Below are 114,246 nucleotides of genomic sequence, written 5' to 3'. Positions count from 1 at the left end.
TGTAGCGTGGAGGGGGACGGCATGGAGGAAAAGCCAATCGCGAAGAAGATCGCAAATGATTCTTATTATCCTATGCAGTTGCCATGCTTACCGTTGGCAAACCGGGCGGTGACGCGCCGCCGCAACAGCGGCGGGCGAACGGCTCAGGGCAGCGGCGCGCGCATTCCGGTGAGTCCCGGCATGACCTCCCGCATGGCCGCGATGAAGGCGCGCAGGCGCGCCGGCTGGTGGCGCGCCGGCGGATACACCAGGTGCACGGGCAGCGGCGCGGCCTGCCAGTCCGGGGCCAGGTGCACCAGGCGGCCCGCCTCCAGATCGTCGCGCACGATCCAGGCCGAGGCCAGGGCTGCACCCAGCCCGCCCAGGGCGGCGTTGCGCAGCGCATAAAGGCTGTCGGTGCTGAGCCGGGGCTCGAACTGCAGGCGCCAGGATTTGCACACCCGCTCATCGCCCACGCGGTGCAGTTCCAGCTCGCGCTGGTAGAAAGTGCGCAGCGCAATCCAGGGCAGCCCCTGCAGCTCGCGCGGGTGCTGGGGCACGCTGCCCTGCCCCAGCAAGGCAGGCGCGGCCACGGCAATGCGCGGCACCTCGGCCACGCGCAGCGCGACCACCGATGGATCGACCACGGCGCCCACCTGCACGGCGCAGTCGATGCCCTCGGCAATGAAGTCCGGCTGGCGGTCATGCAGCAGCCACTCGACCTTGACGGCCGGATGGCGGCCCAGGAACTGCAGCAGCGGCGCCATGAGCTGGTCCTGGCCGAAGGCGTGGGGCGCGACCACGCGCAGCAGGCCGCGCGGCGTGTCCTGGGCGCCGCGCAGGTCGGACTCCAGCGCCCGCCATGTATCGAGCAGTTCGCGCGCATGGGCCAGGCAGCGCTCTCCGTCGTCGGTCAGCGCCATGGCGTGGGTGGAGCGCCGCAGCAGGCGCAGGCCCAGCGCGCGCTCCAGCGTCTGCAGGCGCCGGCTGACCGTGGGCTGGGTGGTGGACATCTGCTGCGCGGCGGCCGAGAGGCTGCCGCTTTCGACGATGCGCACAAAGGTCTGCAGCAGTTCGATGCGGTCTGCGCCCGAAGGCAGGGAGAGGTCGGCGATGGTCATACGCCAAGCGTATATCGATTCTGCGGACGCAGCCACTACCGTGGGCTGCTGCATCGCACCACACTACGGCCATCGTTTCTCAAACACGCCGTATCGGCGGATCAACATGTCTTGCATTCAATCTACGCATAACCAGGCGGCCACCAGCGAAAAGGCAGCCGGCGTGCCCCGGTCGCTGGTGCTGCTGATGGCGACCACGGCGGGCGTGGGCGTGGCCTCGCTCTACTACAGCCAGCCCATGCTGGGCGTGCTCGGCCCCGACCTGGGCGCGGGCGAGCGCGCCGTGGGCTTTGTGCCCACGCTGACCCAGCTGGGCTATGCGCTGGGCATTTTGCTGCTGGCCCCGCTGGGCGACCGCATGGACCGCCGGCGCATCATCCTGGCCAAGACCGCCGCGCTGATGCTGGCCCTGCTGGCCAGCGGCCTGGCCCCGGGCCTGGCGCCGCTGCTGGCCGCCAGCCTGGCCGTGGGCCTGGCTGCCACCCTGGCGCAGGATGTGGTGCCGGCCGCCGCCACGCTGGCGCCCGAGCACCAGCGTGGCAAGGTGGTGGGCACGGTGATGACGGGGCTGCTGCTGGGCATTTTGCTGTCGCGCGTGGTCAGCGGGCTGCTGGCCGAGCATGGCGGCTGGCGCAGCGTCTACCTGATGGCCGCCGCTGCCATGGCACTGCTGGGGGTGGCCCTGTGGCGCGGGCTGCCCAGTTTCAGGCCCACCACGCAACTGGGCTATGGCGCGCTGCTGGGCTCCATGGTGCAGCTGTGGCGCGGCCAGCCCGCGCTGCGCCGTGCGGCCCTGGCCCAGGGCCTGCTGTCGGTGGCCTTCAGTGCCTTCTGGTCCACGCTGGCCGTCATGCTGCACCAGCAGTTCCACATGGGCAGCGCCGCAGCCGGCGCCCTGGGCCTGGCGGGCGCCGCCGGTGCGCTGGCCGCGCCGCTGGCAGGCCGGCTGGCCGACCGCAGCGGCCCGCAGCGCGTGACCTGCCTGGGTGCGGGCCTGGCCCTGGCGTCCTTTGCCGTGCTGGCACTGTCGCCCTGGCTGCCGGCCGGCGCACAGCTGCCGCTGCTGGTGGCCAGCGCCATCGGTTTCGACTTCGGCATCCAGGCCACGCTGGTGGCACACCAGACCCTGGTGTATGGCCTGGACCCCGCTGCACGCAGCCGGCTCAATGCGCTGCTGTTCACGGGCGTGTTCATCGGCATGGCCTCGGGCTCGGCACTGGGCGCACTGGCCCTGGCGCAGTGGGGCTGGGGCGGGGTGGCGGCCCTGGCCTGCGCGGCATCGGCGGCGGCATTGGCCGTGCGGCTGGCGGGCCGCAACCGCTGAACTTCCGCGGGCTGCCGGCAGGCTTATGCCCCGCCCTGCAGCCGTGCCGCGCGCTGGGCCAGCCGCTGCTGCTCCGAGGCGCGCAGGGCAGCGATCTGCGCCAGGATCTGCTGCTGCTTTTCCATCAGACGCTGCGTGTGCACGCCATGCGCATCCCCCGCCAGGCCCTGGGCGATGCAGGCCAGCGCGCGCGCCGGGTCGCCGCGCTGTTGCCAGGTGTAGGCCAGGTTGAGCTGGGTGCGCGCATCGCGCGGGTCTATGCCTTCGGCCTGCAGGTAGGCCTCATGCGCGGCCGTGAACTGCTCCTGGCAGAACAGGCAGTCGCCCAGCACATTCCACAGCCAGGTACTGAGCCAGGGATTGAGGTCCAGCGCGCTGCGCGCCAGCTCGATGCCGGCGGCAAAGTCCCGCAGCTGCAGGCCCACGAATTCGGCCACCTCGCCCAGCAGCCGCCAGTCGCGCGGGCTGCGGGTGATGGCCTGGCGATAGCTTTCCAGGGCGGCGTCCTGGCGGCCCGACTCCAGGTGCGTGCGGGCCTCCTGGGCCGGGGCCTCGAAGAACTGCTGCGCGTCGGCGCTGAAGCGGTTGAGAAAGGCTGCCGCCGTGCGCTCGCATCCCTCGCCGATCAGCAGCCGCGCATGGATGGCCCTTTGCGCATCGCCCGAAGGCGCCAGCACCTGCCAGCCTTCGCGCCCGAACAATTGCGCCAGCAGCGGAAAGTTCAGGCCGATGGCGCTGGTGCGGCCAAAGCGCTGGGAGGCGCCCGATTGGGCCGCCGTCTCGGGCGTGCAGGCGCCGTAGTCGTTGATGAGCACCAGCCCCTTGGGCGCCAGCCGCTTGTGCAGCGTCTGCAGCGCGCCAAAGGCGCCGTGGTTGACCAGCAGGCGCGGTGCCGCCTCGCTGACGGACAAGGCGGCATCCACCCAGGGCGACAGCGCTGCCTGGTTGCAATCGAAGAAGCCCACCTCCTGCTCGAACAGGCCCACCAGGGGCAGCAGGCGCGCACGCTGCGCCGCATCCGCATGGTCCACCAGGGCACGGATCTCGCCCGGCGACAGCGCGGTGTACTGGCGCACGAGCTGGGCGTCATCGGTGAGGCGGGTGCGTATACGCAATTCCTGCACCGGCCCGTCGCCCTGCCGCCGCACGACGGTGGCAGGCAGCACGTCCAGCACGTAGTTGCAGAACACGGCGTGCAGCGGCGGCAGGGGCACCGTGCTGCCGTCCGGCAGCTGCACGGCCTCGGGCCGCATGGCGTCGCAGCAGCCGGCCACGACCTGGCCGCCGAACTCGGCAAACAGGGCGCGCTCCTGCCATTGCGCGACCGTGCGGGGAGAGCCGTCGGTGACGTAGTAGACCAGCCGCTGGTCGAAATCACGCCCTTCCTGCTGGCACAGGTGCCTGAAGGCCTGCAGGAACATGCGCGCAAACAGGCCGCAGCCGGCGCCCAATTCCAGCACGGCGATGGCGCCTTGCGGCGCGGTGTCCGCGCAGTGGTGGAACAGCAGGGCCGCCGCATCTTCCGAGAGACGGCCGCTGTTGTTGACCACGTAGGGCACTTCGTTCTCGGCAAAGGTCAGCAGGCCGGCCTGCGCCCAGTGCAGGTGGCCCAGCTCCCACTCGATGCTTTCGGTGATGGGGCGAAAGTCCTGCAGCAGCTGCGAGGCAACGCGCACGCCCGAAAGAACGTCCTGCGGGGCGCGGATGGCAGGCGGCCCGCCCGGCGCTGCGTCAGCGTCCATGGCGGGAAGGGCCGCCGAAAGGGACGCGGACAGGGACACAGGCAGGGGCAGCGAAAGGGACAGTGGCGCGCGCAGGGCGGACTCGCCCGTCGAAGGGTCGATTCTCAAGATGCTCTCTCCGGAAGATGCGATGGGAGTGACGCCTGCCTGCACGGCAGGCGTCCGGCCAGGCTCAGGGCACGGGCGCCCACTTGGACCAGTTCAGGTCGGCCTGCTCGAAATCGGCCTTGAGCATGCGGCGCATGGCGTCCACCTCGTTCTGGGTGATCTGCGCTTCCTTGACCTGCTTGCCGGTGGCCGCCGTGCGGGCCTTGGCAAGATCGGCCTTGGTCACGGAGGCTGCTCCAGCCCAGATGGACTTGGCGGACCCCACGTTCACCCAATGCTTGCCCTGGGACTGCAGGTCGGCCTGGTAGGCGGATTTCCAGCCCATGTTGTTCTGCGACACGGCGTTGAGCAGCTTGGCCAGCGAGCGCTGGTTGCTCACCCCCTGCTGGGCGAATGCCTGCAGGTGAACGCGCTCGAACTTCAGCGGCAGCAGGCCCTGCTTGGCCGCCAGGCTGTCGCGCTCATTCCACCAGCGCGATGCATCGGCGGACTTGACGGCCTCCAGCTGGTTGAGCCAGTCGGCGTCGGTGACGATGCTGCCGTCGCCCTTGACCCACTGGAAGCGCTTGAAGCCGATGTCGGCCGCGCGGCCGAAGTTGTGGTTGCTCTCGCCCGGGCCGGCCTTGGTCTGGGTCTCGGCGGCCTGCTGGGCAAAGGTGCGCCGGCGCCCCGTGGGCGTGATCCACAGCGCGATCTTGTGCGTGTCATACATCTGCTGCACCAGGCTGGCCAGCTTGGCGCGGAAGGTGGGCTCGTACTCCGCATCGTTGGCAATGGCGGCCTTGCTGGTGGCCACGTCCTGGGCCTTGGCCTCCAGGTACACCGTCTTGGAGTTCTGCGCGGCGCGCATGCCCTGGTGCGAGGCCGGCAGCATGCCGCTGAGCTTGGCCACCGTGGCCCCTCCGGCTGCCGCCAGGCCCAGCGCCTCCTTGGCACCCCCGGCCTGCGGCTGGCCCGGCGCGGCCTTGGCGGCGGCCAGCTTGTGGTCGTTCTGGAAACGCTCCAGCGCGGCGCGCGTCTGCGCGCCGTAGCTGCCGTCGTAGTCCACGCCCAGATACGGCGCGTTCTTGGCGTCCTTGACCACGCGCAGCATGGCCTGCAGCAGGGCCACGTCATGCACCTGGTTGCTGCCGCCCTCGCCTACGCTGTCCTTGATGTCAGGCATGTTTCTCCCCTCGTTGTGGTTGTCGATATGGCCCGCAGCAACGGCTCAGCGGGCGGGCTCGGGTTTGGGCTCGGGTTTGCGGTCGGGTTTGTTGCCGGTTTTTTTGCCGGGCTTCAGGCCGGCATCCGGCAGCAGGTGCACCAATGGCACGGTGCGCGGCTGCAGGCTGGCCGAGCAGGCACGCAGCCGCAGAGATTCAGCATGCGCCTGCGCCATGTCCGCCGCCACCTGCACCAGGGCGTGATGGGGCGCGGCGCCTGCGGGGCGTGTGCGCACGACGGAATAGGCGCCCAGGCATTCGGCCTGCTGCGCGCGTGCGGCACGCGCTGCCGCCACGCTGGCATAGCGCGCCGCCACCACGGCCTGCACGGCGGCCGGTGGTGCCGAGGCCTGATCGGCAAACGCCTGCCGGTCCTTATTCCAGCGCAGGCTGCGGGTCTCGATCTGGTCGGGCGCATCGTCCTGCGGTGATGCATAGCGCACCAGCAGCACCGGAATCCGGCCCGTGGGCGCCAGCACCCAGCTTTGGTAGTTGCCCTGGGGCTCGTCGTACTGCCAGGCCAGGTGCGGGCCCTGGGCGGTGGCGACATACAGCGCATGGCGGCGCTTGGGATGCTCAAAGCCCCCCATCTGCGTGACCAGCAGCGCACGCGAGCCGCCCTGCACGCCGGGCAGGCGCAAGCTGCGCACGGCAGCGGTGACGGTGTCTTCTTCCTCTCCAGTCGTCCACACGCGCTCGAGGTGCTGGAGCCCTGCTGCCGCAGACAGCGGATCGCCCACGCCGTACAGCGGATCGGGCTGCGCCAATTGCGCCGGCCCCCTGGACGCCGGCCAGGACAGCGCCGCTGGCTGGCCCTGCTGCACACCGGCACGCACCAGCCTCAACTCAAAGGGACAAGGCGCCGCCGTGCAGGCAGGCAGCGACAACTCATAGGCAGGCGCCCCCTTGGCCGTGCCGGACGGCAGGCTTTCCAGCACCTGCCGCTGCGGCCCGGCAGCGAGCGCCGCCCCGGCACCCAGCACCGCCGCAAGGCTCAAGGCCAGTGCCCGCCATGGCAGCGCCCCGCCACAGTAAAAATCGGAGCGCATTGAATGGTGAGCCATGGTGATAGCGGGTTTCTATGATTGGCCTGGGCTGTCGATACGCCGCAATACAGGAGGAATCTGCCGCAATGGGCTTGAAACAGGCATTTCAAGGCCCGGCGCCGCAGGCATTGTCTACAAGCTGGCATGCGGCGTCTGTTGCAAAATGCATCCGGCGCTTGAGAATTGCATTCAACATTTGCAATTCATCCAGGATGCATTCTGGAACCGTTCAAACCAGATAAATTTCATTTGCACAAAAATCAACAACATCAATGACTTACATGAAATTCACCCCAATTTCACAAAGCAAAGAAAATACCTTCTTGTATACATGACAGCTCCCAACATCTGCCTCCATCGAATGCACGGGCTGAGGAAAACCTGAATCAATGCGGATACGCCATGGTTTGCCAACTGCAAATAGCGCGCACCGAGGATTCCCTTGATGGACCCGCATCAAAAGTCCGCCGGATTTCACGATACTGCAACCATTCACCATCCCAAATGGCTTGCGGCTGGACGACCGGGGCGGCCTCGCCGGTTGTACCTGCAAGGTGCAGCGGGGCACACCCGCATCGCCGCCGGTTCCAGCTTCTTACCGTGACCGCCCGAAATCACTGCTACAATCGCTGGCTTCGGAGAGGTGGATGAGCGGTTTAAGTCGCACGCCTGGAAAGCGTGTGTGGGCTAATCCCCACCGCGGGTTCGAATCCCGCCCTCTCCGCCATACACCCAGCAAAACGGGCCCCTACACGGGGCCCGTTTTCGTTTCCGGGCCGGCTTGTGGCAAGGTTCATGCCCAGGTTTGCGCCCGCCGCGCCCGCCCCTGCCTCGGCCCCGCGCACCGGCCGCACATCAGGGAAAGCGACAGCACGGACACCCCCTCCAAGCCTTGCGCAGACGCGCCCCAGGGCTTGCAATAGGCAGCAGCTGGCAGCAATAGGCAAGCGTCTGACAAGCACATCCTTGTTTCGGTGATGTACTAGCTGCAACAAAGCCCCCAGGCGCGCAGCTTTGTGCAACAGCACCCCTGGCGCGAACGTGCATCCAGCCCCATGGCGCGCATGGCTTGCGGCGCTTGAGATTCGACGGAGGTTCCCCAATGGAAAGCAAGGTCATCAAGCTCCCTCAAGTCCTCTTAACTTCCGTCAATTTCTCTCAATTGACGATAGTTTTCAATCGAACCGGAGCAATCGATCGAAAATTCCAAAAACCCGCCGTATATTCCACACCGCTTTGCAGCCTGCCCGGCCCGTCTTCGGGCTGAGACGGGTCCTGCCCCCTGCCGGGTACAGCGCAGCACAAGAACGCACAAGCGAAGAGCACAGGAAAACGCAAAAGGGGTTGGCATGAAGATTCTTTCGTTTTTCGGGACCCGTCCCGAGGCCATCAAGATGGCGCCACTGGTCACGGCCCTGTCGCAGACGCGGGGCATCGAGAGCGTGGTGTGCGTCACCGGCCAGCACCGGCAGATGCTGGACCAGGTGATGGATCTGTTCGGCCTGCAGGCGCAGCACGATCTCGCCGTCATGCAACCCAACCAGACGCTCAACGGCCTGTTCTCCCGCGTGGTGGCAGGTGCCGATGGCGTGCTGGAGCAGGAAAAGCCCGACTACGTGCTGGTGCACGGCGACACCAGCACGGCCACCGCCTGCGCGCTGGCAGCGTTTCACCGCCGCATTCCGGTGGGCCACGTGGAAGCCGGCCTGCGCACCGGCGATCTGGCCCAGCCCTTTCCCGAAGAGATGAACCGCCGCGTGGTCGATGTGGTCAGCCAGTGGATGTTTGCGCCCACGCCCACGTCGCGCGCCAACCTGCTGGGCGAGAACCTGCAGGGCCGCATCGCCGTGACGGGCAACACCGTCATCGATGCGCTGGCCACGCTGTGCGACCGGCTCGATGCCCGGCCCGAGCTGGCCCGTGCCATTGCCCAGCGCCATCCCTGGGTGGATGCGCAGCGCCCGCTGCTGCTGGTCACGGGACACCGGCGCGAGAATTTCGGCGAAGGCTTCCAGAACATCTGCGCTGCGCTGGCCGAGCTGGCGCAGCGCCATCCGGACCTGCTCATCGTCTACCCCGTGCACTTCAACCCCGCCGTGCGCGAAGTGGTCATGCGCACGCTGGGCGGCATGGACAACATCCGCCTCATCGATCCGCTGGACTATGTGGACTTCGTCTGGTTCATGCAGCGCGCCCACATCATCCTGACCGACTCCGGCGGGGTGCAGGAAGAGGCACCCTACCTGGGCAAGCCCGTGCTGGTGATGCGCGATGTGACCGAGCGGCCCGAGGCCGTATCGGCCGGCACCGTGCTGCTGGTGGGCACGCAGCGCGCGCGCATCGTGGCCGAGGTCAACCGGCTGCTGGCCGACGAGGGGCACCACGCCTCGTTTGCGCGCCGCATCAATCCCTATGGCGATGGCCAGGCCTCGCAGCGCATCGTGCGTGCCCTGCTGGGACAGCCCTTCGACGAGTTTGCCGCCGGACACACGGGCGCCGCGGCCGTCCCGGGCATCGCGGCCGCCGTGACCAAGGGCATGGCGCCGGCCTGAACCACGCACGCACCACCCCCGCATCACGTCCACGAAGCGCATTACGAATCGAGCACCGAAGTGAGAAAAGAGGCCCCCATGCAACCGACCATCCGCCAATCGCTTTCCCGCACCGGGGCCCGCTGGGCGCTGGGTTCGCTGCTGGGCCTGGGCGCCCTGTTCGCGCAGACGGCCTCGGCCTCGGCGCTGGGTGACGCCATACGCCAGCTGGGCGCCAGCGACGGGCTGCAGCGCAGCGTCACGCTCAAGGAGCTGGGCATCGTCGATCCCGTGGTGCTGGCCGGCACGGCCACCCAGGACTTCTACCTGCCCGTGCCGCGCGGCCTGCCGCTGGGCGATGCCAGCATTGCCTTCGACAGCCGCTACCTCAAGGGCGAGCCCGGCGTCTCGACCGTGGTGATCTCGCTCAACGGCACGCCCGCCGTGTCGCAGACCGTGCCCGATGGTGACGGCACGCTGCAGCGCACGCTGCCCGTCGCCCAGCAGGCCCGCGCCAGCGATTTCGTGCGGCTGGGCGTGAACTGGCGCAGCCGCAACGGCCAGGTGCGATGCGATGACAACCATTCCCTGGCCAACTCCCTGACCATCTCGCCGCAGACACGGCTGAGCTACCGCGTGGACCCGCGCGATGTGCGCAGCATCGAAGATGTCTGGAACACCCTGCCCGTGCGCACCACCGTGCTGGTGTCGGGCAGGCAGCTGGAGCAGGCCTCTTTCGACAGTGCCTGGCGCATTGGCGCCAGCCTGCAGCGCAACAACAGGCGCATGACGGTGAACGCATTGCCCGCCGTGGGGGAGACGCTGGACCTGCGCGGCCTGGAGGTTCCCGCCGCCCTGGCCGGCGTGCCCGCCTTTGCCGCACTGCGCGGCGCCGAGCCCCAGCACAAGCTGGCCAGTGACGCCGAACTGGGCGCGCTGCTCATGCTGGGGGCCGCCCAGGTCAGCGGAGACATCGTGGTGGCCGACAAGGCACTGCAGCAGCGCCTGACCGCCGCCTTCGCGGCCCTGCAGGCCCAGCTGGCGGCCGACCCCGATGCGGGCCAGGCCCTGCAGCAATGGCGCGCCCGGCGCGCGCCGCTGGCCAACGAGGCGCTGGCCTCGCAGCAGTTGCGCGCCCTGCCCATGGGCCGCCAGATGGTGCTGGCCGTGGCCGCCGACGCGGGTGCGCGCGTGGCCGGCCTGCAAGAGGCCGCGCTGCAGCGCCTGCTGGTCAGCGACAACGTGACCGTGGCCGCGGCCCAGCCCCCGCAATGGGACGAGGCCAAGGGCATACGCCTGTCCAGCCTGGGCGGCAGTCCCGACAGCTTCGACGTGCTGTCGCGCGGCGACTGGACGATGAACTTCCCGCTGAGCGCCGTGGCCTCGCAGGGCCAGATGCCGGGCGAGATCACGCTGTACGTGGCCGCCGCCCCCGGCGCCTCGGCCACGCGCCCCGTGGCCACGCTGTTCTGGAACGGCATGCTGCTGTCGGCCCGCCAGCTGGAGGCCAACGGCCAGCCCGAACGCCTGCGCGCCCGTGTGCCCGGCTATGCGCTGGGCATCAACAACACCTTGCGGGTGTCCGTGCAGCGCCAGCCCTACTCGGCCGACTGCAACGAGATTCCCCAGCCCTACCCCGCCAGCGTGCTGCCGGCCATCAGCTACGTGACGCCCGGCAAGGCCGAGGCCAACGGCAGCTTCATCGGCCTGCTGCCGCTGCTGGGCGCCAAGTCGCAGTTCCTGGTGCCCGCCAGCTATCTGTCGGCGGCGCCGGCCGCGCTGGAGCGCATGGCCAATCTGGCGGCCGCCAGCGGCCTGTCGGCTTCGCAGGCCGAGCTGGTCGTGGCCCAGGCCGATGCAACGGCCAAGCCCTCCATGCCCTTTGTCGCCATGGAAGTGGCCGTGGACGGCGCCAAGCCCCTGGTGACGGTGACGGACCGGCAGCAGCTGCGCATCCGCGGCAAGTCGGCGGACTGGCTGGACATCAAGGGACTCAAGCAACTGTCCTCGGCCGAAGTGGTTACTGCAGGCGGCCAGCAGGGCGTGCTGTGGCATGCCATCGGCGAGTGGACGGGCGGCCTGGGCGAGCCCTTCCTGCTCAATCGCGGCAACATCGCCGTGATCGGTGGCGACGGCCCGCTGGCCTGGGTGGACAGCAGCAATCCCGAAACCGGCATTCCGTCGGGCCCGCGCGAAAGCGCCTTCCACGAATGGCGCAACTTCCTTTCCTGGAGCGTGCCGGGCATCGCCATCGCGCTGTTCGTGGTGCTGCTGCTGGTGGTGCTGGCCTGGGCGGTGGCGCGCAGCAAGCAGTCCAAGCACTGAGCCCGGCCCGGGCAACGATGACGACGGCATGAGGCGATCGCCATGATCTCTTCCCTCTACTGGCCCTACCTGGTGGCCGACTACTACCACGCGCTGGAGATCGTCAGCGCCGTGGTGGCCGTCGTCATCCTGCTGTCCAGCATCGACGACCTGTTCATCGACGCCTGGTACTGGGTGCGCGAGGCCTGGCGCGCGCTGACCGTCAAGCGCCGCTACCAGCCGCTCAAGGCACAGCAGTTGCAGGAGGTCGAGGAAAAGCCGCTGGCCATCATGGTGCCGGCCTGGCTGGAGTACGACGTGATCGCGCCCATGCTCGAGAGCATGGTGGGCACGCTGGACTACAAGAACTACATGATCTTCGTGGGCACCTACCGCAACGACGAGCGCACCAAGAACGAGGTCGAGCGCATGCGCCGGCGCTACCGCCAGCTGGTCCGCGTGGAGGTGCCCCATGACGGCCCCACCTGCAAGGCCGACTGCCTCAACTGGATCGTGCAGGCCATCTTCCAGCAGAACACGCTGCAGCCCGAGCCCTTTGCCGGCGTGATCCTGCACGACAGCGAGGACGTGCTGCACCCGCTGGAGCTCAAGTACTACAACTACCTGCTGCCGCGCATGGACTTCATCCAGCTGCCCGTGACCTCGCTGGAGCGCGAGTGGTACGAGCTGGTGGCCGGCACCTACATGGACGAATTCGCCGAATGGCACACCAAGGACCTGGTGGTGCGCGAGAGCATGTCGCACATGGTGCCCTCGGCCGGCGTGGGCACCTGCTTTTCGCGCAAGGCGATGGAGGAGCTGGCGGCCGAGACCCACAACCAGCCCTTCAACACCGACACGCTGACCGAGGACTACGACATCGGCGCGCGGCTGGCGCGCCGGGGCATGAAGCAGATCTTCGGCAAGTTCCCCGTGGACTACGTGATACGGCGCAAGCCGCTGTTCGGCCTGGGCAAGGAAAAGGTGTCCACGCTGACCATGCCGCTGGGCATCCGCGAGTTCTTTCCCAACACCTTCAAGACCGCCTACCGGCAAAAGGCGCGCTGGACACTGGGCATCGGCCTGCAGGGCTGGAGCCAGGTCGGCTGGGCCGGGCCGCTGTCCACCAAGTACCTGCTGTTCCGGGACCGCAAGGGGCTGGTGACCTCCTTCGTGGCCATCCTGGCCTATCTGCTGCTGCTGAACTTCCTGCTGTTCCTGCTGGCCGATCACATGGGCTGGTGGACGGTGTACTACCCGTCCCTGTTCGCTCCCAACGGCTGGCTGGTGACGCTGATGAGCGTCAACGTCATCGCCCTGCTGCTGCGCGTGGTGCAGCGCGCCTGGTTCGTCTCGCGCCTGTACGGCTGGGAGCACGCCATGCTGTCCATCCCGCGCATGGTGATCGGCAACTTCATCAATGCCATGGCGGCGGCGCGCGCCTGGAAGCTGTTCATCGTCCACCTGGTCACGGGCAAGCGCCTGGCCTGGGACAAGACCATGCACGACTTCCCGTCCACCGACCAGTTGAGCCACCAGCGCCAGCGCCTGGGCGAGCTGCTGCTGTCATGGCAGGCCATCGACGAAACCCGGCTGGCCACCGCGCTGGAGATACAGCAGCGCGAACGCCGTCCGCTGGGCGCCATCCTCATGGAGCAGGGCTGGCTCGACGAGGCCACGCTGCGCGAGGCCATCAGCTTCCAGCAGGGGGAGCCCACCGACCCCACGGTGCATCCCGACATTCCCGCACAAGGCATTCCAAGCACTCCAAGGGCCGGCATATGAAGCATCTCGCTCCCCTCGTTCGCCCTCTCACGCTGGCCGCGCTGCTGGGCGCCGGCTGGAACACGCCGCCGGCCTGGCCGCAGGCCGTGGCGGCCGTCAAGGCGGAGGCGCCGCTCAGGGGCCGCGCGTGGCAACTGGCCAACCAGGCCTATGCCCACTACCAGGCCGGCCGCTTTGCACGGGCCGCGACCGCCGCCGCATCGGCCGTACAGCTGCGCCCCGACCTGCTGCGCCTGCGCATGCTGCTGATCTACTCGCTGCAAAAGCAGGGCAAGAACGAGGAAGCGCTCAAGGCCATCGCCTCGGCCCGCGCCGCCGGGCTGGACGAGGCCACGCTGCAGCAGGCCGAAACCAATGTGCGGGCCGCAGCGGCAGGTGGGTCAGCGGGCGGGCCTGCAGGGGCCACGGCTTCCGAGGCCTACAACAAGGCCTTTCCCATCGCCACGCAGGCCTACACCGACTACAACGCCAAGAACTACGCGGACAGCGCGCGCAGGGCCGAGCAGGCCTTTCGCCTGGACCCCAGCCAGGGCCAGTGGGCGCTGTTGTGGATAGGCGCGCTGGAGGCGCAGGAGCAACTGGGCGCCGCCATCGAGGCCGCAGATGCCGCCCTGGCCCTGGACCCTCCCAACAAAAGCGACCTGGTGGCCAAGCGCCAGACCCTGCGCCGCAGCCAGGCCGTGCTGCCGGCGCAAAAGGCCTACCAGGCACTGATCGCCAACAACCCGGCGCAGGCTGTGCCCTTTGCGCGCGAAGCAGTGGCGCTGGCGCCGGGAACGGCATCGCACCGCCTGCTGCTGATCACCTCGCTGCTGCTGGCCGAGCAGTTGCCCGATGCGGAAAAAGCCGCAGACGAGGCGCTGGCGCAGGACAACGAAGACACAGCGGCGCTGGGCATGCGCGGCTACATCCGCCAGCGCCAGGGCAAGACCGCACAGGCCAACGAGGACTTCGATGCCGTGCTCAAGCAGGACTGGCTGGACGAAAAGCAGTCCGCCAACCTGCGCCTGATCGCGGCCGACGCGGCCCTGGCCGCTGGCGACGCGGCACGCGCCCGCGCGCTGCTGGCGCCCATGCCGGCACAGGATGAATCCGTGGCCCGCCGCCTCAAGCAAGCCGATGACCTGCGCCCCGGCCGCGACACGCCCATGGTGGCCGATACGCGCGGCGCCTCGCAGACCCTGGCCATGGCCGACTATCCGCCGCCCCTGCAGGACTGCCGCGACACGCCCTATGGCACGGTCTGCGAGCTGCAGCCTTCCGATGCCCAGGGCACGGGCGGCCCCAGCGCCCAGGCCTATGCGGCCTACGCACGCCAGGACTACAAGGCCGCCATCGACCATGCGCGCACGGCCGTGGAGCAGGACCCCGACAACCCGCAACTGCAAAAGCTGCTGACCACCACGCTGGCCGCAGGCGACCGCGACCAGCAGGGCCAGGCCCTGCTGCGGCTGGACAAGTCCCTGTCCCTCACCCCCAACGACGCCCAGCTGCTGATGCAGCGCGGCTACTTGTACTCGCGCCAGGAAGAGCCGGCCAAGGCGCTGCAGGACTTTCGCGCGGCGCGCGCCACGGGCGAGGCGCCAGCGGGCGCCATGCTGGACGAAGGCTATGCGCTGGCCGGCACCGGCGACAACCGGGGCGCCGTGCGCACCTTCAAGGAAGCCATCGACCTGGACGACGCCGGCACCGCCAAGCTCACGCCCGGCCAGCGCGAAAACGCACGCAGCGCCGTCTCCGGCTACGCACGCGAGTGGGGTGCCATCGTCTCCATGGGCTACCGGGGTGCGCGGCCTGCGGGGCGTGCGTTCTCGGACGGCATACTCACCCAAGCCGGCGATGCGGTCTTCGGCACGGCCGAGGCCTACTGGCGCCCGTCCAACTTCCTCAACTCATCGACGCGCATCTTCGATGTCTACGGGCGGCTGGGCAGCACCTTGCATGACGGCGGCGGCACCACGCTGGGCCAAAGCGCCATCGACCCCTGCACGGGCCTGCCCATCAATGTGCAGGCGGGCGACAACCGCGGCATCTCTGGCCTGCCCACCACCACGGGCTCGCTGGGCATGCGCTTCACGCCGTCCACCAAGTACGCGCTGACCTTTGGCATAGAGCGCCAGTTCAACATCGGCTCCGCCACGCGCTCGGGCTTCATCACGCCTGAATCGCCCCAGCTGCGCTGCCTGATGAGCGGGCGCGATCCGCTCAACCCCACAGGCCCGGCGCTGGGCAATCCCATCTCGGCCAAATACAGCGCAGGCGCGGGCCAGGGCGGGTGGCTGGCCTATGTCACCCATGGCTTCTACGAGGGAACGGGCCGGCGCACGGACCGCTCCAGCTGGTTCACCATGGAAGGCTACAGCCAGGCCGGCTATGCCAACCAGAGCATGGCCTCGCGCTTCACGCTGACCGACCAGACCAACGGCGCCCTGGTGGGCGACGGCTCGGGCCGCTACAAGCGCGAACAATGGTTCTTCTCCACCGAGGCCCGCATCGGCCGCAGCTTCCGCGCCGACGGCATCAACCAGGGCCTGGTGATCTTTCCGTTCGGCGTGGTCGCGGCCGATTGGATCAAGCAGAGGAACCGCGTGCAAGTGCGTTCCCTGCAGGCCGCCCCGGGCGCCACGCCCACCGCAGCCCAGTTGGCCGCCCAGCAGGGGCAGACGCTGGCCCTGCAAGGCAATGGCAGCAGCTGGTCCGCCAGCGCCGGCGTGGGCGTCAGCCTGCGCCAATGGTTCCGCGAAAGCCACTACAGCACGGCCCAGTCCTATCTGGACTGGTCCATGCAGTACCGCTTCAACATCGGCGGCGGCCAGGCCGACCGCGCCAAGGGCCTGTTCATGACGCTGACGCTGTCCTATTGAAAGCCCTGCCCCGCCGCCGCCACCACCACACAGACAAGAGAAAAGGAGAAAGCTCCCATGGATTCGACCAAGCAAGCACCCCGCCCCGCCCTGCACGGACTGCGCTCGGGCATGGCACGCGCCGCACGCGGGCTGGCCGGCTGCGCACTGGTGCTGGGCGCGCTGGCAGCGCAGGGTACGGCACAGGCCCAGGCACAGGACAGCTCCTCCATCGTTCTCAGGGGCAAGGACGGCTGGCTGTTTCCGGGCTGGGGCAGCCTGACCCAGGTGGACCGCGCCGGCATCACGGAATCCACCCGGCTGATCACCGAGGCGCGCAACCTGCTGGCCGCGCGCGGCGTGAAGCTGCAGGTGCTGCTGCTGCCCGACAAGGTGCGCTTCTATGCCGACAAGATGCCCGACGGCAAGGCCATGAGCGCCGATGTCCAGGGCCGCTACAAGCAGGTGCTGCAGGCGCTGCAGGCCGCCGGCATTCCCAGCTTTGACGACGAGGCCGTGCTGCGCACCGTGCGCGACAGCGGCAAGGACGTGTTCTACCGCACCGACCAGCACTGGACCCAGGCGGCAGCCGACGCCACGGCCGAGGCCACCGCCCGCATGGTCCAGGGCGAGGTGCCCCAGCTGGCCGGCAGCGCCGGCAGCGGCCTGGCCCTGGGCGACACCGTCACCGAGCGCCGCTATGGCGACCTGGCCGAGCTGTTTCTGACCGCCGACGAGCGCAAGCAGATCGGCCGCGAGGTCTACACCGTGCGCCGCCAGGCTCCGGCCAAGGGCCTGCTCGACGATGAGCCCGCCCCCGTCCATGTGACGGGCCACAGCATGGTCCAGCCCTACTTCGGCTTTCCGCAAAAGCTCTCCAACCTGCTGGACCGTCCGGTCTCGCTGAACTGGAAGCCCGGCAACGTGGGCCAGTGGACCATGCTGCTGGAGTACCTGGAGTCGCCGGCCTTCAAGGCCCACAAGCCCCAGGTGCTGGTGTGGCAGATGTTCGAGCCCACCTACAGCTACGGCCCCAACGCGGCTGGCCAGTGGGACAACGCCTCGCTCATGCCCAACGCCACCTGGCTGGAGCGGCTGCGGGCCGCGCTCAAGGGCTGACACCGTGGACCCCACCGCGCAAGAACTGCAAACCGACAAAGGACACCGGCGCAACGCCTGGATCTGGGGTGCCCTGCTGCTGTCGGGCCTGGCCTGGGGCGGCTGGACGCTGGCCAGCGGGGGACCGAAGGCCGGCGAGCTGCAACTGGCCGCCTGGCTGGATGGCCGCGCGGGCGCGGCGCTGAACAAGGGCCTGCGCCTGCCTGCGCAGTCCTCGCTGGAAACCGGCCAGGCCGCGCTGCGCTACCGCCTGCTGGGCGATACGGGAGCGCAGGTGGCCCTGGGCTGCCCGCAATGGATGTTCTACCGCGACGGCCTGCGGCCCCAGCCCGGCACGGGCGCCGCGCCCTTCGAGGCGCGCCAGCGCCTGCTGCGCCACTGGACGCGGCGGTTGCAGGACAAAGGCATTGCCACCCTGGTGGTGGCCGTGCCCGACAAGTCGCGCATCGAGGCCACCCATCTGTGCGGCCTGCCCGTGGCGCCCGTGATGCTCCAGCGCCTGGACCTGTGGCAGCAGCGCCTGCAGGCCGACGGCATTGCCTTCGCCGATCTGCGCCCCGCCCTGCAGACACAGGAGCAGGCGCAACCCGTTTTCTTTCGCACCGACGTGCACATGAATGCCGAGGGCGCACGCGCCGCCGCCCTGGCCGTGGCCCAGGCCGCGCTGCCGCTGCTGGGCGGGCAGCGCGGAGCCCAGGCCTTCGAGGAATCCGCGCCCGGGCCGCTGCAGCCGCTGCCCGGCGACCTGCTGGCCCTGGCCGGCCTGGCCGATGCCCCGGCCGGCTGGCGCCCACGGCGCGACCAGGTGCGCCCGCAGACCATTGCCCCCGTGCGCGGCGGCGGCCTGCTGGACGAGACGCCTCCCGTGCAGGTGCTGCTAGCCGGCAGCTCCAACGGGCTGCGCAGCAATTTCGCGCCGCAGCTCGGCCGCGCGCTGGGCCAGGAAGTCTGGAACCTCAGCATGGACGGCGGCCAGTTCAGCGGCGCCATGGTGGCCGCGCTCAAGCGCCGCGCCTCCTGGCCGGCCAGCCTGCGGCTGGTGATCTGGGAGTTCTCGGAAAACACCTTGTCCCTGCCCCTGACGGACGATGAAAAAGCGGCGCTCAAGGAGCTGGACGCCGTCTCCCCGCCTGCGTGACCCCGCCCGCTACATGCTGTTCAATTCCTATCTTTTCCTGCTGCTGTTCCTGCCCATCGCGCTGGCGGGCCACTACCTGGCCGGGGCCATCAGCCTGCGGCTGGCCGCGTTCTGGCTGTGCCTGACGTCCTTTGTCTTCTACGGCTGGTGGAACCCGCAGTTCGTCGCCCTGCTGGCGCTGTCCATCGCCTTCAACTACGTGGTGAGCCTGCTGATCCTGCGCTTTGCGGGCCGCGCGCGGCTGCAGGGGCTGGTCACCGCCCTGGGCGTGGGCGCCGACCTGGCGGCGCTGTTCCACTACAAGTACTTCGCCACGCTGTTCAACTTCCTGGGCGAATGGGGGCTGACGCAGGGCGGCATGCACGAGCTGATCCTGCCCCTGGGCATCTCGTTCTTCACCTTCACCCAGATCGGCTACCTGCTGGACTGCCGCTCGGGCATCGTCAAGGAACGCAGCCTGCTCAGCTACGTGCTGTTCGTGACCTTCTTCCCGCACCTGATCGCGGGGCCCATCCTGCATCACAAGGAAATGATGCCGCAGTTCGCGCAGCCGGATAACTACCGGTTCCGCGCGGACAACCTGTCCATCGGCGGCACGCTGTTCGTGATCGGCCTGGCCAAGAAGGTGCTGCTGGCCGACGAGATCGCGCCCTATGCAGACGCGGGATTCGCCGCGCCCGGCGAGCTGCAGTTCTGGGCCGCCTGGGGCGCCAGCCTTAGCTACGCGCTGCAGCTGTACTTCGACTTCTCGGGCTATTCGGACATGGCGCTGGGCCTGGCGCGCATGTTCGGCATCCGTTTCCCGCTGAACTTCAACTCGCCCTACAAGGCCGGCAGCATCATCGACTTCTGGGCGCGCTGGCACATGACGCTGACGCGCTACCTCACGGCCTACCTGTACTACCCCGTGGCCATGGCCATCTCGCGCGCACGCGAAAAGCGCGGCCTGTCCGTGGGATCGAGCGCCGCGCGCACGCCCGGCGGCTTTGCGGCCACCATCGTCGTGCCCACGCTGTTCACCATGGGGCTGGCGGGCATCTGGCACGGAGCGGGCCTGCAGTACGTGATCTTCGGCCTGCTGCATGCCTTCTACCTGTCGGTCAACCACGCCTGGCGCATCTTCGTGGTCAGCCGCAAGCCGGCCGCCGCACGCAAGTCGGGCCGGGGCGTGCAGGCGCTGTGCGTTGTCATCACCTTCATCGCCGTGCTCATCGCCCAGACCTTCTTCCGCGCCCACGGCGTAGGCGACGCCATGCTGCTGCTCAAGGGCATGGCCGGCCTGCGCGGCGTGGAGGCGCTGGAATCGCTGTCGCACCTGCAGGGCCTGGCCGTGGGCGACGCGCTGCGGCTGGCCATAGGCCACCACATGCAGCTGGCCCTGGTCCTGCTGCTGCTGGCCATTGCCTGGTTCACGCCCAATGCCCACCAGATCCTGGGCCGCTTCTCGCCCGCCATGTTCAAGGTGCAGGAAGCGCCCCGCGCCTGGATGCGCTGGCGCCCCAGCGCAGGCTGGACGGCCGTGACCCTGGTCCTGCTCTTCCTGTGCCTGGTCAACCTGCACAAGGAAACCCGCTTCCTGTATTTCCAGTTCTGAAACACCTGTTGGAGAGAAACCATGTCCCTGAATGACATCGAAACCAAGATTGCCCAGATCATCGGCGCCATCATCCTGACCTCGGTCGAGCCCGATACGCTGCTGCTCGAATCGGGCCTGGTGGACTCGCTGTCCGCCGTGGACGTGGCACTGGCCATCGAAAAGGAATTCGGCGTCAAGATACCGCCATCGGAGATCGACCTGCACCTGGAATCCGTGCACACGCTGGCGCAGTACGTGGCCGAGCAGCGCAAGGCCTGATGCAGCGCCTGCACGCCGCCGCCCCGTCCCTTTGTCCCTGCGCAACAAGGAGCCCGCATGCGATTCAGTTTTGACCGCTTCGACTTCACCGAGCCCGGCGCCGACACCGCGCGGCCCGCCGTGATCGATGCCGCCGGCACGCTGGACTGGCAGCAACTGGCCCAGGCCGTGGCGCAATGGGAGCAGCAGGCGCTGGCGCGCGGCGCGCGGCGCGACGAGCCGCTGCTGATCACGGGGCACAAGGAGACCGCGTTCCTCGTGGCCATCCTCGGCTGCCTGCGCCTGGGCGTGCCCTTCGTGCCGGTGGACGTGATCAACCCGCCCGAGCGCATGGCGCGCATCGCCACGCTGGTGCAGGCCGGCCTGCACTACGACGCGCAGGCCCGCAGCTTCCTGGACACCGGCATCGCGGCGCAGCCGCTGCAGGAAAAATCGCTGGCCTACATCATGTTCACCTCGGGCAGCACGGGCGATCCCAAGGGCGTGCAGATCGGGCGCGAGAGCCTGGGCCTGTTCGCCGGCTGGATACGCGACTGCCTGGCCCTGGGCGAGGCGCCGGTCTTCATGGACCAGATGCTGTTCAGCTTCGACTTTTCGCTGTTCAACTGGATGGGCGCCCTGGTCACGGGCGGTGCCTGCGTGCTGTGCGCGCGCGAGACCATTGCCGACCGCCAGGCCTTTGCCGCCTACCTGGCGGGCACCCATGTGAACGTCTGGGCATCCACGCCCTCCTTCGTGCGCCAGCAGCTGCTGGATGCCGACTTCGACCAGCAGCACCTGCCCGACCTGCGCGTCTTCGTCTTCGGCGCCGAATCGCTCACGCCCACCGTGGCCGAGGCGCTGTGGAGCCGCTTTCCCCAGGCGCGCATCATCAACTCCTACGGCCCCACCGAGGCCACCTGCTCCACCACCTGGGTGGAGATCGACCCCGCGCTGCGCCAGCGCGCGCCGCTGCCCTTTCCCATCGGCCGGGCCAAGCCCTATGCCGATGTGTTTCTGGACGAAGGCGAGATCTGCGTGGCCGGCGACCACGTGATGCGCGGCTACCTGAACCGCCCCGACCTGCACGCCACACGCATGTTCATGCGCAACGGCAAGCGCGGCTACCGCACGGGCGACCTGGGCGAGATCGACGGCGAGGGCCTGGTCACCTTCCACGGCCGGCGCGACGACCAGATCAAGATGCACGGCTACCGCATCGAGCTCGCCGAGGTCGATGCCGTGCTGGCCACCCTACCCGGCGTGCGCGCAGGCGCGGCGGTGGCGCTGAAGCGGCCCGATGGCTTCATCGTGCGCATGATCGGCTTCGTGGACCTGGACCGCAGCGGCCCGCCCGGCATGCAGCCCCTGCCCGAAGACCTGGCCGGGTGGCGCGAACTGCTGGCCCAGCGCGTGCCGCCCTACATGATTCCGTCGGAACTGCTGGCCTGCCACGGCTTCCCGCTGACGCAGACTGACAAGGCCGACCGCAAGCAACTGGAGCGCATGTACCTTGATGCACGCATGCGCCCCGCCAAGGAAACCAAGGACCCGCAGGCATGACCTCCGCTTTTTCCCCCGTGATGCGTACCGTCGCGCTCGCCCTGGCCGGCCTGGCCGGGCTCTCCTGCCTGCCCGCCGCGCATGCCGAAGGCACGCTGGCCCAGCTCTATGCGGCGCGCCCGCCCGCAGGCTCGTCCTTCGTGCGCGTGGTCCACCCCGACGCGGGCAGCCTGCGCGTGAAGATAGGCGACGGCCCCGAGCAGACGCTGTCCGGCAGCAAGCCGGCCAGCAGCTACGCCATCGTCAAGGGCGACACGCCCTTTGCCATTCAGCTGGACGGCAAGAGCGCCGGCAGCATGAAGGTGGCGCCGGGCAGCTTCACCACCCTGGTGCCGCAGCGCCAGGGCAAGAACGCGGCCGCGCGCTTCACGTCCATCGACGACTCCGGCGGCAGCCAGGACGCGCTCAAGGCCGAGCTGCGCTTCTACAACCTGATCGACGATTGCACCGAAGGCGGGCTCAAGATCGCCGGCACGGGCACGCCGCTGTTCACGGGCGTGGCGCCCGCCAGGTCGGCCAGCCGCTCCATCAACCCGGTCAGTGCCCAGCTCGCCGCCACCTGCGCCACTGCGGCCAGCGCGCCGCTGGCGCTGCCCCAGCTGCAGCCGGGCGACCACTACAGCCTGTTCATGACAGGTACGGCCGCCGCCCCCGTGCTGCGCGGCCAGGCCAGCGCCACCGACACATATCGTCCCTGACCCCACCCAAGGAGACCGACACAGACATGCGCACCCGCTCCGTATTGCGTGAAGACCACCTGCTGTTCAAGGAACAGGTGGACCGATTCGTGGCCACCGAGATCCTGCCCCACATCAATGACTGGGAGGCCGAGGGCATCACGCCGCGCGCCCTGTGGCGCAAGGCCGGTGACAGCGGCCTGCTGAACTGCGACCTGCCCCCGCCCTACGGCCAGGGCGGCGACTTCGGCCACGCGGCCGTGGTCATCGAGGCGCTGGCGCGCGCCAACTGCCTGGGCATCGGCTTTTCCATCCATTCCGACATGGTGGCGCCCTATCTCTGGAACTTCGGCACGCAGGTGCAGAAGGACCGCTGGCTGCCGCGCATGGCCACGGGCGAGCTGATCGGCGCCATCGCCCTGACCGAGCCCGGCGCGGGCAGCGACCTCAAGGCCGTGCGCACGCGCGCCCGCCGCAAGAGCGAGAGTGAGGGCGGCGGCTACGTGCTCAACGGCCAGAAAACCTTCATCACCAATGGCGTCAACGCCGGCCTGATGGTGGTGCTGGCCAGCACCGAGCCCGACCTGGGCGCGCGCGGCCTGTCGCTGTTCGTGGTGGAAGAAGGCATGAAGGGTTTGGGCAAGGGTCCCGCCCTGCGCAAGATAGGCCAGCACAGCCAGGACACCTGCGAGCTGTTCTTCGACGAGCTACACCTGCCGGCCGACCACCTGCTGGGGCGCGAAAACGCAGCCTTCGAGCATGTGACCCAGGAACTGGCGCAGGAGCGGCTGGCGATCGCGCTGCGCGCGGCAGCCTCCACCGAAGGCATGCTGGACGAGGCGGCCGAGTTCGTGCGCAACCGCAAGGTCTTCGGGCGCCGCGTGCTCGACTACCAGAACACCCGCTTCAAGTTCGCCGACGCCCTGGCCAAGACCACCATGCTGCGCGTCTTCCTGGACGACTGCCTTACCCAGCACATGGAAGGCTCACTGGACTCCGTCACCGCCGCCATGGCCAAGCTCAACGCCACCGAGCTGCAGGGCCAGGTGCTGGACGAGCTGCTGCAACTGCACGGCGGCTACGGCTACATGGCCGAATACGGCATTGGCCGCGCCTGGGCCGATGCACGGGCACTGCGGATCTTCGGGGGCAGCAGCGAAATCCTCAGAGAGATCATCGGCAAGCGCTTCTGACCCGGCAGCCACCGCGCTCAGCGAGCGGCGGCCTTCCACTCGCGCAGCAGTTGCCGGGCCTCCGGCGTGTCGTTCAGCACCCAGGGGTCGATGGCGAAGGCGACGACGCGCTGGGCGCCGTAGTCGCGGGCCACGTCCCACTGGCGGCGCACGCGCTCGAAGCTGGCCGTGCGCGCCTGGAAGTCCGAGCCATCGTGCCGCGTGGGCGGCAGTTGCTCGAACAGTTCCACGATGAGGTCGAACGGCGCCCTGCGCTCCAGCAGCATCTGCTGCAGGGGTGCCAGCGCCTCATAGTTGCGCAGTCCCGCCACGCCCACGCCGTCCTGCACCATGGGGCGCAGGGACACGCGGTCCAGCAGGATGCTCCACAGCGTGGGCAGGCTGCCCAGCGTCTGCAGCTGGCTGAAATAGGTGGAGATGCCGGGCACCTGGCCGGACGTGGCCGCTGCCGCCTGCGCCAGTGGCTGCAGTGCGCTCACCAGCAGCTCGACGCGCTCGGGCGCGGCCCAGTGGTATTGCTCCAGCTCGTAGGGGATGTACCAGCCGCGAAACGCCGCATGGCGCGGCCAGGTGCTGGTGTACATGTGGCTGGCGCCCTGCTCGGCGATATGCGCCAGGTAGGGCGCGGGGCCTGCGGCGTTGGAAAGGCTGATCTGCTTCCACCAGCGCTCGTCATAGGGCAGGCCCAGGTGCACGCCCATGCCCAGTTCGGTGCAGATGTCCAGCAGGTCGGCGATCTGCGCGTCGGCCAGCATCCAGCTGTCCGCTTCGGTATCGCCCAGCAGGCCGCTCCATTGCACGAACAGCTCCCGGCAGCCCAACGCCTGGGTGGCGGCCAGGCGCTGGCGCCATTGGTCGCGCGGCATTTCCAGATGGCTTCGCCACGGCTGCAGGAAACTGCCCGACACGGGCGCCGAGGCCGCGCAACCGACCAGCGAGGCACAGGCGGCGGCCGCGCCGGCGCCGAGGAATTCGCGTCTGGACAAATGCATGGTGGGAACGGCCGCAAGGCTGCGTGAAGCGAAGCACCAAGAATACAGCCAAGCGGGGCGGCAGCCGCCTTAAAAAGCAGCAGCCCAGCCAGGCTTGACCTGGCTGGGCTGAGGGTTGTCGCTTTCAGGGGCCGCGCACCATGCGTGCGCCCCGGTATGGATCAGGAAACCTTGCCGACGGCGGCAGGCACAGCAGCTCCTGCTGGGGTCATCTCCATGGCGGGCGCCCCATCCAGGGCGGCGTTGAGCTTGCTGTAGTCCAGCTCGTTTTCCCAGCGCGATACCACCACGGTGGCTACGGCATTGCCCATGAAGTTGGTCAGCGAGCGGCACTCGCTCATGAAGCGGTCCACGCCAAGGATCAGGGCCATGCCGGCCACGGGCACTTCGGGCACCACGGCCAGCGTGGCGGCCAGGGTGATGAAGCCCGCGCCGGTCACGCCGGCAGCGCCCTTGGAGCTGAGCATGGCCACCAGCAGCAGCGCGATCTCATGGCCCAGGGTCAGGTGGGTGTTGGTGGCCTGGGCGATGAACAGTGCGGCCAGCGTCATGTAGATGTTGGTGCCGTCCAGGTTGAAGGAGTAGCCCGTGGGCACGACCAGGCCCACGACGGACTTGCCGCAGCCGGCGCGCTCCATCTTCTGCATCAGCGAAGGCAGGGCCGATTCCGAGGACGAGGTGCCCAGCACCAGCAGCAGTTCCGCCTTCAGGTAGCGCGCCAGCTTGAGCACCGAGAAGCCGCACAGCCGCGCCACGAAGCCCAGCACCACGACCACGAAGAGCAGCGAGGTGATGTAGAACGAGCCCACCAGCCAGGCCAGGTTCACCAGCGAACCCAGGCCGAACTTGCCGATGGTGAAGGCAATGGCGCCAAAGGCTCCCAGCGGCGCGGCCTTCATCAGGATGCCGACCAGCTTGAACACGGGGGCCGTCAGCGCCTCCAGGAAGTTGAGCACGGGCTTGCCCGCGTCACCGACCATGGCCAGCGAGATGCCGAACAGCACGGCCACGAACAGCACCTGCAGGATGTTGTCGCCCACGAAGGGGCTGACCAGCGTCTTGGGGATGATGTCCATGGCAAAGCCGGTGAGCGTCAGCTCGTGCGACTTGGCCACATAGCCCTTGACGGCGGCCTGGTCCAGGTCGGCCGGGTTGATGTTCATGCCCGCGCCGGGCTGCACCACGTGCGCCACCACCATGCCGACCACCAGGGCCAGCGTGGAGAAGAACAGGAAGTAGGCCATGGCCTTGAGGAACACGCGGCCCACGGTGCGCAGGTGCGTCATGCCCGCAATGCCGGTGACGATGGTCAGGAAGATCACCGGCGCGATGATCATCTTCACCAGCTTGATGAAGGCATCGCCCAGCGGCTTGAACTGCTCGGCGTACTGGGGCTCGAAGTGGCCGAGCAGCACGCCTGCCACGATGGCGACCACCACCTGGAAATACAGCTGGCGGTAGAAAGGCAGCCGCTCGGGGCTGGCGGCGTGGGTGGGGACGGCATGCATGGTGCGGCTCCGGCAGGATTTCTGTGGGGTTGACGCACCACCGAGGTGCGGCAAGTTGCGGGAAGGTGCAGGTTGTACCGCTGGCATCCTCCGGCGCCGATAACCTATTGGTATTAGGCGCAGGCGCTCTCCCAGGGAGAATGGACGCAGAATCAGGGTAATCCCCAACCCCTTCCCGCCCCTGGAAGGCACCAAGCCGGCGCCCAATCGGGTCCAGACCACCATGCCCCAACCCGTTCGACGCCCTTCACGCCGTTCCTTCTGGACCCTGCTGCTGCTGTTCGGCGGCATGCTCGCCTGCATGCTGTTGGCCGGTGAGCTGGTCTACCACCGCGCCCTGCGCGGCGAGGCCGAAAGCGTGCAGCGCCAGCTCAGCCTCTACGCCCAGGCCCTGGGCCAGCGCATAGACCGCTACCGCACCCTGCCCGAGGTGCTGGCGCTGGATGCGCAGCTGCGCGCCGCCCTCACCCACCCGCTGTCTCCCGCCGAGGTCGATGCCCTGAACCGCAAGCTGGAGCAGGCCAACGGCGCCAGCCAGTCGTCCACGCTGACCCTGATCGACCGCCACGGCACGGCCCTGGCCGCCAGCAACTGGCGCGAGACGCGCAGCAACGTGGGCGTGGACTACAGCTTCAGGCCCTATGTGCAGCAGGCGCTGTCGCGCGGCAGCGGGCGCTTCTACGGCATCGGCCTGACCACGGGCCTGCCGGGCTACTTCCTGTCGCAGGCCATCCTGGACGAACAGAACGCCGTCGCGGGCCTGGTGGTGATCAAGATCGCGCTGCTGGAGCTGGAGCGCGAATGGCTGCAGACGCCCGACGTGGTCATGGCCTCGGACGAGCACGGCGTAGTCTTCCTGGCCAGCCAGCCCGACTGGCGCTACCGCCTGCTGTCACCCCTGAGCCCCGCCGACGAGGCGGACCTGGCCGCCACGCGCCAGTACATCGACCAGGAACTGCACCCCATGCGCTACCGCGTGCGCCAGGGCCTGGAGCAAGGCAGCCGCCTGGTGCAGATGCAGGAGCCCGCCCTGCCCGGCACCACGCTGTGGCAGACCCTGCCCCTGCCCGGCAGCGACTGGCAGTTGCACCTGCTGCACGACACGCAGGCCAGCACCGTGGCCAGCCGCTGGGCAGCGGCGGCCGCTGCGGGCGGCTGGCTGGCCCTGGGCCTGCTGGTGCTGTTCGTGCGCCAGCGCAGGCGGCTGGCCGCGCTGCGCCTGCGCAGCCGCCTGGAGCTGGAGACCGTGCTGCGCCAGCATGCCCAGGAGCTGCGCACGGCCCAGGACGGCATCGTCCAGGCCGCGCGCCAGGCCGACACGGGCCTGAGCCGCAGCCTGGAGCACCTGCCCCAGGGCGTGGTGGTGATCGATGCCGACCTCAACCTGGTGGCCTGGAACTCGCGCTACGTGGAGCTGTTCCGGTTTCCCTCCGAGCTGCTGCGCACGGGCCAGCCCATAGAGAACCTGTTCCGCTACAACGCCCGGCGCGGCCTGCTGGGGCCCGGCCCCATCGAGGAGGCCATCCACCGGCGGCTGCAGCATCTGCGCAGCGGCAGCCCGCACCTGCGTGAAAGCACCAAGGACGACGGCACGGTGCTGGAGATCCGTGGCAACCCGCTGCCCGATGGCGGCTTCGTCACCAGCTACGCCGACATCACCAGCTACAAGAACGCCGCGCGCGAGCTGCGCTCGCTGGCCGATGCGCTGGAGCAGCGCATTGCCGAGCGCACGCGCGACCTGGCCGAAGCCAAGCGCGAGGCCGAGCAGGCCAACCGCTACAAGACACGCTTCGTGGCCGCCGCCGTGCACGACCTGCTGCAGCCACTGAACGCCGCGCGCATGTTCAGCTCCCTGCTTCGCAGCCATCTGCATGACGACGCGGGCCGCCATGTGGCCGACAGCATCGACGGCGCCCTGGCCGCGCAGGACGCCATCCTGGGCAGCCTGCTGGACATCTCGCGCATGGAATCGGGCCAGCTGGAGGTGCGCGTGCGCGACTTCGCGCTGGGCCCGCTGCTGCAGGTCATGCGCCACAACTTCGGCATCCTGGCCGAAAGCCGGGGCCTGCGCCTGAGCGCCGTGGACACGCGCTGCGTGGTGCGCAGCGACGAGGCGCTGCTGCGCCGCATCCTGCAGAACTTCCTGTCCAACGCCATACGCTATACGCGCCAGGGCCGCATCGTCATCGGCTGCCGGCGCCAGGGCCAGCAGTTGCGCATCGAGGTGCACGACCAGGGACCGGGCATTCCCGAAAGCCTGCAGCACGAGATCTTCGAGGAATTCCGCCGCCTGGACGAAGGCCATGGCGACGACCGTGGCGCCGGGCTGGGCCTGGCCATCGTCGAGCGCCTGGGCCGCCTGCTGGGCCACGAGATCGGCCTGCGCTCGCACCTGGGCCGGGGCAGCGTGTTCTGGGTCTGCGTGCCGCTGGGCGATCCCGCAGCCGTGCCGCAGATCGCCGCGGCCACGCATTGCGGCGAGGCAGGCCAGGACGCACCGCTGCAGGGCATGAGCGCCTGGTACGTGGAAGACGATGCCCAGTCCTGCACCGCCATGCGCGCCCTGCTGCAGCGCTGGGGCTGCAACGTGCCGCTGGCCGGTGGCCCGGCCGAGGCGCTGGCGCTGGCCGCGCCCGGCGAAGCGCCGCAGCTGGTGCTGCTCGATGTGCGCCTGGGCCAGTTGCACGGCCCCGATGTCTACGCGCAGCTGTGCCAGCGCTGGGGCCAGTCGCCGCCCGTGATCCTGGTCACGGCCGAGCGCGACGGCATGGTGCGCCGCCAGGCGGCCGAGCGCGGCTGGGGCTTTCTGGCCAAGCCCGTGCGCCCGCCCGCGCTGCGCGCGCTCATGAGCCAGATGCTGCTGCGCCACCGATAGACGTGGCACGGCAGGGCCTGGCGTTCAGACCGTGCCGTCGTTCTCCAGGCTCTTGACCAGCACGGCCGCCTGCGTGCGGCTGTAGCACTCCAGCTTCTTGAGAATGGCCGTCACATGCACCTTGACGGTGTTCTCGGCCAGCCCCAGCTCGTGGGCGATCTGTTTGTTGAGCAGGCCATCGGCCAGGCACAGCAGCACGCGGAACTGCTGGGGCGTGAGCTGGGCCAGCCGCGCGGCCAGCGCGGCGTCGGCCTCGGAGCGCTCGGCGGCCATGGGCGGGAACCAGCTGCCGCCGTCCAGCACTTCCTGCAGGGCCGTGCCTATGGCCTCGGCCGGCGCCGACTTCGGAATGAAGCCCGCGGCACCGAACTGCTGCGCACGGCGGATCACGCGCGGATGATCGTTGGAGGAAATCACCACCACCGGAACATCGGGGTACTCGCCGCGCACATGCAGCAGCGCCGAGAAACCGCGCGCCCCCGGCATGGCCAGGTCCAGCAGCACCAGCTCGATCTCGGGGTGCTGCTGCAGCGCCGCGCCCAGCGTGGCGGCGCTTGCGGCCTCCAGCACGGCGAACTGCGGCAGGGCCTCGCGCAGCACATGGATCACCGCGGCGCGGAACAGCGGGTGGTCATCGGCAACGAGCAGGGTGGATTCGGACATGGGCGCGAGTCTGACACGTCTGGAAGCACATGCCCGGCTCATGGGGCCCATGCCTGGTCCATGGCCGGGTTGCAAGCTGGCACGCTGTTTGCAATCAGTTGCAGCCAAAGGCCTGGCAACAGGCACAGATCCACCGCCCAACCGACGAACAAGGAGCCCTGAATTGACCTTTGAGCCCTCTTGCAACGACCTGCTGCACAGCCCTGGTGCCCCGGCCCCATCCCAGTGCACGGCAGTGTTCAAGCCGCGAGAGTGCAAAACACAAATTAAGTTTCGTCATAACTGTGTCAAAGACACCACTTTATGGCCGGCGCAATGGCTCGGATGCGTTGTAATACGCGGCTTAGCCAGTCAAGACCGCCTTGCACGCAGGCCGCAAAGACGTGCCGACGCCAGCCCGCCCCTGATGCGAAAACGCCACTGTCCCAGGTTTGCCACGTAGCCCAGCCCGGGCGATTGGTTCATCGTCTGCCCCGGTCACAGCACTGGCCACCCGTTTCCACTCTCCAACAATGAAAGACTCCTCAACATGAAACGTTCCTTCATCGCACTGGCCGCTGCACTGGCCTGCGCCGGCGCTGCACACGCCCAAAGCTCGGTCCAGCTGACTGGCCTGGTGGACGCCTATGCCGGCTCCATGCGCATGGCTGGCGACGCCAGCGGCAAGGGTGTCGTGGGTTCGGGCGGCATGACCACCTCCTGGTGGGGCATGAAGGGCCAGGAAGACCTGGGCGGCGGCCTGAAGGTCGATTTCCAGCTGACGGCCTTCATGCGTGTGGACACTGGCAGCCCTGGCCGTTTCGATGGTGACCCGTACTTCTCGCGCGATGCCAACGTCGGCCTGTCCGGCGGCTTCGGCACGGTGCGCCTGGGCCGCGGCATGGCGCCCAACTTCCTGCCCACCATCCTGACCAACCCCTTCGGCGACTCCTTCACCATCTCCCCGCTGGTGCTGCACGCCAACGTGGGCACGACAGCCTGGGGCTCGGCCAACCTGACCACGCCGTCCGACACCGGCTGGAGCAATCAGGTCGTCTACACCACGCCCAAGTTCGGCGGCCTGCAGGCCAACGTCCACTACCAGTTCGGTGAAAAGGGCGGCGATTCCGGCAAGAAGAACATCGGCGTGAACGCCATGTACTTCGGCGGCCCCCTGAGCCTGGTGGCCTTCTACGAGCGCGCCCAGATCAGCAACCCCGTGAGCCTGGCCGTGATGCCCACCAAGACCGACTGGATGCTGGGCGGCACCTACAACTTCGAAGTGGCCAAGCTGTACGCAACCTACGGCCAGGCCAAGGTCAAGGATCTGGACCGCAAGAACAGCACCTACTCGCTGGGCCTGGACGTGCCCGTGACCAGCGCCGGCACCATCAAGGCAGCCCTGGCCCGCACCAAGGCCGAGATCGGCGCCGTGGACTCCACGCGCACCACGGCCAGCCTGGGCTACGACCACTACCTGTCCAAGCGCACCGATGTGTACACCGTGCTGATGCACGACCGCATCACGGACCTGAAGTCGGGCACCAGCCTGATCGCGGGTATCCGCCACCGTTTCTAAGGCGACGCCTGGCCTGCCAGCACGGGCCAGGGACTTACGTCCCGAACTTTCAGCGAGGCTCTGCCTCGCTTTTTTTTCGGCCTCTTGAAAGTCGATAGAAATTTTCTCTCAGTACTTTTTTACAAACGTCAAGAGAGAAAGCGATTGTCCGACAGCCGCGCTGCGCAATCCGGTGTGCAATGGAGTCCAGGCCCAGCCCAATGCTCTGCCTGCGCTGCCAGACAGGAGGTCCACCATGCGCAGACCCAGCCCCTTCGGACGTCATCCCTTCATCGCCTTCACCGCCACGGTCGTGCTTGCCGTAGCCGCCAGCGTTGCCACCTTCTGGCTGGACAGCGCCGCCCCGGCCGCAGACACCTTGCTGCAAAAAGACCCGGGCGCCCTGCTGTCGTCGATGTAAGCCCTGCAAACGCCTGCAAATGCCTGCCCAGCGCCATCCCTTTCGGACTGGCGCTGTTTTCATTTGCCGGCCGATGTGCCCCCACCGCTGGCCGTCTTCTCCAGCAGCGACAGCCTGCGCCTGACGGCCTGGGCCTTGTCCACCTCGCCCGCCTGATCATGGGCCCTGGCCTGCAGCAGCAGCCAGGCCATCACCGCGCGGCGCCAGCCCTGGGCCGAGGCGGTTTCGGCACCCAGCTCCAGTAGTTGCGGCTGCGCCGCACCCGCCCGCAAGGCCGCACCGGCTGCCACCAGCCGGGGCAGCGGCTCCTTGATGGCGCTCACGGCGGCCAGCGCCGACGCAGACCCTCCCAGCAGCGCCTGTGCCACGGGGCGCTGTAATTCTGGCAATAGCGCAATGTCTTCGGGCCGGGGCTTGCCTTGCAGATACCGCGCATAGGCTGCCTCCGCCGGCGCAGCGTCAAGCGCCAGCGCCTGGTAGCCGGGGCAGTCATCCCATTCGAGACTGGCCACCTGGGCCGCGCAGCGCATCAGCTCCAGACGCGCGGCCAGGTCGGTGCGGCCCGTGGCGGCCACCTCGGCGCGGGCCTTGTCCCATTCCATGGCCTGCACGCGCTGGCGGCCTTCCAGGTAGGCGGTGGATGCGCGTTGCGAAGCCGATTCGGCATTCAGCGCCCAGTCAGGTGCGGGCGGGCGGCTGCTGCAGCCGGCCAGCACCAGGGTCAGCACGGCGCCGGCGGCGGCATGGCGCGCCAGGAGGGTTGCGGCAGCACTCATGGCAGCTTCAACTCCGGTTGATGGGCAAACGGCCACTTGCGCTGCAGGTCGGCCAGTACGCCTTCGAGGCGGCGCAGGTTGCCCTCGACCTCGGCGCGCAGGGCGCCCAGGTCGGCCGTGGCCTCGCGCGCATTGGAGCCCACGGCCTGGGCCTCGGCCAGCACGGCGTCCACCTTGCCCAGCGTGCGGCGCGTGTCGGCCAGCAGGCCGTTGAGCTGCACCACGGTGGAACGCACCTCGGGCATGACGCCGCCGGCGTCGAACACCTGGCTGTCGGCCCGCGCCACCATGCGCTCCATGCGGGCCAGCGTGGCATTGGCGCGGTCCAGCAGGGCCGTGACCTTGCGCGCCTCCTGCTCGCTGCCCATGACCACGCCCAGCACGCCGCCCGGCCCCTGGGCCCGGCCGGCCAGGCCGCGCAGCTCGGTCAGCGACCCGCCCAGGGCCGAGTCCGGCGCGGTGAGCTGGGCGATGTTGCCCAGCACTTCCTTGGCCGTGGACATGATCTGCGGCAGCTCGGCCGTGGCATCGCCGCGCAGCACGGGGCGCACGGCCTCGTCGGGCAGCGGCGGATCGCTGAGGATGCCGCTGTAGGCCTTGATGGTGGTGCCGCCCACCAGCCCCTTGACCAGGGTGAAGACGCTGGACTCGCGCAGCCAGTGCGCGTCCTTGCGCGGCACGTCGATGAGGATGCGCACATTGCCGTCCTCGGCCAGCTCGATGCGGCGCACGCGCCCGATCGGAAAGCCCGAGAAGGTCATGTCCATGCCCACGCTCACGCCCTCGGAGTCGTCGGCCGTGAGCACCAGGCGCTGCGTGGCGTCGAACACGCCGCGCGAGTACAGCAGGTACAGGGCCGATCCAAGAATCAGCACCAGCGTGAACAGCAGCAGGCCCGCCGCCTTGGCGCGCAGGTGCGCCACGGGCTTGAGGGCCTCGATTTCCTCGCCGTCCCAGGGGTCTGGCGGCGTGCGCCGCGTATCGGTCATGGCATTCCTTGTTCTGGCACGGGCCTTGCCGTGCATGTGGGGTTCGTGGAGTTCAGCGGGCGTGCTCAGTAATAGTTGCCCATGAGCGAGATCACCTCGATCACCAGCAGCACGGCAAACATGCGCGCAAAGCCGCCCAGCGCCGCGCCGCCGAGCCGGTGGCGCCGCAGTGGCGCATACAGGCCCGAGGCCATGGGCATGATGGCCACGGTGAGGCTGAAGAACCAGGTCTTGAGCACGAACACCAGGGTCACGGCCGGCGTGAAGATCTGGCCGAAGATGCGCGTGTAGCCGGGCAGTCCCGCCAGCGTGAAGCCATAGACGCTCAGGTAGACGGTAACCAGGGCCACCACGCAGCTGAGCACGGCCAGCGTGACCGAGGCAAACACGCCACCGGCCGCGCGCGGCACCAGGGCCATGCGCAGCGGATCGGAGCCGCGCTCCTGCCAGGCCTGGAGCTGGCCCCGTGCGCGCAGCTGCGCAATCAGCGTGCCGTTGGGAATGGTGCAGCGCATGGCCACGAACAGCGCGGCCGTCAGCGGGATCAGCTCGATCACCAGCACACGCACCACCATCTCCAGCGCATAGCGCGACAGCCCATAGCTCAGCGCCGTGACGATGACGATGCGCGTGATCACCGCGCACAGCAGGGCCGCAAGCGCCGTGAAACCCAGCAGGATGGGCCCGGTCTGCACATAGATCTGGTGCGCCATGGCACGCCGTGCACCACGCCGGTAGCTGGAAGGGGACATGGCCAACACCAGCAGCACGGCGCCCAGGTAGACGCTGCGCCACCAGGCCAGCGCATGGTCGCGCAGCGCCGCCCAGATGCGGTCGGGAAGGGACAGGGCTGCGTGGCTGAGGCTCATCGGGCGATGATAGCGAGCCGTACCGGGACGGTCCGTCGGACGCCGGCGCAAGACAGGCAGCTGCGGACGGCGCTACACATGGCGCTTAGCGCCGGAGCTGCCCAGGGCGGGTGCCAGCGGTTCGTCGGCCTGGGCGTGCAGGGCCTCGATCAGATGGCAGTAGCTGTCCGACCCGTCGCACTGGCTGCGCAGCTGCATCAGCTCATGCTCCAGCGCGCGCAGCTCGGCCAGGCGCTCGCGCACATGGCCCAGATGCGCATCCAGGGTTTCGTTGGCGGCCACGCAGTCGGCCTTGCTGGCGCCGTCCAGCGCCAGCAGGGTGCGGACCTCGTCCAGCGACATGTCCATGGCGCGGCACAGGCGGATGAAGCGCAGCCGGTGCACATCGCTGTCGCTGTACAGCCGGTACTGGTTGTCCTCGCGCACGCCTGCACTGAGCAGCCTTTCCTTCTCGTAGTAGCGGATGTTGGCGGCGGCCACGCCGGAACGCTTGGCCGCCTCGCCGATGCGCCAGCGCGCAGATTCATGCTGTGACATGCTTGACCTTGAAGTGACTTCACCGTTTCCAATGCTCGCATGAACTCCAATCGCCTGCCAAGCCCTCAGGGCAACGAGGCCCTGAAAGCCTCCCCAGCCCTTTCCAAGCCCGCCTCGACTTCGCCGTCTTCCGCCTGCGGCACCGATTGCTGCGCGCCCTTCACCATCACCCAGCCCACGCCGGCCCGCAAGAAGGCCCAAGGCCACTCGCATGCGCATGGCGAGGGCCATGGCCACGATCACGATCACGCCCATGACCACGACCATGACCATGACCACGGTCACGACGAGAGCGATCCCCATGCCGGCCACGACCACAGCGTGCTGCCCGGCTGGCCGCGCATCACGGCCGCGCTGATTGCAGCCGTGCTGGCCGAAGCCGCCCACTGGTTCAGCGGCTCCCAGGGCGGCGTGCCGGCCCTGCAATACGGCGGCATGGCCGTGGCCGTGCTGGCCATTGCCCTGTCGGGCCTGGGCGTCTACAAGGCCGGCATCCGCGACGTGCTGCGCCTGAAGCTGGGCATCCACGCGCTGATGGCCATTGCCGTCACGGGTGCCTTCGCCATCGGCCAGTGGCCCGAGGCCGCCATGGTCATGGCCCTGTACGCCGCGGCAGAGCGCATCGAGGACCAAGCCATGGACCGGGCGCGCAATGCCATCCGCAGCTTGCTGCAGATGGCGCCCGAGACGGCCGACGTGCTCCAGCCCGATGGCAGCGTGCAGCGCGTGGCCGCCGCCGACGTGGCGCTGGACGCCACCGTGCGCGTGGCCCCCGGCGCGCGCGTGCCGCTTGACGGCGTGGTCCTGCGAGGCCAAAGCTCGGTCAACCAGGCGCCCATCACCGGAGAAAGTGCCCTGGCCGACAAGGCTCCGGGCGACGAGCTCTACGCCGGCAGCATCAACCAGGATGGCGAGCTGCAGATGCGCGTCACCTCGGCGGCCAATGACAGCCTGATTGCGCGCATCGTCCATGCCGTGGAGCAGGCCCAGGCCTCCAAGGCGCCCACCCAGCGCTTTGTCGACCGCTTTGCTGCCGTCTACACGCCCATCGTGCTGGTGCTGGCCATTGCGCTGGCGGTGCTGGCACCGCTGGTCATGGACTGGAGCTGGCATGACGCGGCCTACCAGGCCCTGGCCCTGCTGGTCATCTCCTGCCCCTGCGCCCTGGTGCTGTCCACTCCCGTCACCGTGGTCAGCGCACTCACGGCGGCTGCACGCCGCGGCCTGCTGATCAAGGGCGGCCAGGCGCTGGAATCGGCCCGCAAGCTGCGCGCCATTGCCCTGGACAAGACCGGCACGCTGACCACGGGCAGCCCCAAGCTCGTCGAATGGAAATCCTGGAGCGAAGAAGACGCGTCCCAGGACTCCAGCCAGCCCGCCGCATATGCCCTGGCCCTGGCCGGCCGCTCGGACCACCCGGTCTCGCGCGCCATTGCTTCCGGCCTCCAGGCCGATGCCGGCGTGGCCGCCGTGGCCGCACGGGCCTCGGTCAGCAAGCTGCTGGCCCTGCCCGGCCGTGGCGTGCAGGCCGAGATCGACGGCCAGCTCTGGACCCTGGCCAACCTGCGCTGGGTGCAGGAGCAAGGCTGGGACAGCGCCGCGCTGCGTGCCAGCCTGGTCACCCATGAGGCCCAGGGCCGCACCGTGACCCTGCTGGCCGACAGCAGCGGCGTGCGGGCCCTGTTCGCCGTGGCCGACCCGCTGCGGCCCCAGGCCCGCGAGGCCGTGGCACGCCTGCAGGCCCTGGGCGTACAGCCCGTGGTGCTCAGCGGCGACAACACGGTCACCGTGCGCTCCATCGCTGCCGAAGCCGGCATCCAGGATGCGCGCGGCGGCCTGCTGCCCCAGGACAAGCTCGACGCACTGGCCGAGCTGCAACGCACACGCGGCCCCACCGCCATGACGGGCGACGGCATCAACGACGCACCGGCACTGGCCCAGGCCGACATCGGCTTTGCCATGGGCGGCATGCACAGCACGGGCATGGCCATGGAAACCGCCGACGTGGTGCTGATGAACGACGACCTGCGCCGCCTGCCCGAAGTGGTGGAGCTGTCGCGCAGCGCCCACGCCGTGCTCTGGCAGAACATCGCCCTATCGTTGGGCGTCAAGCTGGTGTTCTTCGCACTGGCACTGGCCGGCAACGCCAGCATGTGGCTGGCCGTGCTGGCGGACATGGGTGTGAGCCTGCTGGTGGTCGCCAACGGCCTGCGGCTGCGCCGCTGGGGCAGCGACAGGGAGGCGGCATGACCGACGCCCAGCGCCGCGCCGCCTTCACCCATCTGCTGCACAGCTTCCGTTCAAGCCAGGACCAGGCGCCCGCACAGCGCTGGCTGCTGCTGGAGGCCAGCCATGTGCTGGGCCAGCAGCTGCTGGGCCTGCACTGGCGATCCCACTGCTGGATGCTGCGCCATGCGCTGCAGCTGCGCGATGGCGGGGAGGTGGCAGGCCAGTTGCTGCGCCTGGCCCTGGTGCCTGCAGGCCACCTGCTGGACCGGCTGCCGCGCGGCAACACCGGCCGCGCCACGGTGCCGGCCACCCTGCCCATGGACATGCCGCCCGCCGTATCGGCCCTGATCGCCGAGGCCCTGCGCGCCACGCGCCGCCCGACCGGGCGAAGGGCCCGCACCTGAGGAACTTCGCAGCACCGTCCGGTATCATCCATGCCTATGCGCCGCCCCCTGTCCATTGTCCTGGTCTTGCTGCTGGTCCTTCGTGGCCTGCTGGGCGACGCCATGGCCATGGGGGCTGCGCCGGTCATGTCGGCCCTGGCGCCGGCTGCCGCATCTGCGCCAGCGTTGGCTCCGGTGTCGGCACTCCACCACCACGCGCCCGAAATCGCGCGGGAAGTCGCGCTGGAAATCACGCAATCGCCGGACAGCCCCGAGCAGCATCATGCGGCGCACGCCGCAGACCACGGCCCAGATCACGCATCACACGCCGAGCACAGTGCAGGCTGCGCTCCCCAGGCCGGTGGCCCTGCGGGCGGCAGCTGCGGCGAACATGAACATGGGCCCAGCTGCACCCTGTGCGGCATCTGCCATTCGGCCCTTTTCACTCCTGGCCAGATCGGTTCGGACGGCGCAGCACCGTCCGCCGCACTGCGCCCCCAAGGCAGCGCGCGCTTTGCCAGCGCGGCCAAGCTGCAGGCCATCAAGCCACCCATTTCCTGAAGCCTGACGCCCGAAGTGCGTCCGCGCCATCCCTGCCGCCCCTTCATGGGCAGCCCGCTTGCGGGCATGGCGGGGCGTCTGGCCGCGGATGCGTTGTCCGTTTCGCATTCAGGAGAACACCATGCGCCGTGCGCATTTTCTCGTCCCCCTTATCCAATTCGGGCTGGCGGCCCTTGCCGCATCCAGCCCCGCTGCCTGGGCCCAAGCCCATGACGGCAGCCACCCCCGGCCTCTTCCTCCGCAGGCCTGACCGGCGCCATCGATCCGGCTGCAGCCAGCCTGCCGCTGCGCCATGCCGCGCTGCCGGCCAGTGGCGCCGTGGAAACCGAGCTGACCGACTGGCGTCAGGCCAATGCGGCCGTGGCCGAGTTTCCCAACGGCCATATGGACATCCTGCGCTGGGAAGCCGCCCAGGGCGGCCGATCCACGCCTGCGCCGTCCCCGCACGGCTCTCACATGCAGCACGGAGGCCGGCCATGAAGCGCACCCTCTTCGCCCCCACCCGGCTGGTCGGCGCCATGGCTGCCGTGCTGGTCCTGGCCGGCTGCGCCAGCATCTCGCCCGACGGCCTGCGCGGCGCGGTCCAATCCCATACCGCCAGCCGCCTGCCGGACGGCGCCCAGCTGCCGCCAACCGATCTGCAGGCCCGCGACGCGGCGCAACAGCGCATCGACGAGTGGCTGCGCCAGCCGCTGGACATGGACCAGTCCGTGCGCATCGCACTGCTCAACAACCCCGGCCTGCAGGCGCGCCTGGCGCAACTGGGTGTGCAGGATGCCGAACGCGTTCAGGCCCTGACCCTGCCCAACCCCACGCTGGCCCTGGGCCGCATGGTCAACAGCGACGAGCGCGAGATCGAGCGCCAGCTGAGCTTCGGCCTGGTCAGCCTAATCACCCTGCCCTGGCGCAGCCGCTGGCAGGGCATGCAGATGGAACAGGCCACCCTGACCGCCGCGCAGGACGTGCTGCGGTTGGCCGCCGACACGCGCCGCGCCTGGCTGCGCGCCGTGGCCGCACGCCAGCAACTGGCGTCCAGCGAGCGCATGCACGAAGCGGCCGAGGCCGGGGCCGAGCTGGCGCGGCGCATGGCCCGCGTGGGCAACTTCAGCCGGCTGCAGCAGGCACGCGAGCTCAGCATCCAGCAGGACACCGCAGCCCAGCTGGCGCGTGCGCGCCTTGCCGCCACGGCCGAGCATGAGCAACTGGCCCGGCTGATGGGCCTGTGGGGACGGCGCATCGATTTCAAGCTGCCCGACCAGTTGCCCGCCATCCCGCAGGCCGCCACGCAGTTGCGCGCCGGGGACGACGCCGAAGCCACCGCGCTGCGCGAGCGCCTGGATCTGCGCGCCCTGCGCCGCGACCTGGACCAGTTGGCCGAGCGCCGTGGCTGGGCACGCCTGGGCGCCATGTTCGGCGACATCGGCCTGGGCTACAACCGCAACACCGCCACGGACCGGGCCACCGGCCACAGCGATGTGACACGCGGCTGGGAGATCGACCTGCCCCTGCCGCTGTTCGACTGGGGTGGCGCCGCCAGCGGCCGCGCGCGCGCCGAGGTCCAGCGCAGCGCGGCCCAGCTGCAGCAAGGCGCCATCCAGGCGCGGGCCGAGGCGCGCAGCAGCTGGATGCGCTACCGCACGGCCTGGGACCTGGCCCACCAGCAGCAGGCCGAGGTGCTGCCGCTGCGCCGCTTCATCCAGGACGAAACCATGCTCCGCTACAACGGCATGTTCGTCAGCGTCTGGGAGTTGCTGGCCGAGGCCCGCAACAGCGCCCAGGCCGTGGCCACCGCCACCGACGCCCAGCGCGACTTCTGGCTGGCCGACACCGACCTGCAGCTGGCTCTGGCCGGAACCTCGCCAGGCACGGTCGAGGCCGCATCCAGCGCCGCCGCACCGACTCCCACGAACACAGCGAGCCACTGACATGAACCGCCGCAACTTCTTCACCGGCGCGGCCGTGGCCGCCGTCTCCAGCGCCGCCGTCAGCCGCGTGGCCCTGGCCGCCCTGCCCGAGGCAGCGACCCAGTCCTCGGCCGAAACCGCCGCCCCGCTGGCACCGCCCAACGGCCGCCCCTACCGCCCCGTGGTCACGCTCAACGGCTGGACCACGCCCTGGCGCATGAACGCAGGCGTCAAGGAATTCCACCTGGTGGCCGAGCCCGTGGTGCGCGAGGTGGCACCGGGCTTCTTCGTCAACATGTGGGGCTACAACGGCCAGAGCCCCGGCCCCACCATCGAGGTCGTGGAAGGCGACAAGGTCCGCATCTTCGTGACCAACCGCCTGCCCGAGCACACCACCGTGCACTGGCACGGCCAGCGCCTGCCCAACGGCATGGACGGCGTGGGCGGCGTGACCCAGCCGCACATCCCGCCCGGCAAGACCTTCGTCTACGAGTTCACGGCGCGCCGCCCCGGCACCTTCATGTACCACCCGCATGCCGACGAGATGGTGCAGATGGCCATGGGCATGATGGGCCTGTGGATCACGCATCCGAAGGCGGCGCATCCGCAGATCGCCGAGGTCCAGCGCGACTACGCCTTCCTGCTGTCGGCCTACGACGTGGAGCCCGGCTCCATGACGCCGCGCGTGGCCGAGATGACGGACTTCAACATCTGGACCTTCAACAGCCGGGTCTTCCCCGCCATCAGCCCCGTCGTCGCCAGGCGCGGCGACCGGGTGCGCCTGCGCGTGGGCAACCTGACCATGACCAACCACCCCATCCACCTGCACGGCCACGAATTCGAGGTCACGGGCACAGACGGCGGCCCCGTGCCCCGGTCCGCGCGCTGGCCCGAGGTGACCACCGACGTGGCCGTGGGCCAGATGCGCCAGGTGGAGTTCATCGCCGACGAGCTGGGCGACTGGGCCCTGCACTGCCACAAGAGCCACCACACCATGGGCGCCATGGGGCATGACACGCCGACCATGATCGGTGTGGACCACCGGGGCCTGGTCGGCAAGATCCAGAAGATCGTGCCCGACTACATGGTCATGGGCGAGCGCGGCATGGGCGACATGGCCGCCATGGAAATGCCCCTGCCCGACAACACCTTCCCGATGATGACGGGCACGGGCCCCTTCGGCCCCATCGAGATGGGCGGCATGTTCACCACCCTCAAGGTGCGCGAGCAGCTGGGCGCCAACGACTACGGCGACCCGGGCTGGTTCACCCACCCCAAGGGCAGCGTGGCCTATGAATGGAAGGGGCCGGCGGCCGAGGCCTCCGCACCGCGCCAGACCACGCCCGGCCAGTCCCCCGGCGCACCCAGCGTGCGCAAGCCCGGTGCGGGCCATGAGCACCACTGATGCCATCCAAGGAGTACCTCATGAACACCTTTGCCCTCCTCCTCGCCACCGCACTGCTTGCCGGCCCCGCTGCCGTCTTCGCCCATGGCAGCGAAGCCCACGATGAAGCTCCCAAGGCCGCCGCGGTCAAGGAGCAAAAGCCCTGGGGCATCGCCGGCGATGCCTCGGCCGCCCGGCGCACCATCACCCTGGACATGAGCGACAACATGCGCTTCACGCCAGAGCGCATCAGCGTCAAGCGCGGCGAGACGGTGCGCCTGCGCGTGGCCAACAAGGGACAGGTCATGCACGAGATCGTGCTGGGCACACCGGCCTCGCTGGACGAGCACGCGCAGATGATGCTCAAGTTCCCCACCATGGAGCACGGCGAGCCCTACATGGCCCATGTCTCGCCCGGCAAATCCGGCGACCTGGTCTGGAATTTCAACCGCGAAGGCAGCTTCGACTTTGCCTGCCTCATCCCCGGCCACTACCAGGCCGGCATGCGCGGAACCATCACGGTGACGCAATGAGCGCGCCCCTTCTTCCCCCCCTTCAGGAGCACCCCATGAAACATGAACGCATGGCATCCGCCCACCCGCGCCGCAGTGCACTGCGCCGCATGGCCCTGGCCTGCACGGCATTCGCCGCCCCTTCGCTGTGGGCGGCTGCACCCACGGCGCCCAAAGAAGCACCCAGCACCCGCATCCCCGTCGAGGTCTGGAAGGACCCCAACTGCGGCTGCTGCCAGGACTGGGTGGTGCACATGGAGCAAAACGGCTTTGCCGTCACCGTGCACGACACCGGCAACAGCGCCGTGCGCGCCAGGCTGGGCATTCCGGCGCGCCTGGGCTCCTGCCACACGGCCCTGGTCGAAGGCTATGCGCTCGAAGGCCATGTGCCTGCGGCCGACGTGCACAAGCTGCTCAAGCAAAAGCCCAAGGCGCTGGGCATTGCCGTGCCCGGCATGCCCGTGGGCAGCCCCGGCATGGACGGCCCCGAGTACGGCGGCCGCAAGGACCCCTACGAGGTGCTGCTGATCACCAAGAACCTCATGAACAGCGACGTTTCCACCCGCACCTTCGCCAGCTACCGCTGAACCCCGGAGCACACCATGCACAACACAGCCCTCCTTGTTTCCCGTACGTCCCGTACCGCACTTGCCGTGCGCCTGGCCCTTGCCGCCGCGCTGATCCCGGCCTGGGCCGGTGCCCAGGCCACGGCCCACGACCATGCGGCGCATGGCGCGCAATCTGCAGAAACCGCACCTGCCGCCGCCAGCCAGGACCTCAGCGAAGGCGAGGTCACGCGCTGGGATGCTCGCACCAGCAAGGTCACGCTGCGCCACGGCGAACTCAAGAACCTGGGCATGCCGCCCATGACCATGGTCTTCCAGCTGCGCGTGGCTGCACCCGAGCCCGCCCTCAAGGCCGGCGACAAGGTGCGCTTTCGCGCCGAGCAGGACCAGGGCGCCTTCGTGGTCACGCAGCTGGAAGTGCTGCGCTGAAGACCGGGTGCAGGGCTGCCGTTTCGGCTAAGGTGAAGGCCTGTCCATCACCGAGCAGAGCAGCGCATGCCAAGCACCGACTCAGACCCCGGCTCCATCACCCGCGTACAGGGCATCGAGGTAGGCCACCACACCGATGCCCGCCGCCCCACGGGCTGCACCGTCGTGCTGGCGCGCGGCGGTGCCGTGGGGGGCTGCGATGTGCGTGGCGCCGCCCCCGGCACGCGCGAGACCGACCTGCTGCACCCCTCCAACCTGGTGCAGCAGGTGCATGCCGTCATGCTCTCGGGCGGCAGCGCATGGGGGTTGGACGCGGCCAGCGGCGCCATGCGCTGGCTGGATGAGCAGGGCATAGGGCTGGATGTGGGCGTGGGCCGCGTGCCCATCGTGCCGGCCGCCGTGCTGTTCGACCTGGCGGTGGGCGACAGCCGCATCCGCCCGGGTGCCGATGCCGGCCATGCGGCCTGCCAGGCCGCCAGCGCCGCGCGGCCTGCCGAGGGCAATGTGGGCGCCGGCATGGGCGCCTGCGTGGGCAAGGTCTTCGGCATGGATCGCGCCATGAAGGGCGGCATCGGCACGGCCTCGCTGACCGTGCGCGGCGTCACCGTGGGCGCGCTGATCGCCTGCAATGCCGTGGGCGATGTGGTCGACCCCCACAGCGGCGCGCTGCTGGCCGGCGCGCGCAGCCCCGATGGCCGCCAGCTGCACGACACCTGCCGTGCCCTGCTGCGCGGCGAAGAGCCCCGGCCGCTGCTGGCAGGCACCAACACCACCATCGGCGTGATTGCCACCGATGCACGCATCACCAAGGTCCAGGCCCAGCGCCTGGCCGTGGTATCCCATGACGGCCTGGCACGCGCCATACGCCCCGTGCACACCATGAGCGATGGCGACACATTGTTCGCCCTAGGCACGGGCCTGGCCGAGCACTCGCTGGGCATGCTGACCCTGTCCGCCATGGCCGCCGAGGCCGTGGCCCTGGCCACGGTGCGCGCCGTGCTGGCCGCCCAGTCGCTGACCACGGCCGAAGGGCTGGAGCTGCCCTGCGCCAGGGAGCTGGCCGCCTGCCGGCCCTGACCGGGTTCAGGCCTGCAGCGCAACCGCCCAGGCGTCGTAGCCGTAGACGCCATCGGCATTGCCACCGGCGCGCAGCCAGTTGTTGCCGCGCGAGCCGATCTGGATCTCGCTGGTGCGCTGCATGCGCATGGCCTGGTAGCGCGCCAGGACCTCGGGCACCTGCTGCGGACCCGGGGCGGCATCCAGGTTGCGGGCCAGCACCACGGCGTCTTCGATGGCCATGCCTGCGCCCTGGGCCATGAAGGGCATCATCGGGTGGCAGGCATCGCCCAGCAGCGTGATGCGGTCCTGCGACCAGGCCGGCAGGGGATCGCGCTCGTACAGCGCAGTCTTGAGCACGCCATCGCAGGCGTCGAGCAGCGCCCGGGCATCGGGATGGAAATCGGCGTAGAAGCCGCGCAACTCCTCGACGCTGCCGGGCGTGGTCCACGATTCCTCGTGCCAGGAATCCTGGGCCGTGGTGGCGAAGATGAAGGTGTCGCGCCCCTGGTTCAGCGGAAAGGTCACGATCTGGCTTTGCGGCGTGGCGCCCCACCATTTGGTGAAGGCCTGGATGTCGGGCACATGGCGCACGCGCTCGGTGGGCACCACCGCGCGGAAGGCCACCACACCCGTGAAGCGCGGGCTCTCGGCACCGAACAGGGCCGCGCGCACCACGGAGTGGATGCCGTCCGCGCCAATGAGTGCGTCCAGCCCGGCCACTTCGCTGCCATCTGTGAAGGCGATGTCCACGCCTTGCCCCGTCTGCGTGATCTGGCTGGCACGCTTGCCCAACTGCACCTGGTCCAGCGGAAAGGCATCGGCCAGCGCGGCCAGCAGATCGGCGCGGTGGATGGTCAACTGCGGGGCGCCGTACTTGCGCTCGGCCTCGTCACCCATGGTCAGGCGCGAGGTTTCCTCGCCCGTGTCCCAGTTGCGGCTGATGCGGTGCGTGGGCCGTGCGGCGCTGGCGCGCACGGCGGCGGCAATGTTGGCGCCCAGGCCATCGAGGGCGCGCACGGCATTGGGCGTGAGGTTGATGTCCGCGCCCACGCGCAGAAACTGCCGGCTTTGCTCGAACACCAATACTTCATGCCCTGCCTGGTGCAGCGCATTGGCTGCCGCCAGTCCGCCAATGCCTGCTCCGACGATGCCTATCCTCAAACGCGCCATGGTTCCTGTCTCCTGCTGGTGGGGTCTATTCGGTGATGCGCCCCGTGATCCGGAGCGCACCGATGCAGGACATTGTCTTTTTGACAGGCCTCGGGCCTCAACCTCCGCAAGGCCCGAATTGGGCACGATTCGTCCCCATCGACGCCGGCGCAGGTGCGGCAGGCGCCTCAGTCCACGCGCAGCAGTTGCCCTTGTGCCAGCAGCTTGTCGCGCATGCGGCGCGTCATGGACTGGGTGCTGCCATCGGTGGCCGTGAACAGGAACAGCGTCTGCTGCGGGCTGACCCAGGTCAGCTGGGTGCGGATGCACTGCCGGGCGTTGGACAGTTCCACCCAGGTGCCCAGCGCCCAGTCTTCGGACACCACGGGAACCACCGGCGGCGCTGGCTCCAGGGGCAGCGCAGGCTCGGCAGGCATCGGGGCGGCTTCGCCAACGGCCAACGCAGCCTGCCCCGCAAGCCCAGCAAGGGCCTGCGGCGCTTGTGCAGCCGGGGTGGCCGGCAGCTCATCCTGCAGCGCCTCGGGCAGTTCCAGGTCCTGCTCGGTCAGCGCGCCGATATCGTCCACCATCGGCTGCCGCACATCAAGCGGCACCGGCAGGGAGGCCGCCACGCCAAACAAAGACTGCGGCAGACGGCCCGCCAGGGAGCCGGGCGTTGTCTGGCCAAGCGTTGCCGCACCATTGGAGGAAGACAGGGACGCCAGCACCGAGTCCGACCCGTAGATGGTGGGCGGTACGGAGTCCAGATAAATGTCCACGCTCTCTATGGGCTGGCGGACCACACCGGCATCCAGCGCATCCTGGTGCAGGCCGGCCAGGCGCGCGGCAAAGGCCTGGATTTCCTCTTCCGTACGCCCTACGCTGCGCAGGCCGGCGCGCAGCCGGGCCTGCAGCCGGGGTGCCAGCGCCACCAGGCGGTCGGTATCGCGGCCCGCGTGGGCTGACACGCTCCACAGCAGGCTGGGCACCAGGGCCAGATAGCCGCCGGGGTCCCGGGCCTCGCTGCCGTCCACGGGTTCCTGAACGCTTGCGATCACTTCGGCCCAGGGTCCCGTGGCGAATTCCAGAATGTCATCGGGCACGCCCTGGGCGCTGGGCAGGCGCCGGATGGCGGCTGCAATCTGCTCGGCCCTGGGCATGGCGGTTTCGGGCCAGCGCGGGTCTACGCCCCGCCTTTCCACATGCCTGAGCGCAGCCGAGACAGGCCCGGTCACCGTGCCGCCTTCCGGCATTTCGCCAGGACCCACGGGCTGCATGCCGCTGCCGCCCCAACCGTCGCGCAGTTGCTGCAGCACCGTGGCAAAGGCCGACGCATCGGCACGCTGCAGGGCCGCCAGCCGCATGGCGGCGGAATCGGCCACCTGCAGGAATTGTCCGTAGCCCGGCGCGGATTCACTGTCGAACCACAGGCTGCGTGCCGTCAGCTCATCAAGCAGTTGGCGCGCGGGGTGGCTGCGGTCTTCAAAAAATCGCGCGTCCTGGACCACCAGCTGCTGCAGCAGCGGCTCCAGACGGCCCACGGTGCGCTGCACGGAAGGCAGCAGGCGCGTGTCGGCCGCCATGAAACGCATCATGCGCTGCAGGGTGTGCAGCGCGGCGCCGTCGTCGGCGCGCACGCCGGGTGCGGGCTCCTGCTGCTCGGGCGGCTGCAGCGCCTGCATCAGTTGCTCCAGCTGGGCCGAGTGGTGCTGCACGGACTCCAGTGCCATGCAGCTCAGCGAAGTCCAGCCTTCGGGCAGCGCCGCCAGCACGGTGGGTGCCGTCTCGCTGCCCTGCCAGGCGGTGGTCTGCAGGCGGCTTGCGCCGTCCATGGCCGGCGCAAACTGCCCGGGCACGGAATAGGCGGATGTGTGGGCCAGCGCCAACATGGAAGAAGGCGCCGCAGCGGGCGCCTCGCGGTGCGAATCCATCCAGCGTGGATCGGACAGCAGGGCCGCCACCAGGCGCCGCGTCAGCTCATCTTCCTGGGCCTGCTGGCCAAAGGAGCCATAGGCGCGGCTCTGGGCCACGGCATCGCCATAGTGGGAAGGTGCCCGCCAGCGGCTTTGCCCCGGCAGGTCGGAATGGCGGCGTCCCGCCTCGGGCGAAGGGGCCTGTACCGGCGCCAGGCCATAGGCCGCAGGCTGCACCCCCTTGTCACGCAGGGATTGGGCGATATGGCCGTACTCGGACACCAGCAGCGCACCCAGGTGCTCGCGCATGAAGCCCAGCCAGCAGGCGGCGGAGCCGGGGTCCACCCCGGTGTCGTCGATCACGCGCTGCAGCGCCTGCACATAGCTGTGGGGCCGCAGCGGATTGCGTTCGGGCTGGACACGGTCCAGGCCCTGGACGGCGCTGACCAGGGCATCGAGCTCGGCCAGCGCGATCTCCACCTGCGGCGCCACATGCTGCAGCAGGCGCTGGTGGGCCAGCTGGGACTGCAGCACGGAGTCGTCCAGGAGGGAGAGGGAGGCGAAATCGGTGGTGCCGGGCACACCGGACGCACCGGACATGCCAGGCACAGGGGGCCAGGCAGCAGCGCCGCCGGATTGACCAAAGCATTCCAGCAGCGCCCGCCCATAGCCCTTGAGCATGGGCGCCCGGTGGCGGGCCAGCAGCTCCAGCGCCTCGGGGATTTCAGCGCGGCGCGGCAGGCCGGAGCCCGGCTGGTCGGCCTGCTCCATGGCATGCGCCGTGCGCTGCAGCAGCCGCAGGATCAGCGCCTCCGAGCCGCGAACAGCCTGCACCAGGCAGGCTTGCAACGCGGCAACAGAAACGGGTGGAGGATTCATGGCCCGAAGAATACAGGCTCCAGCCCGTGCCGGAGGCGCTTTGAGGCTTGCCTTTGATGCTTACTTCAGTGCCTTGTAGCGCATGCGCTTGGGCTTGGCACCCTCCTCGCCCAGACGCTTTTTCTTATCGGCTTCGTACTCCTGGTAGTTGCCGTCGAAGTACACCCATTGCGAATCGCCTTCGGCGGCCAGGATGTGCGTGGCGATACGGTCGAGGAACCAGCGATCGTGGGAGATCACCAGCACCGTGCCCGCATACTCCAGCAGCGCATCTTCCAGCGCGCGCAGGGTTTCCACGTCCAGGTCGTTGGAGGGCTCGTCCAGCAGCAGCACGTTGCCGCCCTGGATCAGCGTCTTGGCCAGGTGCAGGCGGCCGCGCTCGCCGCCGGAGAGGTTGCCGACCTTCTTTTGCTGGTCCTGGCCGTTGAAGTTGAAGCGGCCTGCGTAGGCACGCGAAGCCATCTGGAACTTGCCGACGTTGATGATGTCCAGCCCGCCCGAGATGTCTTCCCACACCGTCTTGTCGTTGGCCAGCGCGTCACGCGTCTGCTCCACATAGGCCATCTTGACCGTCTGGCCCACGATGACTTCGCCGGAGTCGGCCTGCTCGCGCCCCGCGATCAGCTTGAACAGCGTGGACTTGCCGGCACCGTTGGGGCCGATGATGCCGACGATGGCGCCAGCGGGGATGTTCATGGTCAGGTTGTCGATGAGCACGCGGTCACCAAAGCTCTTGGTGACGTTGTTGAACTCGATGACCTGGGTGCCCAGGCGCTCGGCCACAGGAATGAAGATTTCCTGGGTTTCGTTGCGCTTTTGGTATTCGAAATCGCTCAGTTCCTCGAAGCGCGCGATACGGGCCTTCGACTTGGTCTGGCGGCCCTTGGCGTTCTGGCGAACCCACTCCAGTTCCTTCTTCAGGGCCTTGGCGCGGGCTTCCTCGCCCTTTTGCTCGGACTCCAGGCGGCTTTGCTTCTGGAACAGCCATTCGGAGTAGTTGCCCTTGTAGGGAATGCCGTGGCCACGGTCCAGTTCCAGAATCCACTCGGCAGCGTTGTCCAGGAAGTAGCGATCGTGGGTGATGGCCACCACGGTGCCGGTGAAGCGGTGCAGGAATTGCTCCAGCCATTCCACGGACTCGGCGTCCAAGTGGTTGGTGGGTTCGTCAAGCAGCAGCATGTCGGGCTTGGACAGCAACAGCTTGCACAGGGCCACGCGGCGCTTTTCGCCACCGGACAGCTTGCCGATCACGGCATCCCAGGCCGGCAGGCGCAGGGCGTCGGCAGCGATCTCCAGCTGGTGCTCGGAGTCGGTGCCGGCAGCGGCGATCTTGGCTTCGAGCTCGCCTTGCTCGGCGGCCAGCGCGTCGAAGTCGGCATCGGGCTCGGCATAGGCGGCGTAGATTTCATCGAGGCGCGAACGGGCCGCGTTGACTTCGGCCATGGCCTCTTCCACGGCCTGGCGCACGGTGTGCTCCGCATTGAGCTGCGGCTCCTGCGGCAGGTAGCCGATGGACAGGCCCTGCATGGGCAGCGCCTCGCCTTCGAATTCCTTGTCCACCCCAGCCATGATCTTGAGCAGCGAGGACTTGCCCGAGCCGTTCAGACCCAGCACGCCGATCTTGGCGCCCGGGAAAAAGCTGAGAGAGATGTCCTTCAAGATCTGCCGCTTGGGCGGCACGGTCTTGGTGAGGTGGTTCATCGAGAAAACGTATTGAGCCATTCTGGTCCGAGTACTTGAATCGTTGATTTCTGCAAAAACCGGGCAACAAATCGGTTGCACGCCAGCCGTGATTATCCGCGCATGCGACAATACCCTGCGTCACGGGTTCCAGTTGCCCGTGACATCAGCATTCCAGCTGGGGACGATGGACGCTGTTTTCCAGGCTCCCGACATTGAACTACATCCGCCTACGACTGGTCCGGCAACCGCCCTGGTTGCCTCGACAGGCAGATACCCAGCGCCCCGGACGGGCGCATCTTTGATCACATGACATTTGAAGAACTGAATCTGGCTCCCGCCATTCTGAAGGCCGTGCTTGAGGAGGGTTACGAGAACCCGACTCCCATCCAGGCACAGGCCATCCCTGCGGTGCTCGCCGGCCACGACCTGCTGGCAGGTGCCCAGACCGGCACCGGCAAGACCGCTGCCTTCACCCTGCCCATGCTGCACCGCCTCTCGCAAGGCCAGGTGCCGCGCAACAAGTTCGGCGGCAAGGGCATCCGCGCCCTGGTGCTGACGCCCACGCGTGAACTCGCCGCACAGGTCGAGGAATCGGTGCGCAGCTACGCCAAGTACCTGGACATCAACTCCACCGTCATCTTCGGCGGCGTGGGCATGAAGCCCCAGATCGACCGCATCAAGAAGGGCGTGGACATCCTGGTCGCCACGCCGGGCCGCCTGCTGGATCTGCAGCAACAAGGCTTCATGGACCTGTCCACCGTCGAAGTCCTGGTGCTCGACGAGGCCGACCGCATGCTGGACATGGGCTTCATCCATGACGTCAAGAAGGTGCTGGCCCTGGTGCCCAAGGACAAGCAAAGCCTGCTGTTCTCGGCCACCTTCAGCGACGAGATCCGCGACCTGGCCAACGGCCTGCTGCGCAACCCGCAGTCCATCCAGGTCACGCCCAGCAACACCACCGTGCAGCGCATCACCCAGGTGATCCACCCCGTGGGCCGCGGCAAGAAAAAGCAGGTGCTGCTGCACATCATCAACGAGAACAACTGGAGCCAGGTTCTGGTGTTCACGCGCACCAAGTTCGGCGCCAACAACGTTGCCGAATTCCTGACCAAGAACAACATCAGCGCCATGGCGCTGCACGGCAACAAGAGCCAGAGCGCCCGCACCCAGGCCCTGGCCGGCTTCAAGACCGGCGAGCTGCGCGCCCTGGTCGCCACCGACATCGCTGCACGCGGCATCGATATCGACGAGCTGCCGCACGTCGTGAACTACGAGATCCCCAACGTGTCCGAGGACTACGTGCACCGCATCGGCCGCACGGGCCGTGCCGGTCGCGAAGGCCACGCCGTCAGCCTGGTCTGCATGGACGAAGAAGGCTTCATGATGGACATCGAGCGCTTCACCAAGCAGGAAATCCCTGTGCAGGTGCTCGAAGGCTTCGGCCCCGAAGAGGACGAAGTGGCCGAACCCATCGCCATGGGCCGCCAGACCATCTGGGGCGGTGCAGGCAAGCCGCCCAGCCGTGACGTCATGCAGGCCGCCGCCAAGGCTGCGCGCCAGGAAATGATGGACCGCATCCGCACCACCAAGGCCACCCAGCCCGACCGTGGCGGCCGCGCAGGTGGCCGTGGCCAGGCTCCCAAGGCCGGCTCGGACGAAGGCCGCTCCGAAGGCAACGCCGGCGGCCAGGGCCGTGGCCGCAACCACGCCGGTGCAAGCGCCAACAACAAGCCGCGCCGCGATCGCTTCGATGGTCCGGGCAATGGCTCCGGCGCCGCCCACCGTCCCAAGGCAGCCCCCCAGAACGCCCCCAGGCGCGGCCCGCGCCCTGACGGCGAAGGCGGCGGCGGTGTCCGTCGCTTCGATGACCAACCCCCGCGCGCTGATGCCCACCTGGGCACGCAGCTGGGCCATGCACGCAGCAGCGGCCCCCGTGGCAGCGCAGGTGGCGGCCAGCCCGATCCGATGCGCACCAGCGTGGACACCATGGCCGAACGCGGCCGCCGTGGCGGCTTCAACCGCGGCGGCAATGGTGGCGGCGGCGGTGGTGGCGGCTTCGGCGGCGGTGGCCGTGGCGGCCCCTCGCGCGGCGGCTACGGTCGCTGACCTGCACCACGGCTCCTTGGCATGCCCTGCGGCAAGCCGAGGAATCCGCCAGCAAAAATGGGCTGCATCTCTCCGGGGCTGCAGCCCTTTTCACATGGCGCAGATTGCGCATTCAGCCGACAGCGCGCCGCAAGCCTGCATGGCTATCATCCCGATAGCATTGCGGCCTGCGGCGATTGAAGGCCGCGCCCTTTTCCCGGATTTCAAAGACTCCCCCGACTGGTTCCTCAAGGCCACGCCATGACACTGCAGACCCCACACGCCACCCCCTCCAGCCAGCGCCCCGGTTCGGAGCTGCCACAGGACAGGTTGCGGTGGTCGGCCCTGGCGTGCGCAGCCCTGCTTTCCGCCTGCGCCAGCACCCCGCTGCCGCCATGGCCCACCACCTCCAAGCCCCAGGCGCCCGCCCCCACCCGGCCGGCCCCGGCCACCCCGGTGGTGCCCCAGGCGACCACGCAGCCCATCGCGCCGGCCAACAACCTGGTCCCCCTGCCCTACAACGCGGCCGTGGCTGCGCGCTTTCCCGATCCAGCCACCCGCTACGACACACCGGGCCTGGCGCCGCAGCGCAACCAGTTCACCACGGCCAGCGAACTGTCTTCCTGGCTGAACAGCCAGGCCAGCAAATCCCTGGGCCGCGACACGCGCCTGGGTATCGTGCAGCCCGGCAGCTCGCAGCGCGGCAGCCCCATCCAGGCCCTGGTGGCCACGCGCGCACCCGGCATTCAGCCGTCGGCGCTCTATGACAGCCGCCGCCCCACGGTCATGCTCGTGGCCGGCCAGCACGGCGACGAACCTGCGGGTACGGAGGCCTTGCTCATCATCGCCCGCGAGCTCGCTCCCGGCGGCCTGCTGGAGCCGCTGCTGCAGCAGATCAACGTGATCCTCGTGCCGCGCGCCAACCCCGACGCCGTGGAAGCCGGCACGCGCAACGCAGCCGATGGCACCGACATCGCCCATGACCACCTGCTCCTGAACACGCCCGAGGCCAAGGCCCTGGCCACCCTGGCACGCGACTACCGCCCCGTCGCCGTGGTGGACCTGCAGGAGTTCCCCGCCGCCAGCATCTTCCTGCAGAAGTACCAGGCCATACAGCGCTACGACGCCCTGCTGCAGTACTCGGCCACGGCCAACCAGAATGAATTCGTGACCAAGGCTGCGCGCGAGTGGTACACGGCGCCGCTGCGCACCGCGCTGTCGCAGGCCGGGCTGAGCAGCGACTGGTACTACACCACCAGCCAGGACCTGCAGGACAAGTCCATCTCCATGGGCAGCCTTGCGCCCGATTCGCTGCGCAACGTCAGCGGGCTCAAGAATTCGGTGGGCTACCTGGTCAGCAGCCGTGGCTCGGACCTGGGCCGCGCCCACATCCAGCGGCGCGTGCACACCCTGGTCACCGCGTCCACACGCATGCTGCATTCCAGCGCCGAGCGCGCCAAGGACCTCACCCAGGTGCAGGCCTTCGTGGCCCGTGAGACCGCCTCCCTTGCCTGCCACCAGCAACTGGCCGTACTGGCCGAGCAGACGCCCGAGCAGCGCACCCTCACCATGATCCAGCCCGACACGGGCGCCGACCAGCAGGTGCGCGTGGACTGGAACGCTTCGCTGCAGCCTCGCACCACGCTGTCGCGCCCGCGCTCCTGCGGCTACTGGCTGTCCGCCAGCGCCCAGCCCGCCGTGGACAGGTTGCGCCTGCTGGGCCTGCAGGTGCTCAAGGTGGCCGAGCCCGGCCAGCTGCTGGCCGACTCGTACAACGAAGCCCGCTCGGCCACGCCCGCCAGTGGCGCCTATGCGCTCACGCGCGGCGCCGTCGAAGCGCCCGTGGGCAGCTACTACCTGACGATGAACCAGCCCATGGCCAATCTTGCCGCTGCGGCGCTGGAGCCCGACACGCCCTACAGCTACCTTGCACGCGGCCTGGTGCCCACGATGACCGACATGGCGCGCGTGATGGCGCCTCCTTCGGTGGTTTTCGAGGAAGAAGACGACGCCGAATGACGGCCAGGGCGCCAGGGCACGCCGCCAAGCCCTGAGCGCCCGCCCATTGCGGGTATGATCCGCGCTGGCCCGTCAGCGGCCATACCTGCCCGTAGCTCAACCGGATAGAGCAATTGCCTTCTAAGCAATAGGTCGGGGGTTCGAGTCCCTCCGGGCAGGCCATCCTGGCATCCCAAGAAATCCCAATACGTCCAAAGAAGTCCAAGGGCCCGTGCTGGCCTCGGGCTTCAGGTACATCTAGCTTTCGATGTCGTCCAACGGCGCCCCGGTGGCGCGATACACGCGTGACGTGATGCCATCCGGCGTGGGTTCCACGAGCCTGACTAACGGCAAGCACCGGGACATTGCCGTGCTCTACGGGCAGGATCGATGGCGCACAAGAGCTGTCTCCTGGCGTCCGCTCGGCGCAGATGCAACACGACAGCCGCGTGATCGCACGATCCCGACTGATTGACAATCTGGTCGCTCTGGAAAAGCAGCTTCCGGAGGTGGAAGGCATCAAGGCACCCGGCCGGATCATTCATCTGTCAGCGATGAAGATGGAGCTCCGGGTGGTAGCCAGTCGGCTTGCCGGCAGCTCAGTCTTCGTCCAGCGCCTCAAACCGCTCTGCCAGGAAATCCAGCAGCGCCCGCACGGCCGGCAGCAGCCCGCGCCGTGAGGCGAACACCGCATGGATGATCTCGCGCCGTGGCGCCCAGCCCGGGATGACGTGGACCAGTTCACCGCGCGCGATCTGCTCGCGCACCATCATCGAGGGCAGTTGCACCACGCCCACCCCCGCCAAGGCCGCCGCGCGCAGCGCCAGCATGCCGCGCGTGACCAGGCGCGGCCGGTGGCGGATGGCCGCCTGCGTGCCGTCCGGGCCGATCAGGTGCCACACATGCTCATGCTGCGGCAGCCCCAGGTCCATGCTCGGCAGGCCTGCCAGATCGGCGGGCACCTGGGGGATGCCGCCTGTCAACAGCTGCGGGCAGGCCACCAGGCATTGCCCGCGCTCGGCGAGCATGCGCATCACCAGGTCGCTGTCCTCCAGCGGCGGCGGGCGCACGCGGATGGCAACGTCGATTCCTTCGCCCACCACGTCCACGCGGCGGTTGGTTTCCTCGAGGTGGATCTCCACGCGCGGGTACGCGGCCATGAAAGCCGCCAGCATGTCGGCGATGCGCGCATCGAGCAGCGCCACCGGGCAGGTCATGCGCACGATGCCGCGCGGCTCGGCGTGGGTCAGCGCGATGGCCTCGTCGGCGGCGTCGGCCTCCACCAGCATCGCCTTGCAGTGGCCGTAGTAGGTCTGGCCGGTCTCGGTGACGGCAAATCGCCGCGTGGAGCGCTGGATCAGGCGCGTGCCGAGACGCTCCTCAAGGTGCGCGATGCGCCGGCTCAGCTTGGATTTGGGCATCCCCAGCGCGCGGCCTGCGGGCGCAAAGCCGCCGTGGTCCACCACCTGCACGTAGTAGTAGAGGTCGTTCAGGTCTTTCATTGCACACCGCCTTCATCGTTCCTCAGATAGGACTCTGATGGCAATTATTAACGACTACCGCGTTCATCGTTCGAATCCTATTCTCTATCCGTCAGCCAAGACCTTTGTCTCGGCGACCCAAGGAGATTCACCATGACCAAGCCCTACGTCCGCCTGGACAAGGACAACGCCGCCGTGCTGCTGGTAGACCACCAGACCGGCCTGCTGTCCCTTGTACGCGACATCGACCCGGACAAGTTCAAGAACAACGTGCTGGCGCTGGCCGACATCGCCAGCTATTTCAAGCTGCCCACCATCCTGACGACCAGCTTCGAGAACGGTCCCAACGGACCGCTGGTGCCGGAGCTCAAGAGCCAGTTTCCCCAGGCGCCCTACATCGCCCGGCCCGGCAACATCAACGCCTGGGACAACGAGGACTTCGTCAAGGCCGTGAAGGCCACGGGCAAGAAGCAACTCATCATCGCCGGCGTGGTGACCGAGGTGTGCGTGGCCTTCCCGGCACTGTCGGCCATCGAGGAAGGCTTCGACGTCTTCGTGATCACTGACGCCTCCGGCACCTTCAACTCCATCACCCGCGATGCGGCGTGGAATCGCATGTCGCAGGCCGGCGTGCAACTGATGAGCTGGTTCGGCGCTGCCTGCGAACTGCACCGCGACTGGCGCAACGACGTGCAGGGGCTGGGCACTCTGTTTTCCAACCACATCCCCGACTACCGCAACCTGATCACGAGCCACACCATGCTCACCCAGGGCAATTGAGGAGAAGACCGTGAGCACACCCCAAACCATCGCCAACTTCAACGGCGCCCGCCCGGTCATCGATCCCGACAATGTGGCAATGCTGCTGATCGACCATCAAAGCGGCCTGTTCCAGACCATCAAGGACATGCCCTTCACCGAGGTGCGTGCCAATGCCACCACACTCGCCAAGGTAGCGACACTGGCGAAGATCCCGGTCATCACCACCGCCTCGGTGCCGCAGGGTCCGAACGGCCCCTTGATCCCCGAGATCCACCAGTACGCCCCGCATGCCCGGTACGTTGCGCGCAAGGGCGAGATCAACGCCTGGGACAACCCGGAGTTCGTCGCTGCCGTCAAGGCCACTGGGCGCAGGCAGCTCATCATCGCGGGGACGATCACCAGCGTCTGCATGGCCTTCCCCAGCATCGCCGCAGTGCACGAGGGCTACCAGGTCTTCGCGGTGATCGACGCCTCGGGGACCTACTCGAAAATGGCGCAGGAGATCACGCTGGCGCGCATCGTGCAGGCTGGTGTCGTGCCGATGGACACGGCGGCGGTGTGCTCGGAGGTGCAAAAGACCTGGAACCGTGAGGACGCGTTGCAGTGGGCGCAGGCCTACAGCGCAGTCTTCCCGCCTTACCAGTTGCTGATCGAAAGCTACTCCAAGGCGCAGGAAGTGGCCAGGAACGGTGAGCAGCTGGATTCGCAACGCACCTGAATGCGGTATTACGGCACGGGTACGAGGCCGCTTGCCCAAGGTGTCGGCGGCCATGGTGGAATTTGTGGATGAGGCGCAGGACTGAGACCCCGGCCCCGGAGGCGCTCAGCGCCAGCAGTCTCCCACCGTTCCCAAGGGCGAGATGCCCTTCACGCCCAGGGCGTTCAGGGTGTAGTCGCCGCAGCGCCTGTCCGATGCCTGGCGGCCGGTGCGCGTGGCCTTGAGCGTGTAGCCGCCGTCATTGGCGGCCGTGGCCATCGTCAGGGTGTAGTGGCCGTTCTCGGACTTGTCCCCCCAGGGCAGTCTGAGGTTGGCGACGGAGCTTGTGTAGCCACCGTTCTGCGCCCGCCAGCGCTCCTGCCGGGCGGCGGCCTCGCCCAGCAGGCTTTGCGCCTCCACGCGCCGCGATCGCAGCACGTATTCCTGGTAGGAGGGGTAGGCGATCGCCGAAAGAATGGCGACCACCGCCACCGTGATCATCAGCTCGATCAGCGTGAATCCATGTAGCTTGCTGCGCACGCATTTCTCCTTGGGGGCCCGCAGGGCCAGCCAGACGGCCGGGGCCGGCAGGCCCCTGTGTGTAGTGGATGGCATGGCGGTCACGGGTTCGCTGGCTGGCGGCGCCAGCTCTGTCGCCCCCGGTCCACTCCGCTGTTGATATCGTCGCCCCCGGTCTTGACTGGGTCTCCCGCCCCGCTTGGCTTTCCGCTGGAGTCGAAGATCTTCGCGCCGCTGATGGTGGGCCTGCCCGGCCCCACCTCGCGGCCGTTGACCTGCTGGCCTGCCAGGTTGTCGGCGGCGTTGAAGATGCCGTCGCCGTTCACATCGAAGGCGACATAGTCGGTCTTGCCCCCGGTGTCGGGATCGATGGCGTAGATCGTGCTGGCCAGGCCTGCGGAGCAGGGGTCGCCCAGCGGTGGCCGGATGGAGGTGAACACCAGACCCCGCCCGTACAGGCTCATGTCGTAGACCAGTCTTTCTCCATCGCGCGGCAGATCGACGTACCAGCCCCAGCTGTGCACATTGGAGTCGGCGGTGCTGGTGGCGTCCTTGTACCAGGTGACCGGGTTGGCCGACAGGGCGAACTTGCCCGGAAAGCCGCTCACCTGGGTGAACTGCTGGGCCTGCAGATCCCCGCGTCCCTTGCCGGCGGTAGGCAGCGGCTGCGGCGCAGTCGTGGCGGGTGTGCCGTAGCGATCCCAGATACCGAACACCGATTGCCGGCGCATGTCCAGCTTGTCGTCATCCGTCATGAAGCGGCCCGTACCGAAGGCCACCACATCGCCCTTGCCGCTGGAGTGCCGCACCACGTAGGGTGCGGTGGTGATGGACAGCCGCTTGCCACCGCTGCGTTCGGACTCGCGTGCCACAAAGAACAGTTGCGCATTCCATGAGCCGCTGGCACCACTGGCCAGGTCCACGCGCCATACATTGCCCGCAAGATCACCGGCATAGGCCAGGTCCACCTTGCCATCGCCGTTGTTGTCCACCACGGCGGCACGCGACAGGCCGTTTTTCGGCGCAGGCAGCGCGTTCAGCTCTGCGGCCGTCATGCCTGCCGCGAAATCAAAGCGCCGGATGACCTCGCCACTGGAGACATCCAGCACAAACAGGCTGGACTCGCCGGAGGCGCTGTTCGACGCCTGGTAGCCATTGGACAGGAATACCACCCACCTGCCCTTGGACCGGCCGGCGTCGTTGAGCCGCGCAACGACAGGCGCGGGCATCGAGTAACCCATGCGTTCGTCCTGTTCAACCCCGAACTCCCACAGCAACCGGGGGGAGGTGGGGTCCGTGACGTCCAGCGCAAAGACCTGCCGCCCGCCCGCGCCCAGGCTGCCGACCAGCACCCTGTGCCAGGCGTTGCCGAAGTAGACATCCGAGACCACAGGCGTCCCGTCCACGAAGTAGCGGTGCGGAGCGCCGCCCGCGCCATACCGGGACGCCAGGACATTGAGCGAATCCTTCACCCCCGATGGAATGAAGGCGAACTCCTCCTTGCCCGATGCCGCGTCGAAGGCGTGCAGCATGCCGTCGTTGGCGCCCACATACAGCATCTCCTTGGCAGCCTGTTTCGCGGCAAAGGCGGCATAGGTGGTGCTGCCCTCCAGCTTGTCCGCGGCGGAGGCTCGGTACAGGCCACCCTTGACCCGCACCAGCGAGGAATTGACGATGTCGCCCAGCACATTGGGCTTTCCGCTGGCCAGGGGCTTGCGCACGCGCAAGTCATCGCGCACCTCGCCACGCAGGAACTCGATGCGCTTTTTTGCCTGACCATCGGCGGAGTTCGTGGCCGGGTCCGTGTTGAGCACGGCCAGCCAGGACGCATCGGAGCGCTGCCCGCTGAGACTGGAGTACGTGAAAGGGCTCAGCGACACGGCACTGCCGGTCCTGCTGGGATAGTAGATCTTGCGGTCATCGGCGGACCGCTCCGACAGGAGTTCCGCCGCGCTCCAGACCAGCGTTCTGTCGCTGGTGGTGAGCTTCTCGCGGATGACATCGCCGCTCCAGTACTGGACCTCGAACGTGGTCCGGTACAGGTCGGCGCCTTCGCCCAGTGTCGCAGTGGGCATGTCCACGCTGACCGCCGTCACGGAACTGATGCTCTGCAGGATGTCGTTGAACGCCTTGGTCAATTGGTCCTTCAGCGTGCCGGCATTGGTCACCAGAAAATAGTTGTCCGGATCTCCCGTGATCTTGGAGGGGTCGCGGTCCGGCACACCGTACTTGGCGGCATACCACAGCGGTCCCTTCAGGAAGCTGCCCGCGTCGGTCGCATTGCCGGGAGTGAAGCTGCGGGTGGCCGTGAGCCCCAGGTTAGAGCATTCCGTGCGCTGCTGTGCCGAGATGCTGCCCCGGCAGTAGCCCGGATCGCGATTGGGGGGCGTGTTGTAGGCGTAGTAGGCCGAGGCCGTGTCCTTGTCACGCACCTCCAGGTACATGCCGTCCTTGGTGGTGCCCGAGATCACATAGCCCATGTGCTGCCCCAGGCCGCCAGCGGCGTATTCGGACACCATGTCGATCTTCACCTTGCCATCGGCCTGCAGCGCGATCGTGTAGCGCGCGATGGCGTCCATGTCATGGTCGGCGCCCTGCTCCACGTCCTCGTAGTTGATGCGGAACTCCGCATAGGGCCGCCCGCCATTGACCGAGGCATCGATGTCCGCCTTGCCCGTGTTGGCAATGTTGACCACGTAGTAGTCGACGATCTGGTTGGTCGGCGTGAAGACCGCATTGTTCACGGTGCTGCCACCGGCACTGCCGGAGACGGTCTTGGCAAACGGCGCAATGGTCACAAAGCGTTTGCCGCCGATCGGAAAGCGTATTTCCGGCAGCGGTGACGCAATGGCCACGGAGTAGGTCCTCAGCGCATTCTTGCCCTGGCTGTTGCCGAAGATGGCATTCCTGGCACCGAAACGGGCCACACCGGCGGCATAGTAGGTGCCTTCCTTGCTGGGCTCCTCGGGAGACAGGCCGCGCGCCCAGGACAGGTCTGCAATGGTCTTGACCGAAGGAGCCTGGTCGGCATTGGCCGACGTTGACTGGCCGATGAAGAAGTTCTTCCCGTCTATGCGCTCGGCCGAGCCGATGGCCGCCACCTCGTCAGAGACATTGAAGCCATTGAGGGCGCTGGCGCCGACGCTCGCGTAGCGGCTGCCGGGCAGCTTGCCGTCGTAGGAGGGATTGATGTCGCTGAGCACCGTCATGACGGGACGGGAGCAGTACTGGTAGCCGCCCCCGCCTTCGGCCTTGGCCCTGTAGGGCGTTTCCCAGGCGGGCTTGGACAGGCCCAGGGACGCATCCTTGGAGGAGCTGCCGGCGTAGTCATAGATGCCGAGGGCCTGGGATGCGCCGCCGAAATAGCGCATGGTCTCGAACATCATCTCACTGATGGGATTGCCCCACATGGCGCACTTCGAAGGCTTGTCCAGCGAACTGATGGGGCCGGACGTGATCCAGCCGCATTCCACGTATTTGCCGCCGGTGTAGCCGATCAGGCGCTGGCGGTCTATGTTGGCGACCACGCCATTGACACCCGTCCTGAACTGGCCCGTCTGAGGGTCGACTTCCTCTGCGAAATTGCTGATATTGCGACGCAGCACGCCGCCGGCGATGTTTTTCTCGTACGAGCCTGTGAGCAGGCCGAAGTACATCTTCCCGTTCTCTCCGAAGTCGTGCAGCAGCCCCGTGGGCTTGTAGATGGTCTTGCCGCCGTTGGGATAGGCCTTGCAGCTGGCCTCGAGCAACTGGACATTGCTGCTGGAGCAGGCCTCCACAAGCAGGTTGTAGTCGGTGATCCTGCTGGTGCCTCGCGCGCACGAATTGCCGCCTGCACAGTTGCTCTGCCCTGCAAAGCCCTCCTGGGACACCCAATCCCAGATCTGGAACGAGGAGTCATTGAGCACGCGCAACTGGGTGATGACGCCAGCGGCCTCCCCCAGCGTGGTGACGGCAAACAGATGGCGCGTGCCGACCGCCGGCGGGCGCAGCGGCGCATAGTCCGAAATGCTGTAGACCTTGGCATCCCGCGCAGGGTCATAGGCCTTGCCCCAGCTGTGCGCATCCCTGGGAATGTAGGCGGTCTGCAAAACGGTGCGCGAAGCCGTGTCCTCCGCACGCATGCCGCCATAAAGCACGCGGCGTATGGCGTCCATGCGCGATGTGCCCAGATAGTTCAGGAAGTCGCCGCTCCAGTTGTTCGAGCACTTTTTCCTGTTGCTTCCGGTCGCTGCCTGGGAGGGCACGAAAACACCCTTGGAATAGCTGTAGCAGACGTTGTTGTTGAAGTAGCCGTAGTAGTCGATCTGGTCCGGCTTGTACCCGACATCGATCACGCCGTCGCCGTTGAGGTCGGAGGCATCGTTGTAGGCCTCGTAGTACAGCTTGTGGTCACGCCCCATCACCAGCATGTTCAAGGGCGCCAACGCCTGGTTCACGAACAGCGGCATCTGGGACAGCACGGTGTCCGCACGCCCCTGGGCATGCGCGGGCGTACTGGCCAGTGCCAGTGCGCACGTCCACAGCGCCAGGGCCGGCCACGCGAGTGCCCGGCCCTGGCGCGCCCTCGAGCCATGCATGGTTTTCCAACTTGCAATGCGAGCCATTGAAGCTCCCTCCCCCTGCTTACTTTATGAACATGTTGACGCTGGACCGCAGGCACAGCGCATCCGCTCCGCAGGCCTGGGCCTGCGACTTTTCCGTGGCCTGGGCATTGACCTCATAGAAGTCCGTGCAGCCGGTGGCGGGTGCATCCAGCGCGGACGTCGCACTACCCGACTTGGGACAGGCGGTCGTGATGTATCGGGGATACCAGTACCCATCGGGCTTCTGAAACCCGGCCGCCTTGGCCTTGGTCGTACGAAAATCCGTACCGAGCCCGATGGAGTCCGTACGCACGTCGGACACCGAGCAGGGAATGCCGCTGCCCTCGGCCACCGGAGTGCCGGCGCCATTGCAGGGCTTGAGTGCGACGGCATGCTCCAGCAGCTTGCGCTCGCCTTCTCGCAGCGTGCCATCCGCGGTTTCATACAGCCGCTGGCTATCCACCATGTTGGCGGCGATGCGCGCCTCCAGCGTGGCCACGCGCATGCCGACCACCGCCAGCAACAACACCAGCAGCAGCATGATCATGGACACCAGCAAGGCATTGCCGCGCTGGCGCCCGTCCAGGACACAGGGCATGCAGCGGCGGCTCCGGGCTCCGATCAGCGCGGTCATGGCATCAGATTCCTCAGGGTGAGCGTGCCGGTGGCCAGTTGCAGCAGGGCGCCGGCATTCGCATCGCATCGGGCCGCGGCGCCGCCCAGTTGCGCCCAACGCTCGCAGACGGTGGAGGCCATGCCCTGCGTCACCTTGCCGGAGCTTTCCAGCAAGAGGGCAAGGCGCAGGGAACGGATGGCTTCCTGCTGCCCGGGCAACGTGGCCGCGAAGGCATCGACCCGGCGTATCGCGCCGGGCGCTGTCTGCCGATCGATGCCGAACTCGAAATGCACCGCCCGCACGCCATCGGCGAGCGGCACAACCTCCTGCGCTGCCCGGCACACCAGCACACCACTTTCGACGTTGTATTTCTCCGCGAACATGCCGGTCGCCGGCGCCGGAGCGTCATAGGGGCCGGCGGTTCCCAGGTTCGCGGGCGTGCCCGCACAATCGGTTTCCGCAGCGTCCCGGGGCTGGAAGCGAAGGCAGATGCTCTGCGCGTCAGCCGCGTAGAGCGCCTGCCCCTGGGCGAACTGGCAACCGTTGGGATGGGGCGAGGAATCGGCAGGAAATGCGTCGAACATCGCCTGCGAAGGGTCTCTTCTGTAGCCTGCCTTGGAGAACTCGGAGTCCAGCACGGCCAGTGCCAGCCGGCTGTTGCCGAGGTTCTCGCTCTGCCCCACGCGAAAACCGAAGCTCGACAGCCCCTGCATGTAGATGGTGGTGGCAATCAGCACGAGGAACAGGCCGATGGCCAGCGCCACCAGAATCTCCACCAGGGACAGGCCCGCCTGGGACGGCATGCGCATGCGGCACGCCCGTGCGCCCGGCCCGCGCTCAAAGCCGCGACCGCAGCGTGAATGTGCAAAATTCATTGTCGCTTCCATCCAGACATTGGCCTTTCTTGACCGGCCAGGCCACCGTCACGGACACCAGGCCATCGGCATCGGCGCTCACGGCGAAGGAGCTGTCGATGCGGTCCGCGGTGAGATCGGGCACCAGCTTGCGGGCCCGGTCGCCCCAGCAGGCCAGGCGCTGCTCCCGCGGCTGCGGCAAAGGCTGGCAGGCCGCAGGGGCCGCGGGCATCGCGGCCCCCTGTAGCTTCTGATAGCCGCCCAGTTCCGCCACGGGCACCCCTTTCGCATCCAGGACCGTGGCCGTATCCCCCCGCAGGGTCTCCAGCAGTTCGGAAGCCAGCATGGATGCCATCTGGCGCCGCTCGGTATCCACGGTGTATTCAATGGCACGCACATGGATGCGCACGGCGCCCAGCAGCCCCACGGCCACCAGCAGCACGGCGACGAGTACCTCGATAAGGCCTGCGCCGCGTTGCCTGCGAGAAGGAAAAGGAATGGACATGTTGCAGACCCGTTGCACGCGCATCAGCAACTGCCGCCGGCAGGCAGCCGCTGCTGGCGCACAAGCCCGGCGCGAGTCACTCTCAGGCAGTGCATGTGCGTGGCATGGCGAGCCGTGACGGTCAGCGTGTACAGCGTGCTGGCGCCGGAGAACTGCCTGGCGGTCCCCGTGGTTTCGAACAGGACGCCCTGGGAAGAATCACCGGAGGGCGACACGGTCACGGCATCAGGCACCCGGGCCTCGCGCACCAGTTGCCCTCCCGACTTGGCGGACCATGTCTGCCCCGCACCCACGAAGCTGCTTTCCACCCGTTTGTAGACCGCTTCGGAGCGAGCCAGCTGCAGCAACGACTGCAACTCGAGCGCAGCCGAGCTGACGCGCTGGTTGGCTATTTGGACGATGAAGGAAGGAGCGGCCAGAGCGGCCAGAATCGCGACCAGCGCCACCACAACCATCATCTCGATGAGGGTGAAGCCACGGGGCCGTTGCCACCTGCCGCCTGGACAGCCGTTGCGCGTGTAACCGGTATTTTTCATGCAAGCGTGCTTCTCGTTGGCGGGGGACCATGCGACAGGCCTGCAAGCCCTGCGCCATTGCTCTTGATTGATGTTTGCAATCGTAATTCAACAGCAATGCAAAACACCTATTGACACAGGTCATTGGACAAATATAGGACTTGTCTTATAGAAACCTGCGCAGAGCGCAACACCCCATCCAGCAAGCCCGGCCCGCCGCCCGCGCACGCAAGCTCGGCGGAACGGCCCGCGCAACGGGCATGGTGGCGATACGGCAGACCGCGAAGTCAGGCAGGCAGGCCTCGCCTCAAGCGCCTGAAAATCCACGGCAGCATGAGCGGCCGCAATCCAGCCACAGCGCGATTGGTCATGCGAATATCCCGCCTGCTTGCAGCCCGAGAAAGAAAAAGTTTTCGCCCAAAGCAAAAATCCCCAGTGCATTTCTGCACTGGGGATTTTCTTGTTTGGGGTGGCTGATGGGGCTCGAACCCACGACAACAGGAATCACAATCCTGGACTCTACCAACTGAGCTACAGCCACCGTTGAAGCATTCGATTATATGCCAAAAACCAGCAGGCAAATGCTTTGGAACAGGCGTTGCGTGACGGATCGGGAGCGGCAGGAACAAAGGCGCATCGGGGGACGCGGGCAACGGGCAGGATGCCGCCATCCTCCATGCAGCCGCAGCCGGCAGGGACCTTGCCCGGCGCACCTGGAGCTTCCGGGGACAAGCCCCCCTTCCGCCCAAAGCAAAAATCCCCAGAGCATTTCTGCTCTGGGGATTCTTTTATTTGGGGTGGCTGATGGGGCTCGAACCCACGACAACAGGAATCACAATCCTGGACTCTACCAACTGAGCTACAGCCACCGTAGAAGAACGCTATTCTATTCCAAAAAACTGCTTGATTTCTGAAATTTCTGTTTTGCTAGAAATTTCTCTCATCAGGGGCGCGGGACCTTGATCTGCACCTTGAGCTGTTTCTTGAGAAGCTCGTAGTATGCCATAGCTTCTGCGACCGCAGAGCTTCGCAGGAAGTCCTGCTTCTGCGCGGCAGCAGCCTGTGCATCATCGGCCGGGCGCTCGACGATGCGGTTGATCTTGACCACGGCATAGCCTTGGGCACCCATGTCAACACCAGTCCAGGCAGGCAGCTGAGCGGTCGGTGCGCGCAGGGCGGCATCCACCACTTCGCGCGACAGGCCTTCGGGCTGGTCACGGCTGATCACCTTGGCGGCAGGCAGTTGCGCCGCATCAGGCTTGGCCTTCCATGCTGCAAGCTTGGCCTCGCCATCGGCCTTGGCCAGTTCGGCGGACTTTTGCGCCACGTACAGGGTGCGCAGCTTGTCGCCGACCTCGGCCATGGGCAGCGTGCGGGCAGGTGTGTACTCCACCACGCGGCCGGCCACCAGTTGGCTGGAACCCAGCTCCACCGCATCGGTGTTGCGCTTGTTGTTCAGCGAGTCGCTGGAGAACAGCGCTTCCAGGAAGCGGGGATTGGCCAGGGGGCCCTTGACGTTGGGGCCGGGCTGGCGCGTCACATGGTCTGCCTTTTGCACGGTGAGCTTGAACTTCTCGGCCACGGGCTGCAGGCTGTCCGACTGCTCGTAGACCGCGTTGGAGAAGCCTTCCGCCAGTTCGGCGAACTTGCGCTGGGCCTGCTGCTGCTTGAGTTCGGCTTCCAGCTTGGGACGCATCTGCTCGAAGCTCGGAGCCTTGGGCTTCTTGATGTCCACCAGCGAGATGATGTGGTAGCCGAAGTCGCTGTGCACCACGTCGCTGATGTCGCCCACCTTCATGCCGAAGGCTGCGTCCTCGAAGGGCTTGACCATGGCGCCACGGCCGAAGTAGCCCAGATCGCCACCCGATGCAGCGGAGCCACCGTCCTGCGAATTGGCCTTGGCCAGTTCGGCGAAGCGCTTGGGGTCCTTGCGCAGCTCGGCCAGCAGTTCCTCGGCCTTGGCCTTGGCTTTTTCCTGCTCGGCAGCAGGCGCATCCTTGCTTGCATTGAGCAGGATGTGGCTGGCACGGCGCTCTTCGGGGCCGGCCAGGCGCTCGGCGTTCTGGTTGTAGTAGGAACGCACATCGTCTTCGCTCAGCGTGATGCCGGCCTCGATGCTGGGAACGTCCAGCAGCAGGTATTCCACCTTGGCCTGCTCCGATTGCTGGAACTGGCTGGTGTGGGCATCGTAGTAGGCCTTGAGGTCGGCCTCGGTGGGCTGGACCTTGCTGGCGTAGGCGCTGGCTTCAAAGCGGGCCACCTGCACTTCGCGGCGCTGGTACAGCGCATCGATGGCCTGCTTGACCTGGGTGTCGGTCGCAAAGGCCGTACCCGTCACGCCACCCATCACCTGGTTCATGGACAGCTCGCGGCGCAGGTTGGCCTCGAAGCCTTCGGGCGTCAGGCCCTGAGATCCGACCAGGGCACGGTAGGCCTCGGCATCCATCGAGCCGTCAGGCTTCTTGAGCGCGGCAATCGCGGGGATCTCCTGCAGCGTGCGCACCAGTTGCGCATCGGATGCGGCCAGGTGCATCTTCTGCACGGCGGCGGCCAGCACCTGGTCACGCACCATCTTCTCCAGCGTGGCGTAGCGCGCCTGCGGTGAGTCCAGCAGCTTGGGGTCGATGTTGGGGTTCTCGGCGCGCAGGCGATCACTCTCCATGCGGTGCGCGTTCTCCCAGTCGGCCTGCTTGATCTCATGACCATCGACACGTGCGACGATGACGCTGGACTCTGTGAAGTAGTTCTGGTTCACACCCACGAAGATGAACGAGGGAATGATCAGCAAGAACAACAAGATCATCACGAACTTGGAATGCTTGCGGATGGATTCGAACATGGTCTGTCGTCTTTCAATGGCAGAAATAGAAAAGGCGAACTTTCGTTCGCCTTTTGTTCTTGGTGGGTGCTGACGGGGTCGAACCGCCGACCTACGCCTTGTAAGGGCGCCGCTCTACCAACTGAGCTAAGCACCCCACCTTGACTGGTGTCAGTTCAGGGCATCTTTCAATGCCTTGCCCGGACGGAACTTTGGAACCTTGGCGGCCTTGATCTTGATGGTTTCGCCGGTGCGGGGGTTGCGGCCCGTACGAGCAGCGCGCTTACCAACGGCGAATGTGCCAAAACCAACGAGCGACACTGTACCACCCTTTTTGAGGGTTTTCTTCACAGCCTCAATCGTGGAATCCAGTGCACGAGCAGCCGCAGCCTTGGAGATGTCGGCGTTGTTAGCGATGTGCTCAATCAGTTCGGTTTTATTCACAAGATGCCTCTGGAGAAATAAGTGAATGGGATGTCTCTGCGGCCACCAACTTGGCTCGGCCAGAAACCCGGCGCGACGGATACGGAATCTGGCTTGCCGTTCGACGCCTGCCTCGGGGCAGACATCGGTGAATTAAAGCCATCGACCTTCCAGGTGTCAATGCACGCTGCGCATCGCAGCGACAGGGGACGATTCTATGCGGTTTTGGCGCCAGCTTTGGCTTTGCGGGCGGTTTTTTGCGCCCGGCGCAGGCTAGCGGCTTCACGAATTGACAAGGGTTGACAATGGACTTGTCCGCTGCAGGCCTTGCCAGTGCTGCAATGCGCCTCACCGCTTCGCATCCACGACGCCGCAGCGGCTGCCCTGCCTGATTCAAATGCTTCCAAAAAAATAGCAACACCAGACAGTTCGACGTGTCTGGCGCAGGATCCCGGAAACGGCCGGAAAGGCCCTCAGTGCGTGACCCGCGCGCGGATCTCGGGCAGGGCTTTTTGCAGGTAGTACACCATCGACCAGACGGTGAGCACCGCCGCCACCCAGATCAGCACCTGGCCCCAGACGCCGGTGTCGATCATGCCGAACACGCGGCCGTCGTACAGCAGGAAGGGGATGGCCACCATCTGCGCCGTGGTCTTGAGCTTGCCGAGCATGTGGACGGCCACGCTCTTGCCCGCGCCCAGGTGCGCCATCCACTCGCGCAGGGCCGAGATGGCGATCTCGCGGCCGATGATGATCAGGGCCACGAACACATCGGTGCGCTGCAGGTGCACCAGCACCAGCAGCGACGCGCAGACCAGGAACTTGTCGGCCACCGGGTCGAGGAAGGCGCCGAAGGCCGATGTCTGGTTGAGCTTGCGCGCCAGGTAGCCGTCGAGCCAGTCGGTGGCTGCGAAGACGATGAACATGACCGTGGCGACCAGGTTGCGGGTCGCCACATCGAACGGCGCGTAGAACACCCCGACGATCAGCGGAATCGCGACGATCCGCGTACAGGTCATCAAGGTGGGGATTGTGAGAAACATGGCCGCCATTGTGTCACGTACCTTGGTGTTTGAGGTTCTGTTTCAAGGCCCGCGGTGCAGCCTGCGGGACGGTCATTTCAATGCAATGCACGGTAGATATCTTCAGCCAGCGCGGCCGAGATGCCGTCCACGCTGCACAGGTCTTCCACCGTGGCTTCCGACACGCCGCGCACGCCGCCAAAGCGCTGCAGCAGGCGCGCTCGCTTCTTGGGGCCCACGCCCGGAATCTCCTCGAGTTTGCCGCCGCCCACGCGCACCTTGGCACGCGCCGCGCGCATGCCGGTGATGGCGAAGCGGTGGGCCTCGTCGCGGATCTGGGCCACCAGCATCAGCGCGGCCGAGTCGTAGCCCAGGTAGATCTTCTCGCGCCCGTCGGCAAAGACCAGTTCTTCCAGGCCGACCTTGCGCCCCTCGCCCTTTTCCACGCCCACGATACGCGAGACATCGAGGCCCAGCTGCTCGAAGACTTCGCGCGCCATGCTGACCTGGCCCTTGCCGCCGTCGACCAGCACCAAGTCCGGCAGTTGCGGCTGCTTGCCCGTGAGCTCGGCACCACCCGCCTCCCTTTGCGCCTCGGCCACGCGGCTGTAGCGGCGCGTCAGCACCTGGCGCATGGCGGCGTAGTCGTCGCCGCCCGTGATGCCCTCGATGTTGAAACGCCGGTATTCGCTGCTTTGCATCTTGTGGTGATGGAAGACCACGCAGGAGGCCTGCGTGGCCTCGCCCGCCGTGTGCGAGATGTCGAAGCATTCGATGGTGAGCTCGTCCAGGTTCTCGCAGGCCAGGTCCAGCGCCTCGACCAGCGCGCGCGTGCGCGCCTGCTGCGAGCCCTCTTCGGCCAGCAGGCGGGCCATCTGGATGTCGGCGTTCTTTTGCGCCATCTCCAGCCAGATGCGCCGCTGCTCGCGCGGCTGCTGCACGGCGGTGATGCGCACGCCGCCTTGCTCGCTCAGCAGGGCCAGCAGCTTCTTGTCCACCGGATGGCTGACGATGAGCACGGGCGGCACGGCCACGCCGGTGTAGTGCTGGGCGATGAAGGCCTCCAGCACGATCTCCTCGACCGGGCGCGCGGATTCGGCAAGATTGGCCTCTTCCTCGCCGGCGTAGACCGAGGCGGCATCGCCCAGGTTGGCGGGAAAGTACGGCCGGTCGCCCAGGTGGCGGCCCCCGCGCACCATGGCCAGATTCACGCAGGCGCGGCCGCCCTGCACCTTCACGGCGAGGATGTCCACGTCGCGGTCGTCGGCGGTTTCTATGACCTGCTGGTGCAGCACGCGCGACAGCGCCGTCATCTGGTTGCGCACCTCGGCGGCCTGCTCGTATTCCATGCGCCCGGCGTGCTCCATCATGCGGGCCTCCAGCTGGCGCAGCAGTTCCTGGGTTTCGCCGCGCAGCATGGCCTCGGCATTGCGCACATCCAGCGCATAGGCTTCGGGCGAGATCAGATCCACGCAAGGGCCGCTGCAGCGCTTGATCTGGTAGAGCAGGCAGGGGCGCGAGCGGTTGGCAAAGACCGTGTCCTCGCAGGTGCGCAGCCGGAAGACCTTCTGCAGCAACTGGATGCTTTCCTTGACGGCCCAGGCGTTGGGATAGGGACCGAAGTAGCGGTGGCGCTTGTCCACGGCACCACGGTAGTAGGCCATGCGCGCGAAGCGCTGGTGGGCAGGCTCGCCAGCCTGGCCGTCGCGCGCGGCCACGCCGGTGATCTTCAGGTAGGGATAGCTCTTGTCGTCCCTAAACAGGATGTTGTACTTGGGGTGCTGCGTCTTGATGAGGTTGTTTTCGAGCAGCAGGGCCTCGGCCTCGGAGCGCACCACCGTGGTCTCCATGCGGGCGATCTTGCCCACCATGTGGCCTATGCGCGTGCCGCCATGGTTCTTGGTGAAGTAGCTGGAGACGCGGCGCTTGAGGTTGATGGCCTTGCCCACGTACAGCAGCGTGCCTGCCGCGTCGAAATAGCGGTAGACGCCGGGCAGACCCGGCAGCGCTGCCACCTGGGCCAGCAGTTCATCGGAATGGGGTTCGGACATGCGCCTATTGTGGCCGCTGCCCGGGCCCGCCGCAGCGGGCCTGCGGGCCCCCGGGCTCTTACTCGGCCTCGATCTTCGAGGACTTGACCACCTGGGCCCAGTTGGACCACTCGGTCTTGACCATGGCGCCCAGCTGCTGCGGGCTCATGTAGTCCGCCGTGGCGCCCTGCTCCTGTGCCTTTTGCTTGAAGGCCGGGTTCTCCACCACCTTCTTGAGGTCGGCCGTGAGCTTGTCGATCACGGGCTTGGGCGTGGCGGCGGGCGCGAACACGGCAAACCAGGAGGTGGCGTTGACGCCCGCATAGCCGGCCTCGGCCGTGGTGGGCGCATCAGGCAGGCTGGGCAGGCGCTGCGTGCCGGTGACGGCCAGCACGCGCAGCTTGCCGCTTTGCACGTGGGGCATGAAGGGCGGCGCCGTGCCGAATGTCAGGTCCACCTGGCCGCCCAGCAGGTCCTGCAGCGCGGGGCCGGTGCCCTTGTAGGGGACGTGGACCATCTTGATGCCGGCCTGCTGCTCCAGCATGGCGCCTGTCACGTGCTGCAGCGAGCCATTGCCCGACGAGGCGTAGTTCAGCTTGCCGGGGTTGGCCTTGGCATAGGCCACGAGTTCGGCCAGCGTCTTCACGGGCAGCTCGGAGCGCACCACGATGATCTGCGGCGCCGACAGCACATTGGCCACGGGCTGGAAGTCGCCCTGCTCCCAGATGCGGGCCTTGGTCAGGTGGGGCGAGATGACGTGGTAGCCGGAGTACTGCATGAGCAGGGTGTAGCCATCGGCCTCGGCACGCTTGACCAGGCTGGCTGCGATGGAGCCGTTGCCGCCGCCCTTGTTGTCCACCACCACCGACTGGCCGATGACGGGCGCCAGCGCCTGGGCCGCCATGCGCGCCGCCAGGTCGGTGGTGCCGCCGGCTGCGGCCGGCACGATCATGGTGATGGTCTTGGCGGGGTAGCCGCCCTGGGCCAGCGCGGCTGTGCCGCCCAGGCCCAGTCCTGCGATGGCCATGGCCACGGCTGCGATCTGTCTGCGTTGAATCTTCTTCATCTTTGTCTCCTTGGTTTGCTCGGTTCTTGTGAATGAGAATGCGCGCCGGCCTCAGCCCTTGGCCAAAGCCCGTTCGCGGATGGCTGCAAAGTCGGCAGGTGGCTGGTGCAGGTCCAGCCGCGCGCCGGCCTTGGCGATCTGGCTGGCCGTGTCATGGCCGATCAGCGCGGGCAGGCTGCGCGCGGCCGCGACGATCTGCGCCAGGTCCACGCCGGTGTCGTAGCCCATGAGCTGAAGCGCGTGAACGATGTCCTCGGTGCAGGCATTGCCCGATGCGCCGGGCGCGTAGGGGCAGCCGCCCAGGCCGCCGATGGAGGCGTCGAAGCGGTCGCCGCCCGCCTCGATCGAGGCCAGCACATTGCCCAGGGCCATGCCGCGTGTGTTGTGGAAGTGCAGGGTCAGTCCCAGCTGCGGCCAGCGCTGCCGGAAGGCGGCCACCATGGCACGCACCTGGGTCGGGAAGGCCATGCCCGTGGTGTCGCACAGCGTGATGCCCTGCACGCCCAGGTCGGCAAAGCGCTGCACCCAGTCGAAGACTTCCTGCTGCGGCACCTCGCCCTCCATGGGGCAGCCAAAGCAGCACGACAGCGAGACGTTGACCGGCACGCCCGCCTGCTGCGCCGTGGCCACGACCTGGGCCAGCGCCGCGAACGACTGGCTGCGCTGCATGCGCAGGTTGCACAGGTTGTGCGTCTCGCTGACCGACATGACCAGGTTGAGCTCGTCCGTGCGCGCCTCGATGGCGCGCTCGGCGCCGCGGGCATTGGGCACCAGGGCCGTGTAGACGGTGCCGGGCCGGCGTTCTATCTCACGCATGACGATCTCGCCATCGCGCAGCGCGGGAATGGCCGTGGGCGAGACAAAGGCCGTGACCTCGATCTTGGACAGGCCGGCCTGCGACAGCGCATTGACCAGGGCGATCTTGTCCTCGGTGGGGACAAAGGCCTGCTCCATCTGCAGCCCGTCGCGCGTGCCGACCTCGTTGAAGAAAACGCGGCGGCCCGCGCCCTGCCAGACATCCGTGGGGTGGACGGCATTCATTGGATCACTCCCTTGCTGCGCAGCAGCGCAATCTGTTGGGCCGTGAGGCCGGCCTCGGCCAGCACGGCATCGGTGTCATCGCCCACATGGGGCGCACTGCTGCGCACCGTGCCGGGCGTGAGCGAGAGCTTGGGGACGATGCCCGGCACCTCGATGTCGTCGCCGTCGCGCGTGTGCTGGCTGAGGATCATGTCGCGGGCGCGGTAGTGCGGGTCCTCGGCAATGTCCTTGGCCGTGTAGACCTTGCCGGCCGGCACGCGCGCGGCGGCCAGTTGGTCCATCACGGCCTGCACGCTCTGCGAGCGCGTCCAGCCGCCGATGACGGCGTCGATCTCGGCGATGCGCGCCACGCGGCCCGCGTTGTCGGCCAGTTGCGGATCGTCGGCCAGGTCCTGGCGGCCGATGGTGGCCATCAGGCGCTTGAATATCGAGTCGCCATTGCCGGCCACCAGCACCCAGCCGTCCTGGCAGGGATAGGCGTTGGACGGCGCAATGCCCGGCAGTGCACTGCCGGCCGCCTCGCGCACGGCACCAAAGGCGCTGTATTCGGGCAGCAGGCTTTCCATGACGTTGAACACGGCCTCGTGCAGTGCCACGTCGATGACCTGGCCGGCACCACCGTTCACCTTGCGGTGGTACAGGGCCATCATCACGCCGATCACGCCATGCAGCGCGGCCAGCGTGTCGCCAATCGAGACGCCCACGCGCACCGGCACGCGGCCCGGCTCGGCCGTCAGGTGGCGCAGGCCGCCCATGGCTTCGCCGATCACGCCAAAGCCCGGCAGGTCGCGGTAGGGGCCGGTCTGGCCGTAGCCCGAGATGCGCAGGATGACCAGGCCGGGGTTGAGCGCGTGGAGCTCTTCGGGAGACATGCCCCAGCCTTCCAGCGTGCCGGGGCGGAAGTTCTCGACCAGCACATCGGCCTCAGCGATCAGGCGCCGCGCGATGTTCTGGCCCTCCTGCTGGCGCAGGTCCAGCGCCACCGAGCGCTTGTTGCGCGACTGCACCTGCCACCAGACCGAGGTGCCGTTCTTGATCAGGCGCCAGTTGCGCAGCGGATCGCCCGCGCCCGGCGCCTCGATCTTGACCACGTCGGCGCCGAACTCGCCCAGCGTCTTGCCGCAGAACGGCCCTGCGATCAATTGCCCCATCTCGACCACGCGCACGCCATTGAGCGCGCCGGGTGTGGGTGCCTGCCTTGTCTGTTGTGTCATGGGTTAGCGCTTCCTCTTTGTCTCCTGCGGCCAGCCTCCGATGGCATTGCCGCGGCGCCGATCTTGCCGCCGTCCGCGCCGGCCGCAAAACGCTCAAGCGCGACGCTGCCATCGCAAACCGGCATGGCAGAACCCAGCCGGGCGGGGCCGGGAGATAATCGCCACCCCATGAAACTCGACCCGATTTCGCTGCGCCTGTTCGTGGCCGTGATGGAGGAAAGCGCCATCGCCCGCGCCGCCGCACGTGAACACATCGCCCCCTCGGCCGCCAGCCGGCGGCTGGCCGAGCTGGAGAGCCAGCTGCAGGTGGAGCTGTTCACCCGCAGCAACCGCGGCAGCGTGCCCACGGCTGCCGCCTATGCGCTACTGAACATGGCGCGCGGCGTGCTCAACGACCTGGACGGCATCGGCGAGCAGATGCGCGAGTACGGCAGCGGCCTGCGCGGCCATGTGCGCGTGATGGCCAACATCTCGGCCATCACCCAGTTCCTGCCCTCCCAGCTGCAGCGCTTCCTGGACCAGCACCCGCATGTGGACGTGCGCCTGCAGGAGCGCGTGAGCAGCGACATCGCGCGCGCCGTGGCGGACAACGAGGCCGACATCGGCATCCTCAACCAGGGCAGCTACGGAGAGAAGATCCGCCTGCGCCCGTACCGGCGCGACCGCCTCATCGTCATCGTGCCCCAGGGCCATGCGCTGGTACGGCGGCGCTCGCTGCGGCTGGCCCAGGTGCTGGACCATGACCTGGTGGGCATGCACGCGGGCAGCGCGCTCAACCACCAGATCACGCGCGCCGCGGCCGACCTGGGCCTGCAGCCCCGGCTGCGAATGAAGGTGACGGGCTATGACGCGCTGTGCCTGATGGTGGCCTCGGGCCTGGGCGTCGGCATCCTGCCCGAAGGCAGCGCACGCCTGTACCTGGGCGCCCTGCCGCTGCGCTGCATTGCGCTGGACGAGCCCTGGGCCGAGCGCCAGCTGATGCTGTGCGTGCGCTCGCAAGAGGCTTTGCCGCCAGTGGCGCAGTTGCTGGTCGAACACCTGTGCGAACCCTGATTCCCATGCTTGCCTTCAACCCCATCCCCCCGGCCCCTCTGCCAGAGCAGGCCGCTGCGCTGACCTGGGACATCTTCTGCCAGGTCATAGACAACTTTGGCGACATCGGCGTGTGCTGGCGCGCGGCGGCCGACCTGGCCTCACGCGGCCAGCGCGTGCGGCTGTGGATGGACGACGCCAGCGCCCTGGCATGGATGGCTCCCCGGCCCCACCCGGCCGGGCTCAGCGTGCACGGCTGGCCCACGCAGGCGCAGGACGTCCCGCAGTCCATGGGCGATGTGGTCATCGAGGCCTTTGGCTGCGAGATCCCGCCGCCCTTTCTGGCGGCCATCGCGCGCCGGTCACCGCTGTGGATCAACCTCGAATACCTGTCGGCAGAGGACTATGTGGAGCGCTGCCACCGCCTGCCCTCGCCGCTGATGTCGGGGCCGGCTGCGGGGTTGACACGCTGGTTCTTCTACCCGGGCTTCACGGCCGCCACGGGCGGCCTGCTGCGCGAGCCGGACCTGGCCGCGCGCCAGGCAGCCTTTGCTTCCGAGGGCCGGCAGGCCTGGCGCACACGCCACGGCATAGGCACCGGCGATTGCGCCATCTCGCTGTTCTGCTACGAGCCCCCTGCCCTGCCTCAATGGCTGGCCCAACTGCATGCAGCACCCCCTGCGCCGCAGGCCACGCATTTGCTGGTGACCCCGGGACGCGCAGCCGCCGCCGTGCAACAGGCCATGGCCAGCGTGCCCGCCACGGAACAAGGCGCGGTGACCCGGCATGCGCTGCAGCCCTGCCCCCAACCTCAGTTCGACGAAATGCTCTGGGCCTGCGACCTGAACCTGGTGCGCGGCGAGGATTCGCTGGTGCGCGCGCTGTGGGCGGGCCAGCCGCTGGTCTGGCACATCTATCCCCAGCACGACGACGCCCATCACGACAAGCTCGACGCCTTTCTTGACTGGCTGCAGGCACCAGCCAGCCTGCGCGCCTTCCACCATGCCTGGAACGGCATGGCACCGGCAAGCACCCTGCCCGCAATCACGCCTGCGCTGCTGCAGCAATGGCAGGAATGTGTGCAGGCGGCACGCTTGCGGCTGCTGCAACAGACCCCATTGATTGAGCAGCTACAAGCTTTCGTGACCGAAAAAAGCTAGAATGCACGTTTTGCCTCCCTGGAGGCGCCGCTGCGGGCGACCGCCAGCCGGCCGCCATCGACCAACCAGGGTTGCACCCGCCGCGGAACTGCGGCAGGCGCACCGTCCCAGCGACTTCGCTTGCCTGCCCTGTTGAGCGGCTCAACCTCAGCCAAGCAAGCTATGAAAATCGCTCAAGAAATCCGCGCCGGCAACGTGATCATGCACGGCAAGGACCCGATGATCGTCCTGAAGACCGAATACGCTCGCGGTGGCCGCGGCGCCGCCACCGTCCGCATGAAGCTCAAGTCCCTGCTGGGCAACATGGGCACCGAAGTCGTCTTCAAGGCCGACGACAAGATCGACAACGTGATCCTGGACAAGAAGGAGTGCACCTACTCCTACTTCGCCGATCCGATGTACGTGTGGATGGATGCCGACTTCAACCAGTACGAAGTGGAAGCCACCAACATGGGTGACGCCATCAACTACCTGGAAGACGGCATGGAAGCCGAAGTCGTGTTCTACGACGGCAAGGCCATCTCCTGCGAACTGCCCACTTCCGTGGAACGCGAAATCACCTGGACCGAACCCGCCGTCAAGGGCGACACATCGGGCAAGGTGCTCAAGCCTGCCAAGATTGCCACCGGCTTCGAAGTGCCCGTGCCCCTGTTCGTGAGCCAGGGCGACAAGATCGAAATCGACACCCGCACGGGCGAGTACCGCAAGCGCGTCTAAACAACGCTTGCAGTTCCCTCTGCGAAGCCCCTGGCAGTCTCTGCCAGGGGCTTTTTCTTTGGGTGCGCAGTATTCATGCAGATATTTACCCGGATTTAATTGACTTGCAAATTTTACCCGGCTAATATCCACCGCATGACTACCAAATCCAGCGCAGCGGCCGCCGAGCCCGCCCCCAGCTACACCATCTTCCAGGGCCACAGCCGGCTGCTGCAGGCCGGCAGGCCGGCCATCCTGCAGTTCCTGCAAAGCCATGAACAACAGGCGCAGGGCAGCGGATCCGCGCCGCCGCTGTGGGTGTTCGACGACCACAGCGGCATGCGGCTGGACCTGGACTGGCGCAGCGAGCTGGCCTCAGCGCCTGCCCCCGCCGAAGCCGCCGCGCCCCGCAGCGTGGGCCGCCCCAAGCTGGGCGTGGTGGCGCGCGAGGTGACCTTGCTGCCGCGCCACTGGGAATGGCTGAACCGCCAGCCCGGCGGCGCCTCCGGCGCACTGCGCAGGCTGATCGAGGAGGCGCGCGGCAAGCACGCCGCACAGGATGCCGTGCGCGCCGCCACCGAAGCCGTCTACCGCTTCATGAGCGAGATGGCAGGCGACCTGCCCCATTTCGAGGACGCCAGCCGCGCCCTGTTTGCACGCCAGGCCGAAGCCTTTGCACAGCACACCGCCACCTGGCCCGAGGATGTGCGAAGCTATCTGCAGCAACTGGGCGGCCCCGTATGGGCGGGCTCACCTGCGGCGCCAGCCCAGGACTGAAGACCTGACCCGGCCCGATCTCACTGCTTTTCTCGTCGCATTACCAGACACAACATGACGAAACCAACCGAACCCCTGCCCCAGGCCGCCGCGCCTGCCGCATCCAGCCACGGCGGGCCGCCCATTGCCGGCAGCCAGCCGTTGTGGCGCACCTTTCTGGTGTTCCTGGGCCCCATGGTGCTGGCCAACATCCTGCAATCGCTGTCGGGCACCATCAACAGCGTCTTCATCGGCCAGATGCTGGGCGTGCAGGCGCTGGCCGCCGTCGCGGCCTTTTTTCCGGTGATGTTCCTCTTCATCGCCTTCGTGATCGGCCTGGGCGCGGGCTCCTCGGTGCTGATCGGCCAGGCCTACGGCGCGCGCATGCATGACAAGCTGCGCGCGATTGCGGGCACGGCCATGTGCATAGGACTGCTGTTTGGCGCCATCGTGGCCCTGTTCGGCGGGCTGTTCACCGAGCCGCTGATGCGGTTGCTGGGCACGCCGCCCGACATCATGGAGCAGGCCACGCTGTACTCGCGCATCGTGCTGCTGGGCATGCCGGGGCTGTTCGTGTTCCTGCTGGCCACCTCGCTGCTGCGCGGCGTGGGCGACACGGTCTCGCCCATGCTGGCCCTGCTGATCTCCACGGGCACGGGCCTGGCCTGCACCCCGGCGCTGATCGCGGGCTGGGCCGGCCTGCCGCGCCTGGGCGTGGCCAGCGCGGGCGTGTCCATGATCCTGGGCTTCACCCTGGCGCTGGCCTGGCTGGGCTGGCGGCTGCGCCGCATCGGCAGCCCGCTGGCGCCCAATGCCGCGCTGTGGAAGGCGATGCGCATTGACAGGACCCTGCTCAAGAGCATCCTGCGCGTGGGCATTCCCACGGGCGTGCAGATGATTGCCTCGTCCATGGCCGGGCTGGTCGTCGTGTCGCTGGTCAACGGCTTCGGCTCCAGCGCCACGGCCGCCTATGGCGCGGTCAACCAGATCAACTCGTTTGCGCAGTTTCCCGTGATCTCGGTCGCCATCACGGCCTCCATCCTCGGAGCCCAGGCCATCGGCGCGGGCCGCAGCGAGCGCCTGGGAGCCATCACGGCCACGGCCATCCGCATGAACCTGGCATTGGGCGCCGCCCTGGCCTTGATCGGCAGCCTGTTCGCACGGCCGCTGCTGGGCATGTTCATCACCGACGAGCAGGTGCTGGTGCTGGCAATCGAGCTGCTGTACATCGTGCTGTGGAGCGGCCTGCTGCTGGGCTGCTTCATCGCCCTGTCGTCCATCATGCGCGCCAGCGGCGATGTGGTCATTCCCACGGCCATCACCATCACGGTGCTCGCCGTGCTGGAGCTGCCCATGGCCTGGTGGCTGAGCCGCAGCTTCGGGCTGATGGGAATCTGGATGGCGCTTCCGCTGTCCTACACCCTGACGCTGTGCCTTCAGACCGCCTACTACAAGCTGGTCTGGAAGAAGCGCCCGATCCGCCGCATGGTGTAAGGCGTGCGCCATGCAAAACAGGCTTCCCGAGGGAAGCCTGTTTTTTTGGGGTGGGCAAAGCGTCAGGCGTTCAGGTCCAGCACCACGCGCCCTTCGATCTTGCCTTCATGCATGCGCGCGAAGATGTCGTTGATGTTCTCCAGCCGGTCTGTGGACACGGTGGCCTTGACCTTGCCCATGGCCGCGAAGTCCAGCGACTCCTGCAGGTCCAGCCGCGTGCCCACGATGGAGCCGCGCACCGTCACGCCGCTGAGCACCATGTTGAAGATGGGCAGCGGGAAGCTGCCGGGCGGCAGGCCGTTGAGCGACACCGTGCCGCCGCGCCGCACCATGCCCAGCGCCTGCTCGAAGGCCTTGGGCGATACCGCCGTCACCAGGGCGCCGTGTGCGCCGCCGATCTCCTTTTTCAGGTAGGCCGCAGGGTCCGTGGTCATGGCATTGACCGTGACCTGTGCGCCCAGGCGTCGGGCCAGCGCCAGCTTGTCGTCATCCACGTCCACCGCTGCCACATTCAGGCCCATGGCCTTGGCATATTGCACGGCCATGTGGCCCAGGCCGCCGATGCCCGAGATCACCACCCAGTTGCCGGGTTTGGTGTCGGTGACCTTCAGGCCCTTGTAGACGGTGACGCCCGCGCATAGCACGGGAGCGATCTCGATGAGGTCCACGCTGCCCGGCAGCAGGCCCACGAAATTGGCATCGGCCAGCGCGTACTGCGCAAAGCCGCCGTTGACGGAGTAGCCGGTGTTCTTTTGCTGCTCGCACAGCGTCTCCCAGCCGCCCAGGCAATGCTCGCAATGGCCGCAGGCCGTGTAGAGCCAGGGAATGCCGACGCGGTCGCCCTCCTTCACATGGGTGACACCTGCACCCACGGCGGCCACATAGCCCACGCCTTCATGGCCGGGGATGAAAGGCGGATTGGGCTTGACGGGCCAGTCACCCTGCGCCGCGTGCAGGTCGGTATGGCAGACGCCGCAGGCCTCGATCTTCACCAGCACATGGCCGGGATCGGGCCTGGGCACCGGAACTTCCTCGATGGTGAGCGGCTTGCCAAACTCCCGCACCACGGCGGCCTTCATGGTCCTGTTCATTCGCGCCATCCTTTCTTTGCGTCAAAGTAGGTACAGCATTTCAGCGAAGCGACCTGAACGCCTTGATCAAAATCAGGCCTTGGACCATCAAGGACAAAAAAAGCGGGCAAGGAAAACCTTGCCCGCTTTTCAGGGATGCGAATGCAGGCCTTACACAGGCTGGCCCACCAGGTCGTGGCCCTGCGTGCCCACGATGCGCGCCTTCACGAAGTCGCCCACCTTGTAGGTCTTGCTGGCCTTCTCGGGCGGCAGCAGGTGCACCAGGCCATCGATCTCGGGGGCATCGGCATAGCTGCGGCCCACGCCACCCTTCTTGCCCAGGCCCACGGACTTGTCCACCAGCACCTGCATGGTCTGGCCCACGCGCTTTTGCAGGCGCGCAGTGGAAACCTCTTCGGCCACGGCCATGAAGCGCGCGCGGCGCTCCTCACGCACTTCCAGGGGCAGCATGCCGGGAATCTCGTTGGCGGCAGCGCCTTCGACCGGGCTGTAGGCAAAGCAGCCCGCGCGGTCGATCTGCGCCTCGCGCAGGAACTGCAGCAGGTGCTCGAACTCCTGCTCGGTCTCGCCGGGGAAGCCCGCGATGAAGGTGGAGCGGATCACCAGATCCGGGCAGATCTCGCGCCAGCGCTGCAGGCGCTCCAGGTTCCTCTCGCCGTTGGCGGGGCGCTTCATGCGCTTCAAGACATCGGGATGGCTGTGCTGGAAGGGCACGTCCAGATAGGGCAGCACGCGGCCCGTGGCCATGAACGGAATGATCTCGTCCACGCTGGGATACGGGTAGACATAGTGCAGGCGCACCCAGGCGCCATAGGGCTCGGCGATCTCGGCCAGCGTCTGCACCAGTTCGAGCATGCGCGTCTTGACCGGCTTGCCGTCCCAGAAGCCCGTGCGGTACTTCACATCCACGCCATAGGCCGAGGTGTCCTGGCTGATCACCAGCAGCTCCTTGACACCGCCCTCGAACAGCGCACGCGCCTCCTTGAGCACATCGCCTACCGGACGCGAAACCAGGTCGCCGCGCATGGAGGGAATGATGCAGAAGGTGCAGCGGTGATTGCAGCCCTCGGAAATCTTCAGGTAGGCGTAGTGCCTGGGCGTGAGCTTGATGCCCGCCTCGCCAAAGGCGCCCGGCACCAGGTCGATGAAGGGATCGTGCGGCTTGGGCAGATGGGTGTGGACGGCATTCATCACCTCCTGCGTGGCGTGCGGACCGGTCACGGCCAGCACGCTGGGATGCACTTCCTGGATCAGGTTGCCGCCATCCTTGCCCGCCTTGGCACCCAGGCAGCCCGTGACGATGACCTTGCCGTTCTCGGCCAGCGCCTCGCCAATGGTGTCCAGGCTCTCGCGCACGGCGTCATCGATGAAGCCGCAGGTGTTGACGATCACCAGGTCAGCGCCCTCGAAGGTCTTGGAGGTCTGGTAGCCCTCGGCGCTGAGCTGGGTAAGGATGAGTTCGGAGTCCGTGAGTGCCTTGGGGCACCCAAGAGACACGAAGCCCACGCGCGGAGCGGCCGCGCCTGCAGGGGTTGTCATGGTTGTTGCGTCGCTCGTGGGGGTCATAGGGGCGATATTGTCCCAGTTCTGCGAGAACTTGGTAAACCGCCCCTGAACTTATCCCTGCAAGCTCAGCTATTGCGCTTGATCCCGAGCGCACCCAGCATCTGCTCGGTCTGCTTTTGCATCTGGTCCTGCATCTGGGTGAACATGTTCTGCGACTGCTCCATGTAGCTGCTCATCATGTTCTGCATGGCGGGCGGCTGCATGCGCATGAACTGGCTCCAGGCCTCGGGCGAGGTGCCCTGGGCCTGCTCGGCCAGCTTGTTCTGGAAGTCGGTGAACATCTGCACGTTCTTTTCCAGATACGAGCCCATGTAGCCCTGCATGGCATGGCCGTAGAAACGGATGATGTTGGCCAGCACGGTCTCGGAGAACATGGGTGCGCCGCCGGCCTCTTCTTCCAGAATGATCTGCAGCAGGATGCTGCGCGTGAGGTCTTCGCCGCTCTTGGCGTCCTTGACCACCACGGGCTCGTTGCTCATTACCAGCTGCTTGACTTCCGTCAGCGTGATGTAGGAGGACGTGTTGGTGTCGTAGAGACGGCGGTTGGGGTATTTCTTGATCACGCGCTGGGCGCTGGGGGCGGCGGCTGTTGTCGTCTCTTGCATTGCAATGCTTCTCCTCTTGTACGTGCTTGTACGGGCAATTGATCTATTGCACTGCAACAGATTCTAGGCAGCGCACACAGCACCTGGCGCAGCAGTAACCCTGATGGTGATCAACGCATGCGACAGAGCGAATGGTCGCCTTGCCGCCGTCCGGGCAAAAAAAATCCCGCTTGAAGCGGGATTTTCTGCAGCCCCTGGTGAGACTGCTTTGTTTGGTAGGCGCGATTGGACTCGAACCAACGACCCCCACCATGTCAAGGTGGTGCTCTAACCAGCTGAGCTACGCGCCTGTCGTTTGTTGAAGCCGCAAGTATAGCAGTGCAAAACAGGGCTTCCGGGCAAGTTGCGCAGTTTTTCCGATCACAGCACCCTGGCGCGTTCCAGCATGGCGTGCATCAGCACATTGCAGCCTGCGGTGATGTCGGCCGGCGTGGCATCCTCGATCTCGTTGTGGCTGATGCCGTCCTTACAGGGGATGAATACCATGCCGGCCGGCGCCAGCCGCGCCATGTAGACCGCATCATGCCCGGCGCCCGAGACGACGGGCATGTGCGAGTAGCCCAGGGCCTTGGCGGCGCGCGCCACCGCATCCACGCAGTCGGCATGGAAGGGTTGGGCGGGGTAGCTGGACACCAGGTTGATCGCTATGGGCAGGCCCGTCTCCCGGCTGATGCGGTCGGCCACGGCGCGGATGTCGGCGTCCATGGCTTCGCAGTCGGCATCGGTGGCGTTGCGCAGGTCGATGCTGAATTTGACCTGGCCCGGGATCACGTTGCGGCTGTTGGGATGGACCTGCACCATGCCCACGGTGCCGCGCCCGTGGGGCGGATGGCGGTGGGCGCAGGCCACCACTTCCTGCATGAGCTGCGCGGCGGCCTGCAGCGCATCCTTGCGCAGGGCCATGGGCGTGGGGCCGGCATGGGCTTCCATGCCCGTGACCACGCAGTCGTACCAGCGGATGCCCAGCACGCCGGTGACCACGCCAATGGTCCTGGCGTTGTCCTCCAGCACCGGGCCCTGTTCGATGTGGGATTCGAAGTAGGCGCCGATCGGGTGGTCGCCCGGTTCCTGGCTGCCCACATAGCCGATGCGCTCGAGCTCGCCCTTGACGGTCTTGCCTTCGGAGTCGGTGGCCGCATAGGCATGCTCCAGCGTGAAGGCCTTGGCGAACACGCCCGAGCCCATCATCACCGGCACGAAGCGCGAGCCTTCCTCGTTCGTCCAGAACGCCACCTCGATGGGCGCTTCGGTCTCGATGCCGTGGTCGTTGAGCGTGCGCACCACCTCCAGCCCCGCCAGCACGCCGTAGTTGCCGTCGAACTTGCCGCCCGTGGGCTGGGTGTCGATGTGGCTGCCCGTCATGATGGGCGGCAGGCTGTTGTCGCGCCCGGGCCGGCGCATGAAGCCGTTGCCGATCTTGTCGATGGTCACCGTCATGCCCGCCTCGCGCGCCCAGCGGGTCACCAGATCACGGCCCTGGCGGTCCAGGTCGGTCAGCGTCAGGCGGCAGACGCCGCCCTTGGGCGTGGCACCGATCCGGGCCAGCTCCATGAGTGAATCCCACAGCCGGCTTCCGTTGACGCGCAGCTGCGCGATGTCCTGCTTCACTTGGGTATCTGTATCCATTGCGGTCTCCTTGTCATGCGGGCTTCAGCGCGCCACGGCCGTGGGCTGCAGCGTGGCGGCGCGGCGCTGCACCGCGTCGAAGTTGGGGCCGAAGGCCGGGCGCTTGATATAGCGCCCCTTGCCCATCTCGGCACGCAGATCGCCCTGCGCATAGGCCACCACGCCCTGGCTGATGGTGTGGCTGGGCATGCCTTGCACAGTGCGCCCCTCGAAGATGTTGTAGTCGCCCTTGGAATGCTGGGTCTTGACCGACAGGGTGTGGGTGGCGGCAGGGTCCCAGACGACCAGATCGGCATCGGCGCCCACGCCGACCAGACCTTTGCGCGGATAGATGTTGAACAGCCGGGCGGTGTTGGCCGAGGTGATGGCCACGAATTCGCTGGGCGTCAGCCGGCCGGTGTTCACGCCCGCATCCCAGATCACGGCCAGGCGCTCTTCCACGCCGCCGGTGCCGTTGGGGATCTTGGCGAAGTTGTCCCGGCCCATGGCTTTCTGCGCGGCGCAGAAGGTGCAATGGTCGGTGGCCGTGGTGTGCAGTTGGCCCGACTGCAGGCCCTGCCACAAGGCCTCCTGGTGGCCCTTGGCCCGGAAGGGCGGGCTCATCACGTGGGCGGCGGCCTTGGCGAAGTCGGGGTCGCGGTACACGCTTTCGTCGATCACCAGATGGCCGGCCAGCACTTCGCCATACACACGCTGGCCGCGTGCACGGGCCGCGGCAATGGCCTGCGCCGCCTCGGTGCAGCTGACATGCACCACGTAGATGGGCACGCCCAGCACGCCGGCGATGGCGATGGCGCGGTTGGCCGCCTCGGCCTCCACCATGGGCGGACGGGCCAGCGGATGGCCCTCGGGCCCGGTGATGCCCATCTTGGCCACTTCCTGCTGCAGCAGGTAGACCAGCTCGCCGTTCTCGGCATGCACCGTGGGCATGGCGCCCAGCTCCAGCGCGCGCTTGAAGCTGTTCACCAGCGTTTCGTCGTCGCACATGATGGCGTTCTTGTAGGCCATGAAGTGCTTGAAGCTGTTGATGCCCTCCTCGCGCACCAGCGTGCCCATGTCGGCATGGACGCTGTCGCTCCACCAGGTGACGGCCACGTGGAAGGAGTAGTCGGCCGCAGCCTTCTCGGCCCAGCCGCGCCATTTGCGGTAGGCGTCCAGCAGCGGCTCCTGCGGATCGGGAATGACGAAATCGATGATGCTGGTGGTGCCACCGGCCAGCGCCGCCGCCGTGCCGGTGTAGAAGTCATCGGCCGTGACCGTGCCCATGAAGGGCAGTTGCATGTGGGTGTGCGGATCGATGCCGCCGGGCATGACGAACTGCCCCGAGGCATCGATCACCTGCGCCCCGGCCGGCACCAGGGCCGCCACATCCGGCCCCACGGCCGCGATCGCCCCATCCACACACAGCACATCGGCCTTCTCCTGCCGGTCTGCATTCACCACCGTGCCGCCACGCACCCATACCGAACCCTGTGATTGACCCATAACGTCATGCCTCCTGTTGGTTGGTCCGGCCTATGCCTTGCTCAGCGCGGGTGCGCCCTTGGTCACCTGGCCTGCCATGCCGATGCGGTAGACCACGCCGGCAATGAACAGGCCGATGAACCATGCGTAGTCATAGGCATGCTTGAAGAAATCACCCACGTTCGGGAATGCAGCGGGGAACGCCGCGTGCAGGAAGCCGGGCAGGTTGGGCGCCACGCCCAGGGCGAAGGCCGCCACGGCCACCCAGTTCCAGCCGTTGGAGTAGCGGTAGACGCCCTCTTCCCTGTACAGGTCTTCCACCACCAGCTGCTTTTTGCGCACCAGGAAGTAGTCCACCATCAGAATGCCCGCGATCGGCCCCAGCAGGGCCGAGTAGCCGATCAGCCAGGTGAAGATGTAGCCCTCGGTCGATTCCAGGATCTTCCAGGGCATCATCACGATGGCAATGGCCACCGTCATGTAGCCGCCCACGCGGTAGCTGATCTTCTTGGGCGCCAGGGCGGAGAAGTCATAGGCCGGCCCGACCAGGTTGGCCGCCAGGTTCACGCTCACGGTGTCGATCAGCAGCACGATCAGCGCGATCAGAACGGCAGCGCCCGTCATGCGGCTGGCGACATCCACGGGGTCCCACAGGGCCTTGCCGTAGATCACCACGGTGCCCGATGTCACCACCACCGCCAGCATGGCCAGCAGGCCCATGGGCACCGGCAGGCCGATGGCCTGGCCCACGACCTGGTCCTTCTGCGACTTGGCAAAGCGCGTGAAGTCCGGAATGTTCAAGGCCAGCGTGGCCCAGAAGCCCACCATGGCCGTCAGCGACGGCCAGAACACCGACATGAACTGGCCCGCCTTGGGGCCGCCCGGCGCGTACTGCGAAGGCTGCTCCATGATGGGGCCGAAGCCGCCGGCCTTCTGGTAGACCCAGCCCAGCAGCACGAAGCAGATCACGATCTTGAGCGGCGCAGTCCAGGTCTCCAGCTTGCGGATGGACTCTATGCCATGCACCACGAAGTAGAACTGGATCGCCCAGAACACCAGAAAGCACACCAGCTGCCCCACATTGATGCCCAGGCCCGCGATCTTCTCGCCTTCCAGCGGATGGCCCAGCAGCACGCCCAGCAGGGTGTAGATCATCATGCCGCCGAACCAGGTCTGGATGCCGTACCAGCCACAGGCCACCAGGGCCCGCAGCAGTGCGGGCAGCTTGGCCCCGTGGGTGCCGAACGAGGCACGGGCCAGCACGGCAAAGGGAATGCCGTACCTGGCCCCGGCATGGCCGATGAGCAGCATGGGAATCAGCACGATGAGATTGCCCAGGAACACCGTCATCACCGCCTGCGACCACGACATGCCGTTCGTGATCATGCTGGCGGCCAGCGTGTACGCTGGAATGCACATCACCATCCCTATCCACAGGGCGGCGAAGTGGTACCAGGTCCAGGTGCGCTGGCTAGGCAGCGTGGGTGCGAGGTCGTGGTTCCACAGGCTGCCTGTGGACTCACCGGAATGCGGGGCATGCGACATTGCGAAGCTCCTTCTCGAAGAGAGAAATCACCAATCCATTGCTGATCCAGGGTCTGACCTTTTCCATCAAGCGCATTTCGTGCCAGGTCGGCCCGGATGCGGGCCGTGCGCCGACCTGCCGCAATGCCCCCTCTAGCCCTGCGCCGTCACGGCCTGGCGCATGGGGTTGTTCGGATGCGTGGTCCAGTTCGCATACTCCCCGGTGACCGTCTGGCCGGTGCGGGGGTCCACCTCGCCCGGCTGCAGGCTGCGCATGGTGATGCACTCGGGCACGGGGCAGATAGACACGCACAGGTTGCAGCCCACGCATTCGGTGTCATCCACCTCGAACCGGCGCACACCGCCCTCCTTGCTGAAGGTGATGGCCTGGTGGGAGGTGTCCTCGCAGGCCACGTGGCAGCGCCCGCACTGGATGCAGCTGTCCTGGTTGATGACGGCCTTGTCGATGTGGTTGAGGTTGAGGTCCTTCCAGTCCCTGACCGTGGGCACGGCCCGGCCCTGGAAGTCCTCGATGCGCGCAAAGCCGTGCGCGTCCATGTAGTTGGACAGCCCGTCGCACATGTCCTGCACGATGCGAAAGCCGTAGACCATGGCCGCCGTGCACACCTGGACATTGCCGCATCCCAGCGCGATGTATTCGGCAGCGTCCTTCCAGGTGGTGATGCCCCCGATTCCCGAGATGGGCAGGCCCGCCGTCTGCGGGTCGCGCGCGATCTCGGCCACCATGTTCTGGGCGATGGGCTTCACGGCCGGGCCGCAGTAGCCGCCGTGCGAGCCCTGGCCGTCGGTGCTGGGGTGCATGACCAGGGTGTCCAGATTCACGCCCATCAGCGAGTTGATGGTGTTGATCAGGGACACCGCATCCGCGCCGCCGGCCTTGGCCGCCCGCGCCGGAAAGCGCACGTCGGTGATGTTGGGCGTGAGCTTCACGATCACCGGCAGCCGGCTGTACTGCTTGCACCACTGCGTGACCATCTGGATGTACTCGGGCACCTGGCCCACGGCCGCGCCCATGCCGCGCTCGCTCATGCCGTGCGGGCAGCCGAAGTTCAGCTCCAGCCCGTCGGCGCCGGTGTCCTCCACCATGGGCAGGATGCGCTTCCAGCTTTCCTCCACGCAGGGCACCATCAGCGAGGCGATCAGCGCGCGGTCAGGCCAGGCCTTCTTCACGCGGGTCATTTCCTCCAGGTTGGTGCGCAGCGGCCGGTCGGTGATCAGCTCGATGTTGTTCAGGCCCATCACGCGCCGGTCCTGCGCCATGAGGGTGGAGTAGCGCGGCCCGTTCACGTTGACCACATGCGGGTCCTCGCCCAGCGTCTTCCACACCACGCCGCCCCAGCCGGCCTCGAATGCGCGGGTGACGTTGATCTCCTTGTCCGTGGGCGGCGCCGAGGCCAGCCAGAACGGATTGGGGCTGGAAATGCCCAGAAAGCGGCTGCTGATGTCTGCCATGTCAATGCTCCTTGAAAAGCGCGGGCACAGCCGCTCAAACCCCGGCCGCCACGGCGCTGGTCAGCGCCTGGTGCATGGCTCGCGCGGCGACCTTGCCGTGCTCCACCGCCTGTACGGTCAGGTCCTGGCCACCGGCGCGGCAGTCGCCGCCGGCCCACACGCGCGGCACGCTGGTGCGGCCTTCGTCGTCGGTGTCGATGCGGCCGTCACGCAGGGCAATGGCCGCGCCCGCCGGCGTGCCGACATAGGTCTGGCCAATGGCCTTGAGCACCATGTCGGCCGGCACGTCGAACACCTCCTGCGTCACCTGCAGCCTGTCGCCCTCCATGCGGGTGCTGGCCATGCGCACGCCGCAGACCTTGCCGTCCTGCACCAGGATCTCCTGGGGCGCGGCCCACAGCCGCAGGTTGACGCCATGGGTCTGCGCCCATTCCTGCTCCACCCAGGAGGCGGACAGCGCATCCTTGCCACGGCGGTAGAACATGGTGACCTCGTCGGCGCCCAGCAGCCTGGCCTGCACGGACGCATCCACCGCCGTCATGCCACCGCCGATCACCACCACGCGCCGGCCCACCGGCACCGTGGATTTGTCGGCCGCCTGGCGGATGTCGGCAATGAAGTCCACCGCATTGCGCAAGCCTTCGGCCTGCGGCTCGGCCGCGCCCAGCGCATTGACGCCCGCCAGGCCCAGGCCGAGGAATACGGCGTCGTGCGCCGCCAGCAGCGAATCCAGCGTGAAATCTCGCCCCAGCCGCTGGTTGTTGCGCGGCGTGATCCCGCCAACGGACAGCAGCCAGTCGATCTCCTTTTGCGCAAAATCATCGGGAGTCTTGTAGCTGGCCAGGCCGTATTCATTGAGCCCGCCCAGCTTGGGCCGGGCGTCGAACAGCACCACCTCGTGGCCCTGCAGCGCCAGCTGATGGGCGCAGGTCAGGCCGGCAGGCCCTGCCCCGACCACGGCCACCTTGCGGCCCGTGGCGGCGGCACGCTGGAACAGCGGTGCACCATCGGAGGCCATGAAGGCATCGGTCGCATAGCGTTGCAGTGCACCAATTTCGACCGGCTTGTCTTCCTGGGTATTGCGCACGCAGGCCTGCTCGCACAGCTGCTCCGTGGGACAGACGCGGGAGCACATGCCGCCCAGCGGGTTGGCCGTCAGGATCTCGCGCGCTGCGCCACGGACGTTGTCCTGGGCGATGCGGGCGATGAAGGCCGGCACATCGATGCTGGTGGGGCAGGCCGTGGTGCACGGCGCGTCATAGCAGTAGTAGCAGCGCTCGGCCTCGATCAAGGCCTGGGAACGGTTCAGCGCGGGATGGGCGTCGGAGAAATTGGCCGCGTAATCGGCCAGGTTCAGGCGGCCGGCGGCAATGCCGCAGGCGCGTTGCGCGGGGCTATCCATGGTGCATCCTCCAGAGTCAGGATTGAGGGCGTGAAAGGGGCCGCGGCATGCAGGTGCACGCCGGGCCATCTCGGACAACGCAAGGCGGGCCGCAGGAAGGACTCCTGAACGGCCCCGGATCCAACAACACAGTCTTCGGAGGTTTCATCGTGGTCCTCGCATGTGTAAGTGACGCCTCTTGTCGGGCGCACTGGGGGTGGAACGGAATTTACGCGGGTGAAAAAATTTACCAATCAGTAAAATCACCCAGAAAGTCGTCAGCAAGAAAGATGCCAGACAATCGCACCAAAATGGCGCCACTTATCCCGACTTACCATCTGCGCAATGGCAACCCTTTCTGACAATGCGCCCCCTTCCCTGGCGCGATCGGCCACGCGCAAACCCACAGCTGCACGCCTGCGCAAGGAACTGAACATCCTGCAGACGGCCGAACTGCACTTTGCGCAATACGGCTTCGAAGGCGCATCGCTGGAACTGATCGCGCACGACGCCGGCCTGAGCCGCCACAACCTGCTGTACTACTTCGCCAGCAAGGAGGAGCTGTACCTGCGCGTACTGGGCGACGTGCTGACGCAGTGGCTGGCCGGCATGTCCGACCTGCTGCGCGGCGACGACCCTGCGGAGGCCTTGCGCATCTACATCCGGGCCAAGCTGCAGTCCTCGCGCGAACGGCCCCATGGCTCCCGTGTCTTCACGCGCGAAGTGATGGCCGGCGCGCCCCGCTTCGGACAGGCCATAGCGAGCCAGGTGGGCCCGGCGCTGGCGGCAGACGTGCAGGCCTTCGAGCGCTGGGTGGCGCAGGGCAAGATTGCCCGCGTGGATTTCACCCACCTGATGTTCATCCTCTGGTCCGTGACCCAGGCCTATGCCGATCAGCAGGCCCAGTTCGCGCTGCTGCTGGGCCGGCCGGAACTGACCGCCGACGACTACGACACGGCGGCCGACCTGATCTACCGGCTGGTAATCCGTGGCCTGCAGCCGGATACCGCGGCTCTCGCACAATGAGCGCATGAATCACAGCATCCGCCTGAGACCCCTGGAGCGCGAAGATCTGCGCTCCGTGCATCTGCTCAACAACAATGCCGCCATCATGCGCTACTGGTTCGAGGAGCCTTACGAGACCTTCGACGAGCTTTCCGCGCTCTATGACGCCCACGTGCACGACCAGACCGAGCGCCGCTTCATCGTCGAGCACCAGGGCGATCGCGCCGGTCTCGTCGAACTGGTGGAGATCGACCTGATCCACCGGCGCGCCGAGTTCCAGATCATCATCGCCCCCGAGCAGCAAGGCCAGGGCATCGCAGCCCAGGCAACGCGGCTGGCGCTGGACTATGGCTTCAAGACGCTCAACCTGCACAAGATCTTTCTCCATGTGGACCAGGAAAACGAGAAGGCCATCCACATCTACGCGCGCATAGGCTTCGTGCAGGAAGGCGTGCTGATCGACGAGTTCTTCGCCAACGGCCAGTACCGCAACGCCATCCGCATGTACCTGCTGCAAAACGACTACCTGCAGGCACAGGCCGGCATCGGCACCTGAGCGCGGACCTTCATCCTTTCGGCGGCCTCTTCCTGGCTGCCGTCTCGTTGAGGGCGGCTGCCTCGCGCACCAAGTCCTTGAACGCTTGCGCATCGATCTCCTCGCCCTCGCGGATATCGATGGCACGGCGCACCTTGCCTTCAAGGCTGGCGTTGAACAGGTGCTGCGGGTCGGCCAGCGATGCGCCTTTGGGAAAGGTGAGCTTCACGGCCGATTGGTAGGCCTCGCCCGTGCACAGAATGCCGCTGCACGACCAGACCGGCACCGACCATTTCCACTCTTCCGCCACGTCCGGAAGCGCTTGCACGATGAGCCGGCGCACATGCGCCAGCACCTCGCCGCGCCAGCCGCCCAGCTCGGCAATGCGCTGGTTGATCAATACGCTGGCCGACGCGGCCGCCTCGGGCGAAACTGTCTTGATCATCCATGTCTCCCAAAGTGATGCATGTTCGATCACAAGACAGGCCAAGGCAAGACCACAGGGAGAAGGCACAAACAAAAAAGCCTTCTGAGTGATCAGAAGGCTTTTTGCATTCCATCTGGCAATGGAAAATTGGTAGGCGCGATTGGACTCGAACCAACGACCCCCACCATGTCAAGGTGGTGCTCTAACCAGCTGAGCTACGCGCCTGTGTTTGTTCGAGAAAGCGATTCTAGCACGGCTTTTTCAGCCTCCAGGCAAAAATGCCTGAACATGCTCAACGCCGCCGCGCCGAACGCACGCCCGCCACGGCGGCCACGATGCCCAGCACCTTGCTCAGGCGGCCCGAATCGGCCACCTCCACGGTGAAGGTCATCCAGGCCGTTCCCTTGACGGACTGGGTCTGCACGCCAATGACATTGGTCTTTTCGCGCGCAAAGACTTCCGAGATATCGCGCAGCAGGCCCTGCCGGTCGGCTGCCTCCACGGACACATCGACCGGGTAGACGGCCGAGGCCACGGTGGCCGCCTTGGGCTGGCCCCAGGCCACGTCGATCACGCGCTCGGAATTGCGCGCCGCCATCTCGCGGAAGTTGGAGCAGTCGGAGCGGTGCACGCTCACGCCCTTGCCGCGCGTGACGAAGCCCCGGATGTCGTCCGGCGGCGCAGGCTTGCAGCACTTGGCCAGCTGGGTCATCAGCGAGTCCACGCCAACGACCAGCACGCCGCCCTTGGGCGAGTCCGTGCCGCGCGCCTTGCGCACGAGGGTGAATTCCTCGGGTTCCTCCTCCACCTCGGCGGGCCGCAGCACGGTCTCGATATTGCGCAGCGAGTACTCGTCCTTGCCGACGACCTCGAACAGCGCATCTGCCGACTTGAAGCCCAGCTGCACCGCCAGTTCCTCCAGCTTGACGGCCGTCTTGCCCTCGCGCTGCAGCAGTTTCTCGACCGCCTCGCGGCCGCGCGCCACGGTCTCGTGCGTGGCCTGGGCATTGAACCAGGCGCGCACCTTGGCCTTGGCGCGGTTGCTGGTCAGATAGCCCAGGTCGGCATTGAGCCAGTCGCGCGAGGGGCGGCCTTCCTTGACCGTGGTGATTTCCACGGTCTGGCCGTTTTGCAGCGGCGTGTTCAGGGGCACCATGGCGCCGTCCACGCGCGCGCCACGGCAGCGGTGGCCCAGGCTGGTGTGCACCGAGTAGGCAAAGTCCACGGGCGTTGCGCCCTGCGGCAGCTCGATGACGGCCGCGTCGGGCGTGAGCACGTAGATGCGGTCCTCGAACAGGCCGCGATGGTGCGCACCCGCCAGGTCGCTGCCCCAGGCCAGCAGCTGGCGCAGCACGGCGATCTTGGCGTCGTACTCGCTGCTGGCGGTGACGCCCGCGTATCCCTTGGTGCCCGCCTCCTTGTAGGCCCAGTGGGCGGCCACGCCGTGCTCGGCATGGTCGTGCATGGCCTGGGTGCGGATCTGGATCTCAATGGCACGGCCCGTCTCGTCGCGCACTACGGTGTGCAGCGACTGGTAGCCGTTGGGCTTGGGCTTGGCGATGTAGTCGTCGAACTCCGCCTCGATGGGCGTGAACTGCTCATGCACCCAGGACAGGGTGGCGTAGCAGTCCTTGATCGTGGGCACGACGACACGCATGGCGCGGATGTCGAAGACCTGGTCGAAGTTCAGCGACTTGCCGCGCATCTTCTTGACGATGCTGTAGATGTGCTTGGGCCGGCCCTGCACGGTGGCGCTGATGCTGTGCGCACGCAGATCGGCCTCCAGCCGCGCCCGCATCTGCTCCATGTAGGCCTCGCGCTCCACGCGCTTTTCATCGAGCAGGCGGGCCACTTCACGGTAGGTCTCGGGCTCCAGGAAGCGCAGGGACAGATCTTCCAGTTCCCACTTGATCTGCCAGATGCCCAGGCGGTTGGCCAGCGGCGCGAACACCGTCAGCGCCTCGCGCGCAATACCGGGAGAGACCGGGCGCTTGCTGGCCGCGTAGTAGCGCAGCGTCTGCAAGCGCGAAGCCAGCCGCAGCAGCACGACACGCAGATCGCGCGAGAAGCCCAGCAGCATCTTGCGCACGTTCTCGGTCTGCGTGGCCTCATCGTCCAGATACTGGCCGCCCAGCTCGGCGCCGCGCGCCTGCTGCTGCACGCGCATGAGCTTGTTGGTTTCCACGGCCAGGGTGGCGAAATTCTCGCCAAAGGCCTTGGCGATCACTTCCTGCGGACGATTCAGGTGCACGCTGGCATGCACCAGATAGATCGCCGCCTGCATCGTTTCGGAGCCACCGATGGTCTTGAGGATGGCGGCCACCGCATCGGCATGGGCCATCGTGTTCTCGCCGGACTCCATGGTCTCGGTGGCGATCAGCGGCTCGGCAAAGGTGCGCGCGCGGGCCAGCGCGTTGACCTGTTCGGGCAGGGTCTGCGACGTGGCCGTGATCAGGTGCGGCAGAACCGCCGGCACCTGGCCCGGCGCGGCTGCGGCGGGCGAAGGCGCCTGCACGGCGGCCTCGCTGCTGGCGGTCTTCATTCGTCACTCTCCCTGGCCTGCTCGGCAAGATTCATGGTGCTTGGCAAGCGCTCTTCTCCCCATAAGAACCGGCACAGCAAGGCCACCTGCCCTGCTGCGACGAAGGTGGGCGCATGCCCCACCCCTTCAAATTCCACGCAATGCGCCTTCGGGCCGCGCTGCGCCATGGCCTGCGCCGTGGCCGCAGTCAGCAGATCGGACTGCGCACCACGAACTAGCAAGACGCGTGCCTTGATCTGGTCATACAGCTGCCACAGCAGCGCTTCGCCGGCCTGGGCCATCTCGGGCGTCATCTGCTGCAGGGACACTGCAATCTGAGGGTCATAGTGCAAGACAAGGCCGCCATCGGCGGCCGGGCGCATCATAGGTCGCGTCAATCGCAACCATTGCCCTTCGCTATGTGGGCCGAAGCCTTCGGAAATCAAGAGCAGCGCATGGGCTGCCTGTTCAAGATTTTCAAAATGCACGCCCTTGCCCAGGTACTGACCTATGCGCTCCAGGGCGGACCACTCGATGACAGGTCCCACATCGTTGAGCACCAGCCTGCGGATGGGCGCCGGCAGCGGCAGGCCCGGCTGGCCCGCAAGCGCCATGCCGATCAGCCCGCCCATGCTGGTGCCCACCCAATCCAATTGTTCGACAGGCGCCTGCGCATGCACCTGGGCCAGCAAGGCCAGCATGTCGGCTGCGTAAAGAGGCACCTGGTAGGCGGCCGGATCCTGCAGCCAGTCGCTTTCGCCACGCCCGACCACATCGGGGCAGATCACGCGGGCGCGTTCGCTGAGCCGCTCGGCCAGCACGTCGAAGTCACGCCCCTGGCGCGACAGGCCGTGCACGCAGACCACGACATGGGGATGGTTCGGATCGCCGGTGCGATTCCATTCCCAATAGGCCATGCGGTGCGACGCATTCTCTTGAGCAGCCGGGCTGGCAGTACGGCTCCAGGGTGAGGCACGCCCGGCAACTGCCGGGCAGGATACGTAGTTCAGCGTAGGATGATTCATGGAAACGCATTCGCGGAGCCGGCGCCGATAATGGCTGTGTTGCATCGTACATTCATTCGGAGACTCTCTATGTTGAAAGGCAAGACCGCCCTCGTGACCGGTTCGACCAGCGGAATCGGCCTCGGGATCGCGAAGGCGCTGGCCCGCCAGGGCGCCAATATCGTGCTCAATGGTTTCGGCGATGTGGACGGCCCCCGTGCCGAAGTGCTGGCCGCAGGCCAGGCCGCCGGCGCCCAGGTCGCCTACCACGGTGCCGACATGAGCCGCGTGGCAGACATCGAGGACATGGTCCAGTACAGCGTGCGCAATTTCGGCCAGATCGACATCCTCGTGAACAATGCCGGCATCCAGCACGTGGCGCGCGTGGAAGACTTCCCGCCCGAGCGCTGGGATTCCATCATCGCCATCAACCTGTCCAGCGCCTTCCACACCTCGCGCCTGGTCCTGCCCATGATGCAGGCGGCCGATGGCGGCAAGGGCTGGGGCCGCATCATCAACGTGGCTTCGGTGCACGGCCTGGTGGGCTCGGCGCAGAAGTCCGCCTATGTGGCGGCCAAGCACGGCATTGTCGGGCTGACCAAGGTCACGGCCCTGGAGAACGCCACCTCCGGCATCACCTGCAATGCCATCTGCCCCGGCTGGGTGCTGACGCCGCTGGTGCAAAAGCAGGTGGACGCCAAGGCCGAGCAGCACGGCATCAGCAATGAAGAAGCCAAGAAGCTGCTGCTGGGCGAAAAGGAACCCTCGATGCAGTTCACCACGCCCGAGGAGCTTGGCGAGCTGGCCGTGTTCTTCTGCTCGCCCGCTGCCGCCAACGTGCGCGGCGTGGCCTGGAACATGGATGGCGGCTGGGCTGCGCAGTAATCGCGGCCAGATAGAACCACTGCCAAAAAAGGAGCGCCACGGCGCTCCTTTTTTCATGGATGGGTCACCCGGTCAGTACATCTGCACCGAGCCCGACACGTGGACCATCACCTGCGCCTTGCCCGCTTCCACGGACACGGCATCCATTTCCGCGCCGGCGGCCTTGGCGGACATGGCCATCATGCGCGGACGCGGCATGGGCACCGAGGTATCGCTGCTGCTCACGTTGACCTCGCGCAGGCTGTAGTTGGCAAAGCCGAAGCTCTTGGACAGCGTGGTGGCACGCTGCTTGAACTGCTCGATGGCCTTGGCCTGGGCCTCGCCCTCGACCTTTTCACGGGCCTCGCGCGACAGGCCGAAGCCCACTTGCGACAGCGTCATGTCCTGCACCTGGGCCGCCGTCTGCGTGATGCGCGCGAAGTCGCGGCCCTGCAGAAGAATCTCGGCGCGGCCCTGCCAGCCTTCCACCTTGTTGTCCTTGCCATAGCGCGGATAGATGCCGAAGCTGCCGGTGCTCACATCCATCTGGCCCGACTGGGCGCTGCGCTTGGTCACTGCCATGGCGGCCTCGACCACTTTCTGCAGCTGGGACTGGACCGTGGCCGCATCGCGCCCTTCGCGCGTGGCCGACAAGGTGGCGGTCAGCAGGTCCTGCACCACATCCACCGAGCCTTCTGCAGACAACTGCACCACATTGGCCGGCTGTGCCTGCGCCGAGGCGGCGTTCTGCGCCCAGGCACCGCTGGCACAGACCAGCGCAGTGGCCGCGACCACGGACTTGACCCAGGGGCGGGACAGCTGTTTGGAAAGCTTGCTCATGCGTTCACCCTTTGAAATGAAAGGTAGTTCAGGGATACAACTGCATGCCGCCCTTTCGCTACGGCATGCCGCCAGATGGTGACAGGTGTGGAGCCGTTCAGGCCTATTCGCTCCGTCATTCACAACATTATTGCAACGATAAATGCATCAAAGCGGCAAACCCATAGTTAAATATTCTAAAGACACATTTTCCGTTCTAAATTTAAACGCAACATCTGTAACACACGGCAAAAGTTCGGGGTTTTGACCAGACTTTTCAGCGCAAGCTGGTAACAATGGCGGCTGTTACAAATGACCGACCGAGGATGAACATGGCCACTACGACCAACCGCACCGACAAGATCCTGGTGGTGGATGACGATGCGCGCATCCGCGACCTGCTGCGCCGCTACCTGACGCAGGAAGGCTTCGAGATCATGATTGCCGAAGATGGCAAGGCACTGAACCGCATCCTGCTGCGCGAAACAGTGGACCTGATCGTGCTTGACCTGATGATGCCCGGCGAGGATGGCCTGTCCATCTGCCGCCGCCTGCGCTCGGCCAATGACCGCACGCCCATCATCATGCTGACCGCCAAGGGCGAGGATGTGGACCGCATCGTGGGCCTGGAAGTGGGCGCCGACGACTACCTGGGCAAGCCCTTCAACCCCCGCGAACTGCTGGCGCGCATCCATGCCGTGCTGCGCCGCCGCCCGCCGCAGGAAGCGCCGGGCGCGCCTTCCGGCGACAACGAGGTGGTGAGCTTCGGCCCCTTCACCTTCGACCTGGGCACGCGCGTGCTGCAAAAGAACGGCGAGGAACTGCCGCTGACCACGGGCGAATTCGCCATGCTCAAGGCCCTGGTGCGCCACCCGCGCCAGCCGCTGTCGCGCGAGAAGCTGGCCCTGCTGGCGCGCGGCCGCGAGTTCGAGCCCTTCGACCGCAGCCTGGACGTGCAGGTCTCGCGCCTGCGCAAGCTGATCGAGGAAGATGCCGCCGCACCGCGCTATATCCAGACGGTCTGGGGCGTCGGCTATGTGTTTGTACCGGACGGCGCGAACTGAAATGCATCACCCCCTGAGGCGCTGCGCGCCTTCCCCCTCTCTCGCTCCGCGGGAGGGGGACGACGCCCTCGCCGCGAGGCGGCTCTTGCTCGGCGTCCCTGGGTTGGGGCAGTAACGTTTTATGTGCCGTTGACAATGCGCAGCGCCAAAACCTCACCCTGTCGACCGAGACAACCGGTAACGCAGGCTGGCCGGCACAGGCGTAATCTCGCAGCCGGCCCCTAGAATGACGAACCGCATTCCATGAGTTCCTTCACCGTCCCGCCCCACGACGCCACCAGCCCTGCGCCGCTCGACTACGAGCGGCGCATGACTGCGCGCTCTCCGCTGGGACTCAATCTTTTCTGGCGCACCTTCTGCCTGCTGGCCCTGCTGCTGGTGGGCAGCATCCTGGCGTGGCTGCAGACGCTGCGTGCCTTCGAGTTCGAGCCGCGCACGCTGCACACCGCCCAGCAGATTGCCTCGCTGGTCAACCTCAGCCGCGCGGCCCTGGTGCATTCGGATGCCATCAACCGTGTCTCGCTGATCAAGACCATGGCCGACCAGGAAGGCGTGCGCATTCTGCCGCGCGAGCCTGGCGACAGCTTCGAGCTGCTGGACCAGAGCACGCTGGGCAAGCGCCTGACCGAAGAACTCACGCGCCGCCTGGGCTACGGCACCATCGTGGCGCGCAGCGTCAATGGCGAACCGGGGCTGTGGGTGGGCTTCACCATCAATGGCGACCGCACCTGGCTGCTGATGGACCGCTCGCGCTTCACGCCGGCCAGCGGGCGCACCTGGCTGATCTGGCTGATCACGGCCGGCCTGCTGTCCCTGGCGGGGGCGGCAGCCATCGCGCGCCTGATCAACCGGCCGCTCAAGCAGTTGAGCTATGCGGCCAACCGCGTGCGAGATGGCGACTTTGACGCCAGCCAGCTCGACGAGGAAGCCGTCACCAGCGAGATCCGCGAGGTCAACATCGGCTTCAACCGCATGGCGCAGAAACTGGCCCAGCTGGAGCAGGACCGCGCGGTGATGCTGGCTGGCATCTCCCACGACCTGCGCACGCCGCTCGCCCGCCTGCGGCTGGAGACCGAGATGAGCGTGGTGGACGACGTGGCGCGCGAGCACATGGTGGCCGACATCGTGCAGCTTGACGCCACCATCGACAAATTCCTGGACTACGCCCGCCCCGACCATGTGACCCTCAACCCGGTCAACCTGCATGCCGTGGTGTCTTCCTGCGTCTATGCGGTGCAGGACCACCGCGAGCTGCAGATCAGCATGGCCGTGCCCGAAGGCGTCTATGTGCTGGCCGACGAGGTGGAACTGGCGCGCGTGATCTCCAACCTGTTCGAGAACGCACGCCGCTACGGCAAGACGCCCGAGACCGAAACCACGCATGTGGACGTGACGGCATCGGAGCGCGAAAGCTGGGTCGTGATCCGCATCCGCGACCATGGCCGTGGCGTGCCGCCCGAGCAGCTGGCCAGCCTGACCCAGCCCTTCTTCCGCGGCGACTCCGCGCGAACGGCCGCAGCGGGCGCGGGCCTGGGCCTGTCCATCGTGGACAAGACGGTGCAGCGCATGGGCGGCGTGTTTGCGCTGTCCAACTCCTCCACGGGCGGGCTGGTCGCCCATGTGCAGTTGCAGCGTGCCTCGGGCGTGGCCAAGGGTGCCGAGCCCGAGCAGCGTCTGCAGCGCCCGCAGATCAAGCGCCAGCTGCCCCGCGTGCGCAGGACGGCGCCCTGGACGGAGAGGACTGAGCACGCAGCGCGCGTTCGTCAGATGCGTTCGGCAGATACAAAGGCCCCGGCCGATCGGTCAACGATCGCCGGGGCCTTTTGCCAAGGGGACGGCACCCCGCTGGTCAGGCGCGGAACAGCAAGGCGGCGGCGCGCGCCTCCATGGCCTGTTGCTGGCCCACGGGCCCGAGCTTCTCGGCCGTCTTGGCCTTGACGTTGACCTGGTCCAGCGCCAGCCCCAGCGCCGTGGCGATGCGCTCGCGCATGGCAGGAATGTGCGGCGCCAGCTTGGGGGCCTGGGCAATGATGGTGCTGTCGATGTTGCCAATCTCCAGGCCCGTGGCGCGCACGCGGCGCGCAGCTTCCACCAGCAGCACCAGCGAATCGGCGCCGCGGAATTCGGGGTCGGTGTCGGGGAAATGCCGGCCGATGTCGCCCAGCGCCGCGCCGCCAAGAAGCGCGTCGGTGATGGCGTGCAGCAGCACGTCGGCATCGGAATGGCCCAGCAGCCCCAGTTCATGCGGCACCTCGATGCCGCCCAGGATCAGCTTGCGCCCGGGCACCAGGGCATGCACGTCCCAGCCTTCGCCAATACGAAAATTCATGTGAAACATTCCAGGTTCAGAAAAACGGATTGCCCGACGCCTGCGGCTGGTCGCGCTTGCCCCGGTAGCGTTCCAGCGTCGCGCCATGCGCGCGCTGCGACAGCACGGCGGCAGCCAGCGCAAAGTCGTCGGGATAGGTGACCTTGAAGTTCTGCGCGCCGCCGGGCACCAGGCGCGGGCGCTGGCCCACGGCCTCCATGGCGCTGGCCTCGTCGGTCACGGCCGATCCCGCGTGTTCCAGGGCGTCGAGCAGCGGCGCGATGCGAAACATCTGCGGCGTCTGCGCCAGCCATTTGTCGCTGCGGTCCACCGTGCCCGCCACGCGCACCCCGCCAGGCCCGGTCACGGCCGTCTTGAGCGTGTCGGGCAGCTTGTGCGCCAGCAGGCCGCCCACGGCATCGTGCTCGCAGGCGTCGATCAGGGCATCGATCAGTTCGGGCGTCACCAGGCAGCGCGCGGCGTCGTGCACCAGCACCCAGTCGTGCGCGCTCGCACCGCGCGCCAGCAGCTCCTTCAGGCCGTTGGTCACGGATTCGGCCCGCGTGGCGCCGCCGCAAGCCGCCGTGGAGTAGCGCGTGGGCGACGGGCCCGGCAGGCCCTGGCGCCAGAAATCATCGCCAGGCGCGATCACCACCAGCGTGTGGTGCACGCGCGCTGTGCCCGCAAAGGCGGCCAGTGTGTGCGCCACCATGGGCGCACCGGCCACCAGGTGGTATTGCTTGGGCAGTTCAGGCGCAGGCGCATCGGGTGCGATGGCGCGCGAGCCCGTGCCCGCGCAGGGGATCAAGGCCCACAGGCGGGCCGGCTCCAGGGATGCGGGCGCAGCCGCCGCAAGCAGATCTGTCATGGTGGCGCATTGTAGTGACGGCCATGCGCCACCATGGACATGCGGGCATGCCTGCATGGCCGTCATGCGTGCTGGCTAAAATGGTTCGATACCCCTCTGCGCGTGCCGAGGGGTTTTGTCGTTACTTCGCCCAGGCGCTGCGGCGCCAACGTCCAAGCACCATGGAACTGCCCAAGCTCACTCCCGGAAAACGCTTCACCCTGCCCCGCCCCGTGGGCAGCGCCGACGCCCTGCTGCTGGCCCGCCTGGGCGAGCGCGAGAAGGCTGCTGGCCGGGTGACGGCCATCGTCACGGCCGACGCCTCGGATGCCCAGCGGCTGATCGACGAGATGGCCTTCTTCGCCCCGGGCCTGCGCTGCGCGCTGTTCCCCGACTGGGAGACCCTGCCCTACGACAGCTTCTCTCCCCACCAGGACCTGATCAGCGAGCGCCTGGCCACGCTGTGGCGCATCAACCAGCGCGACAAGGAGCATGGCGCCGACGTGGTGCTGGTGCCCGCCACCACGGCGCTGTACCGGCTGGCGCCGCCCTCCTTCCTGGCCGGCTACACCTTCGAGTTCAAGAGCGGCCAGAAGCTGGACGAGGCCAAACTCAAGGCCCAGCTGACCCTGGCCGGCTACCAGCATGTCTCCCAGGTGGTCAGCCACGGCGAGTACGCGGTGCGCGGCGGCCTGATCGACCTGTTTCCCATGGGCTCGCTGCAGCCCTACCGCGTGGATCTGTTCGACGACGAGATCGACTCCATCCGCACCTTCGACCCCGACACCCAGCGCAGCCTCTACCCCGTGCCCGAGGTGCGCCTGCTGCCCGGCCGCGAGTTCCCCATGGACGAGGACGCGCGCGCCAAGTTCCGCCAGCGCTGGCGCGAGCTGCTGGAGGGCGATCCCACGCGCAGCCGCATCTACAAGGACATGGGCCAAGGCATTGCCACGGCCGGCATCGAGTACTACCTGCCGCTGTTCTTCGACGAAACGGCCACCGTGTTCGACTACCTGGGCGCCGATGCCACCGTGGTGATGCATGGCGACCTGGAGCCGGCCTTCCAGCGCTTTTGGCAGGACACCAAGGAGCGCTTCCGCCTGGTGCAGGGCGACCCCGAGCGCCCGGCCCTGCCGCCCGAGGTGCTGTTCCTGTCCGCCGACCAGTTCTACACGCGCGCCAAGGAGCACGCCCAGCTCGCGCTGCGCCCCGGCACCGAGGACGTGGCCGACAGCGCCATCTTCCAGAAGCTGGAGGACCTGTCCGTGGTGCGCGGCGCGGAAGACCCGCTGGCGCGCCTGCAAAGGCACATTGCCAGCAGCGCCCACCGCATCCTGCTGCTGGCCGAGTCCGATGGTCGGCGCGAAAGCCTGCTGGACTTCTTCCGCGCCTCGGGCGTGAACCCGCCGGTCTTCGACTCGCTGGCCGAGTTCCAGGGCGATGCGGGCGAGAAGGTGGGCATTGCGACGGCCGGGCTGATGAACGGCTTTGCCTGGGTGGAGGAAGGCCTGGACTTCGTCACCGAGACGGAGCTGTTCGCCACCAGCCCCACGGGCCGCAGGCGCCGCCGCCAGGAGCAGGTCAGCGATGTGGAGGCGCTGATCAAGGACCTGTCCGAACTCAAGGTGGGCGACCCCGTGGTGCATTCGGACCACGGCATCGGCCGCTACCAGGGCCTGGTCAACATGGACATGGGCCAGAAGAACCCTGACGGCACGCCGGCCGTGCAGGAGTTCCTGCACCTGGAGTACGCGGGCAACGCCGTGCTCTACGTGCCCGTCAGCCAGTTGCAGTTGATCAGCCGCTACACGGGCGTCTCGCCCGAGGACGCGCCGCTGCACAAGCTCGGCGGCACGCAGTGGGAAAAGGCCAAGCGCAAGGCGGCCGAGCAGGTGCGCGACTCGGCAGCCGAGCTGCTGAACATCTATGCGCGCCGCGCCGCACGCCAGGGCCATGCCTTCCGCTACTCGCCCCAGGACTACGAGCAGTTCGCCAACGACTTCGGCTTCGAGGAAACGGCGGACCAGCGCGCTGCCATCCACGCCGTGATCCAGGACATGATCAGCCCCCAGCCCATGGACCGCCTGGTCTGCGGCGACGTGGGCTTCGGCAAGACCGAGGTGGCGCTGCGCGCGGCCTTCGTGGCCATCACGGGCGGCAAGCAGGTGGCCTTCCTCGCGCCCACCACGCTGCTGGCCGAGCAGCATTACCAGACCCTGGTGGACCGCTTCTCCAAGTGGCCGATCAAGGTGGCCGAAGTCTCGCGCTTTCGCTCGGGCAAGGAGATCACGGCGGCCGTCAAGGGCATTGCCGACGGCTCGGTGGACATCGTCGTGGGCACGCACAAGCTGCTGTCGGAGTCCACGCAGTTCAAGAACCTGGGCCTGCTGATCATCGACGAGGAGCACCGCTTCGGCGTGCGCCACAAGGAAGCCATGAAGGCCATGCGCGCCGAGGTGGACGTGCTCACGCTGACGGCCACGCCCATCCCGCGCACCATGGGCATGGCGCTGGAAGGCCTGCGCGACCTGTCCGTCATCGCCACCGCGCCCCAGCGGCGCCTGGCCATCAAGACCTTTGTGCGCAACGAGGGCACGGGCGTGATCCGCGAGGCCGTGCTGCGCGAGCTCAAGCGCGGCGGCCAGTGCTACTTCCTGCACAACGAGGTCGAGACCATCGAGAACCGCAAGCAAAAGCTCGAGGAAATCCTGCCCGAGGCACGCATTGCCGTGGCCCACGGCCAGATGCCCGAGCGCGAGCTCGAACGCGTGATGCGCGACTTCGTGGCCCAGCGCTACAACATATTGCTGTGCTCGACCATCATCGAGACCGGCATCGACGTGCCCAGCTCCAACACCATCCTCATCAGCCGCGCCGACAAGTTCGGCCTGGCCCAGCTGCACCAGCTGCGCGGCCGCGTGGGCCGCAGCCACCACCAGGCCTATGCCTACCTGATGGTGCCCGACCTGGACAGCCTGACCAAGCAGGCGCAGCAGCGGCTGGAGGCCATCCAGCAGATGGAGGAACTGGGCTCGGGCTTCTACCTGGCCATGCACGACCTGGAGATCCGCGGCGCCGGCGAGGTGCTGGGCGAGAACCAGAGCGGCAACATGATGGAGGTGGGCTTCCAGCTCTACAACGAGATGCTGTCCGAGGCCGTGCGCAGCCTCAAGGCCGGCAAGGAACCCGACCTGCTCAGCCCGCTGTCGGCCTCCACCGACATCAACCTGCACGCGCCGGCCCTGCTGCCCAACGACTACTGCGGCGACGTGCACCTGCGCCTGTCCTTCTACAAGAAACTGGCCACGGCCCGCACCAGCGACCAGATCGACACCCTGCTCGAAGAAATCGTGGACCGCTTCGGCAAGCTGCCGCCCCAGGCGCAGACGCTGATCGACGTGCACCGCCTGCGCGTGCTGTCCCAGCCCTACGGCGTGGTCAAGGTGGATGCAGCGCCCGGCGTCATCAACATCACCTTCAAGCCCCAGCCACCCGTGGACCCGATGGCCATCATCCACCTCATCCAGAAGAACAAGCACATCAAGCTGGCCGGCAACGAGAAGCTGCGCATCGAGCGTGCCCTGGACAACCCCAAGGACCGTGCCCAGATGGTGCGCGACGTGCTGCGCAGCCTGGGCCAGCCGCTGGTGGAGGCGAAGGCGGCCCAGCCCGCATAGAACGCGTCGTTCCAGCCATGTTCCTCGAAGCGAGCATCGCCCTGCTGGCCCTGGCCACCGCGCTGTGGCTGCGCCCCTGGCGCATGCTGGCCGGCCGCCCGGGTCCGGGCGGCCCGCAGGACCGCATGGCCTCGCCCCTGGTCACCCCGCTGCTGGGCGTGCTCGTGCTGCTGCCCTGGATCTGGGCCCTGCCCACGCTGCACCGCATGCCGCTGCAATTGCAGTGGTCCTCGGCTCCGCTGGTGGTGCTCATGCTGGGCTGGCCTCTGGCCGTGCCGCTGCTGCTCATCGTGGGCGGGCTGGCCGCCCTGCTGTCGCCGGCCCTGGGCTGGGGCGATGCGCTGGGCATCGCGGTCTGGCAGGGTATCGTGCCTGCCACGCTGGCCATGCTCTGGGGCGCGGCGCTGCGGCGCTGGCTGCCGCATCAGATCTTTGTCTACATCCTCGCGCGCGGCTTTGCGGGCACGGTGCTGTGCGTCTTCATCGCCGCGCTGCTGGCCCAGGCGGCGGGCCACGCCCTGCCCGGCGTCAACGAGGATCTGTCTCGCATCGCGCGCTGGCTCATGGCCTGGGGCGATGCCGTGGTCACCGGCATGGTCACCGCCATCTTCGTGGTGTTTCGCCCCCAATGGCTGGCCACCTGGTCGGACGCCATCTACCTGCGCCAGCCGCCCGCAGCCTGACGGCAGGCCCGCCACTGGATATGATCTGCGCCTGTTTCCCGCCAGCCCGGCGGCCCGTCCCCCTTTTGCTGCCCCACCCATGACCGATGTCACCGAATTCGCGCCCGGACTGCTGATCCGCGGCATCCAGCCGCCACTGAAGCTGGCCGACTACAAGCTCATCGCGTTCGACATGGACTCGACGCTGATCACCATCGAGTGCATCGACGAGATCGCCGACGCCACCGGCAAGAAGGCCGAGGTCTCGGCCATCACCGAAGCCACCATGCGCGGCGAGATCACCGACTTCAAGGACAGCCTGCGCCAGCGCGTGGGCAAGCTCGTCGGCGTGACCGAGGCCGACATGGCCCGCGTGCTGGCCGAGCGCCTGAAGCTCTCCCCGGGCGCCGAAACCCTGGTGCGCGCAGCCCAGGCTGCGGGCCTGAAGGTGCTGCTGGTCTCGGGCGGCTTCACCTACTTTGCCGAACATGTGCGCGGCATGCTGGGCATCGACTTCGTGCGTGCCAACGTGCTGGAGATGCGTGACGGCGCACTGACCGGCGGCCTGATCGAGCAGCCCTGGGGCGACATCTGCGACGGCGCCGAAAAGCGCCGTACCCTGCTGGAAGTCGCCTCGCTGCTGGGCATTCGCCCCGACCAGTGCATCGCCGTGGGCGACGGCAGCAACGACATTCCCATGATGCAGGTCGCAGGCCTGTCCGTGGCCTACCACGCCAAGCCGCGCGTGCGCAACGAAGCCAAGGTCTCCATCACCGAAGGCGGCCTGGACCGCCTGCTGGAAGTCCTGCGCTGAAAACGGGCGGCAGCGGCGGGCGTAGGCCGCTGCGCCGCTCCGCAATCAATAGCTGAGAATGTTCTGTGGGCTTGCTTTTCCGGCAAGCCCCAGTCTTTTCTACAATGCTTCACGCAGCCCCATAGGCCACCGCCCCAGCGCCGGGTGGCCCACCTACAACAGCAGGCTGCACGCCGGCGCATCCGCGCGCCGGTGCTTGGAATCTCCTCCCCCATCCCCATGTGACACACAAGGCCGCAGGCCTGCCCGCATACGGGCAGCCTGTGGCGCGCCGACCGGCGCGGGCCCGCCTGCGCCGACCGTGTACATGACCACCATGATTGGAAAAAACTCCGTGAAGACTTCGTTCCGCGCCACTGCCTCCGTGATCGCCCTGGCCATTGCATCGCTGACCGTGCCCACGCTGGCCCAGGCCAAGCGCATGGGCAGCGGCGGCAAGTCCGTGCGCCCGGCGTCGATCGGCAAGGCCCCCGCTCAGCCCGCAGCGCCTGCGGCACCCACCGCCAGCAAGGCGGCAACGCCTGCCAGCCCTGCAGCTCCTGCCACCCCCGCCGCGCCCGCCGCAGCCGCCGCTCCGGCAGCGGCACCTGCCACTGCAGGTGCTGCAGGCCCAGGCATGATGGGCACGCTGGGCGCCGCTGCCGTGGGCGCCGTGGCCGGCTCCATGGCCGGCAATGCGCTGGCTGGCGCCATGACTCCTGAAAAGGATGCAGCCGCCAAGGAAGCCGAAGCCAAGGCCAAGGCCGCTGAAACCGAGGCAGCCGAGCTGCAGCGCAAGGCCGACGAAGCCAAGGCCAAGGCAGAAGCCGCCCGCGCTGCCGCCAAGTAAGCCGCCTGCGTTTTTCCCCGAAAAGGCCGCGCCCGTCGCGGCCTTTTGCTTTATAGGGCGGCCGCTTCAGCGCGGCCCGGCGCGCAGCGGCTGCAGCAGGTGCGACAGGCCGTTGTGGTCCAGCTCCTGCATCAGCGCCAGCAACTGGCCCAGCTCTCCCTTGGGGAAGCCTTCGCGTGCGAACCAGTTCAGATAGTTGCCGGGCAGGTCGGCGATCAGCCGGCCCTTGTACTTGCCATAGGGCATTTGCACCTGCACCAGCTTTTGCAGCATTTCGGAGTCCATGGCGGCGATGGTACGCGCTGCGGCATCGCAAGAATCTGCATAAAAAGCCACAGCCTTATAACCAAATAGCAAAATTGTTCATTGCGGCCGCTGGCGCCGCACTAGACTATGCGCCTGCCTGCCGTACCGCCCGATACAGAACCACTCCACCGGGCCTGCGGCGTTTTTGCAACCCGTTGAAGAAAGTCCTCCGGTCATGTTGAAGAAAGCCCTCTCCGCAATCGCGATTGCCACGCTGGCCCTGACGGCCCAGGCCGCCGACGTGCTCAAGGTCGGCGCCACCGCTGTGCCCCATGCAGAAATCCTCAACCATGTGAAGCCGGCCCTCAAGGCCCAGGGCATCGACCTGCAGATCAAGGAATTCAGCGACTACGTGCAGCCCAATGCGGCCGTCGAGGACAAGCAGCTGGACGTGAACTTCTTCCAGCACCAGCCCTACCTGGACAGCTACAACAAGGACCGCAAGACCTCGCTGGTGGCCGTGCCCAATGGCAAGGTCCACGTGGAGCCCTTCGGCGGTTACTCGCAGAAGATCAAGAACGTGAAGGATCTGAAGGACGGCGCCACCATCGCCATCCCCAACGACCCCTCCAACGGCGGCCGCGCCCTGATCCTGCTGGCCAAGCAGGGCCTGATCGAGCTCAAGGACCCCAAGAGCCTGACCCCCACGCCGCTGGACGTGGCCAAGAACCCCAAGAAGCTCAAGTTCAAGGAACTCGAAGCCCCGCTGCTGCCACGCGCGCTGGCTGACGTGGACCTGGCCCTGATCAACACCAACTACGCCATCGAGGCCAAGCTCAATCCCACCAAGGATGCGCTGTTCATCGAAGGCTCCGATTCGCCCTACACCAACATCGTGGTCTCGCGCCAGGACCGTGCCAACGATCCCAACATCGCCAAGCTGATGAACGCGCTGCACACGCCCGACGTGAAGAAGTTCATCCTCGAGAAGTACAAGGGCGCTGTCGTTCCTGCGTTCTGAGGCGCAGGGAATGCAGCCGGTCGGCTGCATCCTGTCCCCGCAAAAAAAGCGCTGCCTCGGCAGCGCTTTTTCATTCCCCTTCCCTGGTATCGCCACTCAACCTGCAGGCGTCACCTCGGCCGGCGCCTTGGCCGCCGCAGCGGGCCGCGTGATGGCGCTGCCCATGGCCGCGCCCATGATGCAGGCGATGGCCAGCCACTGGGTGCCCACCAGGTGCTCATGCAGCAGCAGCATGCCCATGAGGGCGGCAATCGCAGGCTCCGTGGCCAGGGCAATGCCGAAGGTGGCCGGTGGCAGGCGGCGCAGGGCCATCATCTCCAGCGTATAGGGCAAGGCGCTGGAGATGGCCGCCACCACCAGGCCGAAGGCCAGGATGGACGGCTGCAGCAGCTTGGCCCCCGCCTCGGCCACGCCGAAGGGCACCACCACCATGGCGGCGAACACCAGGCCCAGCGACACGGCCTGGCCGCTGGGAATGCTGCCCAGGCGCTGCCCCAGCAGGATGTACAGCGCCCAGCAGATGGCAGCGCCCACGGCGCAGGCAATGCCCACGGGCTCCAGCACCAATCCGCCCGCGCCGGCGCCCCCTATCGGCAAAATCAGGGCCAGCCCCGCCACGGCCAGCGCCAGCCAGACAAAGTCCACCGGCCGGCGCGAGTGGTAGATGGCCACGGCCAGCGGACCGGAGAATTCGATGGCCACGGCCAGTCCAAAGGGAATGGTGCGCAGCGCCATGTAGAACAGCAGGTTCATGGCGCCCAGCGCCACGCCGAAACGCAGCAGCGCCCAGGCCTGGGGGCGGGCCAGCGTCCAGCGCCAGGGCCGCCAGATGGCCACCAGGATCAGCGCGGCAAAGCCCACGCGCAATGCCGAAGTGCCCTGGGCGCCCAGCACCGGAAAAAGCTGCTTGGCAAGAGAAGTGCCCACGCCCAGTGCCGTGACCGAGCCCAGCACGGCCAGCAGGGGCCAGACGCGGTTCCATGTGGTGTTTGTTGTCATGGCCCGTACGATATTGCAGGCCAGCGATGCAAAAGACTCGTTTTGGGGCCTCTTCGCGCAATATTCGCTCTTTCCGACCGCCCCGCATCCGTTTTCCGCCCCTCCCCCATGCCCGCCATCGCACTCGATACTTTTGACCGCGCCATCCTCGACGTGCTCCAGCGCGACAACCTCACGCCGCAGCGCCTCATTGCCGAGCAGGTCCACCTTTCGGCACCGGCCGTGCAGCGGCGCATACGGCGCCTGCAGGAGCTGGGCGTGATCACGGCCAACGTGGCCGTGGTCGATCCCGTGCGCACGGGGCGTCCGCTCACCGTGCTCATCAACGTGCAGCTGGCCAACGAGCGCCCGGACCTGTCCCTGGCCTTTCGCGCGCGCGTGGCGCGCGAGCCCGCCGTGCAGCAGTGCTACTACGTGACCGGGGAAGCCGACTATTCATTGATCGTCACGGCTGCCGATATGCAGGAGTACCAGGCGCTGGCGGCGCGGCTGTTCTCCGGAGACGACAACATCCGGCGCTACACCACCTCGATCGCTCTGGAACGCATCAAGACCGGGCTGCAGTTGCCGATGGCAGAACACAAGCCCGACAATGAAACAAGTTGACACAACCTAGACATACACCAGGAGACTGCTTTGAGCGCACCTTCACCGGACAGCATGGCCCGCCTCGTCGCCACACGCACCCTCGACAAGTACGAGCGTGACTACTATCCCAAGCGCGAGCGCATCACCATTTCCTTCCGGGGCGACCTGGCCGAGCAATACAACTACGACAAGATCCAGCCCTTGTCCGAGGCCCAGCGCCATGGCCACAAGGTCGTCATCGAGGCGACCAGCCAGAAGACCGGCGCCACGGGCCACTACTGCATCGAATGCAACAGCTGGAACCTCATCGAGGCCGTGGGCACCTGGGCGCCCGGCGAGGAAGCCCCGGCCGCAGACTGATCTGCGCCGTCAGCCGCCTGCCGGTGCCAACGCGCTGCCAGCCACCCACCAGGCCAGCGCCAGCATCATCACGCCCGTGAGGCCATCGAGAACGCGCCAGGCCTGCGGCTTCTCGAACAGGCGCTTCATGCGGCGGCCCGCAAAGGCCAGCGCCACGAACCACGACAGGCTGGCCGATGCGGCGCCCACCACATAGACCCACTTGAGCACGCCTTCCTGGCGCGCGCCGATGGAGCCCATGAGCAGCACCGTGTCCAGATAGACATGGGGGTTGAACAGGGTGATCACGGCCAGCGTGGAGACCACGCCCAGCAGGCCACGCGGGGCCAGTTGCCCGCCCGATGCCGCCAGTTGCGCATCGGGCGCCATGGCCATGCGCCACAGCGCGATCAGCCCATAGGCCAGCAGGAACAGGGCGCCGCCCAGCGTCAGGTAGCGGGCCAAGTCGGGGTTGTCGCCCAGCAGCCGGGCCATGCCCGCCACGCCCAGGCCGATGAGCACCACGTCGCTCACCACGCACCAGGCCACGCAGGCGCGCACATGCTGACCGTGCACGGCCTGGCGCAGCACATAGAGGTTCTGGGCGCCGATGGAGACGATGAGAGACAGGCAGACCGTGAAGCCCGCCAGCCAGGAAGAAGAAACATTTGCAGTCCACATGGCCGGGATTGTCTGGCCGGCAAATGGTTAAGTAAAATTACATTTACTCAACCAAATGAAGAATATCTAAATGCTCGACTACGCCGGACTCGAAGCCCTGGCGGCCGTGGTGCGCGAAGGCAGCTTCGAGCGCGCGGCGCGCAAGCTGCATGTCACGCCCTCGGCCGTTTCCCAGCGCATCAAGCTGCTGGAGGAGCGTGTGGGCCAGGTGCTGGTACTGCGCGGCCAGCCCTGCTCGGGCACCGATGCGGGCCGCAGGCTGTGCCTGCACCTGGAGCAGGTGGCCCTGCTCGAAAACGATCTGCGCCGCAAGAACCCGGAGCTGGTCCCCGAGGGCCAGACCGCACTGCCCACGCTCAAGCTGGCCGTCAATGCCGACTCGCTGTCCACCTGGTTCATGGATGCCATGTCCGCCTTCACGCGCGACGGCAACGAGCTGCTGGACATCAGCATCGACGACCAGGACCACACGGCCAAGCGCATCCGCGAGGGCGAGGTGCTGGCCGCCGTCACGGCCACTTCATCGGCCATTCCCGGCTGCAATACCTGGCCGCTGGGCCGCATGCGCTACGTGGCGGCGGCCAGCCCCGACTTCATCCGCCGCTACCTGAAGGACGGCATCACGCCCGAGGCCATGGCGCGCACGCCCATGATGAGCTACGGCCGCAAGGACAGCCTGCAAGACCAATGGCTGCAACGCCTGGGCGCAGAGGGGCGGCGCAACACGCCGCGCCACTTTCTTCCCTCCAACCAGGGCTATACGCGGGCCTGCGAGCTGGGCATGGGCTGGGGCATGCACCCGCCGCTGATGATCGGCGCGCAACTGGTCGAAGGCAGCCTGGTGGAGCTGCTGCCCGGCAACGATCTGGACATTCCCATGTACTGGGCCCATGCGCGCAATGCGCAGGCCAGCCTGCAGCGGCTGACGGACTGCGTGATCCAGGCCGCGGCGGCCTGCCTGGACCCGATGGAGTGAATGGGCTGCGGCGATGGCGACAGCGACGGCGGCGCCGTCCGCGCCCGGCTCAGGGCTGGCGGCCGGTGTCGTCTGCCGGGGTGGACGGCTCAGCCTGGGCCTGGTCGTTGCGTTCCGGCCGCTGTATGGTGCGCACGGCCGCGCGCACGCGGGTCAGGGTGTGGAAGTCCAGCAGGCTGGTGGCCATGATGGTTTCCCAGAGAAAGCAGGCCAGGGCCGAGAGAAACATCAGCACGCCGAACAGAAAGCCCAGCACCGCATAGCCATGGCCGTTGATGCCGTAGGCCTCGCCCAGGAACAGCAGGGCAATGGTCAGGCCGATGCAAAAGCCGCAGACGGTCAGCAGCCCTATGCAGACATTGGCCAGCCGGCCGCGCTTGCGCAGAAAGTGCAGTTCCGTGAGGCTGCGCGCGATGAAGTCCTCTTCCTGCGGGTTGCGCAGCAGTTCTTCCAGCTTGCGCGCGCGGTCGATGATGCGGGCCAGCCGCCCGGCCACGGCGCCGATCATGCCGGCCACGGCCGTCAGAAAGAACACCGGCGCCAGCGCCAGCTGGATGCTGTGGGTGACGGTATCGGCGTCTAGCGACCAATTGATCATGCGGTCCTCTGCGTGCTTTCTGTTGTCTGGTGCGGCCATGCTGCCGTGTTTTCGCGCGGACAGTATTGTGGCCGCAAGCGGGGGCGGCAAGAAGCCATGTCGCCAGCTTTTGGCATTCAGCGGGCCGGTGGCGCTGGCAGCATCTGCCGGCACAGCGACAGCATCTCGGTCAGCAGGGCAGGCGCCTGGTCGCGCCGGCAGACCACGCCCAGGGGCGCCAACCTGCCCGTCAGCCGCACATCGAGCCGGCACACGCGCGCATGGGTCTGCAGGCCCGGCGCAATGCTCAGCGGCACCAGGGCCACGGCGCCGGGCTGGCTCAACAGGCCCTCCAGTATCGGCAGGGAAACGGTGGAGACGGGAAACCAGGGCGCATCGGGCAGCGCCTGGAGCACCTCGGCCTCGAAAATCCCGCGCACGGCGATGTTGGCCGTGGGCAGCACCCAGCGTGCGCCAGTCAAGGCCTGCAGCGGCACGTCACGGCGCCCGGCCAGCGCATGCGAGCGTGCGGCCACCACCACGGCCGTGTCGGCCAGCAGCGGCTCGAAGGCGAAGGGGCCGGGCAGCAGCGCCGGCTCGCGGCAGAACACCGCGTCCAGCCCGCCGCCCAGCAGCTGGGACAGCAGCCGGGTGCTGGCGTCTTCGTGCACATCGACATGCACCTCGGGGTGCTCGGCATAGAACCGCGCCAGCAGGGGTGAAAGAATGGCCAGGGCTGCCGCCGGAATGGCGCCGAGGCGCAGCGCGGCCGCCGCGCCTCGGCGAATGGCAGCCAGCGATTCCGCCACCTCCTCCAGCGCGGCCAGCACGCCGCGCACCGTGTCCACCAGGGTCTGGCCGGCCAGCGTGGGGCGTATGCCGCGCGCATGGCGCTCGAACAGGCGGATGTCGAGCACGCGCTCCATCTCGGCCAGCGCCTGGGTGGCGGCCGACTGGCTCATGTGCAGCGTGGCGGCGGCCTGCACCACCGAGCCGCATTGCTGCAGCGCCACCAGCAGCTGCAGCTGGCGCAGGCGCACATGCTTGGTCAGGCGCGAATACAGCAGCCGCCCCTGGGGCGTGGCCGCATCGTCCAGGCCGTCGCGGTCATCGAAGTCATTGCTCATGGGAGTCTCAGTGTTTTCCCCAGGCAGGCCCTGGCGCGCCACAGGCGGCGCAGGGCAAGCTATCGGAACGGCTTATAGCTTGGCACAAATACCGTGGCCCACGCGGGCGGCAGGATTTCTATAGTCGCCTGCATCGGGAGCCGGCGCGGCCCAGGCCTGCGGCTCCTTCACCGTTGATGGAACCCATGCCATGCAAGCCAAACCCCTCTTTCAGCTGCCGCGGCGCACCCTGCTCTCGCTGGGCACGTCCGGTCTTGCCGCCGTGTTGTGCGGCCTCACCCTGGCCCACACGGCCTCCACGGCCTCCACGGCCCATGCGGCCGACGCCTATCCGAACAAGCCGGTCAAGCTCATCGTGCCCTTTGCGGCAGGCGGCTCCACCGACATCGTTGCGCGCGTGATCTCAGAGGGCCTGCGCAGCACGCTGGGCCAGCCCGTGGTGGTGGACAACAAGGCCGGCGCTGGCGGCCTGATCGGCACCGAAAGCATTGCCCAGGCCGCGCCTGACGGCTACACCATCGGCATGGCCACGGTGAGCACGGCCACCATCAATCCCTCGCTGTACACGCGCGCCGCCAAGCTGGAAGGCAGGCTTTTGCCCGTGGCCAATCTGGTGACCATGCCGTCGGTCTACATGGTCCACCCCAAGATGGGCGTCAAGGATTTCCCGGGCTTTCTGGCCAAGCTGCGCGCCCAGCCCGGCGCCTACAGCGCGGGCGTGCCGGGCCTGGGCACGCTGGGCCATCTGATGGTGGCGTCCTTCAACGAGACCATGAAGACCCAGGTGCAGATCGTGCCCTACCGCGGCAACGGGCCGGCGCTCAACGATGCGCTGGCCGGCATGGTGCAGGTGATGACCGACCAGCTGCCTTCGGCCATGCCCCAG

97 protein-coding genes and 7 tRNA genes (2 of these 104 only partly in view) are annotated in these 114,246 nt (G+C 67.4%); 51 read left to right on the top strand and 53 right to left on the bottom strand.

The genetic code is table 11. The features are described 5' to 3' along the window. Both BO996_RS13725 and BO996_RS13720 read right to left on the bottom strand, forming a co-directional pair. Window positions 1-23 carry the start of an RNA polymerase sigma factor gene (locus tag BO996_RS13725; RefSeq protein WP_013803066.1) on the bottom strand. It extends 526 nt beyond the left edge of the window, so the window shows 23 of its 549 coding nt (coding positions 1-23); its start codon is at window positions 21-23; the stop codon falls past the left edge of the window. A gap of 120 nt (window positions 24-143) precedes the next feature. Then, window positions 144-1,100, bottom strand: coding sequence for a LysR family transcriptional regulator (locus tag BO996_RS13720; RefSeq protein WP_013803067.1), 957 nt, complete (start codon window positions 1,098-1,100; stop codon window positions 144-146). Window positions 1,101-1,206: 106 nt separating this feature from the next. Here BO996_RS13720 and BO996_RS13715 point away from each other — a divergent pair, with 106 nt between their 5' ends. Beyond that, window positions 1,207-2,424, top strand: coding sequence for an MFS transporter (locus BO996_RS13715; RefSeq protein WP_071955047.1), 1,218 nt, complete (start codon window positions 1,207-1,209; stop codon window positions 2,422-2,424). 23 nt (window positions 2,425-2,447) lie between these two features. On the opposite strand, the gene BO996_RS13710 is transcribed toward BO996_RS13715, so the two are convergent. The 3 genes from BO996_RS13710 to BO996_RS13700 all read right to left on the bottom strand — a co-directional run bounded on the left by BO996_RS13710 (window position 2,448) and on the right by BO996_RS13700 (window position 6,528). Then, on the bottom strand, window positions 2,448-4,274 hold the full coding sequence (locus BO996_RS13710; protein WP_071955037.1) for an SAM-dependent methyltransferase: 1,827 nt from the start codon (window positions 4,272-4,274) through the stop codon (window positions 2,448-2,450). A 64-nt stretch (window positions 4,275-4,338) separates the two neighbouring features. After that, window positions 4,339-5,439, bottom strand: coding sequence for a peptidoglycan-binding protein (locus tag BO996_RS13705; RefSeq protein WP_071955035.1), 1,101 nt, complete (start codon window positions 5,437-5,439; stop codon window positions 4,339-4,341). 45 nt (window positions 5,440-5,484) lie between these two features. Further along, window positions 5,485-6,528 carry a hypothetical protein gene (locus tag BO996_RS13700; protein ID WP_071955033.1) on the bottom strand — a complete coding sequence of 348 codons (1,044 nt, stop codon included), beginning with the start codon at window positions 6,526-6,528 and terminating at the stop codon, window positions 5,485-5,487. A 634-nt stretch (window positions 6,529-7,162) separates the two neighbouring features. Here BO996_RS13700 and BO996_RS13695 point away from each other — a divergent pair. From BO996_RS13695 to BO996_RS13640, 12 genes are all read left to right on the top strand, one after another. Further along, window positions 7,163-7,252: transfer RNA gene (locus tag BO996_RS13695), tRNA-Ser, on the top strand. Between the two features lie 622 nt (window positions 7,253-7,874). Then, window positions 7,875-9,077, top strand: a complete 1,203-nt coding sequence (gene wecB / locus BO996_RS13690; RefSeq protein WP_071955031.1) for a non-hydrolyzing UDP-N-acetylglucosamine 2-epimerase — start codon at window positions 7,875-7,877, stop codon at window positions 9,075-9,077. Window positions 9,078-9,155: 78 nt separating this feature from the next. After that, window positions 9,156-11,381 (top strand): hypothetical protein, encoded by a 2,226-nt coding sequence (locus tag BO996_RS13685; RefSeq protein WP_071955029.1) that lies wholly within the window; start codon window positions 9,156-9,158, stop codon window positions 11,379-11,381. A gap of 42 nt (window positions 11,382-11,423) precedes the next feature. Then, window positions 11,424-13,145, top strand: coding sequence for a glycosyl transferase family protein (locus BO996_RS13680; protein ID WP_012204791.1), 1,722 nt, complete (start codon window positions 11,424-11,426; stop codon window positions 13,143-13,145). Next, window positions 13,142-16,009, top strand: coding sequence for an NfrA family protein (locus tag BO996_RS13675; protein ID WP_071955027.1), 2,868 nt, complete (start codon window positions 13,142-13,144; stop codon window positions 16,007-16,009). The genes BO996_RS13680 and BO996_RS13675 overlap by 4 nt, the downstream gene beginning before the upstream one ends. A 57-nt stretch (window positions 16,010-16,066) precedes the next feature. Continuing rightward, the gene (locus tag BO996_RS13670; RefSeq protein ID WP_071955025.1) at window positions 16,067-17,107 is read left to right on the top strand and encodes an alginate O-acetyltransferase AlgX-related protein; all 1,041 of its coding nucleotides are present in this window, start codon (window positions 16,067-16,069) and stop codon (window positions 17,105-17,107) included. 4 nt (window positions 17,108-17,111) lie between these two features. Then, window positions 17,112-18,245 carry an alginate O-acetyltransferase AlgX-related protein gene (locus BO996_RS13665; RefSeq protein WP_071955014.1) on the top strand — a complete coding sequence of 378 codons (1,134 nt, stop codon included), beginning with the start codon at window positions 17,112-17,114 and terminating at the stop codon, window positions 18,243-18,245. 13 nt (window positions 18,246-18,258) lie between these two features. After that, entirely contained in the window at window positions 18,259-19,839 is a 1,581-nt protein-coding gene (locus BO996_RS13660) for an MBOAT family O-acyltransferase (RefSeq protein ID WP_043823599.1), read from the top strand. A 21-nt stretch (window positions 19,840-19,860) separates the two neighbouring features. After that, complete coding sequence (locus tag BO996_RS13655) at window positions 19,861-20,100, top strand: acyl carrier protein (protein ID WP_012204786.1); 240 nt, start codon at window positions 19,861-19,863, stop codon at window positions 20,098-20,100. 57 nt (window positions 20,101-20,157) lie between these two features. Then, complete coding sequence (locus tag BO996_RS13650; RefSeq protein WP_012204785.1) at window positions 20,158-21,642, top strand: AMP-binding protein; 1,485 nt, start codon at window positions 20,158-20,160, stop codon at window positions 21,640-21,642. Next, window positions 21,639-22,340, top strand: coding sequence for an alginate O-acetyltransferase AlgF (locus BO996_RS13645; RefSeq protein WP_063326553.1), 702 nt, complete (start codon window positions 21,639-21,641; stop codon window positions 22,338-22,340). Before BO996_RS13650 ends, BO996_RS13645 begins: the two co-directional genes overlap by 4 nt. A 26-nt stretch (window positions 22,341-22,366) precedes the next feature. Continuing rightward, window positions 22,367-23,512 carry an acyl-CoA dehydrogenase family protein gene (locus tag BO996_RS13640; RefSeq protein WP_034392081.1) on the top strand — a complete coding sequence of 382 codons (1,146 nt, stop codon included), beginning with the start codon at window positions 22,367-22,369 and terminating at the stop codon, window positions 23,510-23,512. A 17-nt stretch (window positions 23,513-23,529) separates the two neighbouring features. On the opposite strand, the gene BO996_RS13635 is transcribed toward BO996_RS13640, so the two are convergent. Next, window positions 23,530-24,504, bottom strand: a complete 975-nt coding sequence (locus BO996_RS13635) for a DUF4434 domain-containing protein (RefSeq protein WP_071955013.1) — start codon at window positions 24,502-24,504, stop codon at window positions 23,530-23,532. A gap of 161 nt (window positions 24,505-24,665) precedes the next feature. After that, complete coding sequence (locus tag BO996_RS13630) at window positions 24,666-26,012, bottom strand: dicarboxylate/amino acid:cation symporter (RefSeq protein WP_071955012.1); 1,347 nt, start codon at window positions 26,010-26,012, stop codon at window positions 24,666-24,668. Between the two features lie 223 nt (window positions 26,013-26,235). Between BO996_RS13630 and BO996_RS13625 the strand changes: the two genes are divergently transcribed. Then, entirely contained in the window at window positions 26,236-28,887 is a 2,652-nt protein-coding gene (locus tag BO996_RS13625) for a hybrid sensor histidine kinase/response regulator (RefSeq protein WP_071955011.1), read from the top strand. 24 nt (window positions 28,888-28,911) lie between these two features. Here the strand turns inward: BO996_RS13625 and BO996_RS13620 are convergent, their stop codons facing one another. Further along, a complete protein-coding gene (locus BO996_RS13620; protein WP_034392075.1) occupies window positions 28,912-29,550 on the bottom strand; it encodes a LuxR C-terminal-related transcriptional regulator in 639 nt (212 codons plus the stop codon). A gap of 529 nt (window positions 29,551-30,079) precedes the next feature. Here BO996_RS13620 and BO996_RS13615 point away from each other — a divergent pair. Both BO996_RS13615 and BO996_RS29445 read left to right on the top strand, forming a co-directional pair. After that, window positions 30,080-31,108 (top strand): porin, encoded by a 1,029-nt coding sequence (locus BO996_RS13615; RefSeq protein WP_013803085.1) that lies wholly within the window; start codon window positions 30,080-30,082, stop codon window positions 31,106-31,108. Window positions 31,109-31,343: 235 nt separating this feature from the next. After that, window positions 31,344-31,508 carry a hypothetical protein gene (locus tag BO996_RS29445; RefSeq protein WP_013803086.1) on the top strand — a complete coding sequence of 55 codons (165 nt, stop codon included), beginning with the start codon at window positions 31,344-31,346 and terminating at the stop codon, window positions 31,506-31,508. 59 nt (window positions 31,509-31,567) lie between these two features. On the opposite strand, the gene BO996_RS13610 is transcribed toward BO996_RS29445, so the two are convergent. From BO996_RS13610 to BO996_RS13595, 4 genes are all read right to left on the bottom strand, one after another. Continuing rightward, complete coding sequence (locus BO996_RS13610; RefSeq protein WP_071955010.1) at window positions 31,568-32,284, bottom strand: hypothetical protein; 717 nt, start codon at window positions 32,282-32,284, stop codon at window positions 31,568-31,570. Next, window positions 32,281-33,273: an MlaD family protein gene (locus tag BO996_RS13605; RefSeq protein ID WP_013803088.1), complete on the bottom strand. Its 993-nt coding sequence runs from the start codon at window positions 33,271-33,273 to the stop codon at window positions 32,281-32,283. The genes BO996_RS13610 and BO996_RS13605 overlap by 4 nt, the downstream gene beginning before the upstream one ends. Window positions 33,274-33,338: 65 nt before the next feature. Then, a complete protein-coding gene (locus BO996_RS13600; RefSeq protein WP_012204765.1) occupies window positions 33,339-34,142 on the bottom strand; it encodes an MlaE family ABC transporter permease in 804 nt (267 codons plus the stop codon). Between the two features lie 72 nt (window positions 34,143-34,214). Then, window positions 34,215-34,679, bottom strand: a complete 465-nt coding sequence (locus BO996_RS13595; protein ID WP_013803089.1) for a Cd(II)/Pb(II)-responsive transcriptional regulator — start codon at window positions 34,677-34,679, stop codon at window positions 34,215-34,217. 39 nt (window positions 34,680-34,718) lie between these two features. Between BO996_RS13595 and BO996_RS13590 the strand changes: the two genes are divergently transcribed. The 10 genes from BO996_RS13590 (at window position 34,719) to BO996_RS13545 (ending at window position 43,724) form a co-directional block, all read left to right on the top strand. Then, window positions 34,719-36,929, top strand: coding sequence for a heavy metal translocating P-type ATPase (locus BO996_RS13590; RefSeq protein WP_071955009.1), 2,211 nt, complete (start codon window positions 34,719-34,721; stop codon window positions 36,927-36,929). Then, on the top strand, window positions 36,926-37,312 hold the full coding sequence (locus BO996_RS13585) for a DUF3703 domain-containing protein (protein WP_071955008.1): 387 nt from the start codon (window positions 36,926-36,928) through the stop codon (window positions 37,310-37,312). Before BO996_RS13590 ends, BO996_RS13585 begins: the two co-directional genes overlap by 4 nt. Before the next feature lie 30 nt (window positions 37,313-37,342). Then, the gene (locus BO996_RS13580) at window positions 37,343-37,852 is read left to right on the top strand and encodes a hypothetical protein (RefSeq protein WP_071955007.1); all 510 of its coding nucleotides are present in this window, start codon (window positions 37,343-37,345) and stop codon (window positions 37,850-37,852) included. Between the two features lie 318 nt (window positions 37,853-38,170). Next, window positions 38,171-38,332 carry a hypothetical protein gene (locus BO996_RS29685; RefSeq protein ID WP_232240530.1) on the top strand — a complete coding sequence of 54 codons (162 nt, stop codon included), beginning with the start codon at window positions 38,171-38,173 and terminating at the stop codon, window positions 38,330-38,332. After that, window positions 38,329-39,777 carry a TolC family protein gene (locus BO996_RS13570; protein ID WP_063326563.1) on the top strand — a complete coding sequence of 483 codons (1,449 nt, stop codon included), beginning with the start codon at window positions 38,329-38,331 and terminating at the stop codon, window positions 39,775-39,777. Before BO996_RS29685 ends, BO996_RS13570 begins: the two co-directional genes overlap by 4 nt. Window position 39,778: 1 nt before the next feature. Further along, entirely contained in the window at window positions 39,779-41,161 is a 1,383-nt protein-coding gene (locus BO996_RS13565; RefSeq protein ID WP_071955006.1) for a multicopper oxidase family protein, read from the top strand. A gap of 20 nt (window positions 41,162-41,181) precedes the next feature. Beyond that, a complete protein-coding gene (locus tag BO996_RS13560) occupies window positions 41,182-41,673 on the top strand; it encodes a cupredoxin domain-containing protein (protein ID WP_071957098.1) in 492 nt (163 codons plus the stop codon). Window positions 41,674-41,708: 35 nt separating this feature from the next. Then, window positions 41,709-42,239 carry a DUF411 domain-containing protein gene (locus BO996_RS13555; RefSeq protein WP_071955005.1) on the top strand — a complete coding sequence of 177 codons (531 nt, stop codon included), beginning with the start codon at window positions 41,709-41,711 and terminating at the stop codon, window positions 42,237-42,239. 15 nt (window positions 42,240-42,254) lie between these two features. Continuing rightward, window positions 42,255-42,647: a copper-binding protein gene (locus BO996_RS13550; RefSeq protein WP_013803097.1), complete on the top strand. Its 393-nt coding sequence runs from the start codon at window positions 42,255-42,257 to the stop codon at window positions 42,645-42,647. A gap of 66 nt (window positions 42,648-42,713) precedes the next feature. After that, window positions 42,714-43,724: a P1 family peptidase gene (locus tag BO996_RS13545; protein ID WP_013803098.1), complete on the top strand. Its 1,011-nt coding sequence runs from the start codon at window positions 42,714-42,716 to the stop codon at window positions 43,722-43,724. Window positions 43,725-43,730: 6 nt separating this feature from the next. Here BO996_RS13545 and BO996_RS13540 read toward each other — a convergent pair whose 3' ends face one another. The 3 genes from BO996_RS13540 to ettA all read right to left on the bottom strand — a co-directional run bounded on the left by BO996_RS13540 (window position 43,731) and on the right by ettA (window position 49,369). Beyond that, window positions 43,731-44,876, bottom strand: coding sequence for an FAD-dependent monooxygenase (locus BO996_RS13540; RefSeq protein ID WP_071955004.1), 1,146 nt, complete (start codon window positions 44,874-44,876; stop codon window positions 43,731-43,733). 167 nt (window positions 44,877-45,043) lie between these two features. After that, window positions 45,044-47,647, bottom strand: a complete 2,604-nt coding sequence (locus BO996_RS13535; RefSeq protein WP_071955003.1) for a DUF1631 family protein — start codon at window positions 47,645-47,647, stop codon at window positions 45,044-45,046. A 60-nt stretch (window positions 47,648-47,707) separates the two neighbouring features. Next, window positions 47,708-49,369, bottom strand: coding sequence for an energy-dependent translational throttle protein EttA (gene ettA / locus BO996_RS13530; RefSeq protein ID WP_013803101.1), 1,662 nt, complete (start codon window positions 49,367-49,369; stop codon window positions 47,708-47,710). A 267-nt stretch (window positions 49,370-49,636) separates the two neighbouring features. Here ettA and BO996_RS13525 point away from each other — a divergent pair, with 267 nt between their 5' ends. From BO996_RS13525 to BO996_RS13515, 4 genes are all read left to right on the top strand, one after another. Continuing rightward, on the top strand, window positions 49,637-51,436 hold the full coding sequence (locus BO996_RS13525; protein WP_063326567.1) for a DEAD/DEAH box helicase: 1,800 nt from the start codon (window positions 49,637-49,639) through the stop codon (window positions 51,434-51,436). Between the two features lie 94 nt (window positions 51,437-51,530). After that, entirely contained in the window at window positions 51,531-51,680 is a 150-nt protein-coding gene (locus BO996_RS29055) for a hypothetical protein (RefSeq protein ID WP_156517002.1), read from the top strand. After that, on the top strand, window positions 51,677-53,434 hold the full coding sequence (locus BO996_RS13520) for a M14 family metallopeptidase (RefSeq protein WP_071955002.1): 1,758 nt from the start codon (window positions 51,677-51,679) through the stop codon (window positions 53,432-53,434). The genes BO996_RS29055 and BO996_RS13520 overlap by 4 nt, the downstream gene beginning before the upstream one ends. 85 nt (window positions 53,435-53,519) lie before the next feature. After that, window positions 53,520-53,596 (top strand) — tRNA-Arg (locus tag BO996_RS13515). Between the two features lie 416 nt (window positions 53,597-54,012). Here the strand turns inward: BO996_RS13515 and BO996_RS13510 are convergent. Beyond that, window positions 54,013-54,915, bottom strand: a complete 903-nt coding sequence (locus BO996_RS13510) for a LysR family transcriptional regulator (protein ID WP_071955001.1) — start codon at window positions 54,913-54,915, stop codon at window positions 54,013-54,015. 132 nt (window positions 54,916-55,047) lie between these two features. On the opposite strand from BO996_RS13510, the gene ycaC reads away from it, so the two are divergent. Both ycaC and BO996_RS13500 read left to right on the top strand, forming a co-directional pair. Next, window positions 55,048-55,674 (top strand): isochorismate family cysteine hydrolase YcaC, encoded by a 627-nt coding sequence (gene ycaC / locus BO996_RS13505; protein WP_043823485.1) that lies wholly within the window; start codon window positions 55,048-55,050, stop codon window positions 55,672-55,674. Window positions 55,675-55,684: 10 nt separating this feature from the next. Further along, a complete protein-coding gene (locus BO996_RS13500) occupies window positions 55,685-56,374 on the top strand; it encodes a hydrolase (protein ID WP_013803115.1) in 690 nt (229 codons plus the stop codon). A gap of 105 nt (window positions 56,375-56,479) precedes the next feature. Here BO996_RS13500 and BO996_RS13495 read toward each other — a convergent pair whose 3' ends face one another. The 16 genes from BO996_RS13495 to BO996_RS13420 all read right to left on the bottom strand — a co-directional run bounded on the left by BO996_RS13495 (window position 56,480) and on the right by BO996_RS13420 (window position 73,562). Beyond that, window positions 56,480-56,968 carry a type IV pilin protein gene (locus BO996_RS13495; protein WP_225614197.1) on the bottom strand — a complete coding sequence of 163 codons (489 nt, stop codon included), beginning with the start codon at window positions 56,966-56,968 and terminating at the stop codon, window positions 56,480-56,482. Between the two features lie 5 nt (window positions 56,969-56,973). Continuing rightward, on the bottom strand, window positions 56,974-61,452 hold the full coding sequence (locus BO996_RS13490) for a pilus assembly protein (protein ID WP_232240529.1): 4,479 nt from the start codon (window positions 61,450-61,452) through the stop codon (window positions 56,974-56,976). Window positions 61,453-61,498: 46 nt separating this feature from the next. After that, window positions 61,499-62,092, bottom strand: coding sequence for a pilus assembly PilX family protein (locus tag BO996_RS13485; protein WP_047219078.1), 594 nt, complete (start codon window positions 62,090-62,092; stop codon window positions 61,499-61,501). Continuing rightward, window positions 62,089-62,883, bottom strand: a complete 795-nt coding sequence (locus BO996_RS13480; RefSeq protein WP_071954998.1) for a prepilin-type N-terminal cleavage/methylation domain-containing protein — start codon at window positions 62,881-62,883, stop codon at window positions 62,089-62,091. Before BO996_RS13480 ends, BO996_RS13485 begins: the two co-directional genes overlap by 4 nt. A gap of 28 nt (window positions 62,884-62,911) precedes the next feature. After that, complete coding sequence (gene pilV / locus BO996_RS13475; RefSeq protein ID WP_232240543.1) at window positions 62,912-63,433, bottom strand: type IV pilus modification protein PilV; 522 nt, start codon at window positions 63,431-63,433, stop codon at window positions 62,912-62,914. A gap of 23 nt (window positions 63,434-63,456) precedes the next feature. Next, a complete protein-coding gene (locus tag BO996_RS13470; protein WP_071954996.1) occupies window positions 63,457-63,969 on the bottom strand; it encodes a GspH/FimT family pseudopilin in 513 nt (170 codons plus the stop codon). 444 nt (window positions 63,970-64,413) lie between these two features. Then, window positions 64,414-64,489: transfer RNA gene (locus BO996_RS13465), tRNA-His, on the bottom strand. A gap of 252 nt (window positions 64,490-64,741) precedes the next feature. Next, window positions 64,742-64,817: transfer RNA gene (locus BO996_RS13460), tRNA-His, on the bottom strand. Between the two features lie 74 nt (window positions 64,818-64,891). Further along, a complete protein-coding gene (locus tag BO996_RS13455; protein ID WP_071954995.1) occupies window positions 64,892-66,787 on the bottom strand; it encodes a SurA N-terminal domain-containing protein in 1,896 nt (631 codons plus the stop codon). Between the two features lie 60 nt (window positions 66,788-66,847). Then, window positions 66,848-66,923: transfer RNA gene (locus BO996_RS13450), tRNA-Val, on the bottom strand. 14 nt (window positions 66,924-66,937) lie between these two features. Next, on the bottom strand, window positions 66,938-67,210 hold the full coding sequence (locus tag BO996_RS13445; protein WP_012204727.1) for an HU family DNA-binding protein: 273 nt from the start codon (window positions 67,208-67,210) through the stop codon (window positions 66,938-66,940). A 452-nt stretch (window positions 67,211-67,662) separates the two neighbouring features. Then, the gene (gene pgsA, locus BO996_RS13440; RefSeq protein ID WP_026062576.1) at window positions 67,663-68,232 is read right to left on the bottom strand and encodes a CDP-diacylglycerol--glycerol-3-phosphate 3-phosphatidyltransferase; all 570 of its coding nucleotides are present in this window, start codon (window positions 68,230-68,232) and stop codon (window positions 67,663-67,665) included. A 77-nt stretch (window positions 68,233-68,309) separates the two neighbouring features. Continuing rightward, window positions 68,310-70,262, bottom strand: coding sequence for an excinuclease ABC subunit UvrC (gene uvrC / locus BO996_RS13435; protein WP_071954994.1), 1,953 nt, complete (start codon window positions 70,260-70,262; stop codon window positions 68,310-68,312). A 58-nt stretch (window positions 70,263-70,320) separates the two neighbouring features. After that, window positions 70,321-71,307, bottom strand: coding sequence for a Bug family tripartite tricarboxylate transporter substrate binding protein (locus BO996_RS13430; protein ID WP_043823497.1), 987 nt, complete (start codon window positions 71,305-71,307; stop codon window positions 70,321-70,323). Window positions 71,308-71,358: 51 nt separating this feature from the next. Then, window positions 71,359-72,348 carry a hydroxymethylglutaryl-CoA lyase gene (locus BO996_RS13425; RefSeq protein ID WP_063326574.1) on the bottom strand — a complete coding sequence of 330 codons (990 nt, stop codon included), beginning with the start codon at window positions 72,346-72,348 and terminating at the stop codon, window positions 71,359-71,361. After that, window positions 72,345-73,562 carry a CaiB/BaiF CoA transferase family protein gene (locus BO996_RS13420; RefSeq protein ID WP_071954993.1) on the bottom strand — a complete coding sequence of 406 codons (1,218 nt, stop codon included), beginning with the start codon at window positions 73,560-73,562 and terminating at the stop codon, window positions 72,345-72,347. The genes BO996_RS13425 and BO996_RS13420 overlap by 4 nt, the downstream gene beginning before the upstream one ends. Window positions 73,563-73,730: 168 nt before the next feature. Here BO996_RS13420 and BO996_RS13415 point away from each other — a divergent pair, with 168 nt between their 5' ends. The 5 genes from BO996_RS13415 to BO996_RS13395 all read left to right on the top strand — a co-directional run bounded on the left by BO996_RS13415 (window position 73,731) and on the right by BO996_RS13395 (window position 78,700). After that, entirely contained in the window at window positions 73,731-74,615 is an 885-nt protein-coding gene (locus tag BO996_RS13415; RefSeq protein ID WP_012204721.1) for a LysR family transcriptional regulator, read from the top strand. Between the two features lie 5 nt (window positions 74,616-74,620). Beyond that, the gene (gene earP, locus BO996_RS13410) at window positions 74,621-75,754 is read left to right on the top strand and encodes an elongation factor P maturation arginine rhamnosyltransferase EarP (protein ID WP_071954992.1); all 1,134 of its coding nucleotides are present in this window, start codon (window positions 74,621-74,623) and stop codon (window positions 75,752-75,754) included. 162 nt (window positions 75,755-75,916) lie between these two features. Beyond that, window positions 75,917-76,471 (top strand): elongation factor P, encoded by a 555-nt coding sequence (gene efp / locus BO996_RS13405; protein ID WP_012204719.1) that lies wholly within the window; start codon window positions 75,917-75,919, stop codon window positions 76,469-76,471. Between the two features lie 135 nt (window positions 76,472-76,606). Then, window positions 76,607-77,227, top strand: a complete 621-nt coding sequence (locus tag BO996_RS13400) for a DUF2239 family protein (RefSeq protein WP_071954991.1) — start codon at window positions 76,607-76,609, stop codon at window positions 77,225-77,227. Window positions 77,228-77,281: 54 nt separating this feature from the next. Beyond that, window positions 77,282-78,700: an MATE family efflux transporter gene (locus BO996_RS13395; RefSeq protein ID WP_071954990.1), complete on the top strand. Its 1,419-nt coding sequence runs from the start codon at window positions 77,282-77,284 to the stop codon at window positions 78,698-78,700. A gap of 62 nt (window positions 78,701-78,762) precedes the next feature. On the opposite strand, the gene adhP is transcribed toward BO996_RS13395, so the two are convergent. The 9 genes from adhP to BO996_RS13350 all read right to left on the bottom strand — a co-directional run bounded on the left by adhP (window position 78,763) and on the right by BO996_RS13350 (window position 89,451). After that, window positions 78,763-79,791: an alcohol dehydrogenase AdhP gene (gene adhP, locus BO996_RS13390; RefSeq protein ID WP_012204716.1), complete on the bottom strand. Its 1,029-nt coding sequence runs from the start codon at window positions 79,789-79,791 to the stop codon at window positions 78,763-78,765. A 150-nt stretch (window positions 79,792-79,941) separates the two neighbouring features. After that, window positions 79,942-81,330, bottom strand: coding sequence for a 30S ribosomal protein S12 methylthiotransferase RimO (gene rimO, locus BO996_RS13385; RefSeq protein ID WP_016453016.1), 1,389 nt, complete (start codon window positions 81,328-81,330; stop codon window positions 79,942-79,944). Between the two features lie 92 nt (window positions 81,331-81,422). Next, entirely contained in the window at window positions 81,423-81,962 is a 540-nt protein-coding gene (gene phaR / locus BO996_RS13380; RefSeq protein ID WP_043819348.1) for a polyhydroxyalkanoate synthesis repressor PhaR, read from the bottom strand. Between the two features lie 213 nt (window positions 81,963-82,175). Then, a tRNA-Val gene (locus BO996_RS13375) sits at window positions 82,176-82,252 on the bottom strand. Window positions 82,253-82,322: 70 nt separating this feature from the next. Next, complete coding sequence (locus BO996_RS13370; protein ID WP_034391915.1) at window positions 82,323-83,588, bottom strand: Zn-dependent hydrolase; 1,266 nt, start codon at window positions 83,586-83,588, stop codon at window positions 82,323-82,325. Between the two features lie 24 nt (window positions 83,589-83,612). After that, entirely contained in the window at window positions 83,613-85,073 is a 1,461-nt protein-coding gene (gene hydA / locus BO996_RS13365; protein WP_013803148.1) for a dihydropyrimidinase, read from the bottom strand. Window positions 85,074-85,103: 30 nt separating this feature from the next. Beyond that, window positions 85,104-86,597: an NCS1 family nucleobase:cation symporter-1 gene (locus tag BO996_RS13360; RefSeq protein ID WP_071954989.1), complete on the bottom strand. Its 1,494-nt coding sequence runs from the start codon at window positions 86,595-86,597 to the stop codon at window positions 85,104-85,106. Window positions 86,598-86,729: 132 nt separating this feature from the next. Next, window positions 86,730-88,049, bottom strand: coding sequence for an NAD-dependent dihydropyrimidine dehydrogenase subunit PreA (preA, locus tag BO996_RS13355; RefSeq protein WP_013803150.1), 1,320 nt, complete (start codon window positions 88,047-88,049; stop codon window positions 86,730-86,732). Between the two features lie 34 nt (window positions 88,050-88,083). After that, window positions 88,084-89,451 (bottom strand): NAD(P)-dependent oxidoreductase, encoded by a 1,368-nt coding sequence (locus BO996_RS13350; RefSeq protein ID WP_043819353.1) that lies wholly within the window; start codon window positions 89,449-89,451, stop codon window positions 88,084-88,086. Window positions 89,452-89,775: 324 nt separating this feature from the next. Here BO996_RS13350 and BO996_RS13345 point away from each other — a divergent pair, with 324 nt between their 5' ends. Both BO996_RS13345 and speG read left to right on the top strand, forming a co-directional pair. Then, window positions 89,776-90,456: a TetR/AcrR family transcriptional regulator gene (locus tag BO996_RS13345; protein WP_013803152.1), complete on the top strand. Its 681-nt coding sequence runs from the start codon at window positions 89,776-89,778 to the stop codon at window positions 90,454-90,456. 4 nt (window positions 90,457-90,460) lie between these two features. Then, complete coding sequence (gene speG / locus BO996_RS13340; protein WP_012204707.1) at window positions 90,461-90,991, top strand: spermidine N1-acetyltransferase; 531 nt, start codon at window positions 90,461-90,463, stop codon at window positions 90,989-90,991. Window positions 90,992-91,001: 10 nt separating this feature from the next. Here speG and BO996_RS13335 read toward each other — a convergent pair whose 3' ends face one another. The 4 genes from BO996_RS13335 to BO996_RS13320 form a co-directional block, all read right to left on the bottom strand. Continuing rightward, window positions 91,002-91,415 carry a DUF1801 domain-containing protein gene (locus tag BO996_RS13335; RefSeq protein WP_071954988.1) on the bottom strand — a complete coding sequence of 138 codons (414 nt, stop codon included), beginning with the start codon at window positions 91,413-91,415 and terminating at the stop codon, window positions 91,002-91,004. 130 nt (window positions 91,416-91,545) lie between these two features. Continuing rightward, window positions 91,546-91,622 (bottom strand) — tRNA-Val (locus BO996_RS13330). A 67-nt stretch (window positions 91,623-91,689) separates the two neighbouring features. Then, the gene (locus BO996_RS13325; protein WP_034391898.1) at window positions 91,690-93,939 is read right to left on the bottom strand and encodes a RelA/SpoT family protein; all 2,250 of its coding nucleotides are present in this window, start codon (window positions 93,937-93,939) and stop codon (window positions 91,690-91,692) included. Beyond that, entirely contained in the window at window positions 93,936-94,943 is a 1,008-nt protein-coding gene (locus BO996_RS13320; protein ID WP_170962056.1) for an alpha/beta fold hydrolase, read from the bottom strand. The genes BO996_RS13325 and BO996_RS13320 overlap by 4 nt, the downstream gene beginning before the upstream one ends. Window positions 94,944-95,012: 69 nt before the next feature. Here BO996_RS13320 and BO996_RS13315 point away from each other — a divergent pair, with 69 nt between their 5' ends. Further along, window positions 95,013-95,807 carry a 3-hydroxybutyrate dehydrogenase gene (locus tag BO996_RS13315; protein ID WP_012204702.1) on the top strand — a complete coding sequence of 265 codons (795 nt, stop codon included), beginning with the start codon at window positions 95,013-95,015 and terminating at the stop codon, window positions 95,805-95,807. A gap of 72 nt (window positions 95,808-95,879) precedes the next feature. Here the strand turns inward: BO996_RS13315 and BO996_RS13310 are convergent, their stop codons facing one another. After that, complete coding sequence (locus tag BO996_RS13310; RefSeq protein ID WP_013803156.1) at window positions 95,880-96,626, bottom strand: SIMPL domain-containing protein; 747 nt, start codon at window positions 96,624-96,626, stop codon at window positions 95,880-95,882. A gap of 305 nt (window positions 96,627-96,931) precedes the next feature. On the opposite strand from BO996_RS13310, the gene ompR reads away from it, so the two are divergent. Then, window positions 96,932-97,669, top strand: a complete 738-nt coding sequence (gene ompR / locus BO996_RS13305) for an osmolarity response regulator transcription factor OmpR (protein ID WP_017404718.1) — start codon at window positions 96,932-96,934, stop codon at window positions 97,667-97,669. Window positions 97,670-97,912: 243 nt separating this feature from the next. Further along, window positions 97,913-99,607 carry an ATP-binding protein gene (locus BO996_RS13300; protein WP_232240528.1) on the top strand — a complete coding sequence of 565 codons (1,695 nt, stop codon included), beginning with the start codon at window positions 97,913-97,915 and terminating at the stop codon, window positions 99,605-99,607. On the opposite strand, the gene ispF is transcribed toward BO996_RS13300, so the two are convergent. Both ispF and ispD read right to left on the bottom strand, forming a co-directional pair. Further along, a complete protein-coding gene (ispF, locus tag BO996_RS13295) occupies window positions 99,519-99,998 on the bottom strand; it encodes a 2-C-methyl-D-erythritol 2,4-cyclodiphosphate synthase (RefSeq protein WP_013803157.1) in 480 nt (159 codons plus the stop codon). The two genes, BO996_RS13300 and ispF, sit on opposite strands and share 89 nt — an antisense overlap. Before the next feature lie 16 nt (window positions 99,999-100,014). Beyond that, window positions 100,015-100,845, bottom strand: coding sequence for a 2-C-methyl-D-erythritol 4-phosphate cytidylyltransferase (gene ispD / locus BO996_RS13290; RefSeq protein WP_043819361.1), 831 nt, complete (start codon window positions 100,843-100,845; stop codon window positions 100,015-100,017). Window positions 100,846-101,006: 161 nt separating this feature from the next. On the opposite strand from ispD, the gene mfd reads away from it, so the two are divergent. The 4 genes from mfd to BO996_RS13270 all read left to right on the top strand — a co-directional run bounded on the left by mfd (window position 101,007) and on the right by BO996_RS13270 (window position 106,806). Then, the gene (gene mfd / locus BO996_RS13285) at window positions 101,007-104,501 is read left to right on the top strand and encodes a transcription-repair coupling factor (protein ID WP_034391890.1); all 3,495 of its coding nucleotides are present in this window, start codon (window positions 101,007-101,009) and stop codon (window positions 104,499-104,501) included. 17 nt (window positions 104,502-104,518) lie between these two features. Continuing rightward, window positions 104,519-105,184, top strand: a complete 666-nt coding sequence (locus BO996_RS13280; RefSeq protein WP_071954986.1) for a hypothetical protein — start codon at window positions 104,519-104,521, stop codon at window positions 105,182-105,184. 79 nt (window positions 105,185-105,263) lie between these two features. Then, window positions 105,264-105,977: a phosphoserine phosphatase SerB gene (serB, locus tag BO996_RS13275; RefSeq protein ID WP_012204694.1), complete on the top strand. Its 714-nt coding sequence runs from the start codon at window positions 105,264-105,266 to the stop codon at window positions 105,975-105,977. A 307-nt stretch (window positions 105,978-106,284) separates the two neighbouring features. Further along, on the top strand, window positions 106,285-106,806 hold the full coding sequence (locus tag BO996_RS13270) for an ABC transporter substrate-binding protein (RefSeq protein WP_071954985.1): 522 nt from the start codon (window positions 106,285-106,287) through the stop codon (window positions 106,804-106,806). Window positions 106,807-106,872: 66 nt separating this feature from the next. Here BO996_RS13270 and BO996_RS13265 read toward each other — a convergent pair whose 3' ends face one another. Beyond that, window positions 106,873-107,091 (bottom strand): DUF3820 family protein, encoded by a 219-nt coding sequence (locus tag BO996_RS13265; RefSeq protein WP_071957097.1) that lies wholly within the window; start codon window positions 107,089-107,091, stop codon window positions 106,873-106,875. Between the two features lie 196 nt (window positions 107,092-107,287). Between BO996_RS13265 and BO996_RS13260 the strand changes: the two genes are divergently transcribed. Further along, entirely contained in the window at window positions 107,288-108,073 is a 786-nt protein-coding gene (locus tag BO996_RS13260; protein ID WP_034391882.1) for a MetQ/NlpA family ABC transporter substrate-binding protein, read from the top strand. A 96-nt stretch (window positions 108,074-108,169) separates the two neighbouring features. Here BO996_RS13260 and BO996_RS13255 read toward each other — a convergent pair whose 3' ends face one another. Further along, the gene (locus BO996_RS13255) at window positions 108,170-109,072 is read right to left on the bottom strand and encodes an EamA family transporter (RefSeq protein WP_071954984.1); all 903 of its coding nucleotides are present in this window, start codon (window positions 109,070-109,072) and stop codon (window positions 108,170-108,172) included. Window positions 109,073-109,180: 108 nt separating this feature from the next. Between BO996_RS13255 and BO996_RS13250 the strand changes: the two genes are divergently transcribed. Both BO996_RS13250 and BO996_RS13245 read left to right on the top strand, forming a co-directional pair. Next, window positions 109,181-109,678 carry an Lrp/AsnC family transcriptional regulator gene (locus BO996_RS13250; protein ID WP_013803176.1) on the top strand — a complete coding sequence of 166 codons (498 nt, stop codon included), beginning with the start codon at window positions 109,181-109,183 and terminating at the stop codon, window positions 109,676-109,678. A gap of 30 nt (window positions 109,679-109,708) precedes the next feature. Further along, window positions 109,709-110,020 (top strand): hypothetical protein, encoded by a 312-nt coding sequence (locus BO996_RS13245; RefSeq protein WP_013803177.1) that lies wholly within the window; start codon window positions 109,709-109,711, stop codon window positions 110,018-110,020. Window positions 110,021-110,029: 9 nt separating this feature from the next. On the opposite strand, the gene BO996_RS13240 is transcribed toward BO996_RS13245, so the two are convergent. Next, a complete protein-coding gene (locus BO996_RS13240) occupies window positions 110,030-110,680 on the bottom strand; it encodes a LysE/ArgO family amino acid transporter (protein WP_065346286.1) in 651 nt (216 codons plus the stop codon). 70 nt (window positions 110,681-110,750) lie between these two features. Between BO996_RS13240 and BO996_RS13235 the strand changes: the two genes are divergently transcribed. Then, complete coding sequence (locus BO996_RS13235; RefSeq protein WP_071954983.1) at window positions 110,751-111,656, top strand: HTH-type transcriptional regulator ArgP; 906 nt, start codon at window positions 110,751-110,753, stop codon at window positions 111,654-111,656. A gap of 49 nt (window positions 111,657-111,705) precedes the next feature. Here the strand turns inward: BO996_RS13235 and BO996_RS13230 are convergent, their stop codons facing one another. Continuing rightward, on the bottom strand, window positions 111,706-112,254 hold the full coding sequence (locus BO996_RS13230; RefSeq protein ID WP_013803179.1) for a DUF2721 domain-containing protein: 549 nt from the start codon (window positions 112,252-112,254) through the stop codon (window positions 111,706-111,708). Between the two features lie 116 nt (window positions 112,255-112,370). Next, on the bottom strand, window positions 112,371-113,360 hold the full coding sequence (locus tag BO996_RS13225; RefSeq protein WP_012204682.1) for a LysR family transcriptional regulator: 990 nt from the start codon (window positions 113,358-113,360) through the stop codon (window positions 112,371-112,373). Window positions 113,361-113,550: 190 nt separating this feature from the next. Between BO996_RS13225 and BO996_RS13220 the strand changes: the two genes are divergently transcribed. After that, window positions 113,551-114,246: the 5' portion of a tripartite tricarboxylate transporter substrate binding protein BugE gene (locus BO996_RS13220; RefSeq protein WP_071954982.1), read on the top strand. It continues 342 nt past the right edge of the window; only the first 696 of its 1,038 coding nucleotides appear in the window; its start codon is at window positions 113,551-113,553; its stop codon lies beyond the right edge, outside the window.

The organism is Delftia sp. HK171, from assembly GCF_001886655.1.
GTDB lineage: Bacteria > Pseudomonadota > Gammaproteobacteria > Burkholderiales > Burkholderiaceae_C > Comamonas > Comamonas acidovorans.
This window is presented reverse-complemented; position numbering and strand designations above follow the sequence as displayed.

Bases quoted from the DNA above. Each gene is read 5' to 3' on its own strand.
- BO996_RS13420 (WP_071954993.1), bottom strand. From the start codon at position 73,562: ATGACACAACAGACAAGGCAGGCACCCACACCCGGCGCGCTCAATGGC.
- BO996_RS13635 (WP_071955013.1), bottom strand. From the start codon at position 24,504: ATGCATTTGTCCAGACGCGAATTCCTCGGCGCCGGCGCGGCCGCCGCC.
- BO996_RS13360 (WP_071954989.1), bottom strand. From the start codon at position 86,597: ATGTCGCATGCCCCGCATTCCGGTGAGTCCACAGGCAGCCTGTGGAAC.
- BO996_RS13590 (WP_071955009.1), top strand. From the start codon at position 34,719: ATGAACTCCAATCGCCTGCCAAGCCCTCAGGGCAACGAGGCCCTGAAA.
- BO996_RS13720 (WP_013803067.1), bottom strand. From the start codon at position 1,100: ATGACCATCGCCGACCTCTCCCTGCCTTCGGGCGCAGACCGCATCGAA.
- BO996_RS13225 (WP_012204682.1), bottom strand. From the start codon at position 113,360: ATGAGCAATGACTTCGATGACCGCGACGGCCTGGACGATGCGGCCACG.
- BO996_RS13660 (WP_043823599.1), top strand. From the start codon at position 18,259: ATGCTGTTCAATTCCTATCTTTTCCTGCTGCTGTTCCTGCCCATCGCG.
- mfd (WP_034391890.1), top strand. From the start codon at position 101,007: ATGGAACTGCCCAAGCTCACTCCCGGAAAACGCTTCACCCTGCCCCGC.
- BO996_RS13250 (WP_013803176.1), top strand. From the start codon at position 109,181: ATGCCCGCCATCGCACTCGATACTTTTGACCGCGCCATCCTCGACGTG.
- BO996_RS13520 (WP_071955002.1), top strand. From the start codon at position 51,677: ATGACACTGCAGACCCCACACGCCACCCCCTCCAGCCAGCGCCCCGGT.
- pilV (WP_232240543.1), bottom strand. From the start codon at position 63,433: ATGTCCATTCCTTTTCCTTCTCGCAGGCAACGCGGCGCAGGCCTTATC.
- ycaC (WP_043823485.1), top strand. From the start codon at position 55,048: ATGACCAAGCCCTACGTCCGCCTGGACAAGGACAACGCCGCCGTGCTG.
- BO996_RS13555 (WP_071955005.1), top strand. From the start codon at position 41,709: ATGAAACATGAACGCATGGCATCCGCCCACCCGCGCCGCAGTGCACTG.
- BO996_RS13415 (WP_012204721.1), top strand. From the start codon at position 73,731: ATGAAACTCGACCCGATTTCGCTGCGCCTGTTCGTGGCCGTGATGGAG.
- BO996_RS29055 (WP_156517002.1), top strand. From the start codon at position 51,531: ATGGCGCAGATTGCGCATTCAGCCGACAGCGCGCCGCAAGCCTGCATG.
- BO996_RS13270 (WP_071954985.1), top strand. From the start codon at position 106,285: ATGACCACCATGATTGGAAAAAACTCCGTGAAGACTTCGTTCCGCGCC.
- BO996_RS13430 (WP_043823497.1), bottom strand. From the start codon at position 71,307: ATGAAGAAGATTCAACGCAGACAGATCGCAGCCGTGGCCATGGCCATC.
- BO996_RS13265 (WP_071957097.1), bottom strand. From the start codon at position 107,091: ATGGACTCCGAAATGCTGCAAAAGCTGGTGCAGGTGCAAATGCCCTAT.
- speG (WP_012204707.1), top strand. From the start codon at position 90,461: ATGAATCACAGCATCCGCCTGAGACCCCTGGAGCGCGAAGATCTGCGC.
- efp (WP_012204719.1), top strand. From the start codon at position 75,917: ATGAAAATCGCTCAAGAAATCCGCGCCGGCAACGTGATCATGCACGGC.
- preA (WP_013803150.1), bottom strand. From the start codon at position 88,049: ATGGCAGACATCAGCAGCCGCTTTCTGGGCATTTCCAGCCCCAATCCG.
- BO996_RS13320 (WP_170962056.1), bottom strand. From the start codon at position 94,943: ATGAATCATCCTACGCTGAACTACGTATCCTGCCCGGCAGTTGCCGGG.
- BO996_RS13370 (WP_034391915.1), bottom strand. From the start codon at position 83,588: ATGGATACAGATACCCAAGTGAAGCAGGACATCGCGCAGCTGCGCGTC.
- BO996_RS13470 (WP_071954996.1), bottom strand. From the start codon at position 63,969: ATGAAAAATACCGGTTACACGCGCAACGGCTGTCCAGGCGGCAGGTGG.
- wecB (WP_071955031.1), top strand. From the start codon at position 7,875: ATGAAGATTCTTTCGTTTTTCGGGACCCGTCCCGAGGCCATCAAGATG.
- BO996_RS13570 (WP_063326563.1), top strand. From the start codon at position 38,329: ATGAAGCGCACCCTCTTCGCCCCCACCCGGCTGGTCGGCGCCATGGCT.
- BO996_RS13605 (WP_013803088.1), bottom strand. From the start codon at position 33,273: ATGACCGATACGCGGCGCACGCCGCCAGACCCCTGGGACGGCGAGGAA.
- BO996_RS13615 (WP_013803085.1), top strand. From the start codon at position 30,080: ATGAAACGTTCCTTCATCGCACTGGCCGCTGCACTGGCCTGCGCCGGC.
- ispD (WP_043819361.1), bottom strand. From the start codon at position 100,845: ATGACAGATCTGCTTGCGGCGGCTGCGCCCGCATCCCTGGAGCCGGCC.
- BO996_RS13240 (WP_065346286.1), bottom strand. From the start codon at position 110,680: ATGTGGACTGCAAATGTTTCTTCTTCCTGGCTGGCGGGCTTCACGGTC.
- BO996_RS13715 (WP_071955047.1), top strand. From the start codon at position 1,207: ATGTCTTGCATTCAATCTACGCATAACCAGGCGGCCACCAGCGAAAAG.
- BO996_RS13545 (WP_013803098.1), top strand. From the start codon at position 42,714: ATGCCAAGCACCGACTCAGACCCCGGCTCCATCACCCGCGTACAGGGC.
- BO996_RS13315 (WP_012204702.1), top strand. From the start codon at position 95,013: ATGTTGAAAGGCAAGACCGCCCTCGTGACCGGTTCGACCAGCGGAATC.
- BO996_RS13260 (WP_034391882.1), top strand. From the start codon at position 107,288: ATGTTGAAGAAAGCCCTCTCCGCAATCGCGATTGCCACGCTGGCCCTG.
- BO996_RS13625 (WP_071955011.1), top strand. From the start codon at position 26,236: ATGCCCCAACCCGTTCGACGCCCTTCACGCCGTTCCTTCTGGACCCTG.
- BO996_RS13650 (WP_012204785.1), top strand. From the start codon at position 20,158: ATGCGATTCAGTTTTGACCGCTTCGACTTCACCGAGCCCGGCGCCGAC.
- uvrC (WP_071954994.1), bottom strand. From the start codon at position 70,262: ATGTCCGAACCCCATTCCGATGAACTGCTGGCCCAGGTGGCAGCGCTG.
- serB (WP_012204694.1), top strand. From the start codon at position 105,264: ATGACCGATGTCACCGAATTCGCGCCCGGACTGCTGATCCGCGGCATC.
- phaR (WP_043819348.1), bottom strand. From the start codon at position 81,962: ATGCAAGAGACGACAACAGCCGCCGCCCCCAGCGCCCAGCGCGTGATC.
- ispF (WP_013803157.1), bottom strand. From the start codon at position 99,998: ATGAATTTTCGTATTGGCGAAGGCTGGGACGTGCATGCCCTGGTGCCC.
- BO996_RS13700 (WP_071955033.1), bottom strand. From the start codon at position 6,528: ATGCGCTCCGATTTTTACTGTGGCGGGGCGCTGCCATGGCGGGCACTG.
- BO996_RS13480 (WP_071954998.1), bottom strand. From the start codon at position 62,883: ATGCGCATGCCGTCCCAGGCGGGCCTGTCCCTGGTGGAGATTCTGGTG.
- BO996_RS13685 (WP_071955029.1), top strand. From the start codon at position 9,156: ATGCAACCGACCATCCGCCAATCGCTTTCCCGCACCGGGGCCCGCTGG.
- BO996_RS13655 (WP_012204786.1), top strand. From the start codon at position 19,861: ATGTCCCTGAATGACATCGAAACCAAGATTGCCCAGATCATCGGCGCC.
- BO996_RS13425 (WP_063326574.1), bottom strand. From the start codon at position 72,348: ATGAATGCCGTCCACCCCACGGATGTCTGGCAGGGCGCGGGCCGCCGC.
- BO996_RS13560 (WP_071957098.1), top strand. From the start codon at position 41,182: ATGAACACCTTTGCCCTCCTCCTCGCCACCGCACTGCTTGCCGGCCCC.
- BO996_RS13600 (WP_012204765.1), bottom strand. From the start codon at position 34,142: ATGAGCCTCAGCCACGCAGCCCTGTCCCTTCCCGACCGCATCTGGGCG.
- BO996_RS13670 (WP_071955025.1), top strand. From the start codon at position 16,067: ATGGATTCGACCAAGCAAGCACCCCGCCCCGCCCTGCACGGACTGCGC.
- BO996_RS13620 (WP_034392075.1), bottom strand. From the start codon at position 29,550: ATGTCCGAATCCACCCTGCTCGTTGCCGATGACCACCCGCTGTTCCGC.
- BO996_RS13705 (WP_071955035.1), bottom strand. From the start codon at position 5,439: ATGCCTGACATCAAGGACAGCGTAGGCGAGGGCGGCAGCAACCAGGTG.
- BO996_RS13335 (WP_071954988.1), bottom strand. From the start codon at position 91,415: ATGATCAAGACAGTTTCGCCCGAGGCGGCCGCGTCGGCCAGCGTATTG.
- BO996_RS13645 (WP_063326553.1), top strand. From the start codon at position 21,639: ATGACCTCCGCTTTTTCCCCCGTGATGCGTACCGTCGCGCTCGCCCTG.
- BO996_RS13595 (WP_013803089.1), bottom strand. From the start codon at position 34,679: ATGTCACAGCATGAATCTGCGCGCTGGCGCATCGGCGAGGCGGCCAAG.
- BO996_RS13485 (WP_047219078.1), bottom strand. From the start codon at position 62,092: ATGACCGCGCTGATCGGAGCCCGGAGCCGCCGCTGCATGCCCTGTGTC.
- earP (WP_071954992.1), top strand. From the start codon at position 74,621: ATGCTTGCCTTCAACCCCATCCCCCCGGCCCCTCTGCCAGAGCAGGCC.
- BO996_RS29445 (WP_013803086.1), top strand. From the start codon at position 31,344: ATGCGCAGACCCAGCCCCTTCGGACGTCATCCCTTCATCGCCTTCACC.
- ompR (WP_017404718.1), top strand. From the start codon at position 96,932: ATGAACATGGCCACTACGACCAACCGCACCGACAAGATCCTGGTGGTG.
- BO996_RS13640 (WP_034392081.1), top strand. From the start codon at position 22,367: ATGCGCACCCGCTCCGTATTGCGTGAAGACCACCTGCTGTTCAAGGAA.
- BO996_RS13540 (WP_071955004.1), bottom strand. From the start codon at position 44,876: ATGGCGCGTTTGAGGATAGGCATCGTCGGAGCAGGCATTGGCGGACTG.
- pgsA (WP_026062576.1), bottom strand. From the start codon at position 68,232: ATGTTTCTCACAATCCCCACCTTGATGACCTGTACGCGGATCGTCGCG.
- BO996_RS13300 (WP_232240528.1), top strand. From the start codon at position 97,913: ATGAGTTCCTTCACCGTCCCGCCCCACGACGCCACCAGCCCTGCGCCG.
- BO996_RS13585 (WP_071955008.1), top strand. From the start codon at position 36,926: ATGACCGACGCCCAGCGCCGCGCCGCCTTCACCCATCTGCTGCACAGC.
- ettA (WP_013803101.1), bottom strand. From the start codon at position 49,369: ATGGCTCAATACGTTTTCTCGATGAACCACCTCACCAAGACCGTGCCG.
- BO996_RS13255 (WP_071954984.1), bottom strand. From the start codon at position 109,072: ATGACAACAAACACCACATGGAACCGCGTCTGGCCCCTGCTGGCCGTG.
- BO996_RS13495 (WP_225614197.1), bottom strand. From the start codon at position 56,968: ATGCCATCCACTACACACAGGGGCCTGCCGGCCCCGGCCGTCTGGCTG.
- BO996_RS13395 (WP_071954990.1), top strand. From the start codon at position 77,282: ATGACGAAACCAACCGAACCCCTGCCCCAGGCCGCCGCGCCTGCCGCA.
- BO996_RS13580 (WP_071955007.1), top strand. From the start codon at position 37,343: ATGCCTATGCGCCGCCCCCTGTCCATTGTCCTGGTCTTGCTGCTGGTC.
- BO996_RS13345 (WP_013803152.1), top strand. From the start codon at position 89,776: ATGGCAACCCTTTCTGACAATGCGCCCCCTTCCCTGGCGCGATCGGCC.
- BO996_RS13230 (WP_013803179.1), bottom strand. From the start codon at position 112,254: ATGATCAATTGGTCGCTAGACGCCGATACCGTCACCCACAGCATCCAG.
- adhP (WP_012204716.1), bottom strand. From the start codon at position 79,791: ATGAACAGGACCATGAAGGCCGCCGTGGTGCGGGAGTTTGGCAAGCCG.
- BO996_RS13455 (WP_071954995.1), bottom strand. From the start codon at position 66,787: ATGTTCGAATCCATCCGCAAGCATTCCAAGTTCGTGATGATCTTGTTG.
- BO996_RS13280 (WP_071954986.1), top strand. From the start codon at position 104,519: ATGTTCCTCGAAGCGAGCATCGCCCTGCTGGCCCTGGCCACCGCGCTG.
- BO996_RS13610 (WP_071955010.1), bottom strand. From the start codon at position 32,284: ATGAGTGCTGCCGCAACCCTCCTGGCGCGCCATGCCGCCGCCGGCGCC.
- BO996_RS13535 (WP_071955003.1), bottom strand. From the start codon at position 47,647: ATGAATCCTCCACCCGTTTCTGTTGCCGCGTTGCAAGCCTGCCTGGTG.
- BO996_RS13525 (WP_063326567.1), top strand. From the start codon at position 49,637: ATGACATTTGAAGAACTGAATCTGGCTCCCGCCATTCTGAAGGCCGTG.
- BO996_RS13630 (WP_071955012.1), bottom strand. From the start codon at position 26,012: ATGCATGCCGTCCCCACCCACGCCGCCAGCCCCGAGCGGCTGCCTTTC.
- BO996_RS13325 (WP_034391898.1), bottom strand. From the start codon at position 93,939: ATGAAGACCGCCAGCAGCGAGGCCGCCGTGCAGGCGCCTTCGCCCGCC.
- hydA (WP_013803148.1), bottom strand. From the start codon at position 85,073: ATGGGTCAATCACAGGGTTCGGTATGGGTGCGTGGCGGCACGGTGGTG.
- BO996_RS13235 (WP_071954983.1), top strand. From the start codon at position 110,751: ATGCTCGACTACGCCGGACTCGAAGCCCTGGCGGCCGTGGTGCGCGAA.
- BO996_RS13675 (WP_071955027.1), top strand. From the start codon at position 13,142: ATGAAGCATCTCGCTCCCCTCGTTCGCCCTCTCACGCTGGCCGCGCTG.
- BO996_RS13680 (WP_012204791.1), top strand. From the start codon at position 11,424: ATGATCTCTTCCCTCTACTGGCCCTACCTGGTGGCCGACTACTACCAC.
- BO996_RS13400 (WP_071954991.1), top strand. From the start codon at position 76,607: ATGACTACCAAATCCAGCGCAGCGGCCGCCGAGCCCGCCCCCAGCTAC.
- BO996_RS13350 (WP_043819353.1), bottom strand. From the start codon at position 89,451: ATGGATAGCCCCGCGCAACGCGCCTGCGGCATTGCCGCCGGCCGCCTG.
- BO996_RS13510 (WP_071955001.1), bottom strand. From the start codon at position 54,915: ATGAAAGACCTGAACGACCTCTACTACTACGTGCAGGTGGTGGACCAC.
- BO996_RS13550 (WP_013803097.1), top strand. From the start codon at position 42,255: ATGCACAACACAGCCCTCCTTGTTTCCCGTACGTCCCGTACCGCACTT.
- BO996_RS13310 (WP_013803156.1), bottom strand. From the start codon at position 96,626: ATGAGCAAGCTTTCCAAACAGCTGTCCCGCCCCTGGGTCAAGTCCGTG.
- BO996_RS13565 (WP_071955006.1), top strand. From the start codon at position 39,779: ATGAACCGCCGCAACTTCTTCACCGGCGCGGCCGTGGCCGCCGTCTCC.
- BO996_RS13490 (WP_232240529.1), bottom strand. From the start codon at position 61,452: ATGCATGGCTCGAGGGCGCGCCAGGGCCGGGCACTCGCGTGGCCGGCC.
- rimO (WP_016453016.1), bottom strand. From the start codon at position 81,330: ATGACAACCCCTGCAGGCGCGGCCGCTCCGCGCGTGGGCTTCGTGTCT.